Origin of the sequence: Marinobacter flavimaris (assembly GCF_045057155.1) — a bacterium.
Classification (GTDB): Bacteria; Pseudomonadota; Gammaproteobacteria; order Pseudomonadales; family Oleiphilaceae; genus Marinobacter; species Marinobacter manganoxydans.
The window spans coordinates 57,672-168,311 of the sequence record NZ_CP171359.1 but is presented as its reverse complement, the minus strand read 5'-3'; the positions used below and the strand labels follow the sequence as shown (position 1 = coordinate 168,311).

Sequence of the window (110,640 nt, the reverse complement as noted above, 5' to 3'; positions counted from 1 at the left end):
TCTTTATAGAACTCGTGGTGCGTATTCTTGCCAGAAACCTTGAGTTCATATGCTGTTTTGGTTTTCAAATCGACGACATCGATTCGCTCATTATTTGCCCTTGAAACCCCCACCTCAGCCAACAAATCATTACCGCAGACTGCAGCTTGTCACTCCTTCGTGATGGCCTGCGCGGACTTTGTATGTGCAGAGACATCGCCTTCATGCAGCCGATGCCGTAAATGGATTTTTCTCAGAGCTTCAACAATCATGGCCATTTAACGCGAACCTGAATCCGTGACTTCACACGGTCTAATTTAATCCCCAGACCTGCAACCGCAAGGCCTGAGGCGATATAATCGCACCTGACATCCATTCACCCAGTCAGTGCACCGGCCCATGCGTACCTTCACCCTCCAGCAATCAAAGACCGAAGTCTACACTCCCCACGGCGGACTGGCTCTGGTGGGCCACTGCCTGAATCGGCACACGTCGCTGCCCCAAACCGCCCGCACCGTGGTCAAGCGTCACGGTATTCCGAACATCGACCTGATCCGGACCTATCTGGGCTTGATCACGCTCGGCAAGAGCGATTTCGAGGCCGTGGAGTCAGCGCGTACAGATCCCTTTTTTAAATCCGCCATGGGGATCAAACAATCGCCCTCCTCGGCCCGATTACGGCAGCGATTTGATGAAGATGCCCAGGCGCTCACGCCCTTATTGGAGGATGCCAGTTGTGAGTTTTTGACGTCCGTCGAAGCGCCGGTTTCTCCCCTGAAGATGGGGCATGTGGCCTTAGACATGGACGTTTTCCCTATGGATAACAGCCAGACGAGCAAGGAAGGCGTCAGTTACACCTACAAGGGGCACGACGGCTATGCGCCCATTGCTGCTTACCTTGGTCAGGAAGGCTGGTGTCTAGGGTGTGAACTGCGCCCCGGCAGCCAACACGCCAATAACGGTTTTTTGGAAACGTTGAAACGCGTCTTACCCCGGGCCCGGTCACTGACTGGTTCGCCCATCCTGCTGCGTCTGGACAGTGCCCACGATGCCCGCGACAACCGGGATTTTCTGAGTCAGCAAGAACAAGTGGATTTCCTGATCAAGTGGAATCCTCGTAAACAAGACCCTCTGGTCTGGGCCGACAAAGCTCAGGAGCAGCAAGTCTGGACGCTGGGCCGCTACGGCAAAATGGAAGCGGTTCTGTCGGAAGAGCTACCGGACGAACCCGGCATTCGCCGGATCGTCAAAGTGACGGTCCGTACCAGTGATGCGCAGGGCCAGTTATATCTGGAACCGGACGTCAGCCTGGAAGGCTGGGTGACATCGCTGCCAGTGAGTGTTGCCAGCAACCAGCAGGTTATAGACTTGTATTGCGATCATGCCACCAGTGAGCAGTTCCACAGTGAGTTCAAAACCGATCTGGATCTGGAGCGCTTGCCTTCAGGCAAATTCGCCACCAACAACTTGGTGATGACGTTTGCAACGCTGGGCTACAACGTACTGCGCTGGATGGGACTGAGGCTCACCGGCCCCGATGCACCTGTGCGCCACCCGGCCAAGCGCCGCCGCCTGAGAACCGTGATGCAGGAGCTGATGTACATGGCCTGTCGCCTGATCCACAGCAGTAGGCAACGGTTCCTGCGCTTTGGCCGCCATTGCCCGGGTTTTGCCGTTTACCGTGACCTCTATCGCGGTCTTGCGTCTCCCGGGTAGACAACCCGGATCGCTTCGTTGCTTGATCTCACCCCGATCATCTTGTTGGGCAGATCGCCCGTGCCTGAGAGTTACAGCTTGATCAATATTCGGCCAAAGCAAGACCGGTTTGCAGGTGTTTCAATCGGTAAACTGACAGTCGTGCTCTCAACATAACCGGACTGGCTTCAAAAATGAGTTAGGCGTGAGCCAACCAAGGCTCAGGGTGCTATATTCGAGCGGAGTCACTGATTCAGGGCGAAGTTTTGCGACAATTTTGGACCGGGGTAAGTCCACAGTTGTTTTATAACCGTCCGTAGAAACGGGGTAGAACTCATGACTGCCACTGACAGCTTGGGTTTTCGTCCGCCCTTTTTACCTCTTGCTCTGGCTGCTTCCAAACCAGCGTGGGTCCTTTCTCGGATTAGGTTATGCTCAAACTCAGCCAAGGCCCCGAAAATATTAAACACAATTTGGCCACCAGAACTGGTGGTATCGATCGAGCAACTTGTTGGATTTCATGTGGATTTTCAATAAGTTTTAGCTAGGCACGTCTTTTAAACGTGATCGCGAAATTGAGTTTGAGCACACATTGCCAACTTCCTCCCAAGGTCCACATGTCTCCGACTGGCCGAGTTGCCTGCGCTCACAGCGCCCCGTAAAGAGTGCGCGTCGGTAACCAGTATGAGCCGGTCTGTCGGACGCGTTGCAGCGGTGTAAACCATCGACGCATCAAGCATTCGTCGAGCCTCGCTGGTAACAACAGAGAATACCGTGTGCCACTGAGAGCCCTGTGCTTTGTGAATGGAAATGGCATACCCCAAATCCAACACTTCCAGCAGCTCTTGATTGATGCCTTTCCTCTCACCATTTATGTAAACAACTCCAGACCAACCCTCCGCACTGACACTTTGGAAAACCTCAGTGATAATGCCAAGATCACCATTACGAACGTCCAGTTCATCGTCATAGATGTTTCTCGTCACCAATACCGGATCGCCGAGTTTCAAGCGTTGCTTAAAGCGCGTAATCCAAGGTATCCAACCTTTGACGGGATCCAGGTAATGTAGGTCATCACGCTCCGAACCTAGAATTTTTTGAAAGTGGGTATTGAGACTGGTCACGCCCCAATCGCCTGAACGACGAGGAGACAGAATGATACGGTCGCTGAGAGCGCCCGCATCTTCCCAAAAATGCGTCAGGCGATCCAGTGACGGAGGTAAAACACAACAGTCCGGTGACTCAGGGAGCGTTTTTAAAGCCATTTCTGGAATCAATACCTCTCCCTTCCTCACCGCCATTGCAAAGCGGTGAACTGGGCTTTGAACCGATTGACGCCTCACCTGAGACAGTTCGAAGAAAGGAATTGGTGAGTCATACATGGCGTGGAACACCAGCCCACCACCAACGGGCGAAAGTTGGGCGCAGTCGCCTAGGAATATGAAGCGCGTTGCCTCGGGCAATATGCGAACTAGCCGATACATGGACAGCAGATCCACCATCGACGCCTCATCAATTATGATTAACAAATGATCTTGAAGTAGGGGTTTGCCTTCCCCCAGATGATCGGCAATCAGTTTGGCGATAGTCTGAGCAGGCATCCCCGTGCTTTGCGCCATACGTTGGGCCGCACGGCCTGAGAGAGCTACCGGCAAACAGGCTATGCCATCAGCTAACGCTTGGTACACACTAATAATGGCTTGGAGGATGGTAGTCTTCCCGGTCCCCGCGCCTCCCGATATCCCCACGACAGGGGCCGATACCGCGCCTATTACGGCTTGTTGCTGTTCTTCCGAGAGCGTAAAGGGTAACTGCTGCTCGTAGCTTTTTAGCGCTGCTTGCAAGGCAGATTCACTCAATTGATGCTCCCACGAGGCGAGCAGCGAACCCTGTCCCGAAGGGCGGTTCAGGGACTTTACCAGTTTACTCGCCACTGCAGCCTCCATGAGCGCTGTCCCCCAGACCTGGTATCCATCCTGCACTCGGACCAGCAAGCCCTGCTGAACGGCTGCCTGGCCAGGATCGCCAGTAGTCACTAAGCCGGTTAGCTTTTCTACAGACTGTCTCAACAACAGATCCGAGATCACCGTAGAGCCATTTGCGCTCATCCGCTTGATAACAACATGCATGGCCGCACCGGCAACAAAAGTGTCATGGGACAGTTCCAGCTCAAGCTGTTCAATCACAGCCAAAACCTGATCGTAGGCCACATTGAGGCCGAGCAGTAAAAACGGATTGTCCGTCAATCGCTCCACCGCCTCTTTGCCAAATAGCCTGACTAGCTTGAACCCCAAAGAAGGACTCAAATTCAAGGCATCAAGCCAGTCCATAGTCCGGTGCAAACCTTCATCCGGCCACCGTTCAATCAGGCGCCGGGCGAGATCAGGGTTCATGCCAGGGACGAGGCTCAGCGACTCTGTATCGTTAGTACGCACCCACTTTTTAAGATTGCGTTGGCGCACTAACCGGTTGGCGATAATCTCGCCAATGCCGTCGATATTAAGGCTTATCCAGCGGCTTAGGGTGTGTTTGGCGGGCTGCAACATAGATGCTCGGGTGGCATCGAGCACATCCTCATAGATCACAGCCCCCTTCACCACGAACTGATTGACGATCTGGTGACCGCTGACTTTCCACAAAGAGCCGACCGGAACCTCGCCGAGTTGGTTAGAAAACCGCACAATCAAAGAGCGTTTCCGCTTTTTGATTGTGCCATCGGTGTTCAACACGTGGACGAAGCAGCAGCCGCCTTTGCGCTGTTTAACAACTTGAACAAGGGTGTAGAGGCGTGCAGATGTCATCCATTCACTCCAAAGCCTGCCATGCCATCCTGAACCACCAATTCCAGCGCCTGATAGCGAGCTAACTGCTGCCTGAGCGCACGATTCTCAGCCTCCAACTCGGCAACACGAGCCATAAGCCGACCATTGTCTGAGGATGCCGTTTGCGGACAACTTTCTGCACGATCCACCAATGCGCCTGATGCCGCCTTGTCAATAGACTCTGTGCCATACCACTCGCGGTCACAGCTCTCCAAAAGCGCTCTGACGCGCTCATTCTGCACACAAACACTTCGGGAGAAACCACACTCGCGAGCGACCTCAGTTCGTTTGACACGCCCTGAGTAAGCGTACTCGCGGGCCGTCCCTGCGCCCTCAACCCTGGCTTTCCAGGCTTCGACTCGTTGCAGATACTCTGCACCCATTTGTTTGCCGTTTTTTCTTCTGGTCACGCAAACCTCACTAATCAGTGTTGGGTGGCAGTGGGTTAGTCAACAACTCCTGCAACTTCTTCGTGTCTAAACCAGAAACTAGGTAAGCATTGCGCTGCAAGCGCAAAATGGCAGTTTGAAGATTCTTCACTTTGTGGTTTTGGTGCTCTAATTCAGACCGTAACTTTTCATTTTCTCTGCGGAGCCGTTCAACCGTTAAATCTGTGTTTTTTTCCGCAGGTGATTGCTCTTTCAGTCGACCTCGGACCTGATGGTACACCATCACAATTTCGTCATGCTTATAGAGCGAGCGTTTGGCAATTCGGTCTACATTCAAGCGTTTGGCAAGTTTTTTGGCATACAAGTCCCATGTCAATTTGCCCTGCCAACTGTGCAGCAGGCCAAGTGCAACGGGCAGGGTGTGCTCAGTGATAATTTTCTTAGGCATCGTCTACCAATCCAAGCAATTCATTGATCTCTTGCGTCACTAGATCCGTCGGCTTTTCTGGGACCTCGATCCCCTTTGCCATCAAGTTGACCTTTAAGGGGCTGGGATCGAAGTGCTCATCAACGCCCAAAACTGTCCCGTCGGGGACAGTCGGATCCTCCATCTGGCGCAAAAGAGATTCGGCAACGGCGTAACGAATCACATGGAACGTCATCCACTGATCGATACCTAACTGGTCGCGTTTCTTCTGCCATGCGTCCAGTACATCGAACTCCGACTTATGGTGAGCGGCGGCCTCGCGCATTCTTTCAAGGCAGCCCGGCGTCCCTTTGACGTATTTCTTCTCTGAGCAAGTCAGGCAATCCCCGCCCTTTTGGCATGGAGGCTCCATAATGGAGTGCGTGCAACCGCCGAACTCACCCACCTGCGTTGGTTGAGGCAGCTCATTCTCTGAGAGAGGGCGACCAAGTAATTCATGTCGGTAGATCGGTGTACCGATGGCCAAACGCTCATGAATTCGGAGATCTTTATCAGAGTGGGCAATAAGAGGGCGATATAGAGCCGCTTTCTGTTTGGATGTGTTGAAGTCATAGGCATCGTTCTGAGATATATCCTGACGTCCAGCCAACATTCTCAATCGATGCTCGGACAGCCCCATGTGTGCCAGTGCTCGCCCGCGGGTGCCATGCCAGCGGCGGAAGTCGTGGCTGGTCAATTGGATGGCCGAACCGTCATCCATCGTTAACCCCAACCGTTCGAAAATGCTAGACATCTCTCGCTTGCCAGCGACCCATTTACCGCTAAGCTGGTAGCTCAGTTGGTTGGTCGACGGCAACACATAACTGTTGGGGTAGACTTTTTTGGGGCCTTCGTTGAACTGATTCCACTGATGCAAAACAAGACAGTCCCAGACCTTGACGCGCTCGCTGTCAGAAGTGTGCGGCCAATGGTCTAGCTTACCGCTGAAGTTCTCAAAGTCGGCCACGGCGATTTCTCGGTAAGTCGGGCTACCATATGCAACGCATGGATAATGCCAGCCGAAATGCTTTCGAGTGCGATAGGTTCTCCCAAATGCAGTGCCTTTACGGTTCAAAATCGACGTCCGCCCCATGGCATACGCTGCCTCAACGTCGTCTAGCGCCTGATTCTGAGAACAATCCTTCGATGTGATGCAGAAAGAATGGATTGGATAAACTGTGCCGTCACTGTCGAAGGCAAGCTTGGCAGCCTTTCGGGCTGGCTCCGAAAGCCTCACCAAACGATTGAACGCCCGCACCACCATGTCCATCAACTCGGTTTCCTGCGCCTCATTGCGATTCGAGCCAGGTAGACGAGGGACCCACTTCACGTTGCCCCCGAATCCCTTTTCAGAAAACCAGCGCAATCCCACACGCCGTCGCGTGCGACCGTAACGATCGGTGTACGATTCATCAATGAGTGATTCAAGACTTAGATCCGTAAGCTCACCGCCTCGACTGGAGCCAAAGGCCAAGAGCATCGCAAGACTGGTCCAATACTGATCCTTGTCGGCCTCGGCCATCTCGAAAGCAACAAGTACGGCAGCCAGTTTCTGGTCATCCGGTGTATGGGCTTTTCGCCACTCAACCGCCTTGGGGTCCATTGAGTAGGCTTTGTGTAATCCCCGCTTCCAGGGAGATTGCCAGTAAGGCAAAGCAGGGAGTATCTCTTGTCCCCTTAACTCGGCATACACGTTCATCAACGCAGTACCAATACGCGAAGGTTTCCCCGACGCATACCAGGCCGCGACTTTTTGCCGAACCAACTCCTGAACGGCACCGTCGAGCTTTAAAATGTCTGGCGTGCCATGAACCTCCTGCAGCGCCGCGTAAAGAAAGCGCAACGCGTGCAACTCATGAATTATTGTCCCCACCTCCTTCCGAATTTGGCTGTGACGAACATAGGCTTTGGCAAACTCTAAAAATGGGCTTTGCCAAGGCACGGCAACATTGGCACCTTTTCTTCTCAGCTCACAAAAATCTAACGAGAGCCGGTTTCTAAGGGTGGTAGTCTCCCACCTATTGGAGTGCCAGCCGCTCTCCCCACCATAAATCGCAAGCTTTCTGGCACTATCGATATAGTTCCTTAGGGCAAGGCGTGAGACGGCATTCAGGTCACTCATCGCCCACTTCCTGCGGATGATAATCCTCGCAAAGGCGCATGGTCGCCTTGATCGCAGCAATTGGCAAATCAAGAGAGTCAACTTCCGGCCCGCTTAGATTCTGATCGATTCGCCGCTTTCGCTCCGACTCCGCCCGGGCCAGTGCAATGTGATGCGGCGCATCAACGAAAGGCCGGAATTTGGGACAGGCGTAGCAGGTAAAAATGCCTCCGCCACAGAGCTGGCCGCAATTGCCTACCTGCTCGTGGCGAGTCACATGTATTGTCGCCTGGCCAGGAATCGGAGCATCTAGAAGACGATCTTTCATAATATTTATTACCGGATCCCAGGCAGCGACCATTATTGCGTCACAGGCTTCCTGATCAGCGTAGGTGTGGGCAGTATAGTCTCGCAGCGAAACCATCGAACTGTGTCCTAAAACTGTCGCAATAACCTCATCACTCGCACCCGCCTCCGCAAGGCGGGTGCCAATTGTGCGTCGAAACCGGTAAAGCGAAAGCGGCATAAGGTCGCCATCCAATCGTCCGGTCGTCAGCGGACATTTTCTGAACCAGGTCCTCATTTGGTCCGATACAGTAATATCAAAGGCATTGGGCACCTTTTGAATACGGTGCACAAATGCTTCGGGGCTACCTGCGGCCAATAAACGCCTGCCAACAAACAATGGTAGTTGTTTGGATATGGCGGGTGGGATCGTTTCATCCCACGCCTCAGCGACTTGAGCGTGAGTTTCGACCATTACCTGTTTGAGCAGAGCATAGAGATCAGCAGGTAGCTCCAGCGTTCGAAACACAGAACGATACTTACGCCCTCCTTTCGCACTCCAAATAGCCAGCTGATATGGCTGTTCAGCATCTCCGTCGATCACATCGCCGGCTCGCAGTGCGGCCAGCTCGACGGGCCGACATCCAAACTCCACCATAACTAGCAACATGGCATAAACCTGCAAAGGTAGGCTTCCATCGGCGTAGGACTCATGGAGCCAGCGAATAAACGCACTCTCTTCGGCATGTGTGAACGGCCCCCTCACAGGGCACAGTTCACGAACTGCGCGACCAGGTTTACTTCCGCCAACCTTGATTCGATTGAGGTGGTCGGTCAGCCCTTTTCCCAGCCCGGGATAGTTGCTATCAGACCAAGCATTAAGAGCAACACGACAAACAGTGAAGTAATCCCTTTGAGTCTTCTTACTAAGTCCGCAAATCGAAAGTCTTGTTCGCCATGCCTCGACGGCTTCGACTGTGATCAGATCAACGCAGAAATCGAATAAGGAGACTATCTGATCGAATACCTTCCTAGCGTACGAATCACTAACTTCTTCGACCAGCTCAGCGAACAACTCTCGGAAACTATCCAAAAGATCAGAGGAAACCCGCTCGTTCAACCCTCTAGTTTTCAGAACATTCCAGGGTATCTTGAATCTTGAACCTATTCGCCATTCATCGCTCTCGAACACGTAAGTGTAACCAGAACGCGCCGTCCTCAAGGTTCGCTTGAACATGGCTGTTCGGGGACCTACCGGGTCAACCTTTATTGATTCTTTTTGTTTTTTTGGCATCGTCGTGGCGCTTCTGATTGATTTCACGCAAAGCTCTCTTGGCGACTTTTTGGTTATGTATGCGAGTGTAGTCGTCTTGTGATTCCGGGCTGCTGTGGCCAAGCAGGTATTGAATTATTGCTCTCTGATCGGAGTCGTGCACTCCCCGGTTTTTCAGCTCGCCTTTGGCACTAAGCGTAAACCCATGGCGGAACTGATGTCGTGTTAATCCGGCGAAAGTATCAGGTCGCGTCCTAACCACCATACCCACTTCCTGCATCACAGCCTTTGGTGAGATGGCCTTGCCCCGACCATTGCTCCCATGGGTAACAAAAAGTACCGGGTGGCTTTGCGCTTCAGGAATCTGACTTCGAACTTCAACCACGTACTGATGGATCAGTCGAGCGAGATCGTCTTTGATCGGCAAGATTCTCGGCTCCGTCTTCGCAACCGCCTGCCTGGCACGCGGATCGCGCCTGTCATGGTGTCGCCGTACTACATGTACGTTGTTCTCAAGGCCATATTCCATGTCTTCTAGCCAAAGCCCCAACACTTCCCCAGGACGTAGCCCGGCCTCAAACTGAAGACGCATCATAATGTAATGTCGCAATTGCCGAGCAGGACCTTTAAACGGGTTATCGATTGAGCCCGGGACTGCGACGTCAAAGTAGGCTTTGAAAACCGACTCATCTGGAGTTTGGTAGGCACCACTGTTTTGCTTATAGCTCCGCATGCGAGGAGCCAAAGCTCTCAAATTCTCAACCATGCGATCAATTCGAGGCTTCTGCTCGGAAAAATCAGGGCGACTCCGCATGACCGTTTCTGCCAGAAATTTCAGGTATTGTGTGATATAGCTAATGGTGTGCCCGGAGTCCAGGGCGAGCATGGAAGCTCAAATGGACCACGAGTCTATCTGGAATATTGAACCGGTAATTCAGGAGGAAGTAACCAATCAATCCCACCCACTGTGAGGGTGGTGAGCCTGAGCGGCAGTGACCTGCGGTATGCCCGCAGGGTGATGTAACCCGCTGACAACGGGGATTGAGGCGAGGTCACTAAGCCAAGATGATCCTCAAGGCTGAGTACTGAAAGGCTGAAGAACATGAACCCATTCATCCGCCTCTGTGGGTTGAAATGTCACCACGGCTTACGTGACCTGATAAGCCGTACGGGAAGGTTGGGCAGCATGACGCATAGGCGCTGCCAAACGAAGAAGTCCAAATTGGTAGCTCGGGCTTCGGTTCAGCAGTATCCATCACAGATTGGACTGCTGCTTCCTGTCAACTTGCGGCAAGCAAGGGTAAAGAGTGCGATGGGCAGCCTCCTCAGCATGCTGGAGTCCAGATAGGTAAACCGGGGAAGGTCAATATTGGATGCCAAGGGGGCATGACCCCGATGCCAAGTTGACTGGCGGAGCTCCCGTAGTAGTCCGCGATGGGGAAAGCCCATTACATGGCGAAGGGGAGCAGTTTAAACGTGTTTGCCAAGCAAACTACCTGACCAAACAAGGTGAAGACCTTTGATAATCAGCGAAATGCAACGCAAGCTAGCGACCTGGACAACAACCGACCCCACCCGCCGGGTGGACAGGTTGTTGCGCCTGATAGCACAGCCTGACTGGCTCGCAGAAGCGGCTCGGGTCACTCTGTCTTCCAAAGGGGCAAACACGCCCGGGATAGACGGAGAGATCAAGCTGACTGTGCAGGACAGGCTGCCGGCTATTCTTCAACAGATCAGGAGTGATTTACTCTCCGATGTTTACCAGCCGTTACCGGCCCGAAGGGTGTATATCCCAAAGGCCAACGGCAAGCAACGACCACTGGGTATCCCGACCCTACGCGACCGCATCGTTCAACGGGCCATGTTAATGGCGATGGAGCCCATGTGGGAGAGCGACTTCCATACGCTCTCCTACGGGTTCCGACCGGAGCGGAGCGTTCATCACGCGATCCGTACAGTGAAACTGCAACTGACGGACAATAAGGAAACGCGCGGACGCTGGGTCATTGAAGGGGATCTGTCCAGCTACTTTGATACCGTGCATCACCGGCTTCTGATGAAAGCTGTACGTCGCAGAATCAGGGACCGACGGTTCCTGAACCTTCTCTGGCGATTCATAAAAGCCGGTCATATTGATGCAGGTCTTTTCCGGGCAGCAAGTGAGGGCGTACCTCAGGGCGGTGTTATATCGCCACTGCTATCGAATATCATGTTGCATGAGTTCGATCAGTACCTGAATAGGCGCTACCTCGGCAAAAAGGCCCGAAAGGATCGATGGTACTGGAACCACAGTATCCGAATCGGTCGAAGCTCAGCCATCCGAGAGAACCGACAATGGAAGCCAGCCGTCGCCTACTGCCGCTATGCCGATGACTTTGTGGTTATCGTCAAGGGCACCAAAGCCCAGGCAGAGGCGATTAGAGAAGAATGCCGGGAGATGCTGGAAGGAACTCTCAAGCTGACACTGAACATGGATAAGACCAAGATTACCCATGTGAATGACGGCTTCGTGTTCCTGGGGCATCGCATCATCCGCAAGCGGAGCCGCTATGGCGACATGCGGGTGGTGACGACAATCCCCCGGGATAAGGCACGTAACTTTGCAGCATCTTTAACCGCCAAGCTGTCAGGCAATTATAGTGAAAGCAAAATCGACATGGTCGAATCCATCAACCGAAAGCTGAAAGGCTGGGCGGCGTTCTACCAGTTCGTCGATTACAAAGCGAAAGTCTTCAGCTACATCGATGGTGTCGTGTTCTGGAAACTGGCCCATTGGCTGGGCCGCAAATATCGCTCCCGGCTCAAACCGCTGATGCGTCATTGGTTCAAAGCCCCGGCTTCAGGTCAAAGTAAGACTTGGGTGCTGTATGGCAAAACCAATCAGGGGCTATTCAGTGGCGCCATCCTGTACCGACTCGTCGGTCACGGGAAAAAGCGATTCCGTTGGCGTCTTCCAGAGGGTAATCCCTACCTGAGGACAGAGTCCAGAAACACGTGGACCTCTCGCTTTCCCGAAGTTGCTATGGCCTTCGCCAGCGTTTAAGCGGAGAGCCGGATGCGCTGAAAGGTGCACGTCCGGTTCGGAGAGGAGAGGCAGGGAGATAGTTCGACTACGCCCTGCCTCTTACTCTACCGGATAGCTCGATGGCTTGACTTCACAGTCAATACTTGAGGACCTTTAAGCCTATCAAAGCTTGCCAGGTTTACGAGACTCCCCACTTTTACCCTCTGAGTCTGGGCGACCCAATTGTCAAACGCCTCGCTATCAAGCTTGCAGTGGTCCCGGAGCGAAAATAGATCTTCCTGCTCCAGCAGGCATCCTGCGTAGAACTCCTCGTCCAGCCTTCGCCCATTCGACACTTCCCATCGCCGCAAATGCTTTAAAGCCGACAATACCTTTTCCACGGTGCTCGCCTGGCTTTTTGGTCTCATTAAGACAGTGATAAACAATGAGATGTAGAAATCTGGCATACCCCCGCTGTCGACTAACATGGGGTATCGCTCACCCGACTCCAGGATTAGATACTCCACATGCAAATCAACCATTCGGGAAGCCCTTTAATACACCTTTTGTTTAACTTACCATTCTAAACCGCAAATAAAAAGAAAGGGCACCAAAAAATGCCCCTCTTTTTTCTATCAAAAAGGCCTTCCACCCGGTCCTTTCGGCATATTCATACCCCCCATTAGGGCACTTAAATTCTTCATCTTCCCAGAACCAAACTTTTTCATCATCTTCTGCATTTGCTTGTGCTGTTTCAGCAGACGATTGACGTCCTGGATCTGGGTTCCAGACCCCGTGGCGATACGGCGCTTGCGGGAATTGTTGATCACATCCGGGTAACGCCGCTCTTTTGGCGTCATGGAGCAAATGATCGCCTCCATCTGCCCCATGGACTTGTCGTTGACCTGTTGCTGCGCCACCTGGGCCATCTGCCCCATGCCGGGCAACTTGTCGAGCAGGCCACCGATGCCACCCATGTTCTTCATCTGCTGAAGCTGATCCCGAAAATCCTCCAGATCGAAGCTTTTGCCCTTTTTGATTTTCTTGGTGAGCTTCTGGGCCTTCTTCTGATCAAGCTTGCGCTCTGCCTCTTCAATCAGCGAGAGCACATCGCCCATACCCAGGATCCGGGAGGCAACCCGGTCCGGATAGAACGGCTCCAGCGCATCAGACTTTTCACCAACACCCAGGAACTTGATCGGCTTACCGGTAATGTGACGAACAGACAAGGCGGCACCGCCACGGGCATCGCCATCGGTTTTGGTCAGCACCACGCCGGTCAGCGGCAGGGCATCGTTGAACGCCTTGGCGGTGTTGGCGGCATCCTGGCCCGTCATGGCATCGACCACGAACAGGGTTTCAACCGGGTTGACCGCTTTATGCAGCCGACCAATCTCTCCCATCATCTGTTCGTCGACGTGGAGTCGGCCGGCGGTATCAAGAATTACCACATCAATGTGCTTCTTCCTGGCCGCGGCAATGGCACCCTCGGCAATATCAACCGGGTCCTGATCGGCACTGCTCGGGAAGAACTCGACACCCACTTCGCCAGCGAGGGTTTCCAACTGGCGAATCGCCGCCGGACGGTAGACGTCGGCGCTGACCACCAGGACGGATTTTTTCTGCCGCTCTTTAAGGAAGCGCGAGAGTTTGGCGACCGTGGTCGTCTTACCTGCACCCTGCAGACCCGCCATCATGACTACGGCCGGCGGCTGGACGTTCAGATTGAGGGATTCATTACCCTCGCCCATGACGCGTTCCAGCTCCTGCTGGACAACTTTCACAAAGACCTGGCCCGGCGTCAGACTGCGCTGCACCTCCTGGCCAATGGCACGCTTGCGGACGCCCTCAACAAAGTCCTTCACCACCGGCAGGGCGACATCCGCCTCCAGCAGCGCCATGCGCACTTCCCGCAGGGTGTCCTTTATATTGTCATCAGTGAGGCGCGCCTGGCCGGAAATCTTGCGCAGACTGCCGGAAAGTCGGTCTTGGAGGTTCTCAAACATGTTGCTCTTCCGTACCCCGGATAAATTGAGTGCGTGAATCGGCAGAGCCGGCGACGACTCCTTGATTCCAGTTGCATAATCGCGACATTATAACCAGACTATCGCCCTGAAACGACCAGCCCGGTCAAATCGGCGCAAACCAGCGCCGATCCCCAGTCAGAACAGTGGTTAATAAGGAAGTCATGGGAACGCTGATTCTCGCGGTCACCTCTCTTTTTCTTTACAGCGTCGGTACCGCGCTGCAGGCCCTGCATTTCAGAGGCCGGGTTCAAAGCAACATTGCCATTACTACCCTGATTGGCGTTCTCGCCCTGACCAGCCACGGACTTCTCATTGGCCAGACAGTCCACCACGACGGCGGCTTCGATTTCAGTTTTTTCAAAAGCTCCGTGCTTATTTCCTGGCTGATCGTCTTCCTTCTATTGGGACTCAACCTTAAAAAGCCGGTGCAAAGCCTGTTTCTCGGCGTGTACCCGCTGGCCGGCCTCACCATTATTCTCGCCCTGGTTACCCATGGACCCTCGAGACTGGTGTCCGAGCAAAGCTACGGCATGCTCTCCCATATTGCGCTTTCGGTGACAGCCTACAGCCTCTTTACTCTGGCGGCCATCCAGGCGGTTCTACTTTACTTCCAGAATCGCCAACTGAAGCACAATTACAACAGCCTGCTGGTTCGTAACCTGCCACCTCTTCAAACCATGGAGTCGCTGCTGTTCGAGATGGTCTGGGCTGGCGTCGTCATGCTGATTCTGGCCATTGTGACCGGCGCCCTCTTTATAGAGGATCTCTTTGCCCAGAATCTCGCCCACAAGACCCTGTTCTCGATCCTGTCCCTGCTTGTGTTTGTGGCGCTCCTGATTGGTCGTTACACCAAAGGCTGGAGGGGCATCACCGCCAGCCGTTGGACCCTCGCTGGCTGCGCACTCCTGATGCTGGCCTTCTACGGCAGCAAGTTTGTGCTGGAACTGATCTTCCAGCGCGGCGGCTGACACCGGAAGCACCGGTTATTCTCTTGACACAACGCTCGCCGAAACCCTATTTTCGCTACTTGTCAGCAATATAAGGACACCTCTTTTGAACGAAACATCGCTCACCGCGCTGTTTATTCTCCTGGTTGGACTGATCCTCCTTTCCGGTTTCTTCTCGAGCTCCGAGACGGGGATGATGTCGCTCAACCGATATCGTCTCAAACATATGGCCAAAACCGGCCATAAAGGTGCCAAGCGCGCCCAGGGCCTGCTGCAACGAACCGACCAGCTGATCGGCGTCATCCTGATCGGCAACAACTTCGTGAACATCTTCGCCTCTTCGATCGCCACGGTTATCGCGATTCGGGTCTGGGGCGATGCCGGCATCGCGATTGCCACCATCCTGCTGACCATCGTGATCCTGATCTTCGCAGAAGTCACTCCGAAAACCCTTGCAGCACTATTTCCCGAGAAAATTGCCTTCCCGGCCAGTTACATACTCGGTCCGCTGCTGAAAATCCTGTATCCGATTGTCTGGGCGGTGAACCTGTTCACCGGAGGCATACTGAAACTGCTGGGCGTTTCCGCCGCAGACGCTGCCAACGACCACCTCAGCCGGGAAGAACTGCGAACACTGGTGAATGAGGCAGGCGCCCTGATACCCGCCAAGCACAAGGACATGCTGGTCAGCATTCTGGACCTGGAAAAAGTGACCGTGAATGACATCATGGTGCCGAGAAACGAGGTAGTGGGTATCGACCTGGAAGACGACACCGACACCATTCTGCGCCAACTGCGCAGCAGCCAGCATACCCGGCTTCCGGTCTTCAAGGGCGACATCAATAACATTCAGGGCATACTGCACCTGCGCAGCGCTTCCAAACTGCTGCAACAGGAGGAAATCAACAAGGCCATGATCATGCAGCTTTGCCAGGAACCCTATTTCATTCCGGAAAGCACGCCCCTGAACACCCAACTGATCAACTTCCAGAAAGGTCGTCGACGGTTCGGCGTTGTTGTCGATGAATACGGCGACGTTCTTGGCCTCGCGACACTGGAAGACATACTTGAAGAGATCGTCGGCGACTTTACGACGGACTATGCCGCCACCAGCCCGGACATCATTCCGCAGGACAACGGCACGTTCATTATTGATGGCACTTCCGCCGTTCGAACCATCAACAAGACCCTGGGCTGGAAGCTCCCTACCGATGGCCCTAAAACCCTTAACGGCCTGATTACCGAAACCCTGGAGAACATCCCCGACACCAACGTCTGCCTGAAAGTGGACGGCCATCGGGTAGAAGTGCTGCAGATCAAGGACAATGTCGTGAAAGCAGCCATTGTGCACCCGAAAAAACGCAAAAAACGTTCTCTGTCACTGAAACAGTAAAACCCGGACACCTCCTCCCTATGGCGCTATAGACCCTTCGGTTATAGCGTCTCCCGTTCTTGAAAGATCAAAATTTAACCGCCAGCTTGACCCCCGGTGATCCCCCACCAACACTGAAGGAGCGTGCGATACAAAAACAATCACAAGGAATACGTCCATGAGTCTGACACACACGTTTGGCCTGCTCGCCCATCCCGACCAGGAGTGGGAGGCGATCCGCAATGAATCCGAGACTGTCACAAGACTGTACGCCGGCCACATTCTGCTGCTGGCATTGATCCCTGCGGTTGCCGGCTTCATCGGAACAACCCAGGTAGGCTGGCAAATTGGTGATGGCCAGATCACCAAGCTGTCGGTAACGAGCGCACTCCAGCTTTCCACACTTTTCTACGCGGCCATGCTTGCCGGCATTTTTATACTCGGCAAGTTCATTGATTTTTTCGCCGCAACGTATGATGCGGTAGAACGGACGCCCAGAGGCGTTGCTCTGGCGGCGTACACGGCAACCCCGATTTTCCTGATTGGCGTAATCGCCGCGTATCCGAACATATGGGTGAATATGCTGGCAGGCCTGGTGGCGGTTGCCTACGCGGTCTACCTGCTTTACGAAGGGCTACCGATTCTGATGAGGATCCCGGCGGACAAGGGGTTCATGTTCGCTTCTGCAGTCCTGACGGTTGGCCTGGTTATGTTCGTTGCCCTGCTCGCCATCAGTGTTGTTATCTGGAGCATGGGCATAGGCCCGGTTTACGTGAACTGACCGCAAATTATCTTGCAAGTCAGTAATCTGCACGAGGGTGCCTGTTGGGCACCCCGTGTTTTTTTGAATTTGCTCCCACGTTAGCGTTTGGTCATGTTAACTTTGGGCAAAATGCGGTAAATTTAACCAATAACGAGAATCCAAGGATTTCAAGCTCGGTCATGTATCCGGTTGAGGCGTAAACAGGAGTCTGCCATGAACAAGCAGTCCGGCATACATTACCTCCGCGAACACAGGGAAGCCGGAAGTAACAGACCGGTTCCTGCGGAGGTCACCCGCATCCGGGACACGGTTGTCGCCGGGCTCGGTGATTTGCTGCAGGGCGCCTTCGACGCCGTCGACGATTCGCTGTTCGAGCTGGCCAATAATGCCCGCAGCAACAACGAACAGAACCGGTACTTCGAGGCGATGCGTGAAATTCGCATCAAGCGTAAGGGTGTCGAGCGGCATTTCCAGAACACCGTTGCCCAATATTTTGCCACCCCCCCTCACACCGGACCGCTTCAGGAAGAACAGCTGAGCAAGCAGGCCAGCGCCGACACTCTTGCCCTGGTCGGCAATGACGACCTTGAGGAGCAGGTTGCCCTCAACGCCATGATCACCAAGGCAAAGGCGCACTTTCAGGGCCCACTGCTGCAACTCCAGACCCGTTTCAGTCAGGTGTACCCGGAAGCCACCGACGAATCACCGGTCAATCCGATGGCACCGGAACACCTTTGCAGTGCGTTCACAGAGGCAATACAGGCCCTTGAGATCCAGATCCGTGAGCGCCTGATCCTGCTCAAGCAGTTTGACCGCTATGTTGTGTCCAACCTCGGCATGCTGCTGGACGAAGCCAACCGCATACTGATCCAGGCCGGGATCATTCCGAACTTCCGTTATCACGGCAAATCCGGTCAGCAGCATGAGGCCTCCAGTCCCCAGTCGGCAGAGGCGCCAAAACAGGAAAGCGCGCCGGACGCTTCCGCGGCAGAACGGGCCGGCCAGGCCGCCAGCAGCAGCGCGGTTTTCGAACAGATCCGACAGATGCTGGCGCTGCAACGGGCCAATGCGGGCATACCTCCCCGTGCCTCGGACCCGAATGTCCGGGTCGTGGGTGACTCCGAGCTGGCAAGCCTTCTCAATTCATTGCCGCTTTCAGCCCCCCGGCAGGACCAGGGCAACCTGAGCGCCGGCGAACCTGTCAGCGTTGATCTCCGTCAGCTGGTACAACAGCTCCTTTCCCAGACCGATACCGGGGATGGTCGAAAACCGGCGCTTAACGAGGTCGATGAAGACCTCATTAACCTGGTTTCCATGCTGTTTGAATTCATTCTTGACGACTACAACCTGTCAGCTCCGGTTCAGGTGTTGATAAGCAGGCTGCAGATTCCGATCCTGAAAGTGGTTATCCGGGACAAGAGTTTCTTCAGCCAGGCTACGCACCCGGCCAGACGTCTCCTGAACTCCCTGGCGAGAGCAGGCATTGGCTGGAGTAGCAGCGACGAGAAAACCAAGGACAAACTCTACGGACAGATTCACAACATTGTGCAAAGGATTCTCAACGAATTTGACGGTGATGTTTCGCTTTTTGAAACCCTCAATCAGGAATTCGAACAGTTCCTTGAACGGGAGAACCGAAAGGCGTCTCTGGTTGAGCAGAGAACCCGTGAATCCGAGCGGGGTCGGATCAAGTCCCAGACGGCTCAACAAACCGTCGACAATCTTCTTAAACAGAAGGTGTCCCGTTACAAACTGCCGGAGTCCATCCATGACATCCTGATGAATGGCTGGAGCCGCGTGATGTTTCTTGCCTATCTCAGGGATGACGTGGAGCATCGGTGGAATGCCACGGTGAAGGTCGTCGATGATCTGATCTGGTGTCTTCACCCCCATCAGGAAGATGACGAAAGAGACCAGTGGGTGCGGGTCGTGCCTGGCCTGCTGAAATCACTGCGGTCAGGACTTGAAGAGGTCTCCTATAACTCATCGAGACTCGATGAAATGATGGGCCAGCTCAAGCATCAGCTGGCAGAGGCATTCCGGACCAATGCTGCCATCGAAGCACTACAGGATTCTCCTGAAGAGCCGGCGGAAGAGGAAATCGCGACCGTTCACCAGACGGCCGTTGAGCGCCAGCAGGAACTGGAAGACGCTGCAATCTCGGAATATGTTGCCCAGATTGACGGTATCGAGATTGGTAACTGGGTCGAGTTTCGACTGGTCAATGGTGCAAACTTCCGCTGCAAGCTGTCCGCCATCATTGATGAAGCAGATTGCTTTGTCTTTGTGAACCGGATGGGGCTGAAAGTGATTGAGAAAACCCGGGTTGAACTGGCCCATGAAATGCGCCGTGGCCGGCTGACCCTGCTTGAGCAGGGCGCATTGATTGATCGGGCCCTGGATGCGGTTGTCGGCACCCTCCGGAGCAAGACCGCCTGACGCCAATGCCTGAAAAAAGCAGTCCCAATGCCCTGCCGGCTGCCTACCGGCTTGGGCTTGCCTTGTCTCTGGCTCTTTTCCTACACACGCTCCTGCTTTCAGGCATCTCCTCGCCCAAGGAAGAACCAACGGTCACGCACAGGGAGAGTGTAAGGTTTGAGCTGGTAGCCCCGGGCACTCTTAGAACGGTTGCCGACCCGTCAGCTGACCTCAGTCCTCGTCGGGATGCACCACGGGTAACGCCGTTTGAGATTGATCCTCCTGAGCCGGAACCCCTCTCCAAACCGGAGGTTGTGACATCCCGCGAGCCGCAAACCCCCGCCCCGACAAAGGCAACAAATACCAGCGTCCCCCGGAGCGAAGCCGCACAGTCAAGCGCCAGCTCTGCTGCCGGAGAAGAACCCGAACAGCTCCCTGAAAAAACGGAGGAGAGCATTACGAGGGTTACGGAGTCACCGGGCGAGCTCGACCCCTATGTGGTCAAACTGGCCGTCCATCTGGCCCATCAACTTGAAGAACTGAGAGTGCCGGCCATGAGGAGCCTCACTGACACGGTCGCTATGGAAGTCGAACTGCAGTTGCTTGGAAATGGCGCCCTGACCCGGGCAAGGGTTCTGAAATCAACAGGAATCAAGCCAATCGATGAAGCTGCATATCGGGCTGCGCTGGCGGCTAGCCCCTACCCTCAGCCACCGAAGGATAGCGGGAGCGCGAACCGCTTCGAGGTGGAACTGTTGTTCACCCCGAAACGGCTCTGAGCGGCAGTGATCAGGCTTCTGCCTGCTTCGCCGCCTCTTTGACAAGTTTGGCCAGCTCACCGCTCTCGGACATTTCGAGAACAATGTCACATCCGCCAACGAGCTCACCATTGATGTACAGCTGGGGATACGTGGGCCAGCTGGAGTAAACCTTCAGGGCTTCACGAAGCTCCTGGTTATCCAGAATATTGACGAAGGCAAAGCGTTCGCCGCAGGCCATTACCGCCTGTACGGTTTTGGCCGAGAAGCCACACTGGGGTGCCTGTGGGCTGCCCTTCATGTACAGGATGATCGGATTCTCTTCAAGCTGGCTCTTAATGGTTTCATTGATATCCATGAACATTCACCTCTGTTGGAACAGTCTTGCCACACGGCAATTTTCTTGACGCTATTGTACACGGGTGCCGAACACCTCACCAAACACCTTGATTTGACCTCGAGCAACACCGGCAGTTCCAGCCCGGCCACAGCGTTGTCATACCTGCTCCGAAGGGCTAGACTTGATGCCCCATTTTTTCAGCCAACGTTCAGGCAATCCCGCCAGCAGCGGGGTTCGGTGAGATAAGGGCCATTGCATGGCGGCACGACATTTTCTGACATTGAATGACATGACAACCAACGAGCTGGAAAGCCTGGTTGATCATGCCACAGCATTGCGCAACGAGTGGCGGCAAGGGAAGGTTCGGGACTCCCTCAAGAACCGTGTCCTTGCGATGATCTTCGAAAAATCATCAACGCGAACCCGGGTTTCTTTTGAAGCCGGCATGACCCAGCTCGGCGGCTCCGCAATGTTCCTGTCGCCACGGGATACCCAGCTTGGCCGGGGCGAGCCGATAGAAGACTCGGCTATCGTTATCTCCAGCATGGTTGATGCGGTGATGATCCGCACCTTTGCCCATGAAACCGTGGAGCGCTTCGCGGCTGCATCACGGGTGCCGGTGATCAATGCGCTGACCGATGACTTTCACCCATGCCAATTGCTGGCCGATATGCAAACATTCCGGGAACACCGCGGCAGTATTCGCGGCGCTACCGTTGCCTGGATCGGCGATGGCAACAACATGTGCCACTCCTACATCAATGCCGCCGCACAGTTCGATTTCAACCTGAACATCGCCTGTCCTGAGGGCTACGAGCCGGCAGAATCAATGCTCAAGGGCCACGAAGACCGGGTCAAGGTGTTCCGGGAGCCGGCCGAGGCGGCCCGAAACGCCCAGCTCCTGGTGACCGACGTCTGGGCTTCCATGGGCCAGGAAGACGAGCAGAAAGCCCGTGAAAGGGCGTTCAGTGGCTATCAGATCAATCCCGGGCTGCTCTCTGTGGCCGATAAGGATGTGCTGTTCATGCATTGCCTCCCGGCTCACCGTGGTGAGGAAATATCGGCGGACATGATGGAGCATCCTGCCTCCGTGGTCTGGGACGAGGCCGAGAACCGCCTGCACGCCCAGAAGGCACTGCTCGAATTTCTCATCCTGAACCGGCTGGACTGATTCCATGAGCACAACCGCACAATCTCCGGCAGACTGGCTGCTCGAGGTCAATAACCTGTCCTGCGGCTACGGCGGGGATTCTGTGGTCAAGGATGTCAGCTTTGCCCTGAGCCATGGCGACATCGGCTGCCTGCTTGGCCCGAGCGGCTGCGGCAAAAGTACCATACTGCGCGCCCTCGCCGGTTTTCTTCCACTGAGTGGTGGCGAGATTTCGCTGCAGTCCCAGGCCATCAGCCTGCCCGGACGCACCCTGCCCCCGGAAAAGCGTCGGATCGGCATGGTGTTCCAGGATTACGCCCTGTTTCCGCACCTGACTATCGCTGACAACGTGGGGTTCGGTCTGCGGAATCTGAACAAGGCAGAGAAACGGCAGAAGGTCATGGAACTACTGAATGTCGTGCATCTGCAGGATCTGGCCGACAACTATCCCCATGAACTGTCTGGCGGCCAGCAGCAGCGCGTTGCCCTGGCCCGCGCCCTGGCACCCGAGCCCACGCTGATTTTGCTGGATGAGCCGTTTTCCAATCTGGACGCGGATCTGCGCCGTCGGCTGAGCCTGGATGTTCGCGAAATCCTGAAGACGCTCGGCATCAGCGCCATTCTGGTTACCCACGACCAGCAGGAAGCCTTCGCCATGTGCGATCAGGTCGCTGTGTTGCGGGACGGCAGGATCCAGCAGTGGGACGTGCCCTACAACCTCTACCATGAACCGGCAAATCGTTTCGTTGCCAGCTTCGTGGGTCAGGGCGGATTCGTCCCCGGCACCGCCCTGGGGCCGGATACTATTGAATCCGAGCTCGGCGTGATCCACGGCAACCGGGCCTACAAATGGGAACCCGGCACCCTGGTAGACGTTCTGATCCGGCCCGATGACATCGTTCATGACCCCGACTCGGATCTGCAGCCAAAGGTGGTTGAGAAAACCTTTGCCGGCACTTCCACGCTCTACCGTTTCCGGTGTTCCGAAGACACAGAGTTCGAAGCCCTGTTCCGCAGTCACCTGGATTTCAACCTGGGTGAGCATGTGCCGGTGCGTGTCGAGGCGGATCACCTGATTGCCTTCGAACGCACCAGCTGATTGAGAGATTCAGTTGTTGCAGACGCGCTCGACAGCATCCAGCCAGCCAGCGTAGAGAGATTCTCGCAAAGCCGGGCGCATTTCCGGATGGAACTGCCGCTCGCATTCCCAGAGCGCGGAGATCTGCTCAAGGTTGTCAAAAATACCTGTCTGTAGTCCCGCAAGGTAGGCAGCTCCGAGAGCGGTTGTCTCTGTAACCCGGGGCCGGTCAACGGTGACATTCAGTATGTCGGCCAGGAACTTCATCACCCAGTCGTTCACCACCATACCGCCATCCACGCGCAGCGATTCAAGTCGGGCGCCGTCGTTCTGGATCGCCCGCACCAGGTCCTTGGTCTGATAGCAGACCGACTGCAGGCCGGCGGTAACGATCTCGCCAATGCCCGTATCCCGCGTCAGGCCCATGATGGCGCCGCGAGCATGAGGATCCCAATGAGGGGCTCCCAGGCCGGTAAACGCCGGAACCAGGTAAACCGGATTGTCGACTCCGACCGCCTCCGCATGGGCGGAAGATTCATTGGCGTGGGCAATCAGCTTGAGCCCGTCCCTCAACCACTGCATGGCAGCACCGGCAACAAAAATACTTCCTTCTACCGCGTAACAGGGCTTGCCGTTTAGCCGATAGGCCATGGTGGTCAGCAACCGATTTTCGGACCGAACGGCCTTATCGCCCGTATTGAGCATGAGAAAACAGCCGGTGCCGTAAGTGCTCTTGGCCATGCCCGGGTAAAAGCAGGCCTGCCCCACGAGAGCCGCGTGCTGATCCCCTGCAATGCCGGCAATCATAACTGGCGCGCCCAACCACTGTACTTCGGCGGTGCCATAGTCTGCGGCGCTATCGAGTACTTCCGGCAGCAAGGCCCGCGGCACGCGAAACAGGGCCAGAAGATCGTCGTCCCAGTCCTGCTTGTGAATATTGAAAAGAGCCGTTCTCGAGGCATTGGTGGCATCGGTGCAGTGGGATTTTCCGTTCGTCAGGTTCCAGAGCAGCCAACTGTCCACCGTTCCAAAAGCCAGTGCACCGGATTCGGCCCGGGCGCGGGCGCCCTCCACGTTATCGAGAATCCAGGCTATCTTGGTGGCCGAAAAGTAGGGATCAATTAGCAGCCCGGTTCGTTCAACAACCGTGTCCTCATGGCCGTCTGATTTCAGCTTGGTACACCAGGACGCGGTTCGACGGTCCTGCCAGACAATAGCGTGGTAGATCGGCTCGCCGGTTGCGCGGTCCCAAATCACCGTGGTTTCCCGCTGATTGGTGATACCAATACCCGCCAGCTCCGAGGCGTCGATACCCGCTTTGTCGAGCGCGCCGCGACACACCGCCAGAGTGCTGTCCCAGATTTCCCGAGCATCGTGCTCCACCCAGCCATCTTTCGGGAAATACTGGTGAAATTCCTGCTGATCGGTTGCAACGCTGTTGCCCGTTTGATCAAAAACAATAGCACGGGAACTGGTTGTGCCCTGGTCGATGGCAAGCAGATAACGGGTCATGGACGGCCTCCTTTTGTTTCCCGGAATTCTAACAGCAGAGCAGACGGGAAAGGGTGACCGATATGGAATTTGGGAGCAGGCATAAAAAAAGGGCCGGAAAACCGGCCCTCAAATGACGAATGAAACAAGGAAAGTTCGTAAGAACTACAACCTCAAAAGTCATCCCTTACGCTTTGCAGTATTGACCGGCCCGCCAAAAACTTCAGTAGTGCTTGTGTAGCTGCTTTGTTACATCAGGTGAGGCGATGGGGTCTGGCTCACACAATGGAGTCCACCGGTTTTTTTCTGGGCCAGACCAGGCTGAATTTTGCACCGCCAAGCGTGTCGCTCCTGCTGACGAAGGCGTGCCCTCCGTGCCAGTAGAGAATCCGGCGAACAATAGACAAACCCAGGCCGTAGCCGCCGGAGGTTCGGGTACGGCTGTCGTCCAGTCGGGCAAACGCAGTAAACACTTTCTCCCAGTCTTCCTCTGGAATGCCGGGGCCATCGTCTTCAACGTCAACGCGACAGTTGTCCTCATCGAAATGACAGCTGACCAGCACCTTGCCAGCCGCGTAGCGTCCTGCGTTGCCTACCAGATTCTGGATCGCCCGATGCAGGTAGCGAGGCTCAATATCCGACAGCGCCCAACGTTCCGAGACCTCATCAATGTTGCCTTCGATACTCAGCTCGGGCCGGACCATCTGCTGCTCAGAGACCACCTGGCGGACAATGTCGGTTACCGAGGTTTCCTGCAGCGAGAAAACCGGGCCGCCCTGCTCCAGCCGCGCATATGTCAGGATCTCATCAATCAGCTCGTCCAGTTCCTGGATATCGCCATCAATACCGTCCAGTTGCCTTTGCAGGGCAGACTCGTCCTGGCAGTCCTCGATCATTTGGACGCCAAAGCGGATACGGGCCACGGGAGTGCGCAATTCGTGCGAAACCGCGTGAATCATTTCCCGCTGCACCTGCACCAGGCGCTGTATGTGTTCGGCCATACCGTTGAATGACGAGGCCAGGCGGGTTACCAGCGTTCCCTCGCCCGCCTGGACCCGGGCGCTCATTTCTCCACGTGCGATTCGAACCGCTACCGACTCAACGGTTCTGAGATTACTGTCCACTTCCCGGAGCGCGAGGAAAACGGCAACGGCCAAAACCCCGCCAAGCACCAGGACCAGCAGCAGGACAACCGGCCAGGCCCAGGGATCAAACCCCGCGGGCATGTCAATCCGGTACAACTCACCGTCGGATAGCTGAACGATCACCCGTCCGCAACCGTCTGATTCGTCGGTGTAGAAGGCAAGGCCCCGCTCGGCGACCTGGTCCAGAACGTCAGAGTCCGGCAGCAGGTCGGCGTCGTCCAGGGTCTGCACTTCGACATTGAGAGAACGGGCCATTTGCGAGGCAACATTGAGACGGTCATCCGCAGAGGCTGAATCAAGATGCCACCGGAAAATCAACCCAATGGTTTCTGACACATCCCGGTAGGGCTCGTTCAGACGCAGCTGCAGGATTTCTCCGCTCAGTCCGGTTACCAGAACCCGATACCCTACGTCACTGTCGATGCCAACCACCTGGCCGTAGCCAAGTCGCTCCAGAGCCACCGGTGACAGGTTGAAACGGGAAGCAGCCCCCATGCGAAGATCAACCGCCGAACTCAGCCAGTGGTATTGCTGTAATGGTGCCGGGGCCGCAGCCAGCCAGCGCATCAGTGGCTCGGGGAAGCGTTCATGCCAGAATTGGGAGCGCACCGAGTTGATCCCGGTGAACAGCAGGACACATAAAAAAACAACCAGCGCGGTCAGGCCGGCAAGGCGGGCATAAAGCTTGAGGAAGAACTTCAGGGGCATGGTACCAACCCTGGCATGGAACACCGGTATGCGGGCGAATGGCACACCGGCTCCAGAGACTGAATCGTCAGGCTTCCTTTACGAACAGGTAGCCTTTACTACGAACGGTCTTGATGCGTCGCGGATGGATGGGGTCATCGCCAATCTTGGGTCGAATCCGGGAAACGCGAACATCAATGGATCGATCCTGACCATCATATTCAATACCACGCAAGGCGGTGAAGATTTCTTCCCGGCTAAGCACGCGGCCCGCGTTGCTGGCGAGCAACCAGAGCAAATCAAATTCGGCGCTGGTCAGATCGATGCTTTCTTCACTCAGCCAGGCCTCCCGCATGGAGCGGTCGACAACCAGATCATTGAACTGGAGGCGCACCGGTTCTTCGCCCCCTGCCTCGTCCGCCGACCCCGAGCCGGTTTCGGTCACCCGACGCAGCATCGCGCGAATACGCGCCAGCAGCACCCGGGGTTTGACCGGTTTGCCAATATAGTCATCGGCACCCATTTCCAGACCCAGGACCTGGTCCAGATCGTCGGTTCGGGCAGTCAACATGATGATCGGACCGGAAAAGAAGGGGCGCACCCGACGGCAAATGGAGAGCCCATCCTCGCCAGGCAACATGAGATCCAGAACCACCAGATCCGGCTGCTCGTTACGGATCCGCTCTACCGCGGCACCACCATGAGTTTCCAGGGAGACGGTCAACCCGTTGCTTTCAAGGTATTCGCGGGTTAACTCCGCCAACCGCTCGTCGTCCTCGACAATCAGAATTCGCCAACTTTCGTTTGTCTGTTCCACGCCATCCATCTCTGGTTTTGTTATTCCGGTTTCAGGTCATTCTGTGTACCTGACGATACAGGCAACCTGCTGTAACAGCAATTATACATGCTATTCAGAAATATACATGGAACTACTGCTTCGTTACACCCTGTGACAGAGCTCCCGTAACCTCCAATCGGACCCCGATGTCACAGACACGTCACCTGGTGGTCACCGATGTGTCATACCGGCTTCATAGGCTTGTCGGGAAATGGAAACAAAAGAGACGACGCCATGACCACACAAACCGCGAAAGCCCGCCGCAGCGCCCGTCGCCTGAAAACCGACATGACCCGGTGCCCCAGACAGGTCGAAGCAGCCCAGCGACTGCGTTACCGGGTGTTTTCGGAAGAGTATGGCAGCGACCTGGGCGCACAGACGCCAGGCATCGACGCCGACGAGTTCGACACCGTGTGTGACCACCTGGTCGTAACCGACCTGGATTCCGGCGAGCTGGTAGCGACCACGCGAATCCTGCATCAGGCAGACACGGCAGCCGTTGGCGGCTTTTATTCGGCCGGGGAGTTCGACCTGAGCGCCCTGGAGAGACTCCCTGGCACCATAGCCGAGCTGGGGCGCACTTGTGTTCACCCGGATTATCGCAATGGCGCGACCATCAGCCTGCTCTGGTCGGCAGTGGCCGAATATCTGGTTGAGCGCGGTGTTGACTACATGATTGGCTGCGCGAGCATCGGCATGTCTGACGGAGGCCTGAAAGCCTGGCGCATCGCCCGCCACCTCCAGAACGAGTACCTGGCCGATCCGGCCTTTCTGGTAAAGCCACTTCGCGCGATGCCGCATCTGACCCACACCCGGGACAGCGATCGACCGGTGGACGTTCCTGCGCTGATCCGAGCCTACATGCGTCTTGGTGCCCGTGTCTGCGGTGAGCCCTGCTGGGATCCGGATTTTCGCTGTGCCGACCTGTTGGTTGTGCTGGAGGTCAGCAAACTGGCCGGCCGCTACAGCCGGCACTTCATGCGCTCGGCATCCTGAAGACGGGAGTCTGTGAGATGAGCTGGCTGAGACTCTGCGTTCGGATCACTGCCTTTATGGCTTTTCTGGCAGCCACCACGATGCTGGCCGCCGGTTTGAGGGTCAGTGAAGTGGTTACCCGCAAAGCCATCGATCGGACACCCTGGGCCAGATTCTGTTTCCGGTGGGCCTGCCGGTGCCTGGGACTGCGTATACACCAGCATGGCTCACCCTCAGACGATACCGTTCTGTTCGTCAGCAACCACATCAGTTGGTCAGATATTCCGATTCTGGGGAGCCTGGCACCGATCCGGTTCCTGTCGAAAGCCGAGGTTGGCCAATGGCCGGTCATAGGCTGGCTGGCACGACAGGCCGGCACGCTTTTCATCCGGCGGGGAGGCGGTCAGGCCCGCCGCGTTCGGGACCAGATTATTGAGAACTTGCAGGCTGAAGAGAATGTCCTGGTCTACCCGGAAGGAACCACCAGCGCAGGTCTGACGGTATTGCCGTTCCATGGCCTGTTGCTCAAGGCCGCTCCAGAGAGCAGAACGCCGGTACAGCCGATCACCATTGCCTATCGCCGGGAAGGCCGACCCGACCATCTGGCTCCCTTCATTGAGGATGATGAGTTCCACCACCATTTGTTGCGGATGCTAGCCCAGCCTTCTGCCCGGGTCGACGTAGTCTTCCACGAACCTTTACACCCGTCGGAAAAGATACCGGCCGGAGAGTTCGCCGCCAGCCTGAGAGAGACCGTTCTGGAAGGACTGACCCGAATATACCGTGGTGAATACGACAGACCGGCAACCGAGTGCCTCAGAACAGGGGACGACCCTGGGCTACCTCATCTTCCGTCGCTTCACGGCGGCCAACGATCTCCAGATCAAAGTACAGGGTAAAGCCCGCCAAAGGGTGATTGGCGTCCACCTTAACCAGGTTGCCATCAATCCCGACAACCTGCACGATCTGCGCTTCATCGCCCGTGTTGGTCTGGAACTTCATGCCAATCTGCAGGTTCTCGATGCCTTCGAACAGTGAACGTGGCACCTTGCGCACCAGCTCGGGCTTGTGCTCACCGTACGCCATGGCCGGCGGCACCGTTACCTCCAGGCAATCGCCCACGTTGCGGTCTTTCACCGCCTGTTGGATCCCTTCAATAATCTCGGGACTGCCATAGACGAAGTGCAGGGGCTCACTGCCTTCGGAAGTATCAACCAGCTCGCCGATCTTGTTCTTCAAAACATAGTGAACGGTAAAAACGTCGGGTCTTGCTTGTGAAGCTGTCATCAGGTTTTCGAGTTTCCTGTATCCGGTGGTGTTTCGAGCTGTTGCAGGCCATGAATAACCAGTCGCTGATCCAGCTTGTCCCGCAATCCTGAAGGGTTACGCAGGCCCATGCGCTCAAGCAGGGACCCGTAACGGCCTTCGTCATCCCGGGCCCGGAGGGCCTGTAACAGAGTGGACAGTTTACCACGGCGAGTGGCCGTTGCGGCCTTGAGCCCCTTAAGGGCTTTCCCCAACGTCAGCTCCTCATCGGTAAAGTCCCTGCCAAACGGGAACGGAGGGAACAGGCTGGCATCTCCCGCAGCCGCAACGGCACGACGGATGGCTTGCGGGGTATTGTTACACCAGTCGGCAGGCAGCTTGAACGCAGGATCCACCTTGCCCGCCTTCTGGGCTTTTTTCAGAAGCTCCTGCTGGAACCGGGAGTCGGCAATGCGGATCAGCCTCAGGAAGACCTGCTCGTCGGACTGCCCTCTCAGATCGGCAATCCCGTACTCGGTAATGACTATGTCCCGCAGATGGCGGGGTATGGTGCAATGACCATAATTGAACACGATATTGGACAGTACCTTGCCCTGGGATGACCGGGTGCTGCGCAGCGACAGGATCGAACGTGCGCCCGGCAGCTCGTGAGCCATGGCAACGAAGTTGTACTGGCCACCGACGCCACTGACCACACGACCATCTTCAAGACCATCCGATACGCCAGCACCGTTGAGGGTGTACATCATAGCCGAATTGATGAACCGGCCATGAACGCGCTGCGCCGCTTTCAGCTTCTGGTCTCCGAACCGGTGGTCATACAGGTGGTTGATGAAGTTCACGCTGGTCATGCAGATTTTTGCACGCTGCTCGTCGGTCATTTCCCTGAGGTACTGGTAAAACTGCTCGGGACCAACGTAAAAACCGCCGTGCATGGCGATACCGCCAGTCAGCCGTTCCCCGAGGATGAGGGTTTGGATGGCCTGCCGGGCCTCCGGATTGTCCAGATCACCCTCGACCGACTGATCACCAATACGTAAACGGCCGCCCTTGAACTCGACAGCTTCTTTAAAGATGCCGTGCTGGACCAGCCAATGAACATCCTTTGCCCGCAACGGGCTATCAATAAGCTTTTCGCGCCGCAGGACATCGAGGGTTGCGAGAGACACTTCGCTGGGAATATCACCGCGATTGATCAATGTCTGCAGACCGGCGTGATCGTATACCTCGCGGGTAAGGATGCCTTCCTGCATCAGGTACAGGAAACCATCCACCATCATTTCACTACAGCCATAAAGCCCCTCCTCGAAGGGGCCGGTGCCACCGTCCTCGCGAACGACGGGGAAATGCTGATCAACCTGGAGATGGTCAAACACCTGCCGCCAGGCCTTATTGTGACTGTGTCTGAGAATGGCACTGTGGACCAGGGCCGCGCCCAGTGAGCCGATGCCAACCTGGAGCGTACCGCCGTCCTTCAGGAGGGTACTGGCGTAGAATCCGATCAGGTGGTCTTCCGGGCTGACCGACATCTGGGGCGCTGAGAACAGCGGATAGTCTCCCGAAGGTTGATCAAGCAAGATATCGAACCGGTCTGCTTCAATCGCCGCGTGATGGCCAAACCAGGGAAGGTTCTGGTTCATCTCGGCCACCAGCGCCACCGGCGTGCCAGCCGCCTCGCGCTCACGGAGCAGGGGAATCAGGTCCAGCGTCAGATCCGGGTTGCAGCTCAGGCTGACCTGGCCGGGCTGCCCATGGGCCTCGCCCGGCGACACCATCTGGGCGACGACATTGACACCCACCGCCATCAGATCGCGAACAGCATGGGTATAGTTGGTACACACGTAATGCCGCTGCTGGGAACGATTGTTCAGGTAACTGCCGGCTTTGAAGAAGAACTCCGAGACCTGAACATTCTCAGGAAGACGGTTTGCCGATACATCCCTGGCATAGGCAAGTTCAGGAATCCGGCCATAGAGGCGCTCAACAAAAGGCCCCATGAAACGCTTTTCCAGCGAGGAGCCGCCCTTTGGCGCCAGCAGCGACAGTGCCGTAACAATGTGCAGGCTGATTTCCGGATCGTCTTTCGCCCGCTGGTATAGCGCATTAACAAAGCGAACCGGTTTTCCGAGCCCGAGCGGCAAACCGAGAGTAATCTCCTTGCCAACCCGGCGAATCACCTCGTCAACACAGGCGTTCACATCATTTGATAACTGCCCTCTATCACCCGCCATTACCAAGCTCCTTATTGGCTAATCAGCATGTTAACGGAGATGATCACACGAGCATCGGGCACAGACAATGCGCCAGATCATGATTCTGGGGTTTGATGATACTGCCGGGTGCGGGGAATTGCGGGGTTCAGAAGTTCCACTTCAGGTTCAGGCAGGCACCCTCGTTCAGGAGCGCAATGCCATGGTCGGCCTGAGCCGGATCTGACGCATAATGCTTGCCGGAGTGCTTCGAACGGGTGAAGGTAAGGCTCAACAGGCGGGAACCGATTTCGGCAAACGCATCGGAACTGTCCTCGTCAAAATCACCGGAAACCCGTTCCTGGATTTCGAAAATCTGCTCGCTGGCTGTCTTGCTTTCGACCTGTTCGAAGACGCGCTCGGATGCTTCGGCGCGAACGACGAAAGCAACAAGATTGAGAGCGAGTAACGCAACAAAGATTCGAATAATCATGACACTGCCTGAGACCTTTTTTCCGACACGGGAGTCTACGGATACCTTAGGCTTAAGTCTAATGATTAAAGGCTGGAAAGATGTGAATCTGCACACAAAGACGCCGACTTTTTGTCACGGGATCAGCATCTTTTTGTCAATTTATGATCCCCGATATTTCAGACTGTAACAGCACCCCCGGCCAGCGCCTCTCAGCCGGGGGTTCAAGCCAACAAAGCCGGCGGGCTCAGGGGCAGGGGTAGGTGAATTCCTGGTGAATGGCCTCTATCGCTTCCAGTACCTCGGGGCTCAGGGTGACCTTTGCGGACCCTATGTTTTCCCGCAGCTGCTCCATGGATGTTGCTCCGATGATATTGCTGGTCACAAAGCTGCGGCTGTTCACGTAAGCCAGCGCCATCTGGACCGGAGACAATCCGTTCTGCCGAGCCAGCTCAACATAGGCCTGGGTGGCATCCATGCCACGACTGCCGGTGTAGCGGCTGAAACGCTCGTACAGGGTCATTCGGGCTTTTTCAGGCCACTTGCCGCCCAGATATTTGCCGGAGAGCATGCCAAAGGCCAGCGGTGAGTAGGCGAGCAAACCGGCCTGTTCCCGGTGGGCAATTTCCGCCATCCCCACCTCAAATGAACGGTTCAGGAGGTTGTAGGGATTCTGGATACTGGCCACTCTCGGCCAGCCTTTCTCGCCGGACAGACGCAGATACTCCATGGTGCCCCAGGGCGTCTCATTGGACAGTCCGATGTGCCGGACCTTCCCGGACCGAACCAGATCATTCAGCGCTTCAAGTGTTTCCTCGATCGGCGTGAAAGATTCTTCCGGGTTGTGCTCGTAACCGAGCTTGCCGAAAAAGTTCGTGCTGCGATCCGGCCAGTGCACCTGGTACAGATCAATGTAGTCGGTCTGCAGGCGTTTCAGGCTGGCGTCGCAGGCTTCCATAATATGATCCCGGGTCAGGCGCGGACCATTACGCAGGTACTTCAGTCCGTTGCCCGGTCCCGCCACTTTCGACGCAATTACCAGTTCGTTGCGGTTGCCCCTGCTTGCAAGCCAGTTTCCCAGGTAGGTCTCGGTCAGCCCCTGGGTTTCCGCCCGGGGCGGCACAGGGTACATCTCTGCGGCATCAATAAAGTTGATACCCTCGGCGACTGCGTAATCCAGCTGTTCAAATGCTTCCTTTTCGGTGTTCTGCTCCCCCCAGGTCATGGTGCCCAGGCAAATCAGGGTAACGTCGAGATCGGTCTTTCCAAGCTTTCGCGTTTGCATATCGTCTCCGATTCGGTTCGGTTAACGGGTAAAGGGAATGTCACGGGAGTGTCGCATAACTGTCATGCCGGCTTTTCATAGTAGGGGCATGTCAAAGGAAGCACAGGAAACACCGTGACCGAGACCATGCAGGCCAACCGGCGCTCACAACACATTACCATTGTTTCGGAGACTTTTCCGCCGGAAATCAATGGCGTGGCAAACACGCTCAGGCAGCTTTGCCAGGGGCTGATGCAACGTGGGCACCGGGTAACGGTTATACGGCCGCGACAGCAGCATGAGCGCAAAGGCCACTTTGCCAGTGCTGGCGAGGCACTCTTCTCCCGTGAACATGTGGTGACCGGATTGCCGCTACCCGGGTACGCCGACCTGCGCTTTGGCCTCGCCCGAACCGGCCATCTGAAAAAGCTCCTGACCACTGACCGCCCCGATGCCGTCTACGTTGCCACTCAGGGCCCGTTGGGCGTTGCGGCGACCACAGCCGCAAGGCAGATAGGGATTCCGGTCAGCTCGGGCTTCCACACAAATTTTCACAGTTACAGCCGTTATTATGGCGTCGGCATGCTGGAGAGGCTGCTGTGCCTCTACGGTCGATGGTTCCACAACCGCACGGCCATCACCCTGGTGCCGACTCGAAAAATGCAGCAGACAACCCGCGCCATGGGTATTCCGGCGACCGGCCTCTGGAGTCGGGGCGTGGACTGTCATCGCTTTACTCCCCACAAGCGAGACAGCGCACTGCGGGAATCCTGGGGCTTACAGGCCAATGACCGCGCCATTCTGTATGTCGGCCGGCTTGCACCGGAAAAGAACCTTCGGATGGCGGTTGCCTGCTTCGAACGTATTCGCGGCCTTCACCCCCAGGCCAGGTTCATACTGGTTGGCGACGGCCCGCTACGGCGCCAGCTGGCTGAACGCCACCCCGATTACGTGTTCTGCGGCACCCGCCGGGGCGACGACCTGGCACGCCATTTCGCCTCAGGCGACCTCTTCCTGTTTCCGAGCAAAACCGACACCTTCGGCAACGTGGTGCTGGAGGCAATGGCCAGCGGACTGGGCGTCGTCAGCTTTGACGACGCCGCCGCAGCCGAACACATACGCCACGAAGAAAACGGCATGAAGGTGCCTCTGGACGAGGATGAAGCATACGTCGACAGCGCTCTCCGCCTGGCCGATCAACCAACCTTGCTGAACCGTATCAGGGCCCAGGCAAGGCTGGACGCCCTGGAACAGAGCTGGAATTCCCAGATCGAACAGTTTGAACAACTGGTTTTCAATCAACCCGCAAAGGCCGGATACCATGCCATCAACAAGCAAAGCGTCTCGCTTCTTTGAACTGGCAGACCAGCGCGAATTCGCTTTCTGCCAGACTATTAACCGGGCTGTTCGTTTCCGGCCAGTCCTCGGCTATTTCCGGCTGGTAAGCCGACTGGGTGACGGCTGGTTCTGGTATGCCCTGATCCTGTCGATCCCTTTTCTTTATCCGGCCTCGGGGCCAGGGCTAGCGCTGCTCATGGCGTTGACCGGCCTTGCCTGTACCGTCAGCTACAAGCTTCTGAAGCGCTGGCTAATCCGGGAACGCCCTTTCATTTCCTTTCCTGCCATCGACTGCGGCACACCACCCCTGGACCGCTACAGTTTTCCCTCCGGCCATACCCTTCACGCTGCCTGCTTCCAGGTTATGCTCACCCTGGCCGAACCGGCGCTGGCAACGATAGTGCTGCCATTTACCCTCAGTGTCGCCGCATCACGGGTAGTCCTGGGGCTGCACTACCCCAGCGACGTCGCCGCGGGCGCTCTGATCGGCGGGCTGATGGGCTACATGGCCATGAACTGGCTGCACTTCTAATCAAACAAACGCAACTGGGTGACCGGGGCGTCATCATTGCGAAAACGCACACCGAGACCCAACAGCCGAACCGGTCGCTCCCGGTTGGTCACCAGTTCCGCCAGCAGCGGCAGATAATCTTCCAGGGTGGGCTCTTTGATCTGTTCCCGGACCCGCTCCAGGGTATGGGTTGAAAAATCACTGTAGCGGATCTTGATAAAGAGTTTATGGATCGGCTTCCTGCGCGCCTTGCGCGACAGACGAAGGTTGAGGTCGGCTACCAGGGAGGCCATAACGGTTTCGCAGGCGGCCATGTCCGGCAAGTCCTGCGAAAAGGTCCGCTCGACGCTGACTGACTTGGCGATCCGCGACACCACGACGGCCCGGTCATCCCGGCCGTGGGCCATTTCGTGGAGGCGGTAGCCCTGCTTCCCGAAGCGCTCGATTAACACATCAGCCCCAAGCGCCTGCATGTCCCCGCAGGTCTTGACCCCCAGTGCGTGGAGTTTCGAGGCCGTCACCTGCCCTACCCCGAATAGCTTCTCCACCGGCAATTCCTGCACGAAACCTTCAACGTCCTCCGGGCGGATCACGAAGAGCCCGTCCGGCTTTTCCCAGTCGCTGGCGATCTTGGCGAGAAATTTATTGGGCGCCACGCCGGCGGAAATGGTAATACCCACTTCCCTGCGTACCCGCTCCCGTAGGTGTCGGGCCATTAGCGTAGCGCTGCCCTTGTGATCGGTCACATCGGAAACGTCCAGAAAAGCTTCATCCAGAGAGAGCGGTTCCACCAGATCCGTCATTTCCCGCAGGATCGCCATCACCTGCTGTGAGACCGCCCGGTAGCGTCCCATATCCGTCGGGACGGTCACCAGGCCCGGGCAAAGGCGACGTGCCTCGCTGCCGGGCATCGCCGAACGCACACCGTAAGCTCGGGCCTTGTAATTGCAGGTAGTTACCACGCCCCGTCCACCATCACCGCCCACTGCCAGCGGCACCTCCCGGAGGCTGGGATCGTCCCGCATCTCCACGGCCGCATAGAAGCAGTCACAATCCACATGGATGATCTTGCGTTGTGGCATAATCAGGGGGCTCGCGTCGATTCTCTGTACATTTATACAGCCTTGTATCTTAAGCTAACATGCAGAGAATGTCAGGATTCCTGATAAACGGCGCATCAACCATTGCGAGGCCAATATGAGCAATCCGATTCCTGAAGCAGAACGCACTGAAATTGAAGCCGCAGCCTTCCGTCGCCTGGTCAAGCACCTGCGAGAGAACACGGAGGTGCAAAACATCGACCTGATGAACCTGGCGGGCTTCTGCCGCAACTGTCTGTCCAAGTGGTACCTGGCAGAGGCGAATGAGCGTGGTTTCGAGATTTCAGATCCCCAGGCCCGTGAAGAAATCTACGGAATGCCGTACGAGGACTGGAAGGCGCTCTATCAGACAGGCCCCAAGCAGGAACACAAATAATGAGCGTCAACGATGCCGTAAGGATTCACCTGGCATCCCTGGACGCTGGCCACGCCAGTTTCAAAGATTCCCTGGCCCTGATTGAACAGCACTTCGAGTACCAGCCCTGCGGCTTCCGCAATGGCCCGCTGGTAAATGCAGAAGGCGAGAATGCCGGCTCCTGCCGGATCTTTGGTCTGGGCCAGTACTGCAATTTGAGCGAAGTGGACACGCTCAAGCTGTTTGCCGAGCACTACCAGCAGGTTCTGGACGATCCGACCGGCGAGAGCCACGGCAACATCCGCCAGTTTATCAGTACAGGATGGTCAGGCATCCGCTTCGAAGGCGTGCCACTGCGGCAGCGCCCGAACCCAACCGACAACATGACCAGGGAAGAGACTCCTTCATGAGCGATACCGCCACCTCCGGGGTAAAACAGGGTTTTCAGCTAAAAAGCGCCAGCGTGTCCATGACCGCCCTGGAGCTCTATTATTTTGACGACAGCGAATTTGAAGAAGTACTGCGAGACAAGATCAGCCAGGCCCCCGGGTTCTTCAAGGATATTCCGCTGATCATCAGTTTGGAGAAATACCAGGGACTGGACAGTGAACTGGATTTCTTCAAGATCATCGGCACCTGCCGGCGTAACCACATCCATGTGATTGGCGTTCGCGGTGGCACCGACGACCAGCGCCGTCTGGCCCGGGGGGCTGCTCTGGCACTGCTGCCCGGCAACGGTCAGCGGGATCGCACCCATGAAGCCGAACAGGCGGCCGCGGACGAAGCGGAAGCGGCAGTTGTTGCAGCCTCGACAAGCGCTGCCGGTGACCCACCTCCGGCCAAAATCATCTCCCAGCCGGTCCGCTCCGGCCAACAGATCCACGCACCGGAAGGTGACCTGGTTATCCTGGCACCGGTGCAGGCCGGTGCCGAAGTGCTCGCGGCGGGCAACATCCATGTTTACGGCCCGCTTCGGGGCCGGGCACTGGCCGGCATCCATGGCGCAGAATCCGCACGGGTTTTCTGTCAATCGCTGGAAGCGGAGCTTGTGTCCATCGCGGGACACTATAAAATCTCCGAAGATCTTCAGGACAATGGCTGGAAAAGCGCTGTGCAAATCCAGCTCAGGGACGACCTGCTGGTGGTAACGCCACTGGACAAGGCCTGATTTTGGAGCTGAACACAATAACTTGACCGGATAATTCGGCAGACACGACGAATCCACCGAGAAACAGGAACAGAACCTTGGCTAGAATTATTGTCGTTACCTCAGGAAAGGGCGGCGTTGGCAAAACCACCACCAGCGCCTCGATCAGCACCGGCCTTGCCAAGCGAGGCCACAAGACAGTAGTCATCGATTTTGACGTGGGCCTGCGCAACCTGGACCTGATCATGAACTGCGAGCGTCGCGTGGTGTACGACTTCGTAAACGTGATCCAGGGCGAAGCCTCCCTGAACCAGGCGCTGATCCGCGACAAGCGGGTCGATACCCTGTACATCCTTCCGGCCTCCCAGACCCGGGAAAAGGAAGCACTGACCAAAGATGGCGTCGAGAAGGTCATCAACGAGCTTTCCGAGACCTTCGATTACATCGTCTGCGACTCCCCCGCTGGCATTGAGCATGGCGCGCTGATGGCGCTGTATTACGCTGATGAGGCGATTGTGGTTACCAATCCCGAAGTATCTTCGGTGCGGGATTCCGACCGCATTCTGGGCATTCTGCAGAGCAAATCCCGTCGAGCCGAAATGGGGCAGGATCCGGTCAAGGAACACCTGCTCCTGACCCGTTACAACCCGTCCCGTGTCGAAAAGGGCGAGATGCTGTCCGTGGCGGACGTAGAGGAAATCCTCGCGATCCCTCTGCTGGGCGTCATTCCGGAAAGCCAGATTGTTCTGAACGCTTCAAACCAGGGTTTGCCGGTTATCCTCGAAGAGGACAGCGATGCCGGCCAGGCCTACGATGATGCGGTTGCACGCCTTCTGGGAGAGGAACGGGAACACCGTTTCATGACGTCCCAGAAGAAGGGTTTCTTCTCACGGATGTTCAAGGGGGGCTAAGGGATGAGTTTCCTCGATTACTTCAAGGGTAAAAAGAAGAACACCGCCAGCGTGGCCAAAGAGCGCCTCCAGATTATCGTGGCTCACGAGCGGGGCCAGCGTGATCAGCCGGACTACCTGCCCCAACTGCAGCAGGAGCTGCTGGAAGTCATTCGCAAGTACGTTCAGATCAGCGACGACATGGTTCAGGTTGAGGTAGACCGCAACGAGAGCTGCTCGGTACTGGAGCTGAACGTCACGCTACCGGAGCGATAACCCGCTTTATCTGGCCTGTCCCGGGTGGGACAGGCCATTTCTTACCACCTCGCAAAGTGGTCTTCCATCAGGCCCCGCAGACCTTTAACCTCAATTTTTCCGCCAGCCTCATCCGTCACCGTTCCACTGAACGAGCCCACGTACTGCCGGAAGTTGGATGCCAGTACCCAGGCGTCCAGTTTTTCCTTGCGCACACCAGCGGGGACAAAGTGCAGATCGACCCGACCATCCTCCGTGCTCACATGCCAGTCGCCGCCTGGTTGATAGCGATCAAAACGGAACCTTGCCGCGCCCAGTTTGTGGCAGACACCATCCAGCCAGAGCGCATTTTCTGTCATTCCCGTCTCATTGACCCCTGCGGCAAGGTTCAACCCCACGGACCGGCCATCCGCAAGCTGGCCAGCCAGGCAGGCCCAGTTCCAGGCTGTTTCTCGGCGCATGAAGCCACAGCTCCAATCGATGGATCCCCGAGTCTGCTCGTCGCAGCGCCAGATACGATGATCCCAGCGCACTTCCCCTTCCACCGGCAAGCCTGCCGACTTGCGGGTAAATACCCAGCCATTGTAGCCGGCCGGGCATACCAGCCGGAGCGGGTCCCGATCCTCTGAAAGCGTCAGTTCAATACGGATACCTCCCGGGGCCGAGACCGTAATTGTCCGGCCATCCGCGGAAGGCGCGATTCGCACGGCTACGTCGCCCTTGCTGAACCTTGTCACCCCTTCCTCTGGCCGGGGCTCAATGCAGGTTTGCCGGGCCAATGGCTGAAGGAAAGACTGCTCCAACATCTGGCCAGTCTCGAAGTCATAGAGATAGAAGAATCCGCTGCCCAGCAGTTTCAGATCCACCACCGCCAGACCAAACACCCAACCCGGGCCCATGGCGCTGACAAACTGGAACTGGTTGAACCGCCAGCGTCTTGCCAGCTTTGAACGCGGGCGGTCCATCACCGTACGCAGGTCATAGTCCAGATAGTTGATCTCTTCTACCGGTTCATCCAACAGTCCCGGAATCACCTGCCCTTTGCCGTTGATAAGTTTCTTAATGGTCATAGTCGTCGTCAGATCGGGCCAATTTCGGTTACCAAATCAACAGGTCGCTACCTGGTTCACAATCCACTGTTTCCGTGGCCATGCCGGCAAAAGCCCCATGCTAGACTCGGCCCACCATCTGCAAGGAAGTGTACCCTATGAGAAAGAGCATAGCCCATGGCATTACGGGCTGGGCCTCGGTGCTCAGTGGGCTGGTCTGTGCGTTGCTGGTGTTTGCCGTTGCCGCCAGTGCCCGTGCTGAACTGCCCAGTGAAAGCGACGAGGCGTGGACGCTACGCAAGGAAGCCGATCACATCCGGGTCTATACCATCGAGCAGCCAGGCTCCAGCTTCAAGGCCTTCAAGGCCGTGGCGGTGCTCGACGCGCCTATCGAAAACCTGATGGCTGTGATGGCCAACCCCGGTTCCTGCATCGAGTGGGTGCACAACTGCACGGAATCCCATGGGTTTGGCAATGGCGTGTTTCAAGATCGCTTTGCCTATTCCGTGAATGACATGCCCTGGCCGGTTACTGACCGCGACTATGTCCTGCGCATACGCACACGGGGTGATCAGGCCTCCGGTGAGATCGTCATGGATCTGAACGCCATGCCCGATCAGCGGGCGGAAAACAGCAGCCGGGTGAGAGTCGATCGCTCGGACACCCTGTACCGGTTCACACCAGAGGGGGAGAGCACCCGGATGGTGTGGGTCCAGCACACGGACCCCAACGGAGCGCTACCCGGCTGGCTGGTGAACTCCCTGCTGGTGGATATTCCCGTGAGGTCGATGGAAGCGCTGGAACGCGTTGCCAACAGTAAAAAGTACCAGGGGTACCAACTGGTTTATGACGAGCAGGGCCAACTGACCGGCCTTCGCATGAACAAACCCTGAGTCCCGGCGCACAGTAAGGGATGACGCGCGGAGTATCACGCGCTAAGCTTTATGAAAGGACTCTAGAAGGCAGCCCAGATCAATGACCGTTCTCGCCTACGAGATCATGACACCCAGCATCAAGGCCGTCCCGCAATCCTGGACCATGGACCGGTTGGCCCGCTTCCTCACCGACAACGAGATAACCGGCAGCCCCGTCACCGATGACGACGGCGAAATTGTCGGCATTGCCACTCTTAAAGACATCACCGAATTCCGTTGGAACGCCACGCGCTCCGATGCGGACCGGCATCTGACTCCCGAAGAGCGGGAGGAAGCCCGACGCCTGCGAATGGTGATCTTTGAGGAAATGGGCAAGGTGCCGGTAGAAGTCCGGGACATCATGACCCCCATCGTTTTATCGGTTGACGAGAAGACGCCGGTGCGCGACATTGCGAATATCATGATGCGCGAGCACCTGCACCGGATTTTTGTCACCAATGATTCAAAAATTACCGGCATCATAACGACTTACGATATGCTGAAAGTGATCTCGGATGAGGAACTCACGCAACGCTGCGCCGATAACGACTGAGCCACCAGAGAGGTAGCGCCACTTATGCCCAGAGCACCGCAAGCTCGCCGAAAGATGTACGTCCTCGACACCAACGTCCTGATCCACGACCCGAACGCCCTCCTCAACTTTGAAGAACACGATGTCATCATCCCGATGACGGTCCTCGAAGAACTCGACAGCCTCAAATCCGGCAAGCAAGCCGTGGCCGCTGACTGCCGTCAGGCCATCCGCAACATCGATAAGTTGCTGGGCGATGCCAGCCCGAAGGTGATCGAGAAAGGTGTTCCCATCGTGCGTGGCAAGAAGGCCGAACCCCTGGGCACTCTTTCGATCCTGATGAGCACCGGTGACAGTGGCAACAATTCGCTGCCAGAGCATCTGAACGACAACAAGATCATCAACACCCTGGCTGCTCTCCAGAACCGCCACAAGTCCCGGGACATTATCCTGGTGTCGAAAGACATTAACATGCGCCTCAAGGCAAGGGGCTTCGGCGTCGAAGCTCAGGACTACCACAACGACCAGTTGCTCGATGACATTGATCTTCTGCCCAAGGGCTACCGGGAATTCCCCAACTCCTTCTGGGACACCATCGAGAAAGTGGAGACTGTTCAGCGGGAGGGTTCGACCGAACATATCCTCAAGCGGGAAGGCGAGCTGGCGAAGCTGAACATCAATGAATTCGTCATCGATCAAATGGGCTTCGTCGGCAAGGTGGTGGACCTCTCCGACGACCAGTTGATCATCAAGGACCTGCACCAACACGACCTGATGAACGAGGAAGTCTGGGGCCTGGTTCCCCGGGACATCTATCAGGCCATGGCGCTGAACCTGCTCCTGGACCCGGACATCCACCTGGTCAACCTCACCGGCTCCGCCGGCTCGGGCAAAACCATCCTGGCGCTGGCTGCGTGTATCGAGATGACCGTGGCCAGCAAGCTCTACAAGCGCATTATTGCCACCCGCTCCACCCAGGGCCTCGACGAGGACATCGGGTTCCTGCCCGGAACTGAAGCCGAGAAAATGGAGCCCTGGCTGGGCGCCATCGTCGACAACCTGGAAGCCCTCCACGAGGACGACGAGAACATGACCGCCAGCGTCGACTACATCCTCAGCAAGGTGCCCCTGCACTTCAAATCCATGAATTACATCCGGGGCCGCAGCTTCCAGCACAGCCTGATCATTATCGATGAATCACAGAACCTGACGCCCCATCAGATCAAGACCATCATTACCCGGGCTGGCAACGGGTCAAAGGTGATCTGCCTCGGCAACCTTGCGCAGATCGATACGCCCTACCTGAGTGCCCTGAGTTCGGGCCTCACCTACATGACCGAACGATTCAAGCGCTTTCGACATGGCGCCCACATCCACCTGCAGGGTGTTCCCCGGTCGCTACTGGCAGAATTTGCCGAAGCCAATCTCTGACATTGGCGAGCATTTAAAGAACGAAAAAAAGGGGCAGAACCCGAGTTCTGCCCCTTTCTCACTTAATCAGTAATGCCTACACCCGATACCGACTGACCTGCTCTGACATCTCGGACGCCAGGTTCTTCAGCCGTTGAGTTGCATCTCCGGCCCGACGGGTTCCCTGCGCCGTCTGTTCGGTAATCGCGACGATCTCATGCACGTTCTGATTAATGGTCTCGGAAACGCTGGTCTGCTCTTCGGCTGCGCTGGCAATCTGTGTATTCATGTCCGTGATCGTTGCCACAGCCTGACCAATGCGCTGCAGCGCATCGTTGACCTGCCGGGTTTCTTCCACGGTCGCTTCGCTGCGCTCACTGATGGAAGCAATTACCTTGACCGCATTCCCTGCCCCAGACTGAAGCCGCTCAATCATATCCTGGATTTCCTGGGTGCTCTGCTGGGTCCGGCGAGCCAGCGTTCGAACTTCGTCAGCCACCACGGCAAAACCCCGACCGGCCTCGCCGGCCCGTGCCGCTTCGATCGCAGCGTTGAGGGCCAACAGGTTGGTCTGATCAGCAATTTCGCGAATGACCTCCAGTACGCTATCAATCCGGCGAGAGTCAGTGCCAAGCTGCTCGATAACCCGAACGCCCTCTCCCACCTGCTCGGAGAGCCCGCCAATAACTTCGGTAGCCTGATGTACCAGGCCCTGGGCATCGCAAACCTGTCCATTGGCATGATCGGCGGCCGTGGAGGCTTCACTCGCGTTGCTCGCAACCTCCTGGGCAGCTGCGGTCATTTCGTTCATCGCCGTTGCCACCTGATCACTCTCGGATTTCTGTCGCTCGACGCCCTGCTCGGCTTCAGTCATGACCTGGTTCAAATCAGCCGTGGCCTCGTTCAGCGTGCGGGTAGACGACAGCACGCGTTCAACCAGTCCGTGCACCTGGTCGGCGAAACTGTTAAAGGCAGTCGCCAACTGTCCAAGCTCATCCTTGCCGGAAACGTCAAGACGACGGGTCAGGTCGCCATCGCCGCTGGCGATGTCATTCATTGCCGACACGGCCGATTTCAGGGGCCGAATGATGCTGCGGACCACGATCAGGGCAAGCAGGACGATCAGCGCCAATGCGACAAGTGAGGTGCTGACTGAGCCTATCACGGCGTCCTCGAGTGAAGTCCCCACCTGGCTTTCCATCGCCGCTACCTGGGCCTCAAGGCCGTCAATCCAGAAGCCGGTGCCGATCATCACACCCCACTTGGGCAGCATTTCCGCATAGCCCAGCTTGGGCGCTACTTGTCCGGTTTCGCTGTTTTTCCAACCATAAGGCACATAACCGCCGCCATTGCGCGCCGCCTTTACCAGCTCACGAATCAGGAAGGTTCCGTTGGGATCCTGGAAGTCCCAGAGATTTTTGCCTTCCAGAGACTGGTTGACGCCGTGCATCACATTGACACCCCGGGTGTCATACGCAAAAAAATAACCGGTGCTTCCCGAATCGTTAAAACGAAGCTGTCGCAGGATCTCCCACGCTTTCTCGCGCACCTCCGGATCGTCTGCGGACCCAGGCTGATTATAGAGATGCTCGATGGAAGACTTTGCAACGGCCAGATAATTCTGCAGTTCCTGGCGTTTACTCTCTTCCATATCGGAGGAGAAACCGGCAACGGCCTCTTCGCCAATAGCACTGGCCTGGTTAAGGTTGTAACTGGTCAGGAATGCCGTGAGCACAATCACCGGCACCAGGGCCAGCAACAGTACCCGTGTCTGGATGGTCAGGTTTTTCATGACTGGTAGTCTTTTTGGTTAAGTGATCAATTCGCCGGGCGATCCGGCATGGAAAAAGTCGCAAAGACTACGCAAAAACCGGGGGCAATATCATTGATGATACTGCGTAGTTTGTTTCCAGCCTGTAACCATGCCGGTAAATTTTTGTTGCTCATCAATCCTTGAACTGGGCTTTGTCCAACCCATGCTTGCGCATCTTGTCGTACAGGGTTTTCCGGGCAATACCGAGCTGGACCATGGTGTCCTTGATGCTGCCATGACTGGCATTCAGGGCGCTGATAATGGCAGAACGCTCGAAACCGTCCATCATTTCGGCGAGCGTCTGTCGACCCGCCACATTGGCCGTATCCGCAGGTTCGTTCTCATCCAGCGCTGCCGGCCCCAGCAGGACATAACGTTCAGCCAGGTTCCGAAGTTCGCGAACGTTGCCGGGCCATGAATGTTGCATCAGCCGGGCTGCCTGACCAGCATCAAGCGGTATGCTCTCCCGATCGTAACGGGCCGCGGCAATCAGCACGAAATGATGGAACAGCAGCGGGATGTCCTCTTTCCGCTCTCTCAACGGCGGGATGTCAACTTTGACCACATTCAGCCGGTAATAGAGATCAGGCCGGAATTCGCCGTCGTCACTGAGTTTTTTCAAATCCGCCTTGGTGGCGGCAATGATCCGGACATCCACCTCCTGAACCTGATTGCTGCCCAGACGCTCGACCCGTTGTTCTTCCAGCACCCGCAGGAGTTTCACCTGCAAGGGCACGGGCATACTCTCAACCTCATCCAGGAACAGGGTGCCCTTGTGGGCGTGCTCGATCTTGCCGATACGGCGCTTTTCAGCCCCGGTGAACGCCCCGGCCTCATGGCCAAACAACTCGCTTTCAATCAGGTTCTCGGGCACCGCGCCGCAGTTGATTGCTACAAAGTTGTGGGCACTGCGTCCACTGTTCTCATGAATGTATCGGGCCAGCGCATCCTTCCCGGACCCAGTTTCCCCGTGCAGAAGAATATTGGCCGAAATATCGAGGATGGGATCAACGGTCGCCATGACCTTTTGCATCAACGGCGAATCCCCCAACATTCGTGGACCGGGTCTGGCCAGGTGTCGCAGCTGTGCTTTCAGTCGACGGTTCTCGAGGGCCAGATGCCGTTTTTCCAGGGCATGACGGAGCAGTTCAATCAGTTCATCATGATCAAACGGCTTCTCGATAAAGTCGTAAGCGCCCTGCTGCATGGCTGTTACTGCCGTGCTTATGTCGCCCTGCCCGGTAAGAATGATCACGGGAATGGTGTTATCGATAGCTCGAAGCCGGTCCAGCAACTCCAGGCCGGTCATCTCCGGCATGTTGTAGTCGCAGAGAACCACGCCGTCGTAGTCGGCGTTGATATGTCCCAGCGCCGATGGCGCATCTTCGAAGCAGCTGACCGGCAACTCCTCCAGGGTCAGTGTCTGGGCAATAGCCTGGCGGATGTGTGGATCGTCGTCCACAAAGATTACCGAGGGTTCTGTCATTCCATGGCCTCCCGCTTCTTGAGGGTTACGACGAATTCTGCGCCCGGCCCATCCCGGCGGTTACGACCGGTCAGGCTGCCACCCAGCGCATCCACAATCTGGCGCGATATGGAAAGCCCAAGACCCAGTCCCTGCTTGACCGATTTGGTGGTAAAAAAGGGCTCGAAAATCTGTTCGGTGTCGCCCTGCAATCCGGGCCCGTTATCGCGCACCAGGCATTTCCAGTGCTGCTCGGTTTCTTCTATATCAATCCGGATTTCCGGCCGTGCACCGCCCTCTACCGCCTGAACCGCATTCGCCATCAGGTTAACCATAACCTGCTCTATCCGTATCAGGTCACCGTGGCACATCACCGGCGAGTCCGGACGGTGCCACTGGATATCGATTTCCGAACTCGATTGCTGGGCAACGATAATCTTCAGGGATGCGTCAATCGGTTGCCGGAGATCCACCACCGCTGGCGGGCCTTCGGATTTGCGCGCAAACACTTTGAACTGCCGGGTCAGCTCCGCCATCTTGTCACACAGCAGGATGATTTCTGACAGGTTAGCATCCACCATCTCCCCGGCACCTTTCTCAAGGAAGCGGCGGCTGTTTCGAGCATAGGTCTGAATGGCCGTCAGAGGCTGGTTCATTTCATGGTTGAGGCCCGCGGACATCTGGCCCAGCACCGCCAGTTTTGCAGCCTGGATCAGCTCCTGCTGTGTTTCCCGCAGCTCGGTTTGGGTGCGTTCTCGCTCTCGGATCTCCTCCACCAGTTTGCGATTGGAGTTCTCCAGGTCTGCGGTTCGCTCGGCCACGCTTCGCTCCAGCTGCTCGCCCCGAAGAGCCAGTTCAGCCTCGCGCCGGTAGCGCTCGCGCAGGTACAGCCAGGTCAACAGGCCGCCAAAGAACAGCGCTGCGCCACCGACCGCAAAACCCAACCGGGTCCAGACGACCGAGCGAGTGCTCACCATGACTTGAAGCGTCCAGTCCATCCTTGGCAGAGGCGTGCTTACGCTTAGATATTCCCGGGGTTTGCCACTGTCCTGGATGCGGACCGTTGCTGACTGCTCCAGAAGCCCCCATGGGGTTCCCAACGTTTTCAGTGCCATTGGCGTCAAATCACGGTCTGGATAACGCCGGCGGGAATACTCGTCGGGCACGGCATCGGCCATCCCCGAGAAATTGCGGTAGAGCCAGTCCTGCCTGCTCGCGAGAAAACTGATGCCATTATGATCAAGCACGACCATCTCCGCCTCTCGCAAGCCGGTAGGGCGATCCCATTGGGATTCCAGTTCATGAACCAGAACCTTCACGGCGACCACCCCGATAATCTCGCCGCCCTCGTCCCGAACCGGATGCGAGAAATACAGACCCCGAACGCCAGACATCAGGCCGAGGGCGAAATAGATCGCCGAATCGCCCGATTCCATCGCCTCATAGAAATACGGCCGGAAATTGAAATTCCGCCCGACAAAACTGTCTGGCTGCAGGTAGTTGTTGGCTGCGATCGTCAGGCCGTGAGTATCCATCAGGTAGACATCCGAACTGCCTACGATAGTGGCCATGCGCTGCATCTGTTCATTGGCCGCGAGAATAGCAGAGGGATTGTCAGGCGCCTCCAGCGCCCGCTGCAATAACGGATGCTCTGCCATCAGCTCGGGCACCGGGAGATACCGATTCAGTTCGTTGGCCACCAACTGGCGATACCGAAAGGACTCCTCGAGGCTCTCCTGCTCCACCTGCCGGTATCCAACCCAGCCACCGAGCAGCCAGGCGACCACCAGGGTCGCCACGAAAAGGAGAAAAACGCCAATACGGTAAGGCATAGGGTCCGGTTCCCGAAAAACCGCGGAAAGCCGCTAGAGTATAGCCAGGCCGGGTACAGAACAACCGTGCGATGCTTCCATGGCACGGTTGTTCTGACGCCGCCAGCAAGACCCCCTTTACAGGGCGCCAGCTGTGGCAAGGCGAGTTTTACGCTGCTTCTGGATGACGAACGCCAGGACCGCCAGGGCAATACCGGTGAGATCTGTCCAGAGCCCACCCTCGATCATCAGCAACGCGGCCGCAATCAGCAGGAGTCGCGTTATCCAGGACGCGGAAATGCTCGCAAACCAACCGAGTACGCCGCCAGAAAGCATGTAAACGCCAAAGGTTGCGGTTACCAGTGCCCTCGCGATCTCGAACCAGCCGGCTTCCATCAACAACGCGCCGTTGTAGAAGAACATGAAAGGCACGATGAATGCTGCGATGCCAATCCGGAACGAGGCCACGGAGGTTTCCATGGCGTTGGCGCCCGATATGCCTGCAGCGGCATAGGAGGCCAGCGCAACCGGTGGTGTGATCGCGGAGACTACGGCAAAGTAGAACACGAAGAAGTGCGCCGTCAGCGGTTCAATACCCAACTGGACAAGGCCTGGCGCGACCACCGAGGCAGCTACCGCATAGGCCGCCGTGGTCGGCATCCCCATACCCAGAAGAATGGAAATGAACATGGCGAAGATCAGCGCCAGCAACTGGCTCGTGGCCGCAACATCCAGCAACAGCACTGAGAAGCGCGCGCCCACTCCCGTCAGCGAAATCACGCCCACGATTACCCCGGCCGCTGCGCACACCACGATAATCTGGATCGCCATATAGGAAGCAATTTCCAGTGCCTGAAGGATATGCCGCAGACCCATCTTGTTGGGCGACAGCCAGCTCACGACCGCGGCAGAAACGGTCGCGAGGGTGCCGGCCCGGATCACCGAATAGCCCATGAACAAGGCGACAATCAGGATTATGATCGGCACGAACAGATAGCACTGCTTCATCATGGTTCTGAGCTTTGGCAGCTCGTCTTCACGCATGCCGCGCATGCCGGTCTTGGCGGCTTCAAAATCCACCATGAAGTAGACCGAGGCAAAATACAGGATCGCCGGAATGATCGCCGCGATGGCAATCTCGGTGTAGGGAATGCCGGTAATTTCCGCCATGATAAAGGCGCCGGCGCCCATGATCGGCGGCATGATCTGACCACCGGTGGACGCAGCCGCCTCGACAGCGCCCGCAGACTGCTTGCTGTAGCCCACCTTCTTCATCAATGGAATCGTCAGGGAGCCAGTGGATACCACGTTGCCGGCACTTGTGCCGTTGATCATACCCATCAGGCCCGATGCAAAGATCGATACCTTGGCCGGGCCACCCCGGGAACGGCCGGCCGCCGCAAAGGCAAAGTTCACGAAGTAGTCGCCCACCTTCGAGGACTGCAGGAAGGCGGCAAAAATGATGAACAGAATGATGTAGGTCGAAGACACCGCCGTGGTCGGCCCAAGGATCCCGGCATCGGTATACACCTGACTGAAGAACCGCTGGACCGAAAGCCCCGGGTAACCAAGGAAACCTGGCAGGTATGGTCCTGCGAAAACATAGGCCAGAAACACCAGACCGATGATCACCAGCGCCATCCCCGCCACGCGCCGGGTAAGCTCCATGATCAGGGCCGTGCCGGCAATTGCTGCAAACGAGATACCCACCGGCGCAAAGGAGGTGCCGGTAGACATCCGCATGGACGTGTTATAAACCACCAGGAAATAGGCAGCCACGGCCAGGGAGCAGACGATCAACACGAGATCGGGCACGCTGAATACCGATCGCTCGCGCTGATGAAACCAGCTCATGACAATGCCAACACCGGTCGCCGCCAGCAGCGGCCAGCCAAAGTGCCACACCTCCAGTTCGACCGGAATCCGCATGGCGCCGTTCTGAACCATCTGCCAGAACGAAAATGTCTGATACAACACATAGAGAGCCGGCAGCATGGCACCGGCACTGATCCAGGTTGTCCACCGGTGGCGGGCACCGCCCTCTTCCGATGACACAAACCGGGCGCCGGCAAACAGAACGAAACCCAGCACCAGGGCACCGGCAATGTGCACAATACGGAACGACCAGGTTTCCAGGGGCGCTATGTTCAGTGAATACAGGTGAAAGGCTGAATAGGCTATCGCCAGCAGCGCGACGAATTTCAGCAGGCCGCCTTCGAATAGCCGGCGGTTGGCTTCGACCGGTTCCTCGTCCACGTTGTGCGCGAGTACATGGTCCTCGCCCACTTCAATGTCCGGAAGGTCTTTGGAATCTTGTTCGGTAGTCATGACACACCCTGCTTGCAGGCAAATCGGAGCCAGAACTCGGCTGGCCATACATTGCAGGAGGCTGCAGGGCAGCCTCCTGCTCGAGCACTGTTACTTGATCTGGCTGTCTTCGATCGGGTAACCATTCTCGTTGAACCAACGCGCAGCGCCCGGGTGCCAGGGCAGGACGTTGTTCTTTGTGTAGTTCTCGGGTACCGAGTTACGGGCCGCCTTGTGAATGGAGACCATCTTGTCGTTGTTCTCCATGGTCAGCTTGGTGATTTCATACACGAAGCTTTCAGATACATCACAGTTGACCATCGCGAAGTTCCACATGGATACCACGCGGGAAGGCGCATCCAGGGACTGGTAGGTGGACGCCGGAATGATGAACTCGGACACCGGGAAGTTGCTGATAATGGTCTCGGCCTCGGCATCGTTCATACCGATGATGTTCACGTCGGTTTGCACTTCCAGCTGGCTGACCGCAGGAATGGGAATACCGGCGGCGAAGGCAACCACATCAATCAGTCCATCCTGAAGCTGACCGCCCAGATCAGACCAGCTGCCGTTGCGGCGTTCGAAGTTCACACCCAGGGTCTCCATCATGCGCGGAAAGTAGGTGTCCGAGGTGGAGCCCGCCGGACCAAAACCGATCGTGGCGCCATCAGGGATATCGGCGATGGAAGTAATGCCAGAGCTGGATAGCGCGGTCACCGAGAACGGTGTTTCGTACATCGGGAACATGGCGCAGACGTTGTCCATCTTCATGCCCGGCGCAAGCGGGCTGTTACCGTCCATGGATTCCCGAGCCGGGCCCATGGTGGTCAGGCCAAACTTCAGGTCGCCGGTGTGCACCAGCGCCATATTCTGAACCGGTCCGCCGGTGATCTCGGCACCACCGGAAACGCCCAGGTTTTCAGCCACAAAGTTGGCCCAACCGGAACCGTAGGCAAAATAGGTTCCACCCTGACTGGCGGTGCCAACGGTGAAGTTGCTCGGCCAATCCGAACGATCTTGGGCTGTTGCGGGGGTTGCGACTGCGAAGGTGGAGGCAAAGGCCACCGCCATTACGGCTTGGGTTTTCATAAGGAATGCTCCCGATTCATGTTGTTTGTTGGGTGCTCAACGAAGCTCTAACAGCTCCGGTGGGTAACCCAATCAGCAAGGAGCAGACCAGATCTCGATTAATTCGGAAAAACAGGGCCTTACTAAAATCAGAGCAAGGTCAGGCGCTGGAAAATGGGTGGATATCCACCCATCGGAAAGAGCAGATGGGTGAATCCCGACACGTAGGGCGTTTCGGGTTCTGGCTACCAGCGACCCTGAAGAGTCGCCACAATACGACGACTACCGGCTCGATCCCGATGCTCGCAGAGATAAAGTCCCTGCCAGGTTCCAAGTGCCAGGCGACCATGGCTGACCGGGAGGGTCAGCGAGGGGCCGACCAGGATGCTTTTGATATGAGCCGGCATGTCGTCGGGCCCTTCCATAACGTGCTCATAGTGCGGCGCATTCTCCGGCACCATGACGTTGAAATGGCGTTCCAGGTCGCCCCGCACATCCGGATCGGCGTTCTCGTTCACCGCCAGCGAAGCGGAGGTATGCTGGATGAACAGGTGCAGCAAGCCGACTTCGCAGTTGGTCAGGTCCGGCGCCTGGGCAAGGATTTCATTGGTGACCAGATGAAACCCCCGCGGCAGCGGCGCCAACTCGATAAACGACTGATCCCAGATCATGACAGCCCTCTCGGTTATTTCTGCCGGTCATCCCAGGGGTGCACGGGAACCACATCGTCGCCGACATCGCCCTCGTAGCTGCTGCGGAAATAATCCATCGCTTTTTCCGCCTCGCTGAGCTCGTCAAATCGGGCGACGTGGTAGATTGCCTCACCCTCGTTCACCAGTGGCAGGTTATTCACGCAGATCACGATACCTGAGCAGGGTGACACCACCGCGGTTTCCGATTCGCCGAAGGGATCCGCCACCATGGCCAGCCTCTGGCCTTTGCGAACCTTCTGGCCCAGCCGGGCGACAGGCCTCATGATCCCATCGATATCCGCCCGCACCCATTGGGAATTGGCCGCGGTTTCAGACCGCTTTCTCGGTGCCTTGGGCCCCTTCTTCGCCGGGATCATTTCGAGTTCACGCATCACCCGAATAACCCCTTTCACACCGCTCCCGATCACCACATCATCAAATCGCAGAGCTTCTCCGCCTTCGAAGGTGATTACCGGAATGTCCTGTGAATCAGCGTAGGCCCGGAGGCTTCCCTCTCGGAGCCCCGAATTGATTATGATCGGGGCACCAAAGGCCTCGGCCATGCGCACGGTTTCCGGATTTTTCAGCTCGGCACGAATTTGCGGCAGATTGAATCGATGAACTGCACCCGTGTGCAAATCAATAATGTGGGTCACCCGCTCCATAATCTGGGTGCGCAGCAGGTAGGCAATACGCCCGCCCAGGGAGCCACTTTCACTGCCGGGAAAACAGCGGTTCAGATCCCGCCGGTCAGGCAGGTATCGGGTGCGCTGCACGAACCCGAAAATGTTCACGATAGGCACCGCAACCAAAGTGCCCCGAAGGTGCCTCAACGCCGAATTGGTGAGCACCCGACGAACGATCTCAACACCGTTGATCTCGTCACCGTGAATGGCACCACACACCATCAATACCGGGCCACTTCGCCGGCCGTGCACAACCTCAACGGGAATGTGCAGCGGCGTATGGGTGTACAGCTTGGCGACCGGAACTTCCACGGTTTGCCGGGTTCCGGCCTTTACCTGGGTCCCGGCAATTTCATAGGGGGCACGAGCCATGCTTTAGCCTCTCCCCTTGGTCCGGGTCTTCCAGGGCTTCTGATTCTTTTCGGTCCAGTTAATGATCATGCCGGCAACGTTCTTGCCGGTGGCGTTCTCGATGCCCTCAAGGCCAGGCGACGAATTCACCTCCATTACCAGAGGCCCCCTGCTGGAGCGGAGCAGGTCAACACCGGCAACGTTCAGACCCATGGCTTTGGCGGCCTTGATGGCCGTGCTGCGCTCTTGGGGGGTGATGCGTATGAGGGAGGCAGTGCCGCCCCGGTGCAGGTTCGAACGGAATTCGCCTTCGGCACCCTGACGCTTCATGGCCGCGATCACCTTGTCGCCGATCACAAAGCAACGGATATCGGCACCGCCGGCTTCCTTGATGAATTCCTGCACGAGAATATCCGCTTTCAGGCCCATGAAGGCTTCAATAACACTCTCCGCGGCCTTGCGGGTTTCTGCCAGCACCACGCCGATGCCCTGGGTACCCTGCAGCAGCTTGATCACCACCGGCGCCCCGCCCACCATCTGAAGCAACTCCGGAACGTTGTCCGGCTTGTTCGCGAAACCGGTAATCGGCATTCCCACACCCTTACGGGCCAGCAGTTGCAGCGAGCGGAGCTTATCCCGGGAACGGCTGATAGCCACTGATTCATTCACCGGAAACACGCCCATCATCTCGAACTGGCGCAATACTGCCGTTCCGTAAAACGTCACCGATGCACCGATCCGCGGAATCACCACATCGAAATCCTCAAGGACCTCCTCGTGGTAGTGGATCTGTGGATTGGCCGAGGTGATATTCATCGAACAGTGAAGGCAGTCAATCACCTTCACTTCGTGGCCACGATTAATGCCCTCTTCCACCAGACGGCGGGTCGAGTAGAGGTGACGGTTTCGTGACAGTACCGCTATTTTCATTTTTCAGTCCTTAAGGCCGGCTCGCCGGCAAGATAGGAAGCTTCGGGATAGATCACTGAGCGCCCTGACATAGCGGTACGGCCCAGCAACATCCGGAACCGCATGGAATCTCGGTTGGTCAATGTCATTTCAATGGGCCATTTCTGGCCGCCAATCAGCAGCGTGGTCTCGATGACCAGGCGCATTTCCTTGTGGCCGCCGGAATCAGACACGTTCCGCTCATCCAGCACCCTGGCGTCACACTCCACCACCTGGTGAAGATCGTTCTGTACCGGATGAACCCAGAAGCGCACGCGCCGTTCACCGTTTTCCGTGTAGGGTTCAGTGCGGAACGTGTGGAGACAGGAAGTTCTGGCTCCGGTATCGATTTTCGCCTTGATACGGCTGATATCCAGGTCCGGCAGCGCCACCCATTCCCGCCAGCCAAGACTCATCTTACTCTCGGCGGGGGTCGGTGGGATGGTTTTGATAACTTCAGCTGTCTTTGTCGACATCCGGGAGATCCTTTTCAGTGATTTTTTCCGGCCCCAACAGCTGAACACGGAACGGCTCTGAATGGCTACCCGCATAAACGCTGGTGTGGGGGAACGGAATTTCAATGCCTTCCCGATCCAGGGTTTTCTTGATCGCGACCATCATGCCGCTTCTCCCTTCAAGCACCTTTTCCTTCGGCACCCAGTAAGAGAACTGCAGATCGACCGAGGATGGGCCAAACGCTGTCACCAAAGTGAAGGGCTTGGGTTCTTCGAGACAGACCGGATTCTTTTCTGCCAGATTCAGAAGCAGACTTTCCACCCGCTCTACATCTTCAGCGTAGGCAATCCCCACCGTCAGGTCGAGCCGGCGTATCGGAAACCGGGAACGGTTGACCACCCTTGTCTTGATCAGCGTTTCATTGGGAATCCGCACGTACAGGTTGTCCGGCGTGCGTAACTTCACGCTCAGCATATCAATGCCGACGACTTCCCCGATGGTCGCGTCTACCTCAATGAAGTCACCGATTTCAAAGGGTTTTTCCACCAGCAGAAACAGGCCGCTGATCATGTTCGACGCCGAGGTCTGAGAAGCAAAACCAATGGCAACGGTGAGGATACCGGCAGCGCCGAGCACCACATCCAGAGAAAACCCGGCCTCCCGCAGGGCCGCCACAAAAAACAGCACCACGATGACGTAAAACACCAGCCGCCGAACCATGACGGTATGATGGCGGGAGGTGCGCTGCGCCATGAAACGGCCGACACTGCGGGCCGCCAGAGACCCGAGGAACAGCCCCAACACAACAAGAAAGGCGGAACTGATCCACTGCCCCCAGGCAATATCGGTAAAAAACTGCATTACGCCTGTTTGCATTGTTTCCAGCAAAGCGTCGACTCCATCAGATCCGTTTCAGCCAAACATCCGGTCAAACGCCCGGACAAGCCGGCCGCGGGCCATTTTTTCACGAGCATCCGCCACCGGCCGGCAGGTGCCCGCTGCGGCTAGCAACGACTGTTCCACATGCAGACTCGCTGAATTCATGTCGGTCTCAACTTCAACGGTTACCCCCGGCGTCCAGAGCTGGCCCCGATCGTTCTGGTGCAATGACAGCAACGGCGTGGGCAGACTGAAGCGCTCAAGCAGCAGGGGCTCATCCCGCCGGTTGATCAGCGTCACCGGCGTGACGGCTCGCCAGGGGCGTTTCGGCACCGCCTCAAGCACAAGACGGGCAAAACTATGAGAGGTATAACAAAGCTCGCCCTCCATGGTATTTCTGCCCACCCAGGTCATCGAAGGCGACGCCAGGGGAATTTCCGTCAACACGGTTTGCTTGTCGCCGGCACAGACCTTCATCCAGACCAGCGTGCCCACGTAGATTGTGCAACGGCCGCCGGCGGGAATCGTCAGGGGCTGGAAAGGACGAATCACGGTAGGCATGTTTGCGAGTGCCGGCAGGAATGTCACGGTCGACGACTGGTTTTCCCGAATGAAACGCTGCAGCGGCACAGACGCCGAAGGCAGAGTGTGGCCGATGGTTTCTGTCCAGCTGGCCGGATCCGTATCCAGTTCCAGCGTTTCTGAACGAATCTGCCATTCCTGGTCCAACAGAGTCACCCACAAACGAATATGACCCAGTTGATGATGCTGGGTCTGGCCGGAAGCCAGTGAATAAGGCTGGGCCCAAACGCCGTCACGGCGACCTTCGCTGTTGTTCTCCATTCCTGCCACAGAACTCCTTGAGGATCGGCCGGCTGAATTGCTGTAAAAGTATCCTAACTATAATCCAATCAGCCAGCCCGGGCGAATATCCAAGTTGGTGATTTTATTGATACACCGGGCTGTAATTACACTTACATCAATCCCTCAGACAACTATGGATTACGGATGACACAACTGGTCTGGTTCCGAAACGATCTCCGGGTTGCCGACAACCCCGCCCTCACAGCCGCCTGCGAAAGCAGCGAAGAGGTGCGAGCCTGTTTTATTCTCACCCCGGACCAATGGCAGGAACACGATTGGTCGCCGGCCCGGGTGCAATTCGTCGTCGCCCACGCCAACGCCCTGGCCGAAGAGCTGGCCAAGCTGGGTATACCGCTGTCCTTTATTCAGGCAAAACGCTTCGACGACAGCCTTGGCAAACTCGAGAGCCACTGCGAAGAGCACGGGGTGACAGCGCTGCACTTTAACGAGGAGTACGGCGTTAACGAGCGCAAGCGCGACAAGGCGTTGAAACACCGCTTTGATCAACTCGGCATTGCCGTTCGCAAATACCGCGACCAGACAGTTGCACCAGTAGGCGAGATCCTCACCCAACAGAATGACCCCTACTCCGTATTCACACCGTTTTCGAGACGCTGGCGCAGCTGGATAGAAGAAACCCATCCGGGTCTCTTCCCAACGCCCAAAGCCAGGGGTAACGCCGTAAGCCCGGAACAGATTGACTCCATACCCGAAGCCTTTCGAGACGCCCCCGAGCCCCTCGTTGCAACCGGTGAAGATGCCGCCCACGACCAGCTCGAGCGCTTCCTCGAAAAACGCGGCGGTGCGTACAAGGAAAAGCGTGACTTCCCCGCCATCGATGGCACCAGCCAGATATCCCCTTATCTCGCCAACGGTGTTCTCTCTGGCCGGCAATGCCTGATAGCCGGCCGACAGGCGCAGGGCGCCGGCGGCAACCAGGAAGGCCTGGGAACCTGGATCACCGAAATCGCCTGGCGGGATTTCTACATCAACATCCTGTACCACTTCCCCAGAGTGAGTATGCACCGCGCCTTCAAACCGGAAACCGAAACTCTTGAGTGGAATACCCCGGGCGACAGGTTCGAAGCCTGGAAAACCGGCAACACCGGCGTCCCCATCGTCGACGCCGCCATGCGCCAACTCAATCGGACCGGCTGGATGCACAACCGCCTACGCATGATCACCGCCATGTACCTCACCAAAAACCTGTTCATCGACTGGCGCCTGGGCGAAGCCTACTTCATGTCAAAACTGATCGACGGCTTCCTGGCCTCCAACAACGGCGGCTGGCAATGGAGCGCCTCCACCGGCACCGACGCCGCCCCGTACTTCCGCGTGTTCAACCCGGTTACCCAGAGCGAGCGATTCGATCCCGATGGGGATTTCATCCGGGAGTGGGTACCGGAGCTAGCGAAACTGGATAGCAAACGGATTCACGATCCGGGTGCGAAAGGTGGTGTTATTCCGAAGGGGTATCCGAGGCAGATCGTTGATCTTAAAGAAAGCAGAAAGGAAGCTATAGCGAAGTTCCAAGAGTTGAAGAACTGAAAATCTCTGGAGGGCTGACTCAAAACCCGGAAGCGGGGTTGGCGATGGTCTGCCCAAAACCCTGCGGAGCCATGGATGGCGGAGCGGAGCCTACAGGGACGTAGTCACGGCGTGTTTTGGGCAGACCATCGCCAACTCCGCAGGCACCAAAGTCAGCCAGAACAGACCGGGCAATCAGGGTCCCGAGCCAGCTTCATCTCCCGCCACTGCATCTCCCAGGCATCCAGAATCAGCAATCGCCCCACCAGAGGAGAGCCAACCCCGGAAATCATCTTGATGGCCTCCATGGCCTGAGTCGCCCCGATCATCCCGACCAGAGGCGCAATCACGCCCGCCTCGGAACAGGTCAGATCCTCATTGCCCTGCTCCGGATACAGACAGTGGTAGCAGGGGCTGTCCTCCCGCCGGCTGTCGTAAACCGAAACCTGCCCCTCGCCCCGAATGGCCGCACCGGACACCAGCGGAACTTTCGACGCCACACCGGCACGATTCAGCGCAAACCGGGTGTTGAAGTTATCCGTGCAATCCACCACCAGGGTTGCCTCAGCGACCGTCCGCGTCAGAGCCTCACCTTCGAGGCGCTGATTCAGGGCGGTAACAGACACCAGCGGGTTGATCCGACGAATCCGATCGGCAAGGCTTTCCGCTTTGGATTCACCCAGCAGCGAGGTTTCAAAACCGATCTGGCGCTGAAGGTTAGCCAGTTCGATAGTATCGTCATCCACCAGGGTCAGGGTCCCGACACCTGCGGCGCCCAGATACAGAGCGACAGGACACCCCAATCCGCCGGCACCGATCACAAGAACCCTGGCCGACTGCAGCTTTTCCTGGCCGGCAATATCGAACCGGGGCATCAGGATCTGCCGGCTGTAGCGCAATAATTCGTCGTCACTGAGCATCTGCATCTCCACTTTTAGGCACCCGAAGACCATTGTCCGAGTGTCATCCGATCCCGGTTGCCATAATCCTGCCGGGTCTCAACGGCTTTAAACCCGCGAGTGTGAAACAACTGTGCCACGGCCTCTGCCTGATCGAAACCATGCTCAACCAGAAGCCAGCCGCCTTCAACCAGCCAGTCCGGCGCCTGGCTGATAATCAGCCGCAGATCATCCAGGCCATCGCTCCCGGATACCAGGGCCGAGGCAGGTTCGAATCGAACGTCCCCTTCCTCAAGGTGGCGGTCGCTATCGGGGATATAGGGTGGATTGGAGACAATCAGATCAAACCTCTCTGGCTCCAGCCCCAAAAACCAGGAACTCTGGACCACGGAAAGGTTCAGGCCTAGGGCAACGGCGTTTTCACGGGCCAGTGCCACTGCCTCGGGCTCGGCATCACAGGCAGATATTCGCCAGCCCACGTGCTCACTGGCGAGAGCCAGGGCAATGGCGCCCGTCCCTGTTCCCAGATCCAGCACACTGGCTTGCGGTGGTAGCGGCAAAGCAAGAGCAACTTCCACCAGGCATTCGGTATCCGGTCTTGGAATCAGGGTGGAGGCACTGACTTTCAGCGGCAGTGACCAGAATTCCTGATGCCCCAACAAATGTGCCACAGGCCTGCCGGCCACGCGCTCCTGCACAAGCGCCTCAAAGGCCTCAGCGTGAGCATTGGTCACTTCCCGCTCCGGCCAGGCCCGGAAACTGGTTCGGCTAAGCCCCGTAATGTTGCTAAGCAGCAGCTCGGCATCCAGCCTCGGCGAATCACTTTCAATTCGGCTGGATGCCTCCTTCAGAAGGGCTTCGCAGGTCAGTGAGGGTTTACTGGTCATCGGCGAGAGAGGCGAGCAGCTCGGCCTGGTGCTCCTGCTGCAGAGGCACGACGACGGCGTCCAGGTCACCGGCAATGACTTCGTCGAGCTTGTAAAGGGTGAGGTTGATCCGATGATCCGTCACCCGCCCCTGGGGAAAGTTGTACGTACGGATCCGTTCGGACCGGTCGCCACTGCCCACCAGGCTCTTGCGGGTCTCGGCCATGGACTTTTGCTGCCGCTCGGTCTCGGCATTCTGAAGCCGAGAGGCCAGCAGGCTCAACGCCTTGGCGCGGTTCTTGTGCTGGGAACGCTCTTCCTGGCATTCCACCACAATGCCCGTTGGCAAATGCGTTATCCGGATCGCCGAATCGGTCTTGTTCACGTGCTGGCCGCCAGCACCTGACGCACGAAACGTGTCTACCCGCAGATCCGCCTTGTTGAGCTCGATGGCCTCGGCCTCATCGGCCTCGGGCATCACCGCCACAGTACAGGCGGAGGTATGGATCCGGCCCTGGGATTCGGTTTCCGGAACACGCTGCACCCGGTGAGCACCAGACTCGAATTTCAGGGCACCATACACTCCGTCACCGGCCACGCGCGCAATCAGTTCCTTGAAGCCGCCGTGCTCGCCTTCGCTCTCGCTCAGGACCTCCACTTGCCAGCGCCGGCGCTCGGCATAGCGCAGATACATCCGGAACAGGTCGCCGGCAAAAATGGCAGCTTCGTCACCACCGGTGCCGGCGCGAATCTCCAGAAATACGTTCTTGCCGTCGTTCGGGTCTTTCGGCAGCATCAGGCGCTGGAGCTCTTCATCGAGCTCCTCGCTCTTCTGCTCGGCAAGTTGCAGTTCTTCCTCGGCCATCTCCCGCATGTCGGCGTCGCCGTCTTTCGCCAGTTCGCGCGCAGCCTCGATGTCATCCAGAGAGTGCTGCCAGGCCTGGAAACAATGAACAATGGGCTCAATCTCGGCGAACTCCCGGGAGAGGTCCCGGAACTTGTCCTGCTGGGAGATAATGGAAGAATCACTAAGCAATGCGCTGACTTCCTCGAAGCGGTCAGAAAGCTGCTCGAGGCGGGATTGGATCGATGGCTTCATAGTTTTTCCGGGGTTGTCGTCGTGTCCGCGTCCAGTGCATCCAGCTGGTGCAACTCACGCAGCCACTCTGTCACCTCGGTGCGACCTTCTGTGGTGGCCTTGCGAACCTGCACAGAGGGCTCGTGCAGGAGTTTGTTGGTGAGGCCGCGTGCCATACTGCGCAGCACGGTTTCAGGATCTGTGCCATTGCGCAGGGCGCGCAGGGCTTTCTCGGTCTCCGCATCGCGCAGCACTTCGGCACGCTGACGGAACTGCTTGAGCGTGGACACCGCATCCAGCGCCCTTAGCTGGTTCAGAAAATCCTGAACCCCGGACGCCACCAGATTCTCGGCCTCCCGGGCCGCACCCTCACGAGAGCGGATATTTTCTTCGATAACCTGGCGCAGGTCGTCCACCGTGTAGAGATACACGTCATCCAGCGAGGCCACCTCCGGCTCAATATCCCGGGGCACGGCAATATCCACCATGAAATAGGGGCGGTGTTTGCGTTTCTTCAGGGCTCGCTCAACGGCACCTTTACCAAGGATCGGCAATGGGCTTGCCGTTGAAGAAATAATAATGTCGACATCGGCCAGATGTTCCGGAATCTCGGACAGCACAATGCCCTTGCCACCACGGGATTCTGCCAGTGCCTGTGCCCGCTCAAGGGTACGGTTGGCCACCAGGAAGTCTTTCACGCCGGCATCCGCAAGGTGCCGGGCCACCAGTTCGATGGTTTTGCCGGCACCGATCAACAGGGCCTTGTTGCGGGACATGTCGGCAAATATGTGGTGCGCCATGCTCACCGCGGCATAGGCAACAGAAACGGGATTTTCACCGATGGCAGTCTGGGTCCGCACTCGTTTGGCGACCGAGAAGGTATGTTCAAACAATCGGGAGAGGAACGAGCCGCTGGCGCCGTGTTCCCTGGCCAGCGAATAGGCATCCTTCAATTGCCCGAGGATCTGTGGCTCGCCAAGCACCATGGAGTCCAGGCCGGCGGCCACTCGCATCATGTGCCTGACGGCATCGCCATCGCGGTGCACGTACAGCGCTTCTTCCAGTTCCGCGGCGTCCATTCCATGGAAGCCGGCCATCCAGCGAAGCACCATGGGTGCGCAGTCATCATCGCCGGCCAGGTACAGCTCGGTCCGGTTACAGGTAGACAGTATCGCCGCCTCGGTGGCGCCTGACGTCGCACGCAGCTCGGCGAACGCCTCCGCCATACGCTCGGGCGTAAACGCCACTCGCTCCCGTAGTTCTACGGGGGCCGTGCGATGATTGATTCCCAGCGTTACCAGTGCCATTTCGTGGTTGTACAACCTTTTGCCGATGAGCGGTTTAGATACGCGCAATTACTGGACATTTTAACGGCCAGCGGCCTGAGCTGCCACCCAAAACCACCGCAGCTTCGGCAAGTGCGGACAGGTTGGGCAAGATCAGGTGCTTATGCCATTATAGGGATTCGGCTGAGGCCGCGACCCGATCTACCTCAATTCCGGGGCTGGAGCGTGGTTATTTCAGATGCGTTTTCGACAGATCATGGGAAGTTGCATGCACAAATCCGTACCGTTTCTGTTTACCTGCCTGCTTGGCCTCACGCTGGCAGGTTGTGCCAGCCTCACCGGCACAGAGGAAGCGCCTGCCAAGAGCGAAACCGTCGCCGCTGGGGAAAAGACAGAACCACAACCGCCGGTTGAATACGCCGATTTTGAGCCCGAAACCCTCTATTTGCTTCTATCTGCCGAAATTGCAGCCCAGCGCGGACGCTACGACATTACCCTGGTTAACTACCTTAAGGCTGCCAAACAGTCCCGAGACCAGGTGGTGATCGAGCGGGCGATGCGAATCGCCCAATCCCTGAACGGCGATAACGCCCAGAAACAGCTCGCCGAGCTGTGGCTGGACATCGACCCGGATAATCTCCAGGCCCACCGGATTTCTGCGATCCAGGCCGTAAAGGGAAACGACCTCCAGACCGCCATCCATCACATGGAACGGATCATGGATCAGGGCGGCGATGCTGACTTCGACAGCCTTGCCGCTATGGCAGCCAATCTGCCGCCAGAGCAACAGCAGGAACTGCTCGCCCTTTATAATGAGATGTCGGACCGCCACCTCGACACCCCGGAACTGGAATACAGCATTGCGCTCCTGTTGAAAGTAACCGGGCAGCCACAGCAAGCCCTGCACAGACTCGAACCACTGCTGCAGGAAAACGCAAACTTCCAGCCGGCTATCATTCTCAAGGGCGACCTGCTCTACCAGACCGGTCAGAAAAGCAGCGCCCTGGATTACCTGCTGACCAACACCCGCCGCTTTCCGGGCAACCGACAGATGGGCACCCTTTACGGCCGCATGCTTATAAATGAAGGTGAATTGCAGGCTGCCCAGGATGAATTCAATCGCCTCGTAAAGCGGTACCCGGACACGCCGGGCCTGCGACTCTCTCATGCACTGGTCGCTCTTGAAAATGGGCAGACCGACCTGGCCCGGCAAGAACTGACACAACTGGCCGAACAGGGCCACCATACCAGCGAAGCCAACTACTACCTGGGCCGCATTGAAGACCAGGCAAGCAATACCGAGCAGGCCATTGGCTATTACCAGAGCGTGGAACAGGGCAATTACTACTTCCCGGCCCTGGCCCGCGCCAGCTCTCTGCTGGCCGAGAATGGCCAGCTTGAGGACGCCATTGACCGCATTCGCAGGCTGCGCGAAGCCAATCCCCGCCAGGCAGAGAACTTCTGGCTGCTGGAGGTGAACCTGCTGCTGGATCAGGACCAACAACAGCAGGCCCTGAGCACCGCCACGGAAGCCCTGGAAGAACATCCGGACAATATCGAGATCCGGTACGCCCGGGCCATGCTCTACGATGGCATCGGACAGCCTGCCTACGCCGAAGCCGACCTGAAGCACATTCTCGAACAGGAACCGGAAAACGCCGTTGCCCTGAATGCCCTGGGCTACATCCTGACCACCCGAACAGACAGACTGAGAGAAGCCCGCGGCTATATCGAGAAAGCGCTGCGGCTGGACCCGAACAATCCGGCCATCCTCGATAGCATGGGCTGGGTCCTGTTCCTCGAAGGCCAGCTCGAGCCGGCGCTCGACTACCTCTCCCGCGCCTGGGCCGCCTTCCCCGATCCGGAAGTTGCCGCTCACTATGGTGAGGCGCTGTGGATGAACGGAGCCGAAGAACAGGCCCGGATCATCTGGCAGGAGGGTCTGGAGCAGGACAGCGACCACGAGGTGCTCAGGGAAACCATTGACCGATTGACCAATAGCGGTCAGCCGGAATGAATCTGGTCCGAACCCTGGCAGCCTTGACAATGCTTGCCACCCTCGGCGCCTGCACTACGATCCAGATCGAGCCATTGCCGGAGGGCATGACAGACCAGCCTCCGGCTGACTGGACCACTCGCGCAGTCAGTCTCGACAAACTCGACCACTGGAAGCTGTCCGGGAAGCTGGCCGTACGCCAGCCATCCGACAGCGGAAGCGCCATCATCAATCACTGGATTCAGGATGGCGAAGCCTACGATCTTGCCCTCTCCTCATCGTTCCTCGGTATGGGCAGCACAACACTCAAAGGGGTTCCCGGGTTTATCGAGTTAACCCTGCCGAACGGCGAAACCTACCGCTCGGGCGAACCGGAAGCGCTGGTCGAGGCGGCCACGGGCTGGCAGCTGCCACTGGAGAACCTGACCTGGTGGATTCGGGGCCTGCCATCCCCCGCCAGCGACTATCGCCTGCTGTTTGATAATCAGGGCACCCTGGCCATAATCCGCCAGAACGGCTGGGAAATCCGCTACGACCGCTGGCAGGCCTTCCTCTCCGCTTACCCTGCGCTGCCCGCCCGGATTACCGCCCTCAAGGACGACAAGCGGGTGCGCCTGGTGGTCAGCGACTGGCAGGAGCAGCCCGAGTGACACCCGACCTGATACTGCCCTCACCGGCCAAGCTGAACCTGTTCCTGCACATTGTCGGCCGCAGGGAAGACGGCTATCACGAGCTTCAGACCTTGTTCCAGTTCCTGGACTACGGCGACGAGCTGAGCTTCACCCTGACACCCGGCGAGCCGGGGGTGACGCTCGCGGAGCCTGTTCCCGGTGTCGACGACGAGGACAACCTCATCATTCGAGCGGCCAGAGCACTCCTTGAGAGGGCTCAAGGCGACTTGCCCGGGGTCACCATCGGCATCACCAAACGGCTGCCCATGGGCGGCGGCCTGGGCGGCGGCAGCTCCAATGCTGCAACCACTCTGCTGGGCCTGAACCATCTCTGGCAGCTCGACTTGAGCACCGATGAGCTTGCCGGAATAGGCCTCGGCCTGGGCGCCGATGTGCCGGTGTTTGTCCGGGGCCATGCCGCCTTTGGTGAGGGAGTTGGTGAAACACTGACCAACGCAAATCCGCCGGAAGACTGGTTCGTTGTCCTCAAGCCCGGCTGCAACATAAACACTGGCAAGATTTTTTCCGAGCAAGGGTTGACAAGGAACACCCCGAGAATCAAAATAGCGCCCGCTTTTGAGGGAGACGCCTCGAGGTACCGAAACGACTGTGAGGATGTAGTTCGAAAACTGTATCCTGAGGTTAACCAGAGCCTGGAATGGCTTTCACAATTCGGACCTGCAAGATTAACCGGAACCGGGGCTTGCATATTTGGACGTTTCCCGACAGAATCCGCAGCCCGGATCATCTGGGAAAGCAAACCCTCCGGCGTCACGGGGTTCGTAGCTAAAGGGGTGAACATATCACCTCTACACAAAAAGCTAACAGAGCTGAAATGATGCCAAAAAAGCACGATACTGGGGTGTCGCCAAGTGGTAAGGCAACGGGTTTTGATCCCGTCATGCGCAGGTTCGAATCCTGCCACCCCAGCCACCTTTCTCCCGCTTCTTCTGAATCAAACGCCGATACTGAGAAGGATGCCGTCGTGTCCAAACTGATGATCTTCGCTGGCAACGCCAACCCTGAACTGGCTCAAGCGATTGCCCGCAAACTCCACATTCCCATGGGTCAGGCCACTGTTGGCCGTTTCAGCGACGGGGAAACCACCGTCGAGATCAATGAGAATGTCCGCGGCCATGATGTGTTCATCATCCAGCCGACCTGCTACCCCACCAACGATAACCTGATGGAACTGATCGTGATGGCCGACGCACTTCGCCGTGCTTCCGCTACACGGGTCACCGCCGTTATCCCCTATTACGGATACGCGCGCCAGGATCGCCGGGTACGCTCTACCCGTGTTGCCATCAGCGCCAAGGTGGTCGCAGACATGATTTCCAGCATTGGCGTTGACCGGGTCCTGACCGTTGACCTGCACGCCGACCAGATCCAGGGCTTCTTCGATATCCCGGTAGACAACATCTACGCCACACCGGTCATGCTTGAAGACATCTTCAAGCAGCGCTTCGAGAACTTTGTCGTGGTATCTCCGGACGTTGGCGGCGTGGTTCGCGCCCGTGCCGTGGCCAAGCGCCTGGACGACGCCGACCTTGCCATCATCGACAAACGTCGCCCCAAAGCGAACGTTTCCCAGGTGATGCACATCATCGGTGATGTCAAAGACAAGACCTGTATTCTGGTAGACGACATCATTGATACCGCCGGCACGCTGTGCAAAGCGGCCAACGCCCTGAAAGAACACGGCGCGGCCCGCGTGGTTGCCTACATCACCCACCCGGTTCTCTCCGGCCCGGCCATTGATAACATCAATGCCTCACAGCTGGACGAACTTGTGGTCTGCGATACCATCCCGCTGGGTGACAAAGCGCATAATTGTGATAGAATCCGCGTCCTCGGAATGGCCGGGCTGCTTGCGGAGTCGATTCGCCGCGTGAGCAACGAAGAGTCCATCAGTGCCATGTTCGAGAATGCCTGAGTGACCTTTCGGTCGTAATATCAAGGCATTACAAGCAGTTACCGGGTCGGGAGCCTACACAGGCTCCCGACTCTTTTAGTCAGCCGGAAAAATCCGGCTTTTCAGAAACATCACCTGATCCTACGCCTGGTCGCGGGCAGTTCAGGTGACGATTGAGGTTATTACCATGTCTCAGGAATTTGTTATCGAAGCATTTCCTCGTGACGATCAGGGGAGAGGTGCGAGCCGCCGCCTGCGTCGTGAGGAACGGAAAATCCCGGCCATCATTTATGGTGGCAACAAGGATGCAACTCCGATTGCCATCTGGCACAACGAGCTGAAGAAAGCCCTGGAGAACGAAGCATTCTTCTCCCACGTTCTGACCGTTGAGCTGAACGGCAAGAAAGAAAGCGTAATCCTGAAGGATCTGCAGCGTCACCCGTACAAGCCGATCCTGACCCACGCTGACTTCCTGCGTGTTGACAAGGACCATGAGATCCACGTCAACGTACCGCTGCACTTCATCAACGAAGACACTGCACCGGCTATCAAGCTCCAGGGCGGTGTAGCGAACCACCAGATCAACGAAGTTGAAGTGATCTGTCTGCCGCAGAACCTGCCCGAGTTCATCGAAGTGGACATGACCACTGTCGAAATGGACCAGGTAGTTCACCTGAGCGACCTGAAACTGCCGAAAGACGTCAAGATTGCCGCCCTGCTCCAGGGTGAAGATCACGACCTGCCTGTAGTGGCTATCCATAAGCCGCGTGGCGCCAAGGTTGATGACGAAGCCGAAGACGGCGAAGAAAGCGAAGAAGGCGGCGAAGACAAGGAGTAATCACTCCTTAACTGAGGAGGGCAACGGCGAATGGCGCAGGATATTGTCATGGTGGTTGGTCTGGGTAACCCCGGCGCTGACTACGAGAATACCCGCCACAACGCCGGCGCCCTCTTCGTGGAAGCTCTGGCTCGCACCGCGGGCCAGACGCTCCGCCCCGAAAAGAAGTACCACGGGCTCTATGCCCGCATTCAATGGCAGGGCCTGGACCTGCACCTCCTGAATCCGACCACTTTCATGAATCGCAGCGGCCTGGCCATCAAGGCGCTGGCAGACTTCTTCAAGATTCAGCCCCAACAGATTCTGATTGCCCACGACGAACTCGATCTGCCCCCGGGTACCGCAAAGCTCAAGAAAGGTGGCGGCCACGGCGGACACAACGGCCTGCGTGACGCTATCGCCCACCTGGGCACCAACGATTTCCAGAGACTGCGCATCGGTATCGGCCACCCCGGCGACAGCCGCAGGGTAACCGGGTACGTCCTCGGCCGCCTGGGCAAACAGGAAACCGAGGAACTGAACGCAGTGATCGACGAAATCATGCGGGTATTACCGGATGCAGCCAGCGGCAAACTCCCCGCCGCCATGAATCGCCTGCACAGTTTCAAACCGGTATAATCCGCTCAAATTTTTCCAGTACCAGCAGAGGCATTCCATGGGATTTAACTGCGGCATCGTCGGCCTTCCCAACGTCGGCAAATCTACCCTGTTCAACGCATTGACCAAATCCGGCATTGGCGCGGAAAACTTCCCGTTCTGCACCATCGAGCCCAACGCCGGTGTCGTCGCCATGCCGGACCCGCGCCTCAACAAGCTGGCGGAAATCGTAAAGCCGGAACGTGTCGTCCCGACCACCATGGAATTTGTCGACATCGCCGGCCTTGTGGCAGGCGCATCCAAGGGCGAGGGCCTGGGCAACCAGTTCCTGGCCAATATCCGCCAGACCGATGCCATCGCCCACGTGGTGCGCTGCTTTGAAGACGGCAATGTCATTCATGTCGCCAACAAGGTAGACCCGGCCTCCGACATCGAAGTCATCAACACCGAACTGGCCCTCGCCGATCTGGAAACCGTTGAAAAGGCCATCAAGCGGGTTCAACGCGTGGCCAAGAGCGGTGACAAGGAAGCCAAGGCCCAGCTGGAGATGTTCGAGAAACTGCTGCCCGTGCTGAACGAGGGCAAACCGGTGCGCAGCATGAACCTCGACAAGGACCAGATGGCCCTGATCCGGGAACTCTGCCTGCTGACCGTGAAGCCGACCATGTACATTGCCAACGTCAGCGAAGACGGGTTCGAGAACAACCCGCATCTGGACACGGTGCGCAAGATCGCCGAATCGGAAAATGCCGTGGTAGTACCCATCTGCAACAAGATAGAGGCCGAAATCTCCGAACTCGAAGACGATGAAAAATCCATGTTCCTGGAAGAAATGGGCATGGAAGAGCCAGGCCTGGATCGGGTAATTCGCGGGGGCTATGGCCTGCTGGGCCTGCAGACCTACTTTACCGCCGGGGTGAAAGAAGTCCGTGCCTGGACCGTAAAAATCGGCGCCACAGCGCCTCAGGCCGCCGGCGTGATCCACACCGACTTCGAACGCGGGTTCATCCGGGCAGAAGTGGTGAGCTACGACGATTTCGTTCAGTACAACGGCGAAGCCGGGGCCAAGGATGCCGGAAAATGGCGCCTGGAAGGCAAGGAATACATCGTGAAAGACGGCGACGTTATCCACTTCCGCTTCAACGTGTAATTTTTCAGGAAAAACTGGGCCCTAAGCCTTGACAGAAAGAGCCCAAATACTGAAAATACGCGCCTCGTTTGGGGCGATGCCCAAAGCGAAATGGCAAGGTAGCTCAGTTGGTTAGAGCACAGCACTCATAATGCTGGGGTCGGCGGTTCGACTCCGCCCCTTGCTACCAGTATTTCCAAAGGGTTGCGACTCACGTCGTGACCCTTTTTTTTCCCTCTGTGGGCATTTTGTGCCCAAACCGGAATTTCACCACGGCCACGCCATCGGAATCCGGTCCTCTCTTCTCCGCGATCAGCTCCACCGCTTTCACCAGTTCAGCGACCTCCGCCCCCGAGTAGTGTGTGGTAACCGATCCGCGTTTGTGCCCCAGGAGCTCTGCCCGGGTTTCTTCATTTACCCCTGCCGCCCTCAGCCTCCTGCCGAAGGTGTGCCGGAGATCGTGCCCACGGACATGGGTAAGCCCTGCCTTCTTCCGCCCTTTCCTCCAGGCATTATTGAAGATAGAGGCCACCGGCCGGCCGCTGAAGGTAAACACCTGGTGTTCGTGCTTCCCTCGCTGGCGGTTTACCACGGCTCTCGCCGTTGCATTCAGAACCACCAGACGGTCACAGCCGTTCTTCGTGACGCTGGCGGGCAGGATGAACCCGAACCCCTTGCCAGGTAGCGACACCTCCCACTCCCACTTCAGAGCGCAGATCTCGCTTTCCCGGCACCCGGTATGAACCGCGAACGCGGCCATATCCTTCAGGTGTTCCGGCAGCTCCTGGAAGAGCCTACCCTGTTCTGCCCAGGTCACCGGTGCTGGATCCCGCTTATCCTTCCAGTCCACATCCGGAATCATTGGCGCGGTTTCCAGCCAGGTCATCCCGTATTCGTCCCGCCAAAGTTCGGCACACAGCCGGAGAATTCTCCTGGCCACGGCCAGCGCCCGGTTAACAGTGCCAGACTTCGCACCTGCTTTCCGTCGCGCATCGATGAACTTTTGCAGTGTTCCGGAATGCACCTGGTTCAGGGGCAGTTTCCCGATGTGAGGATCCAACGACTTCAGATCCTGCACATCCCGCTTTATACTCCGCTTGTGTGCAAACTCCCGGGCATACCTGAGAGCTGCCTCCCGCCAGATTCGGCTTGGCCGAACACCGTAGACCGAAGCCTGGCGGATTTCCTCGAGCCTTCGGACGAGGTACTGCTCTGCCTCTACCCGATCGCTCGTTCCAGTGCTTTCGCGAATCCTCCGTCCGTTAATTCGCTTCTCGATGTGCCATGTCCCGCCACGGAGGCGGAGACCGTTCCCACTTTTCGACATGCTACTTCACTCCATTTTTGGGCCGGAGCACGCCCTCGCCGAGAAATATACTCGTCCAGGGCACTGTCCAAATCAAGGCGATCGAATCCCTTTCCGATATCGCCTATCGGAATTTCAGTGAGATACGGCCGAATTTCTTTATTAAAAACTTCCCGCCCCATGCCGCAATAGTCTGGGGCCTGGCCTGCCCGGATGATCCGCGGCTGAATCATTACTTCCGTCATGAAGGCACCCCCTCTGGCAGTGAATAGCGATACTGAAAGCCCCGATAGTTCCCCAGGTGCGGAGAAGAGCTGCCGAAATAGATCGGTTCAGCATGGATCAGTCCATAGTTGGCCATCAGGCCCAAGTGCCAGGAAAGAGTGCTCGTATCGACTGGCAGTCCGATCGCCTTGCCCATGTCGTACCAATGCACCGGCCCACCCTCTAGGACCTCCAGCACCCGGTCCATCAACCAGAACAACGTAGGCACGTCAAAGGTGCGCATGCCGCGAGCCTCTTTGTATCTGGCCGGAAACTCCTCGACTCGATAGATCCGAGTTGCTGGCGGCATGTAACCGCCGTGCTCAACCTCTGGTACTGGCGGATCCACCGAGAATAGCTCTGCTTGATTCATGAATTCACCTTGGCTCTCTTTCTCCTGGTCAACTCGGCAGATGATGCAGACTTATTTTCAAGCACATCCTCTGGCAGCAGCCCTTCTCCGCAATGTGGGCAGTTCGGAACCATCCGCCGCCCGCGCCATATCTTGTCCATCGCCTTAGCCGCGCGGCTGCGTAACTGGAAATCGGCGGCCTCCTTCGCCTCGTTCCATGTCCGCCAGATTTTCTTCCATGCCGAGTCGTGGCACTCAACCAGCCTCACGTATGCGTCAAACACGTCCACATCGTTTCCGCAGTCCTCGCACCAGATCCGGCGCTCCTGCTGGTCGTAGACCATTCTGTTGTGCCTGCAGGTTTCGTGATTGAATCGAGTCTTGCCGCGGGCAACTCGCACATCCCCGATATCCACAACGCGTACACCGATGTTGAAAGGGGCCGGTTCGATTGGGCGCTTGCTCACTTCACGTTCCTCCGCTCAAATTCCCGACAGATCACCACCTTCGTACCATCCGGCAGGGTGTTGCACACCGGCATTTTGTGGAACGGCAGGTGACTGCAGGGCCCGTTTCTGTGTTTGCAGGCTGTGCATTGCGAGCCTTTTGGCTGGAAATTAACCGGCTTGATAAGTTCGCCATTCCAGTCGCCACCAGGGCGCGGAAATGTTGCTCCGGTGCACCATTTCCATCCTCGCTCTGTACGCACCCAGTGCCCGCCGCCAATGGCCAGGGCTTTCGTTCCAATCGGTGCGTTCTCAAGTGTCAGCATGATCACCTCCCGCCGGCAGATCCGAATACTTCCGCCGCTTTACGGAATAGCGATAAACCTTCCCAGCTGCTGGCATCCGTGTATGTGAGCAGGCCAGTACATGAGTTGGCGTGCGGCCTGCGCAATCGTGGTCTGTTAAGTTTACGGTGATGTATCGGTTAGTCATGGGTGTTCTCCATTTGGTCGGCTTTTTTGCGCAATTCTGAGATGCGCTCACTCATAATTTCCCGTGTGTCTTTTCTGCTTGCCAGCCATGCAACCGATTCAACCGCCTCTGCCTGCTTATGAAGGACGTGTTTACGTCCAGACTCGGTAACCATAGCGTGATACTTGCAAGGATTTTCTTGATCGCAGGAACAACCAGTCATATCGGATAGTTGAATCCTAAGCTCCGCCACCCTAGCCAGCGCCCTATCCAGATCGGCATCCAACTTCTCTTTAGTCGCCTTCATATCGCCAAAGTGCATCATCACATCAAGGCTTGCCTGGCGGACTCGTTCGCTTTCTTCCCTGGCTGCGAAAAGCTCATATTTAAGATCGGTCCATTCATCGCTTTTGATGTGCACGCGCTCAACACAAACGCTGTTGCCGCTCATAAACCGCCGATCAATAACGTCAAAGATTGAATCACTCACTTCTCACCTCCGATATCTGGCTCGGCTGGGCTGCAAGCTCTTCCGTGCCTATCCGAAAATCCAAAGCTCTCATACGCGTCGTTTCTTGCGGTAACTGCATCTTCATAGTGTCGAAACAAACCGATGACCCTTGGCTTTTTATTTACCTGAATTTTGACCAGCCACTTAGATCTATCCTTCCTCCAATAAACTCCTGATGTGCCATGAGAATTTGACGAATAAAGCTTTTGGTTTTGCTGGTTTATGGAGCTATCAGCTTCGCGCAAGTTGGACCATCTGTTATCGCTTTTGTGGCCGTTTATATGGTCGATCATTGACCGAGGCCATTCGCCAACCTTCAGGGCAAAGGCGATCCGGTGAACACCATAACTGCGGCCCGCAACCCATACAGTCAAATATCCTTCTTTGGGAGATCCTGCTTGCCGGCCAGGGTAGATCGCATTCCAGCGCTTATGGGCGCTGCTGTTCTGGAAGTGCCATAAAGGTCTTTCTTTCCAGAATAAAAGCCCGGTGTCTTCTTGGTATTCAAAGCACTCTCGCAAATAGCCTGCGTCAATCATTAGCACCACCACTTTCACGCTTAACCCACTCCCCCTCTGGCTTATCGGCTGGCGGGATATTAGATAGCAGGGCTTGCAGTTCGTCTCTAACCGCTGGCAGCTCGCCTTCGCCCCAAGGGGACACGTCGCCATTCAGGTGAAAGCCTGCTATACCTTCAGATTCATCCATGATCGACAGCTCATCTACGGCACGCTGCACGGCCTCGCGCCACCCCTCCGGCACTCCCTGCGCCTTGGGTGGGTGGGTGTAGAGCGGAATCGTGTGCCAAGCGGATTGCTTTTTCCGCACGCAATCATCTAAATCAGACATATCGCCATCCCACCAAAAGACCGGCTCCGAATCCTGTCCTCGGTCATGCTGCGCGCAGCGTCCCTTTAGACCACGCAACTCCTTAACCATTGCCAGAAGCTGGTCATGTTTTGCCTTGGCAGCTGCTTCGCTGGCCGGCCACTCTCCAGAAATGGTATGTGACAGCATAATGTCGTAGGCCATACTACAAAGCTCAGCGTTAACCGAATCGATCAAGCGATCCTGCTTGCTTTGTCCACTGATGGCGGAATCCAGTGAGTCTTCAAAATGCTCGTTATCGAGGCGCTGCTCTTCTTCCATTGCTCCGAGAGCATCTTCAATAGGTACATCCGGCCCCTGGAAGAGCGGGTCAATATCTTTCTCCGGAACAGGGTTGGTACCGTCATCAATGTCGGCACCATTTTCTGAGTCCGCTGGCTCATTGAATCCGCACTCGTTGCAGTACAAAGCATCACAATCTGGATCGGCTGGGCTCACCTGAGTCATTTTTGCCCCGCAGTGTGGGCAGCTGTAATCAGAGGTATGTTCGGCTGGCGGCGTGATGGATAGCGCTGACTCTGCTCTTTCGGCAATTCGGCTCAGGTCGTTACAAAGAGCCACAATGTTGTCCGCTCGGCCAGCTGCCAGCAGTAGCTCCGTCACTTCTTCGACATTCTCCAAGAAGCATTCAGCAACGTATTTGAGTGCGGAAACATCCGGCACCCCGCGCTGTGTGCGGCCTGCTTGCCATATTTCCCACGCAACATCTTCGCTGACATCCATTCCCCAGGCTTGCTCCCTGAAGTGTCGGTCAAATGCCTCTCTTTCATGCTCTGTCACAGCAATCTGTCCTGTATCGTAGTCCTCGGCTCCGGCCTGTTGGTCACATCAACCAGGTGAACGAACGGCTCGGGCTCGTGGCTGTTGCATATTTCGGTGGCGAACACCTCGGCGCCGTGCAGATCGCACCGGCCCCAGGGTGTGCGTGTTGGCTTTGGTGCGCTGGCGGACTGGCCCTTGAACGGACAGTGCTTGTCCTCGGCATAATCTGCATGGCTGTAGTGTTCACAGCTGACACAAGCCCTGGGCATCTGCACCTGTGGCTCCAAGTCAGTCACTTTCCACCTCATGTCCACGTGGCTTTCCGCGCAGGCACTTACCATCCGGCCCCATATCGAACGGGCAGTTACATTCGGGATAGCTGCACACGTTTTCCTTTCGTGACATGTCACGATCTTTGTAAACCAGTGCGAGGATGTACTCGGTCTGGTCGTCGAACTCCCGAAGCCGGGCCGCCTCCTCGATCGCTGCCCGTTCGTTGGCAGCCAGCTCCATGGTGAAGAGCTTCATGTCCAGGAACTTGTTCCGCTCACGCTGGCGGCGTTTACGTTCGGTTGGTGTCATGGCCATTTACATCTCCCCCAACACATTCAGCGCCTTCCGGCCCGCCTTCATCAGCGCCTTTCTATGGCTGATCTTCTCGATGCCGTTGGCGTTCATGTAGTGCAGCGTCTCGGCAACTTCAGTAAGTGTGCGAACCGGGCTGCTTCCGGCGTTCAACACCATGGACACCTCGCAATCATGGGCGGAAGAGCCAATAATCATGGCCACCCTTTTCTTCTGAGCTTCCGTCAGCATGCTTCCCTCTCCTGATTCTTCAGATGCTCCACCCACACTTGCCACTGCTCAGGCTGGAGCCATGTTCCGTCTTTCAGCACCGCGCAGCCGCTCGAATGTAGGTAGGCCAGCCCGGTGCGCTCGATGAGCTCGATAATCGCCTCAGCGCGATCCTCTTGGCTCAGGTCAGTTACCTGCGTGTGCACTGCGTACAATCCTCGCTATTCGGCTGACTGTGTGGTGGCAGCTGGGTGATGATCCGTCCCGCTGGTAGTGCGGCAGCCGTCGATCGAGCAGGCAGACCAAGATCTCCCGCTTCATGTGCCTGAGAATCTGGAGCTCGTGCTTCATTTCGGCCAGTTCCAGGAGCGCTTCCCGCTTGCTGGCTTCTGCCTTGTCCCGCTGATCGTTAAGGCTGAGGATGGTTCTGGCTGTATTCCCGTCCATCAGACCCTCCCATGCTGGTTGCGGAATTCATTGACGAATCCACCGGCGAGCTTCAAAAAGTCTTCACGGGTGTAAGCGCACCACTTCTTCAGGTCGGCAATGACCTGGTCGAAGTACATCCACGGCTCAATCTGTTCGCGCTGCAAACCTATCGGTGCGTCCTCATATCTGATCTGCCCGGCGCCCTCGCAAGTCGGACACTCCTCTTCCTTTTCATGACCGCAACAGGGGCAGTCCTCGATGATCTCGCCCTCGCCGTCACAACGCCGGCACTCAAGAAGCGGGTTTTCTTGCTCTATGATCTGCCTCTGCTCGGCTTCCCAATGCTCATAGCTTGCAATCAACATGTCAGCTCCCGTTTCCGTTTGTTCGCTGCCAACTTGATCTTGGCCAGGTTATGGAGCACATCGAAGCTCCCCTCTGGCGGGTTCTCCATGGCGAAGAACTTATTCAAGATCGCGTTCTCCGCCCTGCTCACCAGCACCAGGTTGTCCGGAGAGAAGTTCTGCTTATCACCATCCTTCAGCCGCACAATGTGCTTTGGCGGTACCGGCCGGCCGTGGTATTCCTCCCACTTCAGGACGTGCACGAACTTCCAGTTCTTGTAGGCCCTGCCAATCGGCGCGTCATCGCGCACCTTGCGCTTCCTATAGCCGTAGGCATCGACAACCTCGGTACCGATCGGCTGCTGGTTCGCGGGGGCATGCCCAGCCTTGAACTGACTCTCAGCGATTCGCCCGCCTGGCTGATAACTGACGCCTTTGTTCCAGCTGGTTTGTCCTGGCCGAAAGCACCCTGGCTTCTCTCGTTCCAGATACTCCGGAGACTTTTTCAGACCCAGCACCGTGGCGCGGTTCTTGATGGCCAGGTAGGAGCAGCCCAGAACCTTCGCGATCGTTCGGTTCGGAGTGTCCGGATACATTTCTGCTAGCCACTGATCGTCTCTCGCCGTCCACTTTTTCCCGGCCATGGCGCTTACTCCTTGTTCTCCAGCAGCTGGGGCATCTTGTAGAGGCTTCCCATTTCGGTCCGGTGCTTCTCGGCATCGAGGACCAGGCGAGAGCTGGAAACGATTTCCTTGCTCACACTGGTAACGGCCTGCGCTCTTTTCAGCTCGGCATCGAGGGCCTCACCCTTCAGGTTGGGGTCATTCAACCGGTTCAGCTGGTCAAAAAGAGAGTCGTTAAGCTTGCTGAGATTGCTGGCCATTGCTCGGATCCTCCGTGGATTCGTTGTCGACTTTCTCCAGCAGCTGCTCCGCGTTCCGGATCGCTGCCAGGTATGTGTTGATGCATGAAATCGGAACGCCCAGCTTTGCCATTGAGGTGAGATCCCGGAGCACCTGGTAGAGCTCGTCAGCGTGTCGGGACTTGGCCGTTTCCACCTGGAGCGGTACCACCCTGCCCCAGTCGACCATGTCGTCACCTACCTGGTTAGCCAGTGCCGCTTTCACCTGGTCCGGGGTTCCTGCAAAGCAGGAAAGATTCCCGAAAACCTCATGGGCATAGCACTCAGCCATGACTAGCCTCCGCCTTCTTCCGCTTGTAGATCTCTTCACGGTCAATCGTGGTCGCCTCAGGTGCTGAAACCGCCATTCGTATCTGGGGGCCGTTGGTTCCCAGCACTGTGACCTCCACGATCTCCCCGCTTGGAGTTTCAATCACAATCGTTTCGCCGGGGCGCCTACTCAAAATCAGTGCCATAACTTTCTCCTTGGTTATCGGTAATCAGGCCACACCCGGGCCCGGCTGGCGGATTTCGCGAATCCGAGCTGGCATCCGGACAACGTTGCCCTGCTCTTTCGGTACCGCCTTGTAGTTCCTCCCATCACTGGAAAGCCGAAGCTCGCAGCCCAGCGAGGCCAGGGCCTCCATCATCTGGCCCTGGGTAACCTTTTCCGGAAGTTCGATAGTCAGCGTTGCCATGGTGTTCTCCTGGTTAAGCACGGAATTCGCGGATCGCGGTACGGCCAATCACGCTGCGCACGGCTGGCGGACGGGTACCGGTCATTGGTGTGGGTCTGCTGCGCATTGCCGGCAGCGCTGAGAAAGCAACAAGCATCCAGGCAAGCATCCGGGCCCGGAACAGGCCCTGCATCCAGCCCTGGGAAACCAGGTCCAGCCGAGTCAGGGCGTGAAACTGGTCCTTCGCTTCATCCAGGTGCCACTCAACAGTGGCTGGGGAAATGCCCAGCTGGCGGGCAATGGCCTTTGTGCTCATTGAACGGGCCGCCAGCACGACGACTTCGGCACGGCGCGGTGGTAGCAAGCTTGCGTCCGCCAGCTCCACTTCCATTCGGGGGTAAGTTGGTTTTTGTCTGCGACCCATTTGTTGTCTCCCTGATCAACGTTATGGGTAAAGATTACCTTCGGGTAAACGCTATCGTCAATACCTTTAGGTAATCTTTTTTGATTTTATTTTCCGGCCTTGAAAAGAATCCTGCGAAATCACGGGTTTAAAAGGTGCGATTTGATCTAAGGGAGGGAGTATTGATGAGCACAAAAAAACCCGCTCGATGGCGGGTTTCGTTCTTTGCTTTGCAAGCTTTTAGTCTGTGGGCAAGTCCAGCTTAACGCCAAAGCTGCCAGTGTCTTTCCGGCCTCTATCCCAGCCCCCGACAATGACTGCCTTGCAGGTTGCTTCTGCGTCTTCCTTGCCCAGTTTCTTCATCTGCCTTCTGTAGCTGCGGGCGTCTTCCTTTGAGAAGTATCCAACCGTTTTAGAGTCGATGTCTACGCGGACAGCCTTCTTGTCATATGGATTGTCGTCTTCCATCACAATGAGAGCTTCAGTGTAATGCTCAGCTCCCTCCGTGGTTTTGCCGCCAGCTATTTTGGAAAGGCTTTTCTGGTAATTGGACTCTCCGACAATATCGAAGTCGTATTCGCCTGGCCCAGGTAAAGGTACAGGATCAGCCTGGCGCGATCCGATTGACCTGATGAATCCCAGGCCACCTAACAACAAGAGAGTAACGGCAAGAATTGTCCAAGACACTAAAACGGTTCCTCCAATCCCCTATCGAAGCACAGACCACCAGAATACGCGGCCAATTATCTGAATGTTATTGTCGATCACTTCCTGAGCCGAGTACTCCTCGGCGGGGTGTTCGGCCACATTTTGGCTCACAATCTTGATTCCGCCACCTGGTCTACGGTGCAGGTACTTCACCCGGAGCATGCCGTCGTGGTCGATCGCGTATATTTCTCCGTCCCGGATAGCGGTGTCACCGGTGTTCACGCCAACACAGGTGCCGTCCGGCATGACCGGTTCCATGCTGTTGCCCCGGACAAAGGCACAGGCCGCATTCTCTTCGACCACCCCTGCCCTGGATAACGTGGATTTTGCAAAGCGGAGTTTGGCGCCGTGGTTCTCGATTACCTGAGTCTGGCCCGCGCCGGCGGCCAGCTCGACTTCCCTGAACAGAGGCAATTCAACTTCATCCTCATCCAATGGCGTGTTGCTGTCCCAGGCATCCATGTGCCCGAAGAACTCCAGTTCGTCTCGGTCTTTTGCCGCGCCATGCGCTTTATCCTTCGCTGGCGTCGCAGTAAACGACACCTTGGCGGCCCTGTTCTTCGCATATTCTGCAATCTTCGATGAGGAGAGCTCATCGGAGTCAGATCCAATTGCCTGGTGCGCTTCTGCACTGATAAAGACAACGTTATCCATTGCTCCCCTATCAAGGTGCAGGCTCTCTTCAATATGGCGAGCGAAAATCTCGCCGACGTTCTTTTTTCCCTTCAGAACACGCGAAACATAGTCAGGCTGGCGGTCTATAGCATCAGCCAAACGCTTCTGCTTGCCGCCAAACCTCTCATTTATCAATCGCGCAAGGTTTTGCCTGCGCACTTCATGAATATCCATCCCGCAAGAATATTTAACGCTTACTCTTTGGTAAATGTCCTGCGGGTTGACAACATAGTTACCCATGGGTAAATATTGTGGGCATGAAATCACTTCGACTTTACCTCAATAGCATGTCGAGAGCTGAACAGGAGGACTTTGCAGCCAAGTGCAAAACCTCTCTGGGCTATCTCCGGAAGGCGCTCTCTACCCGTCAGAAGCTCGGTATTGAGCTCACCTCTCGTCTGCACAAGCACTCGGGCGGAGCCGTTCGTGCTACCGACATTCGGCCAGACGTTGACTGGCGAGAGTTCCGCTCGGTTCTTGATCCGCCTGAGGCGGCCTGATGGTTTCTATTAAACCACTCCGGAGCTGGCGGAATACCCGCCTGACTATGGGTGGATATCTGTACAGGGTTTGGAGCAAGTAATGGCAAAGCTGGTGAAAGACGTTAACCCGAAGGCGCCAGAGCCCACATTTGCACAGCAGTACGCGGCCGCCCTGTTTGTTGCGGCCATGGGTGCGGAGAACGTGGGGGTTGGCACGTCAAGCAGGGTGACTTGGCCCTATTACGTCACTCGCCCGCACCTGGTGGCGAAGGAGGCCGCTGAGCTGATTATAGGTGTCCATACTGCCTTGCTAGAAGCAGCGCCTCCTCAGAATCTTGAGCGGATTTCGAAAGAATGGCGACAACGTCTCGACGACCAGTTCGAAGACCTACCACACAGTGATGCCACCCGTTCTCTAAAAGAACTACGTCGCCTTTCTGAAGAGGGTGATCGGTTGTGTGGTGAGTCGGGTTGCTGTCGTCGTTGTCGGCCTCGAATCTGAGTTTATATCTGGGCATATCAATCCTCCCTGGATGAATTTGCAGAGGGAAGTGTAGCCCAGACACGAAATGATGCAGGCGCGAGCTGCAGCGCCACCAGAAGCAGCCGGTAAAGCTGGCCAGGCGAAAGCCAAGGTGCCGACATTGCAGCCGGGGACAGGGTCCCGGCGATAGAACGCCAGCAGACTGAGGCAAAGGTTTCCCACGACCACCGCCCTCGCTGATCAGTCCGCCTGGCTCCCGTAAGGAGCCCGTATGCGGGAGGGCTCTGCTCCCATGACCAAGGTGACTTGGTAGGTCTCCCCGGGCCTGCGAGTCAGGTAGAGCCCTCCTCGGATGCGGGAAACGACGTGGCCGGTCGCAGCGCGTAAAGGTTCCGGCACCGCATCAAACGCAATGACATTGCGAACTTGTGGCTCCCACCGGTAGGGGGTCCCGGGTGGCACCGGATTAACAAATGCCAGAGCGGTGATACCGGAAAACCCGCCAGTTATGCAGGCATGGAGAAACGGTGTCTCGCTGGGCTCATAACCCGGATATCGGAGGGTTCGACTCCCTCGCCTGCTACCAGACAACGCTTTGAGGTGGACCATGCAATCACTTGGTGAATGGAACGCCTACGTTGCCGCCGGCGCCGATCGGGAAGAGAGAAAGGCCCGGCTGGCGGAGTGTCCGGAGTCACTACGCGAAAACGTGACATGTCACGTTAAGACAGTTTTTGAATTACGCAGTCGGAGCAAGCAATGCCAGAGAAACTCGAAATCAAACTTCCCTGGCCGCACAAGGCCCTGAGTCCGAACTCCCGAGGGCATTGGGCGAAGAGGGCCCGGGCTGCGGAAGTCTATCGCTACACCTGCAAGATGATTTCGCTGGAGACCATCCAGGCGGGCAAATGGGATCTGACGCCCCTGCGGGAGCTGGTCGAAGCTGGCGGCCAAATTCATGTGTTCCTGGACTTCCACCCGCCCAACCGGCGGGCCCGGGACGACGACAACATCATTGCAGCGTTCAAGTCAGGCCGCGACGGGCTGGCGGACGCACTGAAGATCGATGACTGCCACTTCCGGACACATCCATTTCTGAAACGCGACGAGATCGTCAGGCCGGATGGAGAGATTCGGGTGGTGATTACGGGGAAAGGGCCAGAGGCCTAGAAAAAGAAAACCCGGCTCAAACGGTGCGGAAACACCTCGCCGGGTAATCAACTAACGAGGTAAAGATTATGACGGATCTGACTCTTCAAGGGAATACCCAAGCGCTCACCATGACCAGCGCTGAAATCGCGCAGATCTTGGAGTCCCGGCACGATCATGTGAAGCGTTCCATTGAACGGTTAGCTGGGCGAGGAATTATTAAACTTCCCCCAACGGAGGAAGTTAAAAACCACTTGGGCCAGACGGTGAAGTCGTATCAAGTCAATAAGCGTGATAGCTACGTGGTCGTTGCACAGCTTTCACCTGAGTTCACCGCGCGGCTGGTTGATCGCTGGCAGTACCTGGAAGAACAAGCAGCCCTACCCTCCTGGGCGCGAAACCTGACCAAAGAAGCCCGGATCGCCCTCGAGGACCTCAGTTCCCAGGTTGACCACTACAAGGGCGAAACTAACCGCCTCAACGCTGTTTGCAACGACCTGGCCGAGAACCTCAAGGCCGGCCTTACGCCTGTGGAATTCTGCCGGATGCTCAATGGCGTCAACCTGAACCGAGTGCAGCCTGTCCTGGTGGAGCGCAAGCGACTGCTAAGGACTCCCCACGGCTACCGTAGTGCGGCCGCCTACCGGGACAAGCTTTTCACCGAGCGTCGCTATCTGAACAGAGACGATCGGCCCTGCGAGAAGGTTGTGCTAACGCAGAAGGGCGCCAAGTGGCTCTATGCCCAATATGAGCAGGGCCGCCTTGAAATGCGAAAGGACTGGGATGGCCACTACAGCCACGTTCTGTTCGATGACCAGGAGAATGTGGCGTGAGCGGTATTGAACTATTCGACAGGCCTATCGCCTTCCAGAGAGCTTTTGTTGATCTGGGCGTCGGCATCACTGGCGCTCTGATGCTCTCCCAGTGCATATACTGGCATGGCCGGACCTCCAACAAAGACGGCTGGTTCTATAAGTCCCAGTCCGACTGGGAGGCCGAAACCGGCATGACACGCCGGGAGCAGGAGACCGCACGCAAGCGCCTGGAAAAGGCCGGCTTCCTGGAAGAGATCCGGAAAGGCGTTCCGGCGAAGCTGTACTTCCGAGTGAACGTTGACGCTCTGGAAGCCGCCCTGAAAGCGCTTTCCTCCAGAATGGCGGAATCCGCCAATCAAGAATGTACATATGGTGCAACCAGTATGGCGGAAAGCGCCATTCAAGAATGCACAAACCCGCCAGACTGTGAGGGCGGAAACCGCCAATCTATTACAGAGATTACTTCAGAGACTACCCCAGAGACTACGGCAGGAAAGACGTCCGGGCCTGACCGGCCGGACACTTCCTCCGCCACAGCTGGCGAGGAACAACCGAGCGGAGCCCCCCAACCTTCGAGGCCTGATGCCGCCATCGAGAACGGCCGATTCTGGGGAACACAGGAAGACCTCGATCTGGCGGTGTGGATGTGGGATCAGCTGGCGGAACAGCTTGGACAGGACAAGCCCCGACAGCCGAATTTCTCGAAGTGGGCAAACACCATCCGACTGATGCGGGAGCAGGATAAGCGAGACCACCGCAGCATTCGAAGGCTGTACGACTGGTGCCGCCAGCACAGCTTTTGGTCAGGCAACATCCTGAGCCCCGACAAACTCCGTGAGAAATGGCCTCAACTGCGCACCCAGTTCAAGGCCGATCAACGCAAGGGTCCAAGCCACCAAGGCGAGGAGCGGTCTGCAGAGCTCCGGAGAATTCACGAACAACGCGCTTCGAGCCAACCGGGGGTGACCTATGAACATCAATGATATGGAAGCGTTCGACCAAATCTGGACACAGACTCACGAAATCTATGGGAAGCGCCCTGAGCCGCGTGTGGTTTACATGGTGTTCCAGTCCCTGATTGCGTTCCCCCTGGCGGATATTGAGCACGCTCTGTGCCGCCACATCACCAACCCGGATACCGGGCAGTACCCGCCGAAGCCTGCGGATATCGTTCGCTTGCTTCAAGGCAGTAGCCAGTCCGCCAGCGGTGAGGCCTGGGCAAAGGTTGATTACGCCATCCGCTGCGTCGGCAATTACCGGTCAGTGGTGTTCGATGATCCGAAGATTCACGCTGCGATCGAGCGCCTTGGCGGCTGGCAGAAAATCGCCCTCACTGACGATAAGGAATACCCGTTTGTCCGGAACAACTTTCTCAAGCTCTACCAGGGATTCACGGTCACCCCGCCGGACAGCTTCCCGCGCAAGCTCATAGGCACCTGTGAACACGAGAATAGCCAGCAATCAGAGTTCATGCGTGGACGCTCGAAAGAGCAGCCCGCTCTGGTTGGCGACAAAGAAAAGGCTCGACTGGTGTATCAGGGTGGCGGTGACCAAGGTGTCGTGAAGATCCACAACGAGAAAACCGAGCAGTTTCTGGAGCTGGCGGTGGACGAACAGACCAAGCGCATTGGAGGTCTGCATTGAGAAGCAACCACCTTTCAAAGATGAGAGCCCGCCAGGCGGCAAAAGACTACATGCACGGTGCCGATCTGCGTGCACAGTCCGAAGAGCTCTCCGACAAGCTACTGGCGGCGAAATTCGCGTGCCATGTCTCGACCATCAAGAAAGTGCGGGAGCATATGCCTGTGGCCGTCCTCGATGACGAAGACCAGGCACTCATCCGCCAGTGCGCTGCAGAGAAGGCCCGTATTGATCAGCAACTGCCGAAGCTGAGCAAGTCCTACCTGTCCCGGCATTACCAGGTAAGTCCGGAAGCAATCGATATCGAGTTGGATCTGGCCGGCTGGGAGGATCCGCGCATTGAGAGGAAAAAGCGGAGGGCTTCATGAGACACGACGAGCTGATGATTCGATTGGCCGATTACCTGAGCGGCATATCAGGCCGCATGATGTGGACCGACATGCAATTGGGCCCATCTGGCAGTCCGCGCCCTGACGTGTACGCGATGGACAAGAGCTTTATGCACCCAAAGCCGGTGGCCTACGAGGTGAAGGTGTCTCTGTCCGATTTCCGGAGCGATGTAACGAAAGGCAAGTGGCAAAGCTATCTGGAGTTCGCCGGCGCCGTGATCTTTGTGGTGCCGAAAGGACTGATCACGAAGAACGATGTGCCGAACGGTTGTGGGCTGATGACTTACAACCCGGAAACCGACACGTTCGCGTCTGTGAAAAAGCCGACTCTGCACCCAGTAACCCTTCCTCAGAGAGTAATGTTGAAGCTCCTGATTGATGGAGTGGATCGAGCTCACCAGGTGAACCGTCGCAGAATGCTGGACGAGTATCAGATTGAGGCCCGTGTTCGGAAGGCGCTGGGCGATGAGGTCGCGGCCGCGGTGTTCGATGTCCGGAAGGCCCAACAGACTCGCGATTACAAGATCCGGCAAATCCAGGCGCAGATCGAGGGCGAAGAAAAACAGCTTGAGGCGATCAGGGAGAGGAAGAACCAGGCGCGCCGCCAGGTCGATGACTACGCGAAGGAGGCTTACGGAGAGATCTATCGGATTCTCGGGCTGGACCCGGACCAGAACTTTTACACCCACCAGATCCAACGTCGAATCAAAGAGCTCGCGGACGCACTGTGCCGGGATACCGCAATTGCAGATCTTGAGAACCAGATTGATCAGGTTCGGCGAGGCCTTGAGCGTGCTACGCCAATGGAAAAACTGCGTAAAGCGGGGGGTGCGGCTTGAAGAAACGATCGGGGCCGGCCTTCAACCAGGAGAAGCGCCCGCTCAAGCCCTGCCCGAAATGCCATGGTGGTGGCTTCGTAAAGCCGATGTTCTACCAGATGCCCTGCGATCGCTGCGAGGCATCTGGTGTTGTCTGCAAGGAAACCGGTGAAAGCCTCACGAAGGAAGACCTGGTGATTCAGCTCAGAATCAGACTGACGGAACGCAACCAGGAGCTGGTGGAAGTCAGGAGGCAGATGGCGGCCATGAGGGCAGAGAGTAATGGTCGGGGCTATGGCGCTGGCGGATCCAGATACCACGGGGACTGAAATGCTGCAGAAGACGACACCGATACACTCGAAGAAGATCAGGGACGCAGCCCGAAACCAGTCCTGCACCCTGCAGATCGTTGGAGTTTGCAATGGAGACTGGTCGACAACGGTACTCGCTCACCTTCCGGACGAAAGCCACGGCATCGCCCGAAAGAGTGACGACCTCTCCGCCTGCTTTGCCTGTGATTCATGCCATAGCGTGATCGATGGGCGGGTGAAGTGGCCACCCCTGGAGCTTGAGCACAAAGATTGGTACTTCCGCCGGGCCCAGATCCGCACCTGGCGGGTTCTCTTCCAGGAAGACGTTTTCTCGATAAAAGGAGCTGCTTGATTATGAAGCTGAAGGAAGCTTTGGAAATTATGTCCCAGGGCGGTAGCAGCCTTCTGATACCGGTCAAAATGGGTTTCTTCATAATGATCCGGCCCGTTGAGCCCGGCTCTTTCAAGACCCCCTCCGTTCCCGCAAAGGTGCGTCAAGACAAAGACTGGCTTCCGGAGTGTGACTTCGAATGTCGACCAGTAGAGGTCACAGTTGATGGATGGAGGCCGTTAAAGGAGCTGCAAGAAAATTGGGTTCAGTGGGGTGTAGATGCCCATGATCTGGATCGCGACACCTACATGGTTGTATAGGGGGACTCATGAGATTATCCGCGCGAAAGGCTTGGCATGACGCTTTTTACATTCCGAAGGATGACGCCCTCGCTCGAGCGCGCACCCCGAAGAAAAAAGCAGAGGAGAAAGGGCCCAAGGAGCCGGGTCAGGTTTACTCTCAGGGATGGTACCGAAACCTATATGAGGAAACAGAGAAGGGTCGTGTGCTTTCTGGTCGGAAGCCTCTAGTGACAGCTTCGGATTCGTTAAAAGGCGGTTATGACTTTTTCGAGCGATGGGATGCCATGTGGAGGTCTCGCATCCAGGCGGCGATAAAGACGCTGCCAAAGCCTCTGAGATCGTTCGGTGCGATAATGTATGCGCCCGCAACAGAATTCAGCGCGGAAGACTGCGAGCGCGTTCACGAATACCTTCAGAATGAGTTTTTCAAGGCCTTGGACAAAGACCGGCTGCTCGCCATGCAGGGCAAGCGCATCGTTCGTTTGAAGCTCCTTATGTATGCCGCAATGCGTCATCACCGTGATGTGGTGTTTGGTGGAGGGTCTACGCTTGGCGGGCCAGCTGCCATATCAAGATTTCTCTACCATCTATATGGCGAGAGGCTTCCGAGCGTTCAAAACTGGGCTGAGCACTGGGCGGCTGATTGGGACAAGATGCTGGGAATCCTCGACGTAATGGAGCGAAAAGCCCTTGCACCTGTTGCCAATGAAATTGGCCTGATGTCGGAGGAGCAGGAGGGAGCGGCATAAGGTGTTGCGTTTTGGGGTGGTTTTGGTACTCTGACCCTAGTTTGGGAAAACACCCCCATCAGAACCGCCCTCCTCTTGGAGCTGGCGGTTTTTTTGTGCCTGGAGAACGCAATGCTTCACCCGAATGATAAGCGCAACCTCCGCAAACATCGCAAGATGGAGCGGCGCCAGCAGAAAGGCCGCATCAACCCAAGTTGTAAGTGGGCGAAAAAGCGAGCCTGACCACCAACTGACAAAATCCACCCGCCAATGAGCGGGTTTTTTTATGCCTATGAATCGCCAACTACTCAGATCACAGTTGGAGCGCCACGAAGGCCTCCGCCTGAAGCCCTATCACGACACCGTGGGCAAGCTGACTATCGGCTATGGTCGCAACCTGGAAGACGTGGGCATCAGCCGTGATGAGGCTGAGTTCATGCTCGACAATGATATTGACCAGGTCGAGCGCCAGCTGGAGACGGTCGACGAATACCGTGATCTTGACGCTGTCCGCCAGGCAGTGATCGCGAACATGGCTTTCAATCTGGGCTTTGCCGGGCTCATGGGCTTCAAAAATATGTGGGCTGCCATTGGGCGTCGTGACTGGGAGTCCGCATCCGAGGAAATGCTGAATTCGAAGTGGGCCCGCCAGGTAGGCGTGAGAGCCGTTGAGTTGTCGGAAATCATGCGGACTGGCGAGGTTGTCGGTGGCTGAAGTGAGCGATCGTAGAGGATGGCATATCGACAAGGGTATCCCCATAGCCGTACTAATCACGGTTGTCGGGCTGGCGGTTTCTATCTCTCGGGACCAATCCAAGCAGGATGAACGGATCGCCTTGGTTGAGAGCTCTGTGCGCATGCTTCAAGAGGCGCGAGTCAACGATCAGGCCCGAACCCAGAAGACTTATGACGAGCTCAGAGTCGATATCCGCCGCATGAATGAGAAGCTCGACCGCCTCCTTGAAAGCCAATATGGACGCAACTGACAACCACCCAGATCCGAATCGCTGGTGGAAGCACCGCCGGCGCGGCTACTACGCCGGGATGTGGTGGGCTTTGATCCAGACCGGTCTATGGATTGCCCTTGAGTACAACCGGCCCGGGATCATCGAGACGATGGGCGTGGTTATCGGCTGGTCCTACGGCATCAGCGCGACCCTGATCATCAGCTACTTCGGAAACAACATCACTGACGCCTGGGCAGGCAAGGTGAAGCAATGATTCTGGACACATTGAAAGCCAAGCTCTCTGCTTACGCGATTCCAGTGATCATCTCACTGTTGGGCGTTGCTGGGCTCTCCTTCTGGTGGCTGTGGTCCGACCGCCAGCAGCTGCTTGAAGAGAACGCACACCTCTCGCAGGCGATGGCTCAGGCGAAGGTCACCAACGAACAGAATCTTTCCCAGATCGCTCAACTCCAGGCGGATATCCGTTGGAGGGATCAGCAAGCCCTGATCCGTTCAGAGCGAGAGCGAAACCTTAACGAACAGCTGGCCCAGACCGAGGCCGAGCTGAAGGAGTTGGTCAAAGATGCGCCTTGCTCTGGTCCTGAGTATGTGTGGCCTGACGCTGTTTATGAGCGGATGCGGGCCGGCACAGTGGCTGACCCGAACCGAGTACGTGAAGGAGCAGGTTCCTCAGGACTATCTGGTGCCGAGAACACTTCCGGCGCCACCTCGGCGAATTGACTGGTGCCCGGTGTGGGCGGAGCAATTGAAGAAGGTGGCTACCGCATGCGAGGGCGACAAGGATGACGTCAGGGCATGGAACGACCGGCCAATTGAAGAGAGAGCGAAGTGAACGAAGACCAGATTGCCGAACTCATTGAGGCTATCCGCCAGCAGACTGATGCGATCAATCGCCTGGCCAATAGCAATGCCGCACTGGTGCAGGCGATGGCTGAGGCCGAGGACATGGATGACGAGGACAGGGAGCCGACCACTTACCTTGACGGCTCATTAGCCCGCTGATGCCTGCACGCCCATTGAAGCCATGCCCTGCACCTGCCTGCCGGGAGCTGGTGCGCGGGAAACGATACTGTGACCAACACAGCCACCTTGCAGAGCAGCGTAAGCGCGGTCACGACCAACGACGCGGATCGAGTGCCAAGCGTGGCTATGGGTATAAGTGGCAGAAAGCCCGTGAAAGATTCCTTCAGGCGCATCCATTGTGCGTCAAATGTGAGAAAGGTGGGCGAGTAAAGGCCGCTACAGACGTGGATCACATCGTGCCACACAGAGGCGATAGAGCCCTGTTCTGGGACGAATCAAACTGGCAGGCACTGTGCCACTCGTGTCACTCCGAAAAGACTGCCAGCGAGGACTCAGGCTTCGGCAACGGCACGCACACACACCCAGGGCGGGTCGATTATTTCTGAGCTTTTCGCTCCTAGACCGCGCCCTCAATCGTTTTTTTATGCCCGCGAATTTAAAAATTAAATCCGGGCGAAACAGGATATCGATCAGCGAGAGGAAAATGGATGAGCGGCAAGGCGGTAGCACCGGGCCGCGGCCGCAAGCCAAAACCCACGGCCAGAAAGAAGGCGGCCGGAAACCCAGGCAAACGACAGCTCAATAAGAGCGAGCCGGAGTTCGATGAACCGACGAACATCGAGCCACCGGAATACTTCCACGACGACGAGCATGCAGCGCAGATGTGGGAGCGGGTTGCTCAGCTGCTGTGTCAGCAGAAAGTGTTGACCATGGGGGACCTCCACAATCTGGAATTGTTCTGTGATGCCTACGGTCGTTGGCGCCGTGCTCGAGTAGAGCTGAATACCCAGGGACTGGTGGTTGAAGGTGCAACAGGCGGCCCGGTCAAGAACCCGGCAGCCACGATCATCAACGAAGCGTCCCGGCAGATGGCCACCTTTGGCTCGCTGCTTGGCCTGGATCCGGCCAGCCGATCGCGCCTCACTGGCGGATCCGGAACACCCAAGTCGAACCCGTACAGCTCTCTGTTATGACCGCCAAGTTTCCGAACTGTGCCAAAGGTCTCAAGTGGGCTCGGGACGTGGTGAAAGGCAAGGCGATCGCCTGCCGATATGTGCAGCTGGCGTGTCAAAGACACCTCGATGACCTGGCCGAAAGCCGGAAGAAGACCTACCCGTTCAATTTTGACCAGGCAGAGGCCGAGCGCCGCATAGCGCTGATCCAGCAGCTGCCGCACACGAAGGGCGAATGGGGCTTCAAGCGACAGCTGATTACCCTCGAGCCATGGCAGATATTCGGCCTGATGTGCACTTTCGGCTGGCTCCGGAAGAAGGACAAGACCCGCCGATTCCGGGAGTCCTATTGGGAGATTCCCAGGAAAAACGGGAAATCGGTGATTGGCGCCGGCGTTGGCGTGGTCGGCTTCTGCGGTGACCGAGAATACGGCGCAGAAGTTTACAGCGGTGCGACGACAGAAAAGCAGGCCTGGGAGGTATTCCGACCGGCCCGGTTGATGGTCAAGCGTTCACCGATGCTGGTGGATGCCGCTGGCATCGAGATCAACGCATCGAACCTGAACCGCCCGGCTGATGGCTCTCGCTTTGAGCCGATCATCGGTAACCCAGGGGATGGTGCAAGCCCGTCACTGGCCATTGTCGACGAATACCACGAACACCCGACAGAGTCGCTGTACGAAACGATGATGACCGGCATGGGCGCCCGAAAGCAGCCGCTGATGTTCATCATCACCACGGCTGGCAAGAATATCGAAGGCCCTTGCTACGACAAGCGCCGGCAGGTGATCGAAATGCTCGAGGGAGTGACCCCGGACGAAGAGCTTTTCGGGATCATCTACACCATCGACGAAAAAGACGACTGGACCGACCCGGCGGTCCTTGCCAAGGCCAACCCGAATATCGGAGTTTCGGTCTATCGGGACTACCTGGAAAGCCAGCAGCGCCGCGCAATCAACAATCCGCGGTTCACCAACACGTTCAAAACCAAGCACCTGAACGTTTGGGTATCGGCAAAATCCGCCTTTTTCAACATGGAAAGCTGGCGGAAGTGCGAGGACTCAACGCTCTCCCTGGAACAGTTCGAGGATCAGGAGTGCATTCTCGGGCTCGATCTGGCCCGGAAGCTCGACCTCAACGCCATGGCCCGACTCTATTGCAGGGAAGTTGAAGGGAAGCGCCATTACTACTGCGTTTCCCCGAGGTTCTGGGTTCCGGAAGACACGGTGTACGACGAAGACAACAAGCGCCGTGCTGAGCGGTACCAGAAGTTTGTAAACAGCGGTCACCTATTCGCCACCCATGGCGCCGAAGTCGATTACCGGGAAATCCTGAGTGAAGCCATCCAGGCGAACCACGTCAGCCCGGTTATCTGCTCACCATTGGATCCGCACGGTGCGACAAACCTCTCTCACCAGCTGGATGACGAGGGACTGAACCCGATCACGATCCAGCAAAACTACACCAACCTGAGCGATCCGATGATCGAGCTCGAGGCCGCCATCGAGTCCGGCCGCTTTCACCATGACGGGAACCCGATCATGACCTGGTGTATCAGCAACGTCGTTGGGAAATATATCCCTGGCAACGACGATGTGGTGCGACCGATCAAGGAAGGCGAAGAGAACAAGATCGACGGAGCCGTGGCGTTAATCATGGCTATTGGTCAGGCCCTGAGCGGCGCCAAACAAGTGAAATCCATCTACGAGGAAACCGAGCTATGAGGGCACTCATCGGCGATGCATTCATCCTGGCCGGTATCGGCTCCGGCACCGCGGGTGTGTGGCTCAAATTCGGAGCGGAATGGGGCCTTATCGCTATTGGCGTTGCCTTTGTGTTCACCGGAATCAGCGTGGTTCGTAGCGCATGATCTTTGACGTTTTCGCAAAGCGCCAGACGGCCCCGGCCATGCCCGGACAGTCCGGTGGCGCCATGTCTCTGTTCCGGCCACCGGTTGCGGGCGTTCGTGTCGACGAACATGAGGCCATGACCTACGGCCCCTTATGGGCCTGCGTCCGGGTTATCTCCGAGACCATCGCTTCCTTGCCCTGGGGCGTCTACGAGCGCAACGGAGAAATGCGCGAAAGGGTTATTGATCATCCGGTCTACCGCCTTCTTCATCGTCGCCCCAACCCGGAAACGCCTCCGTTTCGGTTCAAGGAAACAATCATTGCCCATGCGTTGACCTGGGGCAATGGTTACGCCGAAATCGAGCGCAACCGCATCGGCGAGCCTATCGCTCTTTGGATCATCACGCCCGATCGTGTGACACCTGATCGAGATGAGCGTGGCCGGATTATTTACAAGGTCACAAACGACCAGGCAGATGACAGCGAAATTGCTGCCCGGGATATGTTTCACCTGCCCGGCCTCGCCTTCGATGGGCTTAAAGGCTACTCCGTAGTCAGTCAGGCCAAGCAGGCCATTAGCCTGGGTATCGCCACTGAACAATTCGGCTCCGCTTTCTTCGGTAACGGCGCGGTCCCGGGCGGTGTCATCACCAAGGAAGCGGGAAGCGGGGATCTCAGCGGCCCAGCCGTTAAGAACCTGCTTTCCTCGTTTAACAAGAAGCACCGGGGCGCCGCCAACAGCCACAAGGTCCACTACCTGGACGCGGGCCTGAAGTACCAGGAGATTGGTATTCCTCCCGAGGATGCCCAATTCCTCGAGACACGGCGATTCCAGACTTTGGACATGTGCCGCTGGTTTCGTGTTCCGCCCCATAAGCTGGCGGAGCTTGACCGGGCCACTCACAACAACATCGAGTCTCAAAACATCGAGTTTGTTACTGATGTGGTTGTGCCCTGGTCGACCCGGCTTGAGCAGGAAGCAGACTTCAAGTTGTTCGAAGAGGATGAAGTCCAGCTATTCACGAAGATCAACCTCAATGCCCTGCTTCGTGGCGATACCGCTGCCCGAAAAGAGTTCTACACCGCGATGCTGGACCGCGGTGTTTTCGATATTGACGAGGTCCGCTCCCGCGAGGACATGAACCCCCTGCCGGATGGCCACGGCAAGCTTCGCCTCGTGCAGGCCAACATGATGAGCGTAGACCGCGCTATCGAGGAAGGCGGCACTGAGGCGAACGCCCGGGCTTCGGATCGTCGTGCAACCTCTGCGCTCTGGGAAGATCCCGCCAGTCGGATGGTGCGAAAAGAGATCAACGCCCTTTCCAGGATGGCCGACAAAGGCATTGACGCCTCAAAGCTGGCGGACTTTTACGACGCCCATGCTCAGCACCTGGTGGAAGCATTCAGCGGTGTGGCCAGCTTTGACGGCATTCAGGATCTCGAGGCAAAGGCTCGCGCCTATATCCTCGACTCCTGCAAAGCGATCAACGACTACCAGGACACAATGGATCTGCTGGCAGAGTGGCGACTCTCTCGATCCGCAACCCTCCGCGAATTCATGGGAGACCCCAATGTTTAACTCAGACATGCTCTGGCTGATGCACCCCCAGGCCGTAGCCCAACTGCAGGCCAAAATCCAGATGGCCATCCGCGTCGGCGCGGGCCCGGCTGACGATGCCGAGCGGGAAGGTCTTCCGGTCACTCGACGTGGTAACACGGCCATCATTCCGATTACGGGCCCGATGGTAAAAGCCGAAAACTGGTTTACCCGCTGGCTTGGAATGAGCTCGACTCTGGCCATCCGGGCGGCGATCAATGCAGCTGTCGCAGACGACAGCGTTGAAAACATCGTCCTGTTGATTGATTCCCCGGGAGGCTCGACCGCAGCACTGTCCGAACTGGGTGACACTGTGGCCCTCGCCAAGGAGCAGAAGCCAATCATTTCCCAGGTCGACAGCATGGCCGCATCCGCGGCGTATTACGTGGCTGCGCAGACGACGAAGATCTACGCCGGCCGCATGGATCTGGTTGGATCCATCGGTGTCCGTATGACCCTTTACGACTACAGCAAGGCCTTCGAATCTGCGGGCATCAAAGCGATCCCGATCGACACCGGTGAGTTCAAGAGCGCCGGGGAGATGGGTACGGAGATCACCGAAGCACAAATAGCCGAGTTCCAAAAGATTGTGGACGGCTACTTTGATGATTTCCGTCAAGCCGTTATGAACGGCCGGGGCCTGAGCCAAAAGCAGTTTGATGCCGTTGCCGATGGCCGGATGTTCTTTGCCACTGAGGCAGTAGAGCTCGGTCTTATCGACGGGATCCAGAACAGCGAAACCACCCTTTCAAGCTTGATTCAAGTGCGGCCAGGGCGCAGAACCAGCAATGCCCGCCGCCGACTTGCAGCAGAAACCGCAGACCTGCCGAGTCAGATCTGCTGAACCGCCGAGACGGTTACCTCACCTGAAACTGAGTAGATATCTGGAGAATCATTATGAATCTCAAAGAACTGATTGCGCGTCTTAAGGCGCTCAAAACAGAGGCGACCGCCATCCTGGACGAGGCGGACAAAAACAACGGCGGCGATCTGACCGAGGAGCAAGAGGCTCAGTACGACGCCAAGATGACCGAGATCGAAAAGGTAAACGCCTCCATCGATCGGCTGAAGAAGCTGAACGCTGTGGGCGATACCGTAGACGATCTCGAGGCAAGCGCCGGCCGCCAGTCTCAGCCGAACGCTGCAGGCTCTCAGGCCCGCGTACGGGACAACCGCGAAGATGACCCCACCGCCGGCTTCTCCGGTCTGGGTGATTTTGCCCTGGCGGTTCAGGGTGCCTGCATGCCTGGCGGTGACCGTGACCAGCGTCTGAATATCCTTGGCGCTCCGTCCAACTTCCATCAGGAGAACGGCAGTTCCGACGGTTACGAGGTTCCGCCTCAGTTCCGCAATGAGATCATCGAGGTGATGTCTCAGACGGACGACTTGGCCAGCATGGTCGACAACGAGCCTACTGCCAGCAACCAGGTAAACCTGCTTGCGGACGAAAGCACTCCGTGGGGTGCCCAGGGCATCCAGGCCAGCTGGGCCGCGGAAGGTCAGAAGATGGATCCTTCTCGACTGGAAACTGATGGCCGGGCCGTGAAGCTGCACAAGCTGTACGCGTTTGTTCTGGCTTCCGATGAGCTGCTCGAGGACGCACCACGTCTCAACCAGCGGGTAACCCGTGGCGCTGCCCGCGCCATCCAGTGGAAGCGCAGTGAAGCGATCATGACCGGCTCCGGTAGCGGCCAGCCCCTGGGCTACATGAACAGTGGCGCCCTGGTGTCGGTTGCGAAGGAAGGCTCTCAGGCTGCTGATACCATCCTGGCTGAGAACGTGGCCAAGATGTACAGCCGCATGCTGCCCTCCTCCCTGCCCCGGGCCGTCTGGATTGCCAACAGCGACATCCTGCCCCAACTGATGACGCTGAAGATCGGCGACAACCTCGTATGGACTCCGCCCAGCTCTGGCTTCCAGAACGCCCCGGGTGGTTTCTTGCTGGGCCGTCCGATCATCTTCAGCGAGCACGCCAGCACGCTGGGTGACAAGGGCGATCTGCAGTTCATCGATCCGATGGGCTACTACATGCCGACCAAGCAGGGCGGCGTGAAGTTCGACAGCTCGATCCACCTGTACTTCGACTATGGCATCCAGGCGTTCCGCTGGACTTTCCGCTGTGGTGGTCAGACTTACCTGTCTGCACCGGTGAGCCCGGCGAAAGGCACGAACAGCAAGTCTCACTTCGTCGTTCTGGATGAGCGGGCGTAAGGCTCTGGCTCTAAGTGACGGGGCTGAGGCCCCGTACTAACCGTTAACCATTGCGGGGCCAGCGGTCCCCGCACTCCCCATTGCCAAGCAGGAGTTTCGACATGAACTCAAACGTACCGATGACCACCCGCAATCCGCTGGTGGTCGCCATCGCTCCGTCCAACCAGGCCGCGGGCGCTCAGTCCACCGGCTGGATCTCTGTGGCGGATTATTTCAACTTCATGGCGCTGGTAAACGTTGGCGCGCTGGGCGCGTCCGGCACTGTCGACGCCAAGATTGAGCAAGCCCAGGACAGCTCCGGTACCGGAGCCAAAGACGTCGCCGGCAAAGCAATCACCCAGATCGTTGCCAGCAACAAAACCGCCGCAATCGATATCAATCAGAATGATATCGATGTGACCAACGGGTTTACTCACATCCGGTTGACCATCACTGTCGGCACCGCTGCCTGTGACACAGCTGCCACCGTGATCGGCGCGTACGCGCGCTACGAAAAGCCGGACAACAACCAGGCTGACGAGGTGGTGTAAATGGCTATCCGATTCCTGCGTGATTACACCGTGCAGGACCGGGAGCGTACCACCTACGCCAAGGATGAGGTCAGGGATGACCTCTCCCCCGCGTCCGAAGATCACTTTGTAAGCCGAAACGTAGCGGTATACGTGGAGGCCGGACAGCACAAGTCGGAACCGCCCGAAACGGAAGAAAAAATCGAGCAGCCGGCAAAGCCAGCACGTCGAAAACAGTCGAAACGCACCGCGTCGTGATAGGCGCGGCAACTATCAATCAGCGGTAGAGGGTCGAGAAAATGCAGGACGAAATCCTGACGAGGACAGTGCCGCCCTCAAAGCCTGTTGTAACGCTGAGTGATGTAAAGCTTGATCTGCGCGTGGACCACGACTTCGAAGACACGCTGATTCAGCCTCTCATCCAGGCTGCGACCGAGTATCTCGAGGCACCGTCTGGAGTTCTTGGTAAAGCGTTCCTCACTCAGACCTGGAAGCTTTCAACGCGGGGGCCGGATTCCGATTGCAGGATCTATATTCCGGTCACTCCAGTCCAGTCTATTGAAGCTATCAGCTACTTCGATTCGGACAATGTTGAGCAGACCCTCACTATCTCTGACTTCCATCTCTACGGAGACGAGAACTGGGCCTATCTCATTCCCAAGGACGACATTGAATGGCCGGAACTGTTCGATCGGCTGGACGCGCTGACAATCACCTTTAAGGCCGGCTTTGGATCTTCGGAAACCGATGTGCCAGAGACAATCCGGCAGATTGTCCGCCTGATCGTCACGCATTGGTATACCAACCGCTCAGCCGTGAACCTAGGAACAATCGCAACTGAGATCCCGATGGCTGCCGAATCGCTAATCTCTCTCAACCGCAAGGGTTGGGTCTACTGATGCCGCTGTATCCCGGGAAGCTCCGCCACCGCGTCACCATTGAGAAGCCGGACACCGTTCAAGACCCGACAACGGGCGAAATGGTCCCAGGCTGGGCAACCGTGGCCACCGTCTGGGCTCAAAAGCGCGCCTCCAGCGCCCGAGAGTTCAAGCAATCCCAGGCTGGCCAATCCGAGATCAGCGGCGAATTTGTGATCCGTTACCGCTCCGATTTGGACGCCACCATACGCATTGTCCACATGGGCAAGATCTATAACATCGAAGGCGTGCTGGAGGACAACGAGAGCGGCCAGGAGTGGCTGACCCTACCCTACAGCGAAGGCGTTAACGATGGCGGCTGACGGCGTGAACTATGAGTTCAACGGACTGCCTGAACTGCTCGGCAAGCTGGACGGCCTCGAATACGATCTCAAGCGCAAGGGTGGCCGCTTTGCCCTTCGCCGAGCTGCCCAGGTTCTCCGGGACCAGGCGCGGTCAAATGCTGAGCGCGTCGATGACCCTCGAACGTCAGAAAATATAGCTGCGAACATTGTCGAGCGCTGGTCGGGTCGAACTTTCAGAAAGACCGGCAACATGATGTTCCGAGTGGGTGTTCTTGGCGGTGCCCGCCAGTATGCCAACACCAGGGAGAATGTCCGGAAGGGTCGGGCTGGACAGACATACCGGACGGACGGCAGCTCCGGCAATCCCGGCGGTGATACCTTCTATTGGCGTTTCCTGGAATTCGGCACAGAGGATGCGCCCGCGCAGCCCATATTCCGCCCGGTACCGCAGCAGGCCGGACAGCAAGCCGTGGACGTATTCGCCAACGAGTACACCAAAAAGATCGACCGCGCCCTCAAGCGAGCCAGGAAGAAGGCAGGTGTGAAATGAGCATCAAGATTGTTTTGCCACCCGGTAAAGCTCCGAAGGCTTGCCGGGGAACAAAGATATACACCGAAGACGGCCATGAAATTAAGGGTGTCACTGGCTGCAATATCGAAATCATGCCTGATGGGGTGGTAATGGCTCGACTGTCGGTCTTTGTTGAAGACGTGAAGAACCTCGACCAAATAAAGGGCCAGGTGACCATCGTCAACCCAGAAAACAAGGAAGTTGAAGCTTTTATTTCGGATTTGATGAATGAGGGCAAGCAGTGACCCCGCCAATCTTCCAGGTATGCGCAGCTGATTCAGCCGTCACCGCTCTGCTCGGAACTGGACCAACGCGGCTGTTCCCGTTCGGTCAGGCTCCGCAGGGGGTCACCCTGCCCTACGCTGTTTGGCAAACAGTCAGCGGCCTGCCAGAAAACTACCTGGGGCAGTCGCCAGATGTCGACAGCTACACCATCCAGATCGATGTTTACGCCGGGCGAGGCAGTGAGGCCCGACAGGTAGCCGCTGCGCTGCGCGATTCGATCGAGCCTCACGCTCACGTGGTCGGCTGGAACGGGGAGAGCACCGATCCCGACACCGGTCACAAACGATATGGATTCGACGTCGAGTGGCACGTACACCGATAGCCCAGATTCAGATTCAAGAAACCCGGCCACCAGCCGGGTTTTTAGTTTCGGTACAGCCTAGGGTCGCTCCTGAATGCCGGCGACGCCATCTAACCGGCCGGCTGTACCTCCTATTCGAGATGGCAGAGGAGAATAGTGATGGCTGACATCATTCCTTTCGATTATCAGGGCCAGTTTGTTCGCTTCACCGCCGACGGATGGATCAATGCCACTGACGTGGCCAAGCGTTTCGGGAAGCGGCCGGTGGATTGGCTGCGGTTGGAAGAAACGAGCGAATACATTGAGGCCCTTGCCGAGGTGCTTGGTCAGACCAAAGTGAGCCAGGATCACTTTGGTCTGGTTCGCACCAGTCGAGGCGGTAAGGCGCCTGGCACATGGCTGCACCCGAAGCTCGGAGTTCGTTTTGCGCAGTGGCTTGATATTCGGTTTGCCGTCTGGTGCGACCTCCATATTGATGCAGTTCTTCGTGGCAGCGGCAACGCTTTGCAGGAATACGAGCGAGCACATAATGCACTTGAATCACGAAAAGAGCTGGCCAGCGAGCAAGGACGAGGGCTGGCCCAGTGGCGCCACCAGAAGGAGCCACTCCAGCAGCAAGTCGAATACTGGCGAGACCAGTTGCAAATGACACTGGCGCTCGACGCCGCAATTTAAAGCCCGCCACTGAGCGGGCTTTTTTATGCCCGAAACCCGCACGAGGAATTTGAAATGTCCAAGCTCACACAAGGCACCCATATTTTCTTTCTGAACACCTCCGGCCAGACTCCGGAAGTCGTCAAGGTCGATTGCGCGACCAGCTTTAACCCTGGCGGCGATCCTGCAGGCGAGCTGGACGACACCTGTCTGGATAGCAACGAAATGGAATATGTTGCCGGCATGCGTAACCCGGGCACCGCGTCTCTGGGTATTCGTCCCGATGGCGACTACGACAGCCACATGACCATGTGGAATCTTTCCCGAATGAACCCCTCGCCTTCAATGGACTGGGTTGTTGGCTGGTCTGACGGCAAAGCAACGCCAGGTATTGCCCAAGGCGTTGGCTCTGTCGCTGTTGATGCTGGCGGATCTGGCTACTCCAGCGGAACGACTACGGTCACATTTTCCGATCCTGAAGATGCTGACGGCCGAACTGCAACCGGTATCGCAACCGTAGTGGGCGGAGCTGTCACCGATATTACCGTGACTGACCCGGGCACCGGTTACACCGCTGCGCCAACGGTAACCATCGGTGGTGATGGCACCGGCGCAACTGCGACCGCGACGTTGGGCGATTACAGCTTTGTCCTCCCGAATTCCAGGACCTGGTTCACCATGGGCGGTTACATCTCTGACTTCCCGTTCGACTTCCAGACCAACGCCCTGGTTGAGTCGGAGGTCAGCATTCGCCGCACCGGTGGTGCCCGCTGGATCAATAAGGCCGCGTAACCATGGATTTGACCCTTGATGCACTCAAAGACATGGGCGCCTTTACCGGCGCCCCTGTTCAGAAAGAAATTGTTCTGAAGAAAGAGGGTAATGATGAAAAGACTGCCACGGTCTACGTGCGCAAGCTTTCCTATTACACCGCGGTTTCGGACATTAAATCCCTCAACGCTAATTCGGATGCAGTAGCTGGCCGCATTGCTTCTGCCATCTGCGACAAGGAAGGGAAGCCTGTATTCAAGCCTGGCGATATTACTGGCGAGGCGGATCCTGACCGCGGGCCCCTGAGCAGCGAGATCACCATGGAGCTGCTGCGCGTGATCGGCGAGGTGAATGGAAAAAAGACGGAGAGCTGACCGACGAAGATGAACTTTGGCATGAGCTGGTAATGTGCGGCATTGGCGGTCCGACGATCGCCATCGCCAAACAGACGATGAGCTATGTCGAGTTTTTGGAGTGGGCCGAATACCGGCGCAAGCGGGGCAGTCTTCATCCGGGAATGCGGACAGAAAGGGCTGGAGCGTTGGTGGCTGCAATCCTTGCAAACGTCAACCGCAAGAAAGACAGCCAGCCGGTCAGCTTTTACAACTTTGCCCCTCATCACGAAGAGCCAAAACTGTCTCTGGAACAGGCGATGGAAAGCTGGAAATAGGTTGCTAAACTCTGTGCGCATATTTTCAAAGGGATTGATCATGAAAAAGCTACTTCTGTCGGCTTGCGCAGCTCTGACAGCGTGCGCACAGAACCCGATAAATTTCACCCAAGATGTAACCTTGGAACCTTGGCAGAGCTCGAAGTCAGTGCAGTCTGCTCGGTTTCCTGCAAAATCCAGCGGCGGGGATCTCGAATTCTGCGTTGCAAAGAATGTCGTTAATCCTGCAGTGACGTTTGCAGATAGTGCTGACAGCTTCTTTGGTGCGTTCACTGGTACGTATTATCAAGACACAGACACGGATACCGTGGGAGGAGGCTCTGTTATCCAGCACTCATCGGACAGGGGTGTTATTGCTGTGGGCGTTACTGGCTATGAAGTGTCCGCATTGGTCAGTCGTTACGTTCGCTTCCAGCTCACGGCGACAAATGGCCTATACGAGTTTGACAACCTTGAGCAAGTGCAAGCCAATAGCGGAGCTGCGCCAAACACTGGCTTTACTCCGGTAGGGGCTTTTGCTGGCGCCAACCCTGAACTCGCACTGAAAGCACTTGAGCAAATTGCAGATAAGATTGATCGCTGCCGATCTAATTGAAATCCCAACTGATTAAAACCTCGCCACGGCGGGGTTTTTTTATGCCTGGAGAAACGCATGGCCAGAAAGTCACTTGGCATTTTAACTTTAGACCTTGTTGCTAAAGTGTCGGGCTTCGAGCAAGGCATGGATAAAGCCGAGCGAAAGTCTCAGAAAACCGCCAAGCAAATCCAGCGCCACTCCAAGCAGATCGGGGCTGCCATCACCGCAGGCACGGCTGCTGCATTAACTGGTATGACCGCCCTGGTCGCCTCCACGGCGAACAGCGCCCGAGAAATAAAAAATCTTTCTGAGCTGGCGGGGGCAAGCCCGCAGCAATTTCAGAAGCTGACCTATGCGGCAAATCGATACGGCATAGAGCAGGAAAAGATCTCAGATATCCTCAAGGACACTAACGACCGCATCGGTGATTTCATGCAGACCGGTGGCGGGCCGATGGCTGACTTTTTTGAGAATATCGCGCCCAAGGTTGGAGTAACGGCTGACGAGTTCGCTCGACTGTCCGGCCCTGAGGCCTTACAACTTTACGTCCAAAGCCTCGAGGACGCAGGCGTTAGCCAGAAAGATATGACCTTCTACATGGAGGCCATAGCGTCTGACGCAACAGCGCTGATTCCTCTGCTGCGTGATAATGGCAGAGAGCTGAAAATCCTTGGCGATGAAGCCGAACGCACCGGTAATGTGTTCTCCGATATGGACTTTGAACAACTGGAGTCCATACGCCGCAGCATGGATGAGCTGAGCGGTGCCGCGACCGGAATGAAAAATGAAGTCGTCATGGCGGCACTTCCGGCCATCGAGGACTTGGTTGACCTATTGAGTGATGAAGGCACGATGGAATCGGCTCAGGCGCTGGGGTCTGCCATTGTCACTTCTATGAACTTCGTCATCGAGGCGATAGACGGCGCCGTTAAGGTCACTCAATTTCTGGCAGAAGAGTTGGCGGCATTCATTCATGGCCCTGCCTTCGACGACATTCCTCGGCTGACGGAAAAGCTGAATGATTTGGGGGATGCGGTTGAAGGGCAGGAGGAAAGGCTTAAATCACTCCGGCAGACACCGAACCTGATTCCAAAAGAGGTTATTGCTACCGAAGAAGAACGACTAAGACGGCTCAGGGCAGAGTATGACGCCGTTTCCGAATTGATAGAAAACGCTCGGAAAAACCAAAGCGCCCAAGCAGGCGCCGGGGATGGAACCGGCGTTGACACAATCGATACATCTGGCTCGGGCGGCAGCACTTCATCCGGTGGTGGATCAACAGGCACTAGCGGCTCTGAGGACGAAACCGGGAGTGGAGATACAGACTATCTCCAGCGCGTAGCAGCTCTTCGCCAGGCTTTTGAAACTGAAAAACAGATAGCTTTGCGCCTTTACGGGGAGCGTAACGAAGAGATAAACGAGCTATATCAGGCTGACGCGATCAGCAAGATGGAAGCCGATCATCTGAAGATCCAGTCTGAACAGGAAATGCAGGATCAACTGAAACAGATCCGGCAGAACGCGGCTGATGAGGAAGCACGACTTCAGCAGCAGCGCCAAGCCCTTATTCTGGCTGGCTCAGAACAGCTCTTCGGTTCATTGGCCGATATTACCGGTCAGTTTGCCGGAGAGCAGACCGCACTATACAAAACCATGTTCGCGGTTCAGAAGGCCGCGGCCATCGCTCAATCTATCGTCGCAATCAACACCGGCATTGCCCAGGCGTCTGCCGTACCGTTCCCCGCTAACCTTGCCGCCATGGCTTCAGTGGCAGCCGCTACCGCTGGCATTGTCAGCAATATTCAGGCGGTATCAATTGCTGGCATGGCCCACGACGGTATCGACAGCGTTCCTCAGGAGGGCACCTGGCTTCTGGATAAAGGGGAGCGGGTGCTCACCTCACCGCAGGCTGACAACCTAGATTCGTTCCTTGCCAGGCAAGAAGCTGGCGGAGGATCCGGAACCGTGGTCAACGTCATTGAGGACAATTCCAGGGCCGGCGAGACAGAAACCAAAAGAGGCAGCAACGGGCAGGAAGAGGTTAACGTGTTTGTCGCTGACATCATGGGCGGCGGACCCAGGGCCAAAGCCATGCAAACCGCGTTCGGACTCAGAAGGCAGGGTAACTGATGGCCACCACGATTGACTTCCCGAAGATGCTGCCAACGCCGCACCGTTCCGGGTACGGCCTGAAGTCAGGGCCAACGTTTGCCCGAACCGAAATGGCCAGCGGCCGGGCCAAGCAGCGCCCACTGAATAAAGTTGTTCCGACCGTCGTGCCGGTAACCTTCCTGCTCACCCAGGAGCAGGCCCAAATATTCGAGGGCTGGTTCAACTACGAAATTGCCTACGGCACTGCCTGGTTTAACTGCCAGCTGGATTCCCCCATGGGGCTCCGGCCCTACGAATGCCGCTTCGTCGATATGTACGACGGGCCCAAGCTGCGCGGGCTGCGGCACTGGGAATACAGCGCACAACTGGAAATTTTCGAACGGCCCACGGTGTCCGAAGAGGAATACCTCTACGGCCTGCCGGATATCCAGTACACCTCAATTTTCGACATCACCATGAATCAAGAATGGCCCGAGGCTTAGGAGTTGCTCAATGACCAAGTTTAATACTGGCAATCCGGTTGGTAGTGCTGATCCGAGGGATCGTCACGATAACTCTCAGGCTTTTGATCGGGGCATGAACTCTGAAAGCCCAAGCTTTAATGACCGGCTCGGGCGTGCTCGGAAGAGCTGGCAGGCGTTCGAGAATCAGGTTGATCAGCAGCAGTCAGAGTTTGACGCTGATCAGGCGGATCGCGAGCAGCGCTTTAATGCCTTCCTTGCGTCCAGCGGTTACTCGGGGACCGGGGCGAATGGCGCCGTTGAGGATTACGCCGCTGGCATTGAGCTCACGGAATATAATCAGGTTCTGCGTGATGTTAATGGCGAAATGTGGCGCATCTCTGGCTCTACAACGCTGCCATACACAACTACCGGCTCAGGACTGCCAGAAGGCGGAGCTTTTGTTTCGGTTGGAGATGCGGTTTTGCGCCAGGAGCTGATGACAGATGGACTCGATGCAGAGCATGTCAATTACACGCCGACTACCACCATTAAAGAGGCAGTGGACAGCACAAGGTATAAGCCCCCGATTAACCTTGGCATCCAGACACCACAAGCTGCATTTATTTTTGACACAACAAACGAAACAACCTTGGAGCCTGTCACTGGAATCTTTAGTGCTCGAAGCTTGTCGGTAGGTATCTCTTGCCCTGTGCTATCAATTAATGGTCTCGGTCCCGCTGGCACTGGTAACGGCAACCTATACACCGACATTGCCACTCTACTGAAGTACCAGAACCAAGGCCACGAAATTATCAACCACGGACTGACGCCGGAAGGACCGCGCATCGAGCTAGACGATCTGATGATCGATAACGATGCGAATTACTCCTATGAGCTGTTGAGACGTGCCGGTATCAAGCCGACCAGTTTTGTTTGTTATGGCGGGAGACTGGACCCGACAAACGTGGCAGCCTACGCCGAGCGGCACACAGTGCTTTATGCGTACAACGTTGCCCCAGATGCTAGAGACCTGTCGCTGTGCACCTACTCAAATGACACATTGATCAATGGGCCAACGGGCGTCACTCGGGCGTCTTTGGAAAACGTCATTGATGAGACCGGCACAACCACCACCGATAACAACGAAATACTGCGTGTAAGCAAGCTGGTGGTGGACTACTGCGTAGCTAATAACCGATCTGTGATCTTCTACAACCACACAATCTCAAGCGGTGTTTTTGACGAGCCTTACATCGAGGCATTACTCGATTACTGTGCAGCACAAGGGCTCAGCGTAGAAAGCCCGGCCAAGCTCTGGCAAACGATCAGCAATGTGACTTCGCATGAAGTTCGGCTGGAGGCTCTTGAGAAAGATGTTCAGCGATCCTTTGGTTTGGTGGATGAGAACCTGATCACATCTAAAAATCTGACAGGGTGGGCGGCATTCACCGATAGCGGGACAGCGCCGACCGTTACTCACACAGCGACACCGTGGGCGGATAAGACACAATTTTCGTTTGCGGGTGATAACACTGGAGTAGCACACCGTCGGCATTTGTATATCAACAACGTGGGCGGACTGATCGGGTACGGATCAACGCTCTGTTTTGGGTTTGACTACTCATGCGACTTAGTGGAGCGTAACGACAACGGGTCGATTACCGTGAAAGCGCGCTGGCGAAGCGCGGCCAATGGCGGCGGCAACGTCCAACAGCCGGAGCACGTTGCTACATACACTACTGTTGACCGATACACGCGCAGGGCATACGTTGTGTTCAGCAATCAGGGGGTGTCGGATCAGTTTTCTGACCACCTAGAATTAGTGATTGAGTTCACGCCGGTTAATGGCAGACCTGTGGTGTACGACATTGAAAACCCCGTGCTAAACCGTGGCGTTATTCCGGCACCGTACCAAAAACCAGTTGTTCCATCCGATCCGGTTCCTGTGGCAACAGGGCTGGCGCTGGATACTGGCGGTAGCTATACGTGGAGTACCGGTAACTCGCTACAGCCGCAATATTACCTGAACATAAAAAAGGCAATGTTGGTTGCGAGGGATGCGGCTGGCCAGATGAGGGGTTTTGTAATAGCCGATCCATTTATTAATGGCGCGGACATTACTTTTAACACGTTTGGCGGGGTAGGCGAGCAAGAAATGGTGGTCAACATAACAAACTATGCTGTGTCCGTTGTGTCAAACGAAGCTAGCGCGGCCGGTGTTGTCTTGTCTGATGTGACGTTTTTCTACTGAGGATATCTATGTTGACCGTAATAGCGAGATCCTACGCCAGCGCCGATGACGAGATCATCCGCACCTTGGAAATACTCGTTTCTAGCGTCGATCCCATCCGGGTCTGCACCGGCTTCATTGACCGGCTGCTGACCCTGGAGGACGACACCGAAGCCGAGTTCGTCGCCGGCCCGCTGTCCATCAAGCGCCCGAGCAAAAGCGCATCTGGCCAGCAAACCCTTTCCCTTTCGATTGCCAACGTCACGTCACAAGGCCAAGAGGCCATCGAGGCGGCACTGGAATCTGGGGAAGAGGTGCCGGTAATTTACCGGGAGTATCTGGCCTCCGATCTGTCTGCCCCTGCCACCAATCCATACCGGATGACCCTGCGCGGGGGCGGCTTCCAGGGGATCATGATCCAGATAGAGGCCGGTTACTTTGACCTGCTGAATACCCAGTGGCCCCGCCGCCGCTACACCGCCGATGAGTTCCCAGGGCTGCGATACATCTGATGACCCTCAACGACCTGCTCAACGTGCCCTATCTCGCCAATGGACGGCAACCAGATGGGGCGGACTGCTATGGCTTGACGAGGCTGGCCAGAGTACATCTGTTCGGTAAGCCGTGGATGCCAGAGCATGGCGCCGTCGAAGGCTCAGACAAGCGGGCGCTAACCAAGGCCATGCTGTCAGAGTCGGTGAATTACCGTGTCTGCGATCCGCGCCCAGGCGCCATTGCCTGCTGCTACCGTGGCAGGCTCTGCACGCACATTGCCATCGTGGTCGAAATCGATGGGCGCCTAATGATCCTCGAAACCGACGAGCCAGGCAAAGGCAGGCATGGTCCTCGCCTTGTAAACCTAAGACTATTCCAGCAGCGTTTCTTGAGAGTCGTTTTCTATGACGATTAAAGTGTACGACACCATCATGCCCGCCGAGCCCGTCGAGGTTTATTACGATCACGGCATGACGGTCGAAGCCTGGGTGAGCAGCCAGACCGAAAACTACACGTCGGGCCCAGTGCAGCGAGTTAGCTGTGCAATCAATGGCGCAATCGTCAACCCGCTGGATTGGGCGAATGTTGCAATTGGCGAAAATGATCTGGTGGAGTTCCGCGTTGTTCCGTTTGGTGACGTTGTTGACGCTTTTACCAGCATTGGCGCATTCCTGGTCAACCCGTTTTACGCAGGGTCCGCACTTGCCGGCCAGGCAGCGGTCGATGCGCTAATTAACATTCCAAGCGCTTCCTCCAGGAGCGGAGGTCGGCAGGGTTCCGATATTGCTCCGGCTGACGCAAAAGCCAATACCGCTCGCCTCGGTCAAGGCGTCCCCGAGCTGTTTGGCAGATATATTCGCTATCCCGATTACGTCAATCAGCCCAGGAAATACTACAAGGATGCACGCACGCAAGTTCAAAACATCATGCTGTGCATCACCTCAGGCCGTTGCCTGATTGAGACGGCCCTTCTAAAACTCGGCGAAACGCCCTTCAGCCAATTGGGAAACTCAATCAGCTATCAGGTGTTTGAGCCCGGAGAGGACGTTTCTGTCCATCCCGCGCACGAAAACTGGTACACCGCGCCAGAAGTGGGGGCCACCACTGGGTCAAGTGGCATTCGGCTTTATCGAGGACGATCGTTATCCTCTGGCCTGACAGGCGCACAGGTAAGCTACAGCGGGCCGGAAATACGAACCACCAGCACCTCTGTCTTTTTCCCTGGCGATTGGGCAACTGGCGACTTCGTTGCCATATCTACTCGCCAATCCGTCACCGTATCAGTCGATGGGGGTGGGCTTGTAACCCTGAATGGCGATTGGGGGGATGCCGATGTTGGTGATGAGATAAGACTAAGATCGACAGAGCTTGCAGAGGCCAACGGCGTTTTCCTGATTGACACGAAAACCGGAAACGACATTACGCTCACGCAAGACGGGTCTCCAATTGCCGGGTGGGCTGCTGGAAGCTATTTGATGTTTTCTCGCCGGGAGGACGAAGATTTCCGTATCGACAGTATCATTTATGACACGTCATTCCCGGATCTTGTAGATGGTTTCGGCCTCTCCCGTTTTGTTGGTGGCGCTGAGGATACGGGCTGGTCTAGTTTCCCGGGCGGCACCGGAGTTGCAGATGTGCTGCTGGCAAGCCGATCAGAGGCCGACGGCTGGGCCGGACCTTTTACCGCGTGTCCAGACGGTGAAACTACCAGTACGGTTGAGATTGATATTTTCTTGCCTCAAGGACAAGGCAAGGTCGATGGAGACACCGTTGTTCCGTTCAGCACGAAGCGGCAAGTTGAAATCCAGTGGCGCGAACTCGGAGCAACCGCATGGAACAGTCAAATATACACGATTGATAACGCTACCAGGGACCAACTCGGCTTCACTTTCCAGCTCGACCTTGGACCCGCGATCAGACCAGAATTCAGAGTTCGTCGCGTGACCACAGAGAGCAGCGAGATTGCAAGTCTTGACCGGATTGAATGGCAAGCGCTTCGATCCAATCTGCCGACTGTTACCAGTTATCCCGGCGTCACCACGATGGCGGTGACTATTGAGGGCACAGACCAGATCGGCAGTGCTTCGAATAACCGAATAAACCTGGTCGCCACCCGGCTACTCCCAGGCATCAGCGGTGGAGCCCTAACCCCCGAAGCCCCAACACGATCGATAGCTGCTGCTGCCGTGCATGTTGCAAAGTCGCTCGGCTATTCTGACGACCAGATCGACTTGGACGCATTCGAGCAACTGGACGCAATCTGGCAAGGAAGGGGTGATTATTTTGATTTTGTGATTGGAGATGGCACAGCAAAAGATGCCATTGATCAGATTCTGCGCCCCGGTTACGCCTCGATGACTTTGAGCACCGGCGTGATCACACCTGTGCGGGACGCGCCTCGGACTCATTTTGAGCAGCCCTATTCGCCGGAGAATATGACGGCACCATTGCAACGCTCGTTCACCAGCCGCAAGCCAGAAGAGCCGGACGGCGTAGAAGTGGAATACACCAACGCTGACACCTGGACAACTGAAACAATAAAATGCTTCCTGCCCGGAGACCAAGGCATCAAGCTGGACAAATTAAAACTCGATGGCGTAACCGATCGAACAAAAGCCTGGCGCATTGGCATGAGGCGGCGCCGATCTCAGCGTTATCGCCGATGGACATACAGTTTTAATACCGAGCTGGACGCCCTGAACTCGGATTATCTCGGCTATGTCCCGCTTGTTGATGATATTCCCGGCTATGGCCAGGCATCCGTGCTGCGTTCGTTAGATACCTCCGGCCCAGTGCCAAAGCTTACTGTGAGTCAGCCTATGGACTGGCAGGATGGGGAAAGTCATGTGGTTGCATACCGTGATGTATACGGCGATATAGTGGGCCCCTTTTCAACAGCTCGAGGAGACAACGATTTCGAGATTATTGCCAACGTATCTCCGTTGCCGGAACTGTCGCCTAGTCAAGAGCCCCCTCATGTGATTTTTGGCACAACTGACCGCTGGAGCTTTCCGGCTCTGATAACAGAAATCAGCCCGCAGGGAGAGCTTGAAGTGAGCGTTACCGCGACGAATTATGATGAGCGGGTATACGCCGATGACGACAATAGCCCGCCGTGACAGTGTGGGCATTTTGTGGCCACGCCATGAACATGGATGCGCATTTATAGGTTAATGTGGGCGAGGGCGTCCGGCACGACCTTAATTAAATCAGATAGTTATAAATGCTGGTAGCACTCATAATGCTGGGGTCGGCGGTTCGACTCCGCCCCTTGCTACCAGTATTTATAAAGCCCGGCTCGTAAGAGTCGGGCTTTTTTAATGCCTAAAAGGTCGGCGGACAACTCACTGACGCTAAGTCAACCTTCTGGATCTCGCTGTCCCCCGGGGATATCCCAGGCCTCATAATTTTTCTCGCTAATCAAGCGGCAGGTTCTTATGGCATCCCTGAAGTCTTCCTTGAGGCGGTTATCCTCTACACTGTGAGAAATGTACATGGACAAATCTATCCAGGCTGCGGTCCGGTCATAATAAGCCCCTTGGTAGTCCTCGAGATACAGGTCCATCATGATCCGAGGCAGAACCACAACATCTACACGACCGAGCCTGAGCATTCGGACAGCCTGCTCCCAATCAGAGACATGAGTTACTTGAGGGCTATCACCTTTTAAAAGCTCTAAACCCGCAAACTTCCGGACAAATCCAAACCTGAGCCCCGTCATGCTGTCTAACGGCGGCAAATCCTGAACCATGAGATACACATATTCCAATTGGAACAACGTACCGCCAAAGTCCGCATACTGATCCCTTTCTACCGTTTGAATTAACGGCAACCCAATTGAAATACCGCCTTTTTCCAGTTGGCGAAGTATCTGGGCCAACGGCATGTTAACGAACCTGAAATCGCCGTCTACGCGGCTAAAGACACAACGATAATAAGGCGCAAAACGACCCACGAGTTTCCCATTTTCCACAGAAATTTCGCGTTCTATATCTGCAAAGACCCCAACAATATTCTGACGTTTCGAATCAGCGGACAGGGACAGAGAAAAAAACAGGAACAAAAAGACATGAAAAATCCTGAGCCATACTATCCTTGGCATGTCCCACCTCCCAAGCATGCGAATACAGTGCATACCTTTTAAGGTATTTAAGCGAACGAACGTGACATTGACTCACACACAACACGAAACGCTTTTTTTATAGTAGTTGTCATATCGGCACCGTGCCCATTTTTTCCAGCCCTTTGCATTGTCCTCTTTATCGGGCGGCGGTTAGACTCCGCCCCTTGCTACCAGTATTCTGGCAAGCCCGTCCCGAAAGCGCCGGGCTTTTGAGTTTCTGGGGACGACCCCACCCTTCCCGGGCAGTGAACGCGGGACGACCCGTCTTCGTACAAAACGTTCTATGAGATCAACCAGAGACAGAGTTCGACAGGCGATTTCCTTTGAGGTTATTGGCCTCCTGCTTTCCGTTCCCCTCGCTGCCGTAACGTTCGGATTCGATATGGGAAGAACCGGAGTTCTTGGTGTGGTTGGCGCCACCATCGCGACAATCTGGAACTACCTGTTTAACCTGGGATTCGATCACGGCCTGAAGCACTTCACGGGCTCAACCCAGAAATCCCTGCGGGTTCGTTTCCTGCACGCGGTGAGTTTCGAGCTGGGTCTGATGCTGATTTTCCTGCCGATTATTGCCTGGTGGATGGGCATCGGTCTTCTTGAGGCGCTGATCGTGGATATCGCGTTCGTAGTCTTCTATCTGGTGTATGCGTTCGTATTCACCTGGAGTTACGACACCATATTTCCTGACACGGATGCCAAGAAATCCAACGCCACTTAAACAAACTTTGACAATCCCGGGGGCAGTAGTCGGATAGGATAGAGGCTTCACCCGAATGCGTTTTAAGGCTGTATCGCATTATGAAATCCCGCCACGCGCTCACCGTGTTCCTGGCCGTTGTTCTGGTTCCCATTGCCC

Annotated in this window: 126 protein-coding genes, 3 tRNA genes and 1 pseudogene (1 of these 130 cut by a window edge); 76 read left to right on the top strand and 54 right to left on the bottom strand. The window is 56.7% G+C overall.

Features of this window, described 5'->3' with window-relative positions:
• Positions 1-378: 378 nt before the first annotated feature.
• Entirely contained in the window at positions 379-1,695 is a 1,317-nt protein-coding gene (locus ACGK9W_RS00915) for an IS1380 family transposase (RefSeq protein WP_104272564.1), read from the top strand.
• A 329-nt stretch (positions 1,696-2,024) separates the two neighbouring features.
• Here the strand turns inward: ACGK9W_RS00915 and ACGK9W_RS00910 are convergent.
• From ACGK9W_RS00910 to ACGK9W_RS00880, 7 genes and pseudogenes are all read right to left on the bottom strand, one after another.
• Positions 2,025-2,177: pseudogene (locus ACGK9W_RS00910) on the bottom strand (recombinase family protein); the annotation flags it as partial.
• Between the two features lie 54 nt (positions 2,178-2,231).
• Positions 2,232-4,475, bottom strand: coding sequence for an AAA family ATPase (locus tag ACGK9W_RS00905; RefSeq protein ID WP_405418772.1), 2,244 nt, complete (start codon positions 4,473-4,475; stop codon positions 2,232-2,234).
• Positions 4,472-4,906 (bottom strand): hypothetical protein, encoded by a 435-nt coding sequence (locus tag ACGK9W_RS00900; protein ID WP_011785769.1) that lies wholly within the window; start codon positions 4,904-4,906, stop codon positions 4,472-4,474. Before ACGK9W_RS00900 ends, ACGK9W_RS00905 begins: the two co-directional genes overlap by 4 nt.
• Positions 4,907-4,916: 10 nt before the next feature.
• Positions 4,917-5,333: a hypothetical protein gene (locus ACGK9W_RS00895; protein WP_011785770.1), complete on the bottom strand. Its 417-nt coding sequence runs from the start codon at positions 5,331-5,333 to the stop codon at positions 4,917-4,919.
• Positions 5,326-7,473: a hypothetical protein gene (locus ACGK9W_RS00890; protein WP_405418770.1), complete on the bottom strand. Its 2,148-nt coding sequence runs from the start codon at positions 7,471-7,473 to the stop codon at positions 5,326-5,328. Before ACGK9W_RS00890 ends, ACGK9W_RS00895 begins: the two co-directional genes overlap by 8 nt.
• Entirely contained in the window at positions 7,466-9,058 is a 1,593-nt protein-coding gene (locus ACGK9W_RS00885) for a site-specific integrase (protein WP_157680631.1), read from the bottom strand. Before ACGK9W_RS00885 ends, ACGK9W_RS00890 begins: the two co-directional genes overlap by 8 nt.
• Positions 8,997-9,896, bottom strand: coding sequence for a tyrosine-type recombinase/integrase (locus ACGK9W_RS00880; protein WP_405418768.1), 900 nt, complete (start codon positions 9,894-9,896; stop codon positions 8,997-8,999). The genes ACGK9W_RS00885 and ACGK9W_RS00880 overlap by 62 nt, the downstream gene beginning before the upstream one ends.
• A gap of 633 nt (positions 9,897-10,529) precedes the next feature.
• Between ACGK9W_RS00880 and ltrA the strand changes: the two genes are divergently transcribed.
• Complete coding sequence (ltrA, locus tag ACGK9W_RS00875; RefSeq protein WP_405416933.1) at positions 10,530-12,053, top strand: group II intron reverse transcriptase/maturase; 1,524 nt, start codon at positions 10,530-10,532, stop codon at positions 12,051-12,053.
• 596 nt (positions 12,054-12,649) lie between these two features.
• Here ltrA and ffh read toward each other — a convergent pair.
• Positions 12,650-14,020 (bottom strand): signal recognition particle protein, encoded by a 1,371-nt coding sequence (gene ffh, locus ACGK9W_RS00870; protein ID WP_405418766.1) that lies wholly within the window; start codon positions 14,018-14,020, stop codon positions 12,650-12,652.
• Between the two features lie 182 nt (positions 14,021-14,202).
• Here ffh and ACGK9W_RS00865 point away from each other — a divergent pair, with 182 nt between their 5' ends.
• The 5 genes from ACGK9W_RS00865 to ACGK9W_RS00845 all read left to right on the top strand — a co-directional run bounded on the left by ACGK9W_RS00865 (position 14,203) and on the right by ACGK9W_RS00845 (position 20,320).
• Entirely contained in the window at positions 14,203-15,009 is an 807-nt protein-coding gene (locus ACGK9W_RS00865; protein ID WP_008176250.1) for an inner membrane protein YpjD, read from the top strand.
• 85 nt (positions 15,010-15,094) lie between these two features.
• Positions 15,095-16,381 (top strand): HlyC/CorC family transporter, encoded by a 1,287-nt coding sequence (locus ACGK9W_RS00860; RefSeq protein ID WP_008176252.1) that lies wholly within the window; start codon positions 15,095-15,097, stop codon positions 16,379-16,381.
• Between the two features lie 157 nt (positions 16,382-16,538).
• Positions 16,539-17,141, top strand: coding sequence for a Yip1 family protein (locus tag ACGK9W_RS00855; RefSeq protein WP_008176254.1), 603 nt, complete (start codon positions 16,539-16,541; stop codon positions 17,139-17,141).
• Between the two features lie 195 nt (positions 17,142-17,336).
• The gene (locus ACGK9W_RS00850; RefSeq protein ID WP_008176256.1) at positions 17,337-19,562 is read left to right on the top strand and encodes a DUF1631 domain-containing protein; all 2,226 of its coding nucleotides are present in this window, start codon (positions 17,337-17,339) and stop codon (positions 19,560-19,562) included.
• Between the two features lie 5 nt (positions 19,563-19,567).
• The gene (locus ACGK9W_RS00845; protein WP_008176259.1) at positions 19,568-20,320 is read left to right on the top strand and encodes an energy transducer TonB; all 753 of its coding nucleotides are present in this window, start codon (positions 19,568-19,570) and stop codon (positions 20,318-20,320) included.
• Between the two features lie 10 nt (positions 20,321-20,330).
• Here ACGK9W_RS00845 and grxD read toward each other — a convergent pair whose 3' ends face one another.
• Entirely contained in the window at positions 20,331-20,657 is a 327-nt protein-coding gene (grxD, locus tag ACGK9W_RS00840; RefSeq protein ID WP_008176261.1) for a Grx4 family monothiol glutaredoxin, read from the bottom strand.
• Positions 20,658-20,895: 238 nt separating this feature from the next.
• Here grxD and argF point away from each other — a divergent pair, with 238 nt between their 5' ends.
• Both argF and ACGK9W_RS00830 read left to right on the top strand, forming a co-directional pair.
• Positions 20,896-21,810 carry an ornithine carbamoyltransferase gene (gene argF, locus ACGK9W_RS00835; RefSeq protein WP_008176263.1) on the top strand — a complete coding sequence of 305 codons (915 nt, stop codon included), beginning with the start codon at positions 20,896-20,898 and terminating at the stop codon, positions 21,808-21,810.
• A gap of 4 nt (positions 21,811-21,814) precedes the next feature.
• Complete coding sequence (locus ACGK9W_RS00830; protein WP_008176266.1) at positions 21,815-22,888, top strand: ABC transporter ATP-binding protein; 1,074 nt, start codon at positions 21,815-21,817, stop codon at positions 22,886-22,888.
• Positions 22,889-22,897: 9 nt separating this feature from the next.
• On the opposite strand, the gene glpK is transcribed toward ACGK9W_RS00830, so the two are convergent.
• The 3 genes from glpK to ACGK9W_RS00815 all read right to left on the bottom strand — a co-directional run bounded on the left by glpK (position 22,898) and on the right by ACGK9W_RS00815 (position 27,016).
• Positions 22,898-24,379: a glycerol kinase GlpK gene (glpK, locus tag ACGK9W_RS00825; protein ID WP_008176268.1), complete on the bottom strand. Its 1,482-nt coding sequence runs from the start codon at positions 24,377-24,379 to the stop codon at positions 22,898-22,900.
• A 257-nt stretch (positions 24,380-24,636) separates the two neighbouring features.
• The gene (locus ACGK9W_RS00820) at positions 24,637-26,256 is read right to left on the bottom strand and encodes an ATP-binding protein (RefSeq protein WP_227507729.1); all 1,620 of its coding nucleotides are present in this window, start codon (positions 26,254-26,256) and stop codon (positions 24,637-24,639) included.
• A 22-nt stretch (positions 26,257-26,278) separates the two neighbouring features.
• On the bottom strand, positions 26,279-27,016 hold the full coding sequence (locus ACGK9W_RS00815) for a response regulator (RefSeq protein WP_014576254.1): 738 nt from the start codon (positions 27,014-27,016) through the stop codon (positions 26,279-26,281).
• Positions 27,017-27,262: 246 nt separating this feature from the next.
• Between ACGK9W_RS00815 and ACGK9W_RS00810 the strand changes: the two genes are divergently transcribed.
• Positions 27,263-28,024, top strand: coding sequence for a GNAT family N-acetyltransferase (locus ACGK9W_RS00810; RefSeq protein WP_053114618.1), 762 nt, complete (start codon positions 27,263-27,265; stop codon positions 28,022-28,024).
• Positions 28,025-28,041: 17 nt separating this feature from the next.
• On the top strand, positions 28,042-28,902 hold the full coding sequence (locus ACGK9W_RS00805; protein WP_075267665.1) for a 1-acyl-sn-glycerol-3-phosphate acyltransferase: 861 nt from the start codon (positions 28,042-28,044) through the stop codon (positions 28,900-28,902).
• Here ACGK9W_RS00805 and ACGK9W_RS00800 read toward each other — a convergent pair.
• The 4 genes from ACGK9W_RS00800 to ACGK9W_RS00785 all read right to left on the bottom strand — a co-directional run bounded on the left by ACGK9W_RS00800 (position 28,820) and on the right by ACGK9W_RS00785 (position 33,215).
• Positions 28,820-29,290 carry a peptidylprolyl isomerase gene (locus tag ACGK9W_RS00800; RefSeq protein ID WP_008176279.1) on the bottom strand — a complete coding sequence of 157 codons (471 nt, stop codon included), beginning with the start codon at positions 29,288-29,290 and terminating at the stop codon, positions 28,820-28,822. The two genes, ACGK9W_RS00805 and ACGK9W_RS00800, sit on opposite strands and share 83 nt — an antisense overlap.
• Positions 29,290-31,500, bottom strand: coding sequence for an acetyl-CoA hydrolase/transferase C-terminal domain-containing protein (locus tag ACGK9W_RS00795; protein ID WP_405418759.1), 2,211 nt, complete (start codon positions 31,498-31,500; stop codon positions 29,290-29,292). Before ACGK9W_RS00795 ends, ACGK9W_RS00800 begins: the two co-directional genes overlap by 1 nt.
• A 127-nt stretch (positions 31,501-31,627) precedes the next feature.
• A complete protein-coding gene (locus ACGK9W_RS00790; RefSeq protein WP_008176283.1) occupies positions 31,628-31,951 on the bottom strand; it encodes a hypothetical protein in 324 nt (107 codons plus the stop codon).
• Positions 31,952-32,177: 226 nt separating this feature from the next.
• A complete protein-coding gene (locus ACGK9W_RS00785) occupies positions 32,178-33,215 on the bottom strand; it encodes an NADP(H)-dependent aldo-keto reductase (protein WP_008176285.1) in 1,038 nt (345 codons plus the stop codon).
• A 126-nt stretch (positions 33,216-33,341) separates the two neighbouring features.
• Between ACGK9W_RS00785 and ACGK9W_RS00780 the strand changes: the two genes are divergently transcribed.
• Together ACGK9W_RS00780 and ACGK9W_RS00775 are read left to right on the top strand one after the other, a co-directional pair.
• On the top strand, positions 33,342-34,550 hold the full coding sequence (locus ACGK9W_RS00780; RefSeq protein ID WP_405421134.1) for a glycosyltransferase family 4 protein: 1,209 nt from the start codon (positions 33,342-33,344) through the stop codon (positions 34,548-34,550).
• Positions 34,516-35,064 carry a phosphatase PAP2 family protein gene (locus ACGK9W_RS00775; protein WP_405418756.1) on the top strand — a complete coding sequence of 183 codons (549 nt, stop codon included), beginning with the start codon at positions 34,516-34,518 and terminating at the stop codon, positions 35,062-35,064. The genes ACGK9W_RS00780 and ACGK9W_RS00775 overlap by 35 nt, the downstream gene beginning before the upstream one ends.
• Here ACGK9W_RS00775 and dinB read toward each other — a convergent pair.
• A complete protein-coding gene (dinB, locus tag ACGK9W_RS00770; protein WP_405418754.1) occupies positions 35,061-36,125 on the bottom strand; it encodes a DNA polymerase IV in 1,065 nt (354 codons plus the stop codon). The genes ACGK9W_RS00775 and dinB overlap by 4 nt on opposite strands.
• Before the next feature lie 115 nt (positions 36,126-36,240).
• Between dinB and ACGK9W_RS00765 the strand changes: the two genes are divergently transcribed.
• The 5 genes from ACGK9W_RS00765 to minE all read left to right on the top strand — a co-directional run bounded on the left by ACGK9W_RS00765 (position 36,241) and on the right by minE (position 38,811).
• Positions 36,241-36,519, top strand: a complete 279-nt coding sequence (locus ACGK9W_RS00765; RefSeq protein WP_405418752.1) for a DUF1244 domain-containing protein — start codon at positions 36,241-36,243, stop codon at positions 36,517-36,519.
• Complete coding sequence (locus ACGK9W_RS00760; RefSeq protein WP_014576244.1) at positions 36,519-36,908, top strand: HopJ type III effector protein; 390 nt, start codon at positions 36,519-36,521, stop codon at positions 36,906-36,908. The genes ACGK9W_RS00765 and ACGK9W_RS00760 overlap by 1 nt, the downstream gene beginning before the upstream one ends.
• Positions 36,905-37,666 carry a septum site-determining protein MinC gene (gene minC / locus ACGK9W_RS00755; RefSeq protein WP_014576243.1) on the top strand — a complete coding sequence of 254 codons (762 nt, stop codon included), beginning with the start codon at positions 36,905-36,907 and terminating at the stop codon, positions 37,664-37,666. Before ACGK9W_RS00760 ends, minC begins: the two co-directional genes overlap by 4 nt.
• 77 nt (positions 37,667-37,743) lie before the next feature.
• Positions 37,744-38,556 (top strand): septum site-determining protein MinD, encoded by an 813-nt coding sequence (minD, locus tag ACGK9W_RS00750; RefSeq protein WP_008176299.1) that lies wholly within the window; start codon positions 37,744-37,746, stop codon positions 38,554-38,556.
• 3 nt (positions 38,557-38,559) lie between these two features.
• A complete protein-coding gene (minE, locus tag ACGK9W_RS00745; RefSeq protein ID WP_008176301.1) occupies positions 38,560-38,811 on the top strand; it encodes a cell division topological specificity factor MinE in 252 nt (83 codons plus the stop codon).
• A 41-nt stretch (positions 38,812-38,852) separates the two neighbouring features.
• Here minE and ACGK9W_RS00740 read toward each other — a convergent pair whose 3' ends face one another.
• Positions 38,853-39,860, bottom strand: coding sequence for a DUF2804 domain-containing protein (locus tag ACGK9W_RS00740; RefSeq protein WP_008176303.1), 1,008 nt, complete (start codon positions 39,858-39,860; stop codon positions 38,853-38,855).
• A 137-nt stretch (positions 39,861-39,997) separates the two neighbouring features.
• On the opposite strand from ACGK9W_RS00740, the gene ACGK9W_RS00735 reads away from it, so the two are divergent.
• The 3 genes from ACGK9W_RS00735 (at position 39,998) to ACGK9W_RS00725 (ending at position 42,716) form a co-directional block, all read left to right on the top strand.
• Positions 39,998-40,732 carry an START domain-containing protein gene (locus tag ACGK9W_RS00735; RefSeq protein ID WP_008176305.1) on the top strand — a complete coding sequence of 245 codons (735 nt, stop codon included), beginning with the start codon at positions 39,998-40,000 and terminating at the stop codon, positions 40,730-40,732.
• A gap of 82 nt (positions 40,733-40,814) precedes the next feature.
• Positions 40,815-41,306, top strand: a complete 492-nt coding sequence (locus ACGK9W_RS00730; RefSeq protein ID WP_008176308.1) for an HPP family protein — start codon at positions 40,815-40,817, stop codon at positions 41,304-41,306.
• 24 nt (positions 41,307-41,330) lie between these two features.
• Complete coding sequence (locus ACGK9W_RS00725) at positions 41,331-42,716, top strand: PhoH family protein (RefSeq protein ID WP_008176310.1); 1,386 nt, start codon at positions 41,331-41,333, stop codon at positions 42,714-42,716.
• A gap of 76 nt (positions 42,717-42,792) precedes the next feature.
• Here the strand turns inward: ACGK9W_RS00725 and ACGK9W_RS00720 are convergent, their stop codons facing one another.
• The 11 genes from ACGK9W_RS00720 to ACGK9W_RS00670 form a co-directional block, all read right to left on the bottom strand.
• The gene (locus ACGK9W_RS00720; protein WP_053114609.1) at positions 42,793-44,487 is read right to left on the bottom strand and encodes a methyl-accepting chemotaxis protein; all 1,695 of its coding nucleotides are present in this window, start codon (positions 44,485-44,487) and stop codon (positions 42,793-42,795) included.
• A 154-nt stretch (positions 44,488-44,641) separates the two neighbouring features.
• Entirely contained in the window at positions 44,642-45,994 is a 1,353-nt protein-coding gene (locus tag ACGK9W_RS00715; RefSeq protein WP_092030297.1) for a sigma-54 dependent transcriptional regulator, read from the bottom strand.
• Positions 45,991-47,805, bottom strand: a complete 1,815-nt coding sequence (locus ACGK9W_RS00710; RefSeq protein WP_092030299.1) for an ATP-binding protein — start codon at positions 47,803-47,805, stop codon at positions 45,991-45,993. Before ACGK9W_RS00710 ends, ACGK9W_RS00715 begins: the two co-directional genes overlap by 4 nt.
• Before the next feature lie 117 nt (positions 47,806-47,922).
• Positions 47,923-50,112, bottom strand: a complete 2,190-nt coding sequence (locus ACGK9W_RS00705; RefSeq protein WP_014576235.1) for a TRAP transporter fused permease subunit — start codon at positions 50,110-50,112, stop codon at positions 47,923-47,925.
• Positions 50,113-50,202: 90 nt separating this feature from the next.
• Entirely contained in the window at positions 50,203-51,180 is a 978-nt protein-coding gene (locus ACGK9W_RS00700; RefSeq protein WP_008176323.1) for a TAXI family TRAP transporter solute-binding subunit, read from the bottom strand.
• A 224-nt stretch (positions 51,181-51,404) separates the two neighbouring features.
• The gene (locus ACGK9W_RS00695; RefSeq protein ID WP_053114606.1) at positions 51,405-51,830 is read right to left on the bottom strand and encodes a secondary thiamine-phosphate synthase enzyme YjbQ; all 426 of its coding nucleotides are present in this window, start codon (positions 51,828-51,830) and stop codon (positions 51,405-51,407) included.
• Positions 51,831-51,844: 14 nt separating this feature from the next.
• A complete protein-coding gene (locus tag ACGK9W_RS00690; protein WP_008176327.1) occupies positions 51,845-52,909 on the bottom strand; it encodes a succinylglutamate desuccinylase/aspartoacylase family protein in 1,065 nt (354 codons plus the stop codon).
• A 3-nt stretch (positions 52,910-52,912) separates the two neighbouring features.
• Positions 52,913-53,818 (bottom strand): 30S ribosomal protein S6--L-glutamate ligase, encoded by a 906-nt coding sequence (rimK, locus tag ACGK9W_RS00685; RefSeq protein WP_008176329.1) that lies wholly within the window; start codon positions 53,816-53,818, stop codon positions 52,913-52,915.
• The gene (locus tag ACGK9W_RS00680) at positions 53,815-54,312 is read right to left on the bottom strand and encodes an ATP-dependent zinc protease (protein ID WP_008176331.1); all 498 of its coding nucleotides are present in this window, start codon (positions 54,310-54,312) and stop codon (positions 53,815-53,817) included. The genes rimK and ACGK9W_RS00680 overlap by 4 nt, the downstream gene beginning before the upstream one ends.
• Positions 54,293-55,153 carry a mechanosensitive ion channel family protein gene (locus ACGK9W_RS00675; RefSeq protein WP_008176333.1) on the bottom strand — a complete coding sequence of 287 codons (861 nt, stop codon included), beginning with the start codon at positions 55,151-55,153 and terminating at the stop codon, positions 54,293-54,295. Before ACGK9W_RS00675 ends, ACGK9W_RS00680 begins: the two co-directional genes overlap by 20 nt.
• Positions 55,154-55,204: 51 nt before the next feature.
• Positions 55,205-56,014, bottom strand: coding sequence for a hypothetical protein (locus ACGK9W_RS00670; protein ID WP_008176336.1), 810 nt, complete (start codon positions 56,012-56,014; stop codon positions 55,205-55,207).
• Between the two features lie 165 nt (positions 56,015-56,179).
• Between ACGK9W_RS00670 and phrB the strand changes: the two genes are divergently transcribed.
• Positions 56,180-57,583 (top strand): deoxyribodipyrimidine photo-lyase, encoded by a 1,404-nt coding sequence (phrB, locus tag ACGK9W_RS00665; RefSeq protein WP_405418744.1) that lies wholly within the window; start codon positions 56,180-56,182, stop codon positions 57,581-57,583.
• A gap of 152 nt (positions 57,584-57,735) precedes the next feature.
• On the opposite strand, the gene ACGK9W_RS00660 is transcribed toward phrB, so the two are convergent.
• From ACGK9W_RS00660 to hemA, 4 genes are read right to left on the bottom strand one after another with little or no spacing between them, the layout of a single operon-like run.
• Entirely contained in the window at positions 57,736-58,482 is a 747-nt protein-coding gene (locus ACGK9W_RS00660; protein WP_405418742.1) for a molybdopterin-synthase adenylyltransferase MoeB, read from the bottom strand.
• A gap of 14 nt (positions 58,483-58,496) precedes the next feature.
• Positions 58,497-59,348 (bottom strand): peptide chain release factor N(5)-glutamine methyltransferase, encoded by an 852-nt coding sequence (gene prmC, locus ACGK9W_RS00655; protein ID WP_008176340.1) that lies wholly within the window; start codon positions 59,346-59,348, stop codon positions 58,497-58,499.
• Complete coding sequence (gene prfA, locus ACGK9W_RS00650; RefSeq protein ID WP_008176342.1) at positions 59,338-60,426, bottom strand: peptide chain release factor 1; 1,089 nt, start codon at positions 60,424-60,426, stop codon at positions 59,338-59,340. The genes prmC and prfA overlap by 11 nt, the downstream gene beginning before the upstream one ends.
• Complete coding sequence (hemA, locus tag ACGK9W_RS00645) at positions 60,423-61,712, bottom strand: glutamyl-tRNA reductase (RefSeq protein ID WP_008176344.1); 1,290 nt, start codon at positions 61,710-61,712, stop codon at positions 60,423-60,425. Before hemA ends, prfA begins: the two co-directional genes overlap by 4 nt.
• Positions 61,713-61,959: 247 nt before the next feature.
• Between hemA and ACGK9W_RS00640 the strand changes: the two genes are divergently transcribed.
• The 9 genes from ACGK9W_RS00640 (at position 61,960) to ACGK9W_RS00600 (ending at position 69,027) form a co-directional block, all read left to right on the top strand.
• A complete protein-coding gene (locus ACGK9W_RS00640; protein WP_405418739.1) occupies positions 61,960-63,708 on the top strand; it encodes a tetratricopeptide repeat protein in 1,749 nt (582 codons plus the stop codon).
• Positions 63,705-64,337, top strand: a complete 633-nt coding sequence (lolB, locus tag ACGK9W_RS00635; RefSeq protein WP_273073323.1) for a lipoprotein insertase outer membrane protein LolB — start codon at positions 63,705-63,707, stop codon at positions 64,335-64,337. The genes ACGK9W_RS00640 and lolB overlap by 4 nt, the downstream gene beginning before the upstream one ends.
• Positions 64,334-65,197 (top strand): 4-(cytidine 5'-diphospho)-2-C-methyl-D-erythritol kinase, encoded by an 864-nt coding sequence (gene ispE, locus ACGK9W_RS00630; protein WP_405418737.1) that lies wholly within the window; start codon positions 64,334-64,336, stop codon positions 65,195-65,197. The genes lolB and ispE overlap by 4 nt, the downstream gene beginning before the upstream one ends.
• A 19-nt stretch (positions 65,198-65,216) precedes the next feature.
• Positions 65,217-65,291, top strand: a tRNA-Gln gene (locus ACGK9W_RS00625).
• A gap of 52 nt (positions 65,292-65,343) precedes the next feature.
• Positions 65,344-66,294 (top strand): ribose-phosphate diphosphokinase, encoded by a 951-nt coding sequence (locus ACGK9W_RS00620; RefSeq protein ID WP_008176348.1) that lies wholly within the window; start codon positions 65,344-65,346, stop codon positions 66,292-66,294.
• A gap of 166 nt (positions 66,295-66,460) precedes the next feature.
• On the top strand, positions 66,461-67,111 hold the full coding sequence (locus ACGK9W_RS00615; protein WP_405418735.1) for a 50S ribosomal protein L25/general stress protein Ctc: 651 nt from the start codon (positions 66,461-66,463) through the stop codon (positions 67,109-67,111).
• Between the two features lie 30 nt (positions 67,112-67,141).
• Entirely contained in the window at positions 67,142-67,729 is a 588-nt protein-coding gene (gene pth, locus ACGK9W_RS00610; protein ID WP_014576222.1) for an aminoacyl-tRNA hydrolase, read from the top strand.
• Between the two features lie 37 nt (positions 67,730-67,766).
• The gene (ychF, locus tag ACGK9W_RS00605) at positions 67,767-68,858 is read left to right on the top strand and encodes a redox-regulated ATPase YchF (protein WP_014576221.1); all 1,092 of its coding nucleotides are present in this window, start codon (positions 67,767-67,769) and stop codon (positions 68,856-68,858) included.
• 92 nt (positions 68,859-68,950) lie between these two features.
• A tRNA-Met gene (locus ACGK9W_RS00600) sits at positions 68,951-69,027 on the top strand.
• Between the two features lie 21 nt (positions 69,028-69,048).
• Here ACGK9W_RS00600 and ACGK9W_RS00595 read toward each other — a convergent pair.
• The 20 genes from ACGK9W_RS00595 to ACGK9W_RS00500 all read right to left on the bottom strand — a co-directional run bounded on the left by ACGK9W_RS00595 (position 69,049) and on the right by ACGK9W_RS00500 (position 79,009).
• Entirely contained in the window at positions 69,049-70,164 is a 1,116-nt protein-coding gene (locus ACGK9W_RS00595) for a tyrosine-type recombinase/integrase (protein WP_405418732.1), read from the bottom strand.
• Between the two features lie 220 nt (positions 70,165-70,384).
• Positions 70,385-70,780: a hypothetical protein gene (locus tag ACGK9W_RS00590; protein ID WP_405418730.1), complete on the bottom strand. Its 396-nt coding sequence runs from the start codon at positions 70,778-70,780 to the stop codon at positions 70,385-70,387.
• On the bottom strand, positions 70,777-71,226 hold the full coding sequence (locus tag ACGK9W_RS00585; RefSeq protein WP_405418728.1) for a hypothetical protein: 450 nt from the start codon (positions 71,224-71,226) through the stop codon (positions 70,777-70,779). The genes ACGK9W_RS00590 and ACGK9W_RS00585 overlap by 4 nt, the downstream gene beginning before the upstream one ends.
• Complete coding sequence (locus tag ACGK9W_RS00580; protein ID WP_405418727.1) at positions 71,223-71,531, bottom strand: hypothetical protein; 309 nt, start codon at positions 71,529-71,531, stop codon at positions 71,223-71,225. The genes ACGK9W_RS00585 and ACGK9W_RS00580 overlap by 4 nt, the downstream gene beginning before the upstream one ends.
• Before the next feature lie 158 nt (positions 71,532-71,689).
• A complete protein-coding gene (locus ACGK9W_RS00575) occupies positions 71,690-72,166 on the bottom strand; it encodes a hypothetical protein (RefSeq protein WP_405418725.1) in 477 nt (158 codons plus the stop codon).
• Positions 72,163-72,744: an HNH endonuclease gene (locus tag ACGK9W_RS00570; RefSeq protein ID WP_405418723.1), complete on the bottom strand. Its 582-nt coding sequence runs from the start codon at positions 72,742-72,744 to the stop codon at positions 72,163-72,165. The genes ACGK9W_RS00575 and ACGK9W_RS00570 overlap by 4 nt, the downstream gene beginning before the upstream one ends.
• Positions 72,719-73,798, bottom strand: a complete 1,080-nt coding sequence (locus tag ACGK9W_RS00565; protein ID WP_405418721.1) for a hypothetical protein — start codon at positions 73,796-73,798, stop codon at positions 72,719-72,721. Before ACGK9W_RS00565 ends, ACGK9W_RS00570 begins: the two co-directional genes overlap by 26 nt.
• A gap of 53 nt (positions 73,799-73,851) precedes the next feature.
• Positions 73,852-74,133 (bottom strand): hypothetical protein, encoded by a 282-nt coding sequence (locus ACGK9W_RS00560; protein ID WP_405418719.1) that lies wholly within the window; start codon positions 74,131-74,133, stop codon positions 73,852-73,854.
• The gene (locus ACGK9W_RS00555) at positions 74,126-74,425 is read right to left on the bottom strand and encodes a hypothetical protein (protein ID WP_405418717.1); all 300 of its coding nucleotides are present in this window, start codon (positions 74,423-74,425) and stop codon (positions 74,126-74,128) included. Before ACGK9W_RS00555 ends, ACGK9W_RS00560 begins: the two co-directional genes overlap by 8 nt.
• Positions 74,426-74,653 (bottom strand): hypothetical protein, encoded by a 228-nt coding sequence (locus ACGK9W_RS00550; protein ID WP_273156404.1) that lies wholly within the window; start codon positions 74,651-74,653, stop codon positions 74,426-74,428.
• Positions 74,654-74,818: 165 nt separating this feature from the next.
• Positions 74,819-75,079: a hypothetical protein gene (locus ACGK9W_RS00545; RefSeq protein ID WP_209398782.1), complete on the bottom strand. Its 261-nt coding sequence runs from the start codon at positions 75,077-75,079 to the stop codon at positions 74,819-74,821.
• Positions 75,079-75,426 (bottom strand): hypothetical protein, encoded by a 348-nt coding sequence (locus ACGK9W_RS00540; protein WP_405418714.1) that lies wholly within the window; start codon positions 75,424-75,426, stop codon positions 75,079-75,081. The genes ACGK9W_RS00545 and ACGK9W_RS00540 overlap by 1 nt, the downstream gene beginning before the upstream one ends.
• The gene (locus ACGK9W_RS00535; protein WP_405418712.1) at positions 75,420-76,049 is read right to left on the bottom strand and encodes an HNH endonuclease signature motif containing protein; all 630 of its coding nucleotides are present in this window, start codon (positions 76,047-76,049) and stop codon (positions 75,420-75,422) included. Before ACGK9W_RS00535 ends, ACGK9W_RS00540 begins: the two co-directional genes overlap by 7 nt.
• Before the next feature lie 5 nt (positions 76,050-76,054).
• Entirely contained in the window at positions 76,055-76,288 is a 234-nt protein-coding gene (locus tag ACGK9W_RS00530; RefSeq protein ID WP_286810815.1) for a hypothetical protein, read from the bottom strand.
• Positions 76,263-76,598: a hypothetical protein gene (locus tag ACGK9W_RS00525; protein ID WP_405418710.1), complete on the bottom strand. Its 336-nt coding sequence runs from the start codon at positions 76,596-76,598 to the stop codon at positions 76,263-76,265. Before ACGK9W_RS00525 ends, ACGK9W_RS00530 begins: the two co-directional genes overlap by 26 nt.
• Entirely contained in the window at positions 76,591-76,782 is a 192-nt protein-coding gene (locus tag ACGK9W_RS00520) for a carbon storage regulator (protein WP_375172483.1), read from the bottom strand. Before ACGK9W_RS00520 ends, ACGK9W_RS00525 begins: the two co-directional genes overlap by 8 nt.
• Positions 76,783-76,806: 24 nt before the next feature.
• On the bottom strand, positions 76,807-77,004 hold the full coding sequence (locus ACGK9W_RS00515) for a hypothetical protein (protein WP_375172482.1): 198 nt from the start codon (positions 77,002-77,004) through the stop codon (positions 76,807-76,809).
• Positions 77,005-77,017: 13 nt separating this feature from the next.
• A complete protein-coding gene (locus tag ACGK9W_RS00510) occupies positions 77,018-77,407 on the bottom strand; it encodes a response regulator transcription factor (protein ID WP_209398789.1) in 390 nt (129 codons plus the stop codon).
• Between the two features lie 219 nt (positions 77,408-77,626).
• Positions 77,627-78,073 (bottom strand): hypothetical protein, encoded by a 447-nt coding sequence (locus tag ACGK9W_RS00505; protein ID WP_405418707.1) that lies wholly within the window; start codon positions 78,071-78,073, stop codon positions 77,627-77,629.
• A gap of 21 nt (positions 78,074-78,094) precedes the next feature.
• A complete protein-coding gene (locus tag ACGK9W_RS00500; RefSeq protein ID WP_405418705.1) occupies positions 78,095-79,009 on the bottom strand; it encodes a S24 family peptidase in 915 nt (304 codons plus the stop codon).
• Between the two features lie 17 nt (positions 79,010-79,026).
• Between ACGK9W_RS00500 and ACGK9W_RS00495 the strand changes: the two genes are divergently transcribed.
• From ACGK9W_RS00495 to ACGK9W_RS00285, 43 genes are all read left to right on the top strand, one after another.
• The gene (locus ACGK9W_RS00495; protein WP_405418704.1) at positions 79,027-79,269 is read left to right on the top strand and encodes a hypothetical protein; all 243 of its coding nucleotides are present in this window, start codon (positions 79,027-79,029) and stop codon (positions 79,267-79,269) included.
• An 82-nt stretch (positions 79,270-79,351) separates the two neighbouring features.
• Entirely contained in the window at positions 79,352-79,753 is a 402-nt protein-coding gene (locus ACGK9W_RS00490) for a hypothetical protein (RefSeq protein ID WP_405418702.1), read from the top strand.
• Positions 79,754-80,245: 492 nt separating this feature from the next.
• Positions 80,246-80,317: transfer RNA gene (locus tag ACGK9W_RS00485), tRNA-Met, on the top strand.
• Positions 80,318-80,494: 177 nt separating this feature from the next.
• A complete protein-coding gene (locus ACGK9W_RS00480; protein ID WP_286810803.1) occupies positions 80,495-80,905 on the top strand; it encodes an endodeoxyribonuclease RusA in 411 nt (136 codons plus the stop codon).
• Between the two features lie 68 nt (positions 80,906-80,973).
• Positions 80,974-81,717: a Rha family transcriptional regulator gene (locus ACGK9W_RS00475; protein WP_286810802.1), complete on the top strand. Its 744-nt coding sequence runs from the start codon at positions 80,974-80,976 to the stop codon at positions 81,715-81,717.
• Entirely contained in the window at positions 81,714-82,682 is a 969-nt protein-coding gene (locus tag ACGK9W_RS00470; RefSeq protein WP_405418700.1) for a replication protein O, read from the top strand. Before ACGK9W_RS00475 ends, ACGK9W_RS00470 begins: the two co-directional genes overlap by 4 nt.
• On the top strand, positions 82,669-83,343 hold the full coding sequence (locus tag ACGK9W_RS00465) for a DUF6475 domain-containing protein (RefSeq protein WP_405418698.1): 675 nt from the start codon (positions 82,669-82,671) through the stop codon (positions 83,341-83,343). The genes ACGK9W_RS00470 and ACGK9W_RS00465 overlap by 14 nt, the downstream gene beginning before the upstream one ends.
• Positions 83,340-83,708 (top strand): hypothetical protein, encoded by a 369-nt coding sequence (locus ACGK9W_RS00460; protein ID WP_405418696.1) that lies wholly within the window; start codon positions 83,340-83,342, stop codon positions 83,706-83,708. Before ACGK9W_RS00465 ends, ACGK9W_RS00460 begins: the two co-directional genes overlap by 4 nt.
• Positions 83,705-84,568: a hypothetical protein gene (locus tag ACGK9W_RS00455; protein ID WP_405418694.1), complete on the top strand. Its 864-nt coding sequence runs from the start codon at positions 83,705-83,707 to the stop codon at positions 84,566-84,568. The genes ACGK9W_RS00460 and ACGK9W_RS00455 overlap by 4 nt, the downstream gene beginning before the upstream one ends.
• Positions 84,565-84,876 (top strand): hypothetical protein, encoded by a 312-nt coding sequence (locus ACGK9W_RS00450; RefSeq protein ID WP_219495996.1) that lies wholly within the window; start codon positions 84,565-84,567, stop codon positions 84,874-84,876. Before ACGK9W_RS00455 ends, ACGK9W_RS00450 begins: the two co-directional genes overlap by 4 nt.
• A 1-nt stretch (position 84,877) precedes the next feature.
• On the top strand, positions 84,878-85,210 hold the full coding sequence (locus ACGK9W_RS00445) for a nuclease domain-containing protein (RefSeq protein ID WP_405418692.1): 333 nt from the start codon (positions 84,878-84,880) through the stop codon (positions 85,208-85,210).
• A gap of 2 nt (positions 85,211-85,212) precedes the next feature.
• The gene (locus ACGK9W_RS00440; RefSeq protein ID WP_405418691.1) at positions 85,213-85,509 is read left to right on the top strand and encodes a hypothetical protein; all 297 of its coding nucleotides are present in this window, start codon (positions 85,213-85,215) and stop codon (positions 85,507-85,509) included.
• 8 nt (positions 85,510-85,517) lie between these two features.
• Positions 85,518-86,240, top strand: a complete 723-nt coding sequence (locus tag ACGK9W_RS00435) for a hypothetical protein (protein WP_405418689.1) — start codon at positions 85,518-85,520, stop codon at positions 86,238-86,240.
• Positions 86,241-86,505: 265 nt separating this feature from the next.
• Positions 86,506-86,934 carry a glycoside hydrolase family protein gene (locus ACGK9W_RS00430; RefSeq protein ID WP_405418687.1) on the top strand — a complete coding sequence of 143 codons (429 nt, stop codon included), beginning with the start codon at positions 86,506-86,508 and terminating at the stop codon, positions 86,932-86,934.
• 1 nt (position 86,935) lies between these two features.
• A complete protein-coding gene (locus ACGK9W_RS00425; RefSeq protein ID WP_405418685.1) occupies positions 86,936-87,205 on the top strand; it encodes a hypothetical protein in 270 nt (89 codons plus the stop codon).
• Positions 87,192-87,440 carry a hypothetical protein gene (locus ACGK9W_RS00420; protein WP_405418684.1) on the top strand — a complete coding sequence of 83 codons (249 nt, stop codon included), beginning with the start codon at positions 87,192-87,194 and terminating at the stop codon, positions 87,438-87,440. The genes ACGK9W_RS00425 and ACGK9W_RS00420 overlap by 14 nt, the downstream gene beginning before the upstream one ends.
• Positions 87,437-87,907, top strand: a complete 471-nt coding sequence (locus ACGK9W_RS00415; protein WP_405418682.1) for a hypothetical protein — start codon at positions 87,437-87,439, stop codon at positions 87,905-87,907. Before ACGK9W_RS00420 ends, ACGK9W_RS00415 begins: the two co-directional genes overlap by 4 nt.
• A gap of 108 nt (positions 87,908-88,015) precedes the next feature.
• A complete protein-coding gene (locus ACGK9W_RS00410; RefSeq protein ID WP_405418680.1) occupies positions 88,016-88,189 on the top strand; it encodes a hypothetical protein in 174 nt (57 codons plus the stop codon).
• Complete coding sequence (locus ACGK9W_RS00405; protein WP_405418678.1) at positions 88,189-88,596, top strand: HNH endonuclease; 408 nt, start codon at positions 88,189-88,191, stop codon at positions 88,594-88,596. The genes ACGK9W_RS00410 and ACGK9W_RS00405 overlap by 1 nt, the downstream gene beginning before the upstream one ends.
• 102 nt (positions 88,597-88,698) lie before the next feature.
• Positions 88,699-89,184 (top strand): phage terminase small subunit P27 family, encoded by a 486-nt coding sequence (locus tag ACGK9W_RS00400; RefSeq protein ID WP_405418677.1) that lies wholly within the window; start codon positions 88,699-88,701, stop codon positions 89,182-89,184.
• On the top strand, positions 89,181-90,887 hold the full coding sequence (locus ACGK9W_RS00395) for a terminase large subunit (RefSeq protein ID WP_405418675.1): 1,707 nt from the start codon (positions 89,181-89,183) through the stop codon (positions 90,885-90,887). Before ACGK9W_RS00400 ends, ACGK9W_RS00395 begins: the two co-directional genes overlap by 4 nt.
• Positions 90,884-91,033, top strand: a complete 150-nt coding sequence (locus ACGK9W_RS00390; RefSeq protein ID WP_405418673.1) for a hypothetical protein — start codon at positions 90,884-90,886, stop codon at positions 91,031-91,033. Before ACGK9W_RS00395 ends, ACGK9W_RS00390 begins: the two co-directional genes overlap by 4 nt.
• Positions 91,030-92,592: a phage portal protein gene (locus ACGK9W_RS00385; RefSeq protein WP_405418671.1), complete on the top strand. Its 1,563-nt coding sequence runs from the start codon at positions 91,030-91,032 to the stop codon at positions 92,590-92,592. Before ACGK9W_RS00390 ends, ACGK9W_RS00385 begins: the two co-directional genes overlap by 4 nt.
• A complete protein-coding gene (locus tag ACGK9W_RS00380) occupies positions 92,585-93,454 on the top strand; it encodes a S49 family peptidase (RefSeq protein WP_405418669.1) in 870 nt (289 codons plus the stop codon). Before ACGK9W_RS00385 ends, ACGK9W_RS00380 begins: the two co-directional genes overlap by 8 nt.
• Before the next feature lie 53 nt (positions 93,455-93,507).
• Positions 93,508-94,821 (top strand): phage major capsid protein, encoded by a 1,314-nt coding sequence (locus ACGK9W_RS00375; protein ID WP_405418667.1) that lies wholly within the window; start codon positions 93,508-93,510, stop codon positions 94,819-94,821.
• Between the two features lie 101 nt (positions 94,822-94,922).
• Positions 94,923-95,351, top strand: coding sequence for a hypothetical protein (locus ACGK9W_RS00370; protein WP_405418665.1), 429 nt, complete (start codon positions 94,923-94,925; stop codon positions 95,349-95,351).
• The gene (locus tag ACGK9W_RS00365) at positions 95,352-95,588 is read left to right on the top strand and encodes a hypothetical protein (protein WP_405418663.1); all 237 of its coding nucleotides are present in this window, start codon (positions 95,352-95,354) and stop codon (positions 95,586-95,588) included.
• Between the two features lie 41 nt (positions 95,589-95,629).
• Positions 95,630-96,229, top strand: coding sequence for a head-tail connector protein (locus ACGK9W_RS00360; RefSeq protein ID WP_405418661.1), 600 nt, complete (start codon positions 95,630-95,632; stop codon positions 96,227-96,229).
• Positions 96,229-96,570 carry a phage head closure protein gene (locus ACGK9W_RS00355; protein WP_405418659.1) on the top strand — a complete coding sequence of 114 codons (342 nt, stop codon included), beginning with the start codon at positions 96,229-96,231 and terminating at the stop codon, positions 96,568-96,570. The genes ACGK9W_RS00360 and ACGK9W_RS00355 overlap by 1 nt, the downstream gene beginning before the upstream one ends.
• Positions 96,560-97,102 carry an HK97-gp10 family putative phage morphogenesis protein gene (locus ACGK9W_RS00350; RefSeq protein WP_405418658.1) on the top strand — a complete coding sequence of 181 codons (543 nt, stop codon included), beginning with the start codon at positions 96,560-96,562 and terminating at the stop codon, positions 97,100-97,102. The genes ACGK9W_RS00355 and ACGK9W_RS00350 overlap by 11 nt, the downstream gene beginning before the upstream one ends.
• Entirely contained in the window at positions 97,099-97,368 is a 270-nt protein-coding gene (locus ACGK9W_RS00345) for a hypothetical protein (RefSeq protein ID WP_405418656.1), read from the top strand. Before ACGK9W_RS00350 ends, ACGK9W_RS00345 begins: the two co-directional genes overlap by 4 nt.
• Entirely contained in the window at positions 97,365-97,730 is a 366-nt protein-coding gene (locus tag ACGK9W_RS00340; RefSeq protein ID WP_405418654.1) for a DUF3168 domain-containing protein, read from the top strand. Before ACGK9W_RS00345 ends, ACGK9W_RS00340 begins: the two co-directional genes overlap by 4 nt.
• Before the next feature lie 138 nt (positions 97,731-97,868).
• Complete coding sequence (locus ACGK9W_RS00335; RefSeq protein WP_405418652.1) at positions 97,869-98,384, top strand: KilA-N domain-containing protein; 516 nt, start codon at positions 97,869-97,871, stop codon at positions 98,382-98,384.
• A 54-nt stretch (positions 98,385-98,438) separates the two neighbouring features.
• Positions 98,439-99,155 (top strand): phage tail tube protein, encoded by a 717-nt coding sequence (locus ACGK9W_RS00330; protein WP_405418650.1) that lies wholly within the window; start codon positions 98,439-98,441, stop codon positions 99,153-99,155.
• A gap of 2 nt (positions 99,156-99,157) precedes the next feature.
• The gene (locus tag ACGK9W_RS00325) at positions 99,158-99,508 is read left to right on the top strand and encodes a phage tail assembly chaperone family protein, TAC (RefSeq protein WP_405418649.1); all 351 of its coding nucleotides are present in this window, start codon (positions 99,158-99,160) and stop codon (positions 99,506-99,508) included.
• A gap of 32 nt (positions 99,509-99,540) precedes the next feature.
• Positions 99,541-99,804, top strand: coding sequence for a hypothetical protein (locus tag ACGK9W_RS00320; protein ID WP_257903125.1), 264 nt, complete (start codon positions 99,541-99,543; stop codon positions 99,802-99,804).
• A gap of 40 nt (positions 99,805-99,844) precedes the next feature.
• Positions 99,845-100,399 (top strand): hypothetical protein, encoded by a 555-nt coding sequence (locus tag ACGK9W_RS00315; protein ID WP_286810781.1) that lies wholly within the window; start codon positions 99,845-99,847, stop codon positions 100,397-100,399.
• 57 nt (positions 100,400-100,456) lie between these two features.
• The gene (locus ACGK9W_RS00310; protein WP_405418647.1) at positions 100,457-102,511 is read left to right on the top strand and encodes a hypothetical protein; all 2,055 of its coding nucleotides are present in this window, start codon (positions 100,457-100,459) and stop codon (positions 102,509-102,511) included.
• Positions 102,511-102,975 (top strand): hypothetical protein, encoded by a 465-nt coding sequence (locus tag ACGK9W_RS00305; RefSeq protein WP_405418645.1) that lies wholly within the window; start codon positions 102,511-102,513, stop codon positions 102,973-102,975. Before ACGK9W_RS00310 ends, ACGK9W_RS00305 begins: the two co-directional genes overlap by 1 nt.
• A 10-nt stretch (positions 102,976-102,985) precedes the next feature.
• A complete protein-coding gene (locus tag ACGK9W_RS00300) occupies positions 102,986-105,187 on the top strand; it encodes a hypothetical protein (RefSeq protein WP_405418643.1) in 2,202 nt (733 codons plus the stop codon).
• An 8-nt stretch (positions 105,188-105,195) separates the two neighbouring features.
• Positions 105,196-105,678: a DUF1833 family protein gene (locus ACGK9W_RS00295; RefSeq protein ID WP_405418641.1), complete on the top strand. Its 483-nt coding sequence runs from the start codon at positions 105,196-105,198 to the stop codon at positions 105,676-105,678.
• A complete protein-coding gene (locus ACGK9W_RS00290; RefSeq protein ID WP_405418639.1) occupies positions 105,678-106,076 on the top strand; it encodes a hypothetical protein in 399 nt (132 codons plus the stop codon). Before ACGK9W_RS00295 ends, ACGK9W_RS00290 begins: the two co-directional genes overlap by 1 nt.
• Positions 106,066-108,780: a host specificity factor TipJ family phage tail protein gene (locus ACGK9W_RS00285; RefSeq protein WP_405418637.1), complete on the top strand. Its 2,715-nt coding sequence runs from the start codon at positions 106,066-106,068 to the stop codon at positions 108,778-108,780. Before ACGK9W_RS00290 ends, ACGK9W_RS00285 begins: the two co-directional genes overlap by 11 nt.
• 239 nt (positions 108,781-109,019) lie before the next feature.
• On the opposite strand, the gene ACGK9W_RS00280 is transcribed toward ACGK9W_RS00285, so the two are convergent.
• A complete protein-coding gene (locus tag ACGK9W_RS00280; protein ID WP_405418635.1) occupies positions 109,020-109,763 on the bottom strand; it encodes a substrate-binding periplasmic protein in 744 nt (247 codons plus the stop codon).
• A gap of 304 nt (positions 109,764-110,067) precedes the next feature.
• Between ACGK9W_RS00280 and ACGK9W_RS00275 the strand changes: the two genes are divergently transcribed.
• Positions 110,068-110,502, top strand: a complete 435-nt coding sequence (locus ACGK9W_RS00275; RefSeq protein WP_405418633.1) for a PACE efflux transporter — start codon at positions 110,068-110,070, stop codon at positions 110,500-110,502.
• An 80-nt stretch (positions 110,503-110,582) separates the two neighbouring features.
• On the top strand, positions 110,583-110,640 hold the beginning of the coding sequence (locus tag ACGK9W_RS00270) for a hypothetical protein (RefSeq protein ID WP_008176354.1). 203 nt of this gene lie beyond the right edge of the window; only the first 58 of its 261 coding nucleotides appear in the window; the start codon lies at positions 110,583-110,585; the stop codon falls past the right edge of the window.

Bases quoted from the DNA above. Each gene is read 5' to 3' on its own strand.
- ACGK9W_RS00915 (WP_104272564.1), top strand. From the start codon at position 379: ATGCGTACCTTCACCCTCCAGCAATCAAAGACCGAAGTCTACACTCCC.
- ACGK9W_RS00905 (WP_405418772.1), bottom strand. From the start codon at position 4,475: ATGACATCTGCACGCCTCTACACCCTTGTTCAAGTTGTTAAACAGCGC.
- ACGK9W_RS00895 (WP_011785770.1), bottom strand. From the start codon at position 5,333: ATGCCTAAGAAAATTATCACTGAGCACACCCTGCCCGTTGCACTTGGC.
- ACGK9W_RS00890 (WP_405418770.1), bottom strand. From the start codon at position 7,473: ATGAGTGACCTGAATGCCGTCTCACGCCTTGCCCTAAGGAACTATATC.
- ACGK9W_RS00880 (WP_405418768.1), bottom strand. From the start codon at position 9,896: ATGCTCGCCCTGGACTCCGGGCACACCATTAGCTATATCACACAATAC.
- ffh (WP_405418766.1), bottom strand. From the start codon at position 14,020: ATGTTTGAGAACCTCCAAGACCGACTTTCCGGCAGTCTGCGCAAGATT.
- ACGK9W_RS00865 (WP_008176250.1), top strand. From the start codon at position 14,203: ATGGGAACGCTGATTCTCGCGGTCACCTCTCTTTTTCTTTACAGCGTC.
- ACGK9W_RS00855 (WP_008176254.1), top strand. From the start codon at position 16,539: ATGAGTCTGACACACACGTTTGGCCTGCTCGCCCATCCCGACCAGGAG.
- ACGK9W_RS00850 (WP_008176256.1), top strand. From the start codon at position 17,337: ATGAACAAGCAGTCCGGCATACATTACCTCCGCGAACACAGGGAAGCC.
- ACGK9W_RS00845 (WP_008176259.1), top strand. From the start codon at position 19,568: ATGCCTGAAAAAAGCAGTCCCAATGCCCTGCCGGCTGCCTACCGGCTT.
- grxD (WP_008176261.1), bottom strand. From the start codon at position 20,657: ATGGATATCAATGAAACCATTAAGAGCCAGCTTGAAGAGAATCCGATC.
- argF (WP_008176263.1), top strand. From the start codon at position 20,896: ATGGCGGCACGACATTTTCTGACATTGAATGACATGACAACCAACGAG.
- ACGK9W_RS00830 (WP_008176266.1), top strand. From the start codon at position 21,815: ATGAGCACAACCGCACAATCTCCGGCAGACTGGCTGCTCGAGGTCAAT.
- glpK (WP_008176268.1), bottom strand. From the start codon at position 24,379: ATGACCCGTTATCTGCTTGCCATCGACCAGGGCACAACCAGTTCCCGT.
- ACGK9W_RS00815 (WP_014576254.1), bottom strand. From the start codon at position 27,016: ATGGATGGCGTGGAACAGACAAACGAAAGTTGGCGAATTCTGATTGTC.
- ACGK9W_RS00810 (WP_053114618.1), top strand. From the start codon at position 27,263: ATGACCACACAAACCGCGAAAGCCCGCCGCAGCGCCCGTCGCCTGAAA.
- ACGK9W_RS00805 (WP_075267665.1), top strand. From the start codon at position 28,042: ATGAGCTGGCTGAGACTCTGCGTTCGGATCACTGCCTTTATGGCTTTT.
- ACGK9W_RS00800 (WP_008176279.1), bottom strand. From the start codon at position 29,290: ATGACAGCTTCACAAGCAAGACCCGACGTTTTTACCGTTCACTATGTT.
- ACGK9W_RS00795 (WP_405418759.1), bottom strand. From the start codon at position 31,500: ATGGCGGGTGATAGAGGGCAGTTATCAAATGATGTGAACGCCTGTGTT.
- ACGK9W_RS00790 (WP_008176283.1), bottom strand. From the start codon at position 31,951: ATGATTATTCGAATCTTTGTTGCGTTACTCGCTCTCAATCTTGTTGCT.
- ACGK9W_RS00785 (WP_008176285.1), bottom strand. From the start codon at position 33,215: ATGCAAACGCGAAAGCTTGGAAAGACCGATCTCGACGTTACCCTGATT.
- ACGK9W_RS00780 (WP_405421134.1), top strand. From the start codon at position 33,342: ATGCAGGCCAACCGGCGCTCACAACACATTACCATTGTTTCGGAGACT.
- ACGK9W_RS00775 (WP_405418756.1), top strand. From the start codon at position 34,516: ATGCCATCAACAAGCAAAGCGTCTCGCTTCTTTGAACTGGCAGACCAG.
- dinB (WP_405418754.1), bottom strand. From the start codon at position 36,125: ATGCCACAACGCAAGATCATCCATGTGGATTGTGACTGCTTCTATGCG.
- ACGK9W_RS00765 (WP_405418752.1), top strand. From the start codon at position 36,241: ATGAGCAATCCGATTCCTGAAGCAGAACGCACTGAAATTGAAGCCGCA.
- ACGK9W_RS00760 (WP_014576244.1), top strand. From the start codon at position 36,519: ATGAGCGTCAACGATGCCGTAAGGATTCACCTGGCATCCCTGGACGCT.
- minC (WP_014576243.1), top strand. From the start codon at position 36,905: ATGAGCGATACCGCCACCTCCGGGGTAAAACAGGGTTTTCAGCTAAAA.
- minE (WP_008176301.1), top strand. From the start codon at position 38,560: ATGAGTTTCCTCGATTACTTCAAGGGTAAAAAGAAGAACACCGCCAGC.
- ACGK9W_RS00740 (WP_008176303.1), bottom strand. From the start codon at position 39,860: ATGACCATTAAGAAACTTATCAACGGCAAAGGGCAGGTGATTCCGGGA.
- ACGK9W_RS00735 (WP_008176305.1), top strand. From the start codon at position 39,998: ATGAGAAAGAGCATAGCCCATGGCATTACGGGCTGGGCCTCGGTGCTC.
- ACGK9W_RS00730 (WP_008176308.1), top strand. From the start codon at position 40,815: ATGACCGTTCTCGCCTACGAGATCATGACACCCAGCATCAAGGCCGTC.
- ACGK9W_RS00725 (WP_008176310.1), top strand. From the start codon at position 41,331: ATGCCCAGAGCACCGCAAGCTCGCCGAAAGATGTACGTCCTCGACACC.
- ACGK9W_RS00720 (WP_053114609.1), bottom strand. From the start codon at position 44,487: ATGAAAAACCTGACCATCCAGACACGGGTACTGTTGCTGGCCCTGGTG.
- ACGK9W_RS00715 (WP_092030297.1), bottom strand. From the start codon at position 45,994: ATGACAGAACCCTCGGTAATCTTTGTGGACGACGATCCACACATCCGC.
- ACGK9W_RS00710 (WP_092030299.1), bottom strand. From the start codon at position 47,805: ATGCCTTACCGTATTGGCGTTTTTCTCCTTTTCGTGGCGACCCTGGTG.
- ACGK9W_RS00705 (WP_014576235.1), bottom strand. From the start codon at position 50,112: ATGACTACCGAACAAGATTCCAAAGACCTTCCGGACATTGAAGTGGGC.
- ACGK9W_RS00700 (WP_008176323.1), bottom strand. From the start codon at position 51,180: ATGAAAACCCAAGCCGTAATGGCGGTGGCCTTTGCCTCCACCTTCGCA.
- ACGK9W_RS00695 (WP_053114606.1), bottom strand. From the start codon at position 51,830: ATGATCTGGGATCAGTCGTTTATCGAGTTGGCGCCGCTGCCGCGGGGG.
- ACGK9W_RS00690 (WP_008176327.1), bottom strand. From the start codon at position 52,909: ATGGCTCGTGCCCCCTATGAAATTGCCGGGACCCAGGTAAAGGCCGGA.
- rimK (WP_008176329.1), bottom strand. From the start codon at position 53,818: ATGAAAATAGCGGTACTGTCACGAAACCGTCACCTCTACTCGACCCGC.
- ACGK9W_RS00680 (WP_008176331.1), bottom strand. From the start codon at position 54,312: ATGTCGACAAAGACAGCTGAAGTTATCAAAACCATCCCACCGACCCCC.
- ACGK9W_RS00675 (WP_008176333.1), bottom strand. From the start codon at position 55,153: ATGCAGTTTTTTACCGATATTGCCTGGGGGCAGTGGATCAGTTCCGCC.
- ACGK9W_RS00670 (WP_008176336.1), bottom strand. From the start codon at position 56,014: ATGGAGAACAACAGCGAAGGTCGCCGTGACGGCGTTTGGGCCCAGCCT.
- phrB (WP_405418744.1), top strand. From the start codon at position 56,180: ATGACACAACTGGTCTGGTTCCGAAACGATCTCCGGGTTGCCGACAAC.
- ACGK9W_RS00660 (WP_405418742.1), bottom strand. From the start codon at position 58,482: ATGCTCAGTGACGACGAATTATTGCGCTACAGCCGGCAGATCCTGATG.
- prmC (WP_008176340.1), bottom strand. From the start codon at position 59,348: ATGACCAGTAAACCCTCACTGACCTGCGAAGCCCTTCTGAAGGAGGCA.
- prfA (WP_008176342.1), bottom strand. From the start codon at position 60,426: ATGAAGCCATCGATCCAATCCCGCCTCGAGCAGCTTTCTGACCGCTTC.
- hemA (WP_008176344.1), bottom strand. From the start codon at position 61,712: ATGGCACTGGTAACGCTGGGAATCAATCATCGCACGGCCCCCGTAGAA.
- ACGK9W_RS00640 (WP_405418739.1), top strand. From the start codon at position 61,960: ATGCACAAATCCGTACCGTTTCTGTTTACCTGCCTGCTTGGCCTCACG.
- lolB (WP_273073323.1), top strand. From the start codon at position 63,705: ATGAATCTGGTCCGAACCCTGGCAGCCTTGACAATGCTTGCCACCCTC.
- ACGK9W_RS00615 (WP_405418735.1), top strand. From the start codon at position 66,461: ATGTCTCAGGAATTTGTTATCGAAGCATTTCCTCGTGACGATCAGGGG.
- pth (WP_014576222.1), top strand. From the start codon at position 67,142: ATGGCGCAGGATATTGTCATGGTGGTTGGTCTGGGTAACCCCGGCGCT.
- ychF (WP_014576221.1), top strand. From the start codon at position 67,767: ATGGGATTTAACTGCGGCATCGTCGGCCTTCCCAACGTCGGCAAATCT.
- ACGK9W_RS00595 (WP_405418732.1), bottom strand. From the start codon at position 70,164: ATGTCGAAAAGTGGGAACGGTCTCCGCCTCCGTGGCGGGACATGGCAC.
- ACGK9W_RS00590 (WP_405418730.1), bottom strand. From the start codon at position 70,780: ATGAATCAAGCAGAGCTATTCTCGGTGGATCCGCCAGTACCAGAGGTT.
- ACGK9W_RS00580 (WP_405418727.1), bottom strand. From the start codon at position 71,531: ATGCTGACACTTGAGAACGCACCGATTGGAACGAAAGCCCTGGCCATT.
- ACGK9W_RS00565 (WP_405418721.1), bottom strand. From the start codon at position 73,798: ATGGATGTCAGCGAAGATGTTGCGTGGGAAATATGGCAAGCAGGCCGC.
- ACGK9W_RS00555 (WP_405418717.1), bottom strand. From the start codon at position 74,425: ATGGCCATGACACCAACCGAACGTAAACGCCGCCAGCGTGAGCGGAAC.
- ACGK9W_RS00550 (WP_273156404.1), bottom strand. From the start codon at position 74,653: ATGCTGACGGAAGCTCAGAAGAAAAGGGTGGCCATGATTATTGGCTCT.
- ACGK9W_RS00545 (WP_209398782.1), bottom strand. From the start codon at position 75,079: ATGGACGGGAATACAGCCAGAACCATCCTCAGCCTTAACGATCAGCGG.
- ACGK9W_RS00540 (WP_405418714.1), bottom strand. From the start codon at position 75,426: ATGTTGATTGCAAGCTATGAGCATTGGGAAGCCGAGCAGAGGCAGATC.
- ACGK9W_RS00535 (WP_405418712.1), bottom strand. From the start codon at position 76,049: ATGGCCGGGAAAAAGTGGACGGCGAGAGACGATCAGTGGCTAGCAGAA.
- ACGK9W_RS00530 (WP_286810815.1), bottom strand. From the start codon at position 76,288: ATGGCCAGCAATCTCAGCAAGCTTAACGACTCTCTTTTTGACCAGCTG.
- ACGK9W_RS00525 (WP_405418710.1), bottom strand. From the start codon at position 76,598: ATGGCTGAGTGCTATGCCCATGAGGTTTTCGGGAATCTTTCCTGCTTT.
- ACGK9W_RS00520 (WP_375172483.1), bottom strand. From the start codon at position 76,782: ATGGCACTGATTTTGAGTAGGCGCCCCGGCGAAACGATTGTGATTGAA.
- ACGK9W_RS00515 (WP_375172482.1), bottom strand. From the start codon at position 77,004: ATGGCAACGCTGACTATCGAACTTCCGGAAAAGGTTACCCAGGGCCAG.
- ACGK9W_RS00510 (WP_209398789.1), bottom strand. From the start codon at position 77,407: ATGGGTCGCAGACAAAAACCAACTTACCCCCGAATGGAAGTGGAGCTG.
- ACGK9W_RS00500 (WP_405418705.1), bottom strand. From the start codon at position 79,009: ATGGGTAACTATGTTGTCAACCCGCAGGACATTTACCAAAGAGTAAGC.
- ACGK9W_RS00495 (WP_405418704.1), top strand. From the start codon at position 79,027: ATGAAATCACTTCGACTTTACCTCAATAGCATGTCGAGAGCTGAACAG.
- ACGK9W_RS00490 (WP_405418702.1), top strand. From the start codon at position 79,352: ATGGCAAAGCTGGTGAAAGACGTTAACCCGAAGGCGCCAGAGCCCACA.
- ACGK9W_RS00480 (WP_286810803.1), top strand. From the start codon at position 80,495: ATGCCAGAGAAACTCGAAATCAAACTTCCCTGGCCGCACAAGGCCCTG.
- ACGK9W_RS00475 (WP_286810802.1), top strand. From the start codon at position 80,974: ATGACGGATCTGACTCTTCAAGGGAATACCCAAGCGCTCACCATGACC.
- ACGK9W_RS00465 (WP_405418698.1), top strand. From the start codon at position 82,669: ATGAACATCAATGATATGGAAGCGTTCGACCAAATCTGGACACAGACT.
- ACGK9W_RS00455 (WP_405418694.1), top strand. From the start codon at position 83,705: ATGAGACACGACGAGCTGATGATTCGATTGGCCGATTACCTGAGCGGC.
- ACGK9W_RS00445 (WP_405418692.1), top strand. From the start codon at position 84,878: ATGCTGCAGAAGACGACACCGATACACTCGAAGAAGATCAGGGACGCA.
- ACGK9W_RS00440 (WP_405418691.1), top strand. From the start codon at position 85,213: ATGAAGCTGAAGGAAGCTTTGGAAATTATGTCCCAGGGCGGTAGCAGC.
- ACGK9W_RS00435 (WP_405418689.1), top strand. From the start codon at position 85,518: ATGAGATTATCCGCGCGAAAGGCTTGGCATGACGCTTTTTACATTCCG.
- ACGK9W_RS00430 (WP_405418687.1), top strand. From the start codon at position 86,506: ATGCCTATGAATCGCCAACTACTCAGATCACAGTTGGAGCGCCACGAA.
- ACGK9W_RS00420 (WP_405418684.1), top strand. From the start codon at position 87,192: ATGGACGCAACTGACAACCACCCAGATCCGAATCGCTGGTGGAAGCAC.
- ACGK9W_RS00415 (WP_405418682.1), top strand. From the start codon at position 87,437: ATGATTCTGGACACATTGAAAGCCAAGCTCTCTGCTTACGCGATTCCA.
- ACGK9W_RS00405 (WP_405418678.1), top strand. From the start codon at position 88,189: ATGCCTGCACGCCCATTGAAGCCATGCCCTGCACCTGCCTGCCGGGAG.
- ACGK9W_RS00400 (WP_405418677.1), top strand. From the start codon at position 88,699: ATGAGCGGCAAGGCGGTAGCACCGGGCCGCGGCCGCAAGCCAAAACCC.
- ACGK9W_RS00395 (WP_405418675.1), top strand. From the start codon at position 89,181: ATGACCGCCAAGTTTCCGAACTGTGCCAAAGGTCTCAAGTGGGCTCGG.
- ACGK9W_RS00390 (WP_405418673.1), top strand. From the start codon at position 90,884: ATGAGGGCACTCATCGGCGATGCATTCATCCTGGCCGGTATCGGCTCC.
- ACGK9W_RS00385 (WP_405418671.1), top strand. From the start codon at position 91,030: ATGATCTTTGACGTTTTCGCAAAGCGCCAGACGGCCCCGGCCATGCCC.
- ACGK9W_RS00380 (WP_405418669.1), top strand. From the start codon at position 92,585: ATGTTTAACTCAGACATGCTCTGGCTGATGCACCCCCAGGCCGTAGCC.
- ACGK9W_RS00375 (WP_405418667.1), top strand. From the start codon at position 93,508: ATGAATCTCAAAGAACTGATTGCGCGTCTTAAGGCGCTCAAAACAGAG.
- ACGK9W_RS00370 (WP_405418665.1), top strand. From the start codon at position 94,923: ATGAACTCAAACGTACCGATGACCACCCGCAATCCGCTGGTGGTCGCC.
- ACGK9W_RS00365 (WP_405418663.1), top strand. From the start codon at position 95,352: ATGGCTATCCGATTCCTGCGTGATTACACCGTGCAGGACCGGGAGCGT.
- ACGK9W_RS00360 (WP_405418661.1), top strand. From the start codon at position 95,630: ATGCAGGACGAAATCCTGACGAGGACAGTGCCGCCCTCAAAGCCTGTT.
- ACGK9W_RS00355 (WP_405418659.1), top strand. From the start codon at position 96,229: ATGCCGCTGTATCCCGGGAAGCTCCGCCACCGCGTCACCATTGAGAAG.
- ACGK9W_RS00350 (WP_405418658.1), top strand. From the start codon at position 96,560: ATGGCGGCTGACGGCGTGAACTATGAGTTCAACGGACTGCCTGAACTG.
- ACGK9W_RS00345 (WP_405418656.1), top strand. From the start codon at position 97,099: ATGAGCATCAAGATTGTTTTGCCACCCGGTAAAGCTCCGAAGGCTTGC.
- ACGK9W_RS00335 (WP_405418652.1), top strand. From the start codon at position 97,869: ATGGCTGACATCATTCCTTTCGATTATCAGGGCCAGTTTGTTCGCTTC.
- ACGK9W_RS00330 (WP_405418650.1), top strand. From the start codon at position 98,439: ATGTCCAAGCTCACACAAGGCACCCATATTTTCTTTCTGAACACCTCC.
- ACGK9W_RS00325 (WP_405418649.1), top strand. From the start codon at position 99,158: ATGGATTTGACCCTTGATGCACTCAAAGACATGGGCGCCTTTACCGGC.
- ACGK9W_RS00320 (WP_257903125.1), top strand. From the start codon at position 99,541: ATGTGCGGCATTGGCGGTCCGACGATCGCCATCGCCAAACAGACGATG.
- ACGK9W_RS00315 (WP_286810781.1), top strand. From the start codon at position 99,845: ATGAAAAAGCTACTTCTGTCGGCTTGCGCAGCTCTGACAGCGTGCGCA.
- ACGK9W_RS00310 (WP_405418647.1), top strand. From the start codon at position 100,457: ATGGCCAGAAAGTCACTTGGCATTTTAACTTTAGACCTTGTTGCTAAA.
- ACGK9W_RS00305 (WP_405418645.1), top strand. From the start codon at position 102,511: ATGGCCACCACGATTGACTTCCCGAAGATGCTGCCAACGCCGCACCGT.
- ACGK9W_RS00300 (WP_405418643.1), top strand. From the start codon at position 102,986: ATGACCAAGTTTAATACTGGCAATCCGGTTGGTAGTGCTGATCCGAGG.
- ACGK9W_RS00295 (WP_405418641.1), top strand. From the start codon at position 105,196: ATGTTGACCGTAATAGCGAGATCCTACGCCAGCGCCGATGACGAGATC.
- ACGK9W_RS00290 (WP_405418639.1), top strand. From the start codon at position 105,678: ATGACCCTCAACGACCTGCTCAACGTGCCCTATCTCGCCAATGGACGG.
- ACGK9W_RS00285 (WP_405418637.1), top strand. From the start codon at position 106,066: ATGACGATTAAAGTGTACGACACCATCATGCCCGCCGAGCCCGTCGAG.
- ACGK9W_RS00280 (WP_405418635.1), bottom strand. From the start codon at position 109,763: ATGCCAAGGATAGTATGGCTCAGGATTTTTCATGTCTTTTTGTTCCTG.
- ACGK9W_RS00275 (WP_405418633.1), top strand. From the start codon at position 110,068: ATGAGATCAACCAGAGACAGAGTTCGACAGGCGATTTCCTTTGAGGTT.